Source organism: Cupriavidus sp. 291-E7 (assembly GCF_057798835.1).
In genome coordinates, this window is the sequence record NZ_JBYOJV010000001.1 from 513,787 (window position 1) to 629,129 (window position 115,343).

The 115,343-nt window shown below is 64.3% G+C and carries 93 protein-coding genes and 1 pseudogene (2 of these 94 only partly in view); 63 read left to right on the plus strand and 31 right to left on the minus strand.

Annotated features, from left to right (window positions below; genetic code table 11):
- A protein-coding gene (locus tag AC3FLX_RS02355; protein ID WP_488693495.1) for an efflux RND transporter permease subunit crosses the window boundary here: on the plus strand, positions 1-2,814 show its 3' portion. Its footprint begins 309 nt before the window's first position; only the last 2,814 of its 3,123 coding nucleotides appear in the window; the start codon falls outside the window, past its left edge; it ends in the stop codon at positions 2,812-2,814.
- 128 nt (positions 2,815-2,942) lie between these two features.
- On the opposite strand, the gene AC3FLX_RS02360 is transcribed toward AC3FLX_RS02355, so the two are convergent.
- Entirely contained in the window at positions 2,943-4,196 is a 1,254-nt protein-coding gene (locus AC3FLX_RS02360; RefSeq protein WP_488693496.1) for an MFS transporter, read from the minus strand.
- Between the two features lie 110 nt (positions 4,197-4,306).
- Here AC3FLX_RS02360 and AC3FLX_RS02365 point away from each other — a divergent pair, with 110 nt between their 5' ends.
- The gene (locus AC3FLX_RS02365; RefSeq protein ID WP_488693498.1) at positions 4,307-5,248 is read left to right on the plus strand and encodes a LysR substrate-binding domain-containing protein; all 942 of its coding nucleotides are present in this window, start codon (positions 4,307-4,309) and stop codon (positions 5,246-5,248) included.
- 38 nt (positions 5,249-5,286) lie between these two features.
- Here AC3FLX_RS02365 and AC3FLX_RS02370 read toward each other — a convergent pair whose 3' ends face one another.
- Positions 5,287-5,643, minus strand: a complete 357-nt coding sequence (locus tag AC3FLX_RS02370; RefSeq protein WP_488693500.1) for a hypothetical protein — start codon at positions 5,641-5,643, stop codon at positions 5,287-5,289.
- A gap of 526 nt (positions 5,644-6,169) precedes the next feature.
- Between AC3FLX_RS02370 and AC3FLX_RS02375 the strand changes: the two genes are divergently transcribed.
- From AC3FLX_RS02375 to AC3FLX_RS02400, 6 genes are all read left to right on the plus strand, one after another.
- Complete coding sequence (locus AC3FLX_RS02375; protein ID WP_488693502.1) at positions 6,170-15,889, plus strand: hemagglutinin repeat-containing protein; 9,720 nt, start codon at positions 6,170-6,172, stop codon at positions 15,887-15,889.
- Position 15,890: 1 nt separating this feature from the next.
- Positions 15,891-16,382 (plus strand): SMI1/KNR4 family protein, encoded by a 492-nt coding sequence (locus AC3FLX_RS02380; protein WP_488693504.1) that lies wholly within the window; start codon positions 15,891-15,893, stop codon positions 16,380-16,382.
- 70 nt (positions 16,383-16,452) lie between these two features.
- A complete protein-coding gene (locus tag AC3FLX_RS02385; protein ID WP_488693505.1) occupies positions 16,453-17,049 on the plus strand; it encodes a hypothetical protein in 597 nt (198 codons plus the stop codon).
- A 110-nt stretch (positions 17,050-17,159) separates the two neighbouring features.
- Positions 17,160-17,753: a hypothetical protein gene (locus AC3FLX_RS02390; protein WP_488693507.1), complete on the plus strand. Its 594-nt coding sequence runs from the start codon at positions 17,160-17,162 to the stop codon at positions 17,751-17,753.
- 68 nt (positions 17,754-17,821) lie between these two features.
- Complete coding sequence (locus AC3FLX_RS02395) at positions 17,822-19,597, plus strand: ShlB/FhaC/HecB family hemolysin secretion/activation protein (protein ID WP_488693508.1); 1,776 nt, start codon at positions 17,822-17,824, stop codon at positions 19,595-19,597.
- Between the two features lie 93 nt (positions 19,598-19,690).
- The gene (locus AC3FLX_RS02400) at positions 19,691-20,554 is read left to right on the plus strand and encodes a glycosyltransferase (protein WP_488693509.1); all 864 of its coding nucleotides are present in this window, start codon (positions 19,691-19,693) and stop codon (positions 20,552-20,554) included.
- A gap of 158 nt (positions 20,555-20,712) precedes the next feature.
- On the opposite strand, the gene AC3FLX_RS02405 is transcribed toward AC3FLX_RS02400, so the two are convergent.
- Together AC3FLX_RS02405 and AC3FLX_RS02410 are read right to left on the minus strand one after the other, a co-directional pair.
- Positions 20,713-21,714: a Bug family tripartite tricarboxylate transporter substrate binding protein gene (locus AC3FLX_RS02405; protein ID WP_488693510.1), complete on the minus strand. Its 1,002-nt coding sequence runs from the start codon at positions 21,712-21,714 to the stop codon at positions 20,713-20,715.
- Positions 21,715-21,728: 14 nt separating this feature from the next.
- Entirely contained in the window at positions 21,729-22,823 is a 1,095-nt protein-coding gene (locus AC3FLX_RS02410) for a porin (protein WP_488693511.1), read from the minus strand.
- A gap of 494 nt (positions 22,824-23,317) precedes the next feature.
- Between AC3FLX_RS02410 and AC3FLX_RS02415 the strand changes: the two genes are divergently transcribed.
- The 18 genes from AC3FLX_RS02415 (at position 23,318) to AC3FLX_RS02500 (ending at position 42,228) form a co-directional block, all read left to right on the plus strand.
- Positions 23,318-24,205: an alpha/beta fold hydrolase gene (locus AC3FLX_RS02415; protein WP_488693513.1), complete on the plus strand. Its 888-nt coding sequence runs from the start codon at positions 23,318-23,320 to the stop codon at positions 24,203-24,205.
- A 218-nt stretch (positions 24,206-24,423) separates the two neighbouring features.
- Positions 24,424-24,729, plus strand: coding sequence for a recombinase-like helix-turn-helix domain-containing protein (locus AC3FLX_RS02420; protein WP_488693515.1), 306 nt, complete (start codon positions 24,424-24,426; stop codon positions 24,727-24,729).
- A 36-nt stretch (positions 24,730-24,765) separates the two neighbouring features.
- On the plus strand, positions 24,766-25,821 hold the full coding sequence (locus AC3FLX_RS02425; protein WP_488693517.1) for an aromatic ring-hydroxylating dioxygenase subunit alpha: 1,056 nt from the start codon (positions 24,766-24,768) through the stop codon (positions 25,819-25,821).
- Positions 25,814-26,584, plus strand: a complete 771-nt coding sequence (locus AC3FLX_RS02430; RefSeq protein WP_488693519.1) for an SDR family oxidoreductase — start codon at positions 25,814-25,816, stop codon at positions 26,582-26,584. The genes AC3FLX_RS02425 and AC3FLX_RS02430 overlap by 8 nt, the downstream gene beginning before the upstream one ends.
- Positions 26,585-26,608: 24 nt before the next feature.
- Positions 26,609-27,145, plus strand: coding sequence for a cupin domain-containing protein (locus tag AC3FLX_RS02435; protein WP_488693521.1), 537 nt, complete (start codon positions 26,609-26,611; stop codon positions 27,143-27,145).
- A gap of 20 nt (positions 27,146-27,165) precedes the next feature.
- Positions 27,166-28,026, plus strand: coding sequence for an IclR family transcriptional regulator (locus tag AC3FLX_RS02440; RefSeq protein WP_488693523.1), 861 nt, complete (start codon positions 27,166-27,168; stop codon positions 28,024-28,026).
- Between the two features lie 17 nt (positions 28,027-28,043).
- Positions 28,044-28,847 carry an SDR family oxidoreductase gene (locus tag AC3FLX_RS02445; protein WP_488693525.1) on the plus strand — a complete coding sequence of 268 codons (804 nt, stop codon included), beginning with the start codon at positions 28,044-28,046 and terminating at the stop codon, positions 28,845-28,847.
- Positions 28,840-30,537, plus strand: a complete 1,698-nt coding sequence (locus tag AC3FLX_RS02450) for a thiamine pyrophosphate-binding protein (RefSeq protein ID WP_488693527.1) — start codon at positions 28,840-28,842, stop codon at positions 30,535-30,537. The genes AC3FLX_RS02445 and AC3FLX_RS02450 overlap by 8 nt, the downstream gene beginning before the upstream one ends.
- A gap of 12 nt (positions 30,538-30,549) precedes the next feature.
- On the plus strand, positions 30,550-31,356 hold the full coding sequence (locus tag AC3FLX_RS02455; RefSeq protein WP_488693529.1) for an aspartate dehydrogenase: 807 nt from the start codon (positions 30,550-30,552) through the stop codon (positions 31,354-31,356).
- A 15-nt stretch (positions 31,357-31,371) separates the two neighbouring features.
- Complete coding sequence (locus tag AC3FLX_RS02460; protein WP_488693531.1) at positions 31,372-32,847, plus strand: aldehyde dehydrogenase; 1,476 nt, start codon at positions 31,372-31,374, stop codon at positions 32,845-32,847.
- A gap of 31 nt (positions 32,848-32,878) precedes the next feature.
- Complete coding sequence (locus tag AC3FLX_RS02465) at positions 32,879-33,844, plus strand: VOC family protein (protein ID WP_488693533.1); 966 nt, start codon at positions 32,879-32,881, stop codon at positions 33,842-33,844.
- Between the two features lie 29 nt (positions 33,845-33,873).
- Positions 33,874-34,830: a PDR/VanB family oxidoreductase gene (locus tag AC3FLX_RS02470; protein WP_488693534.1), complete on the plus strand. Its 957-nt coding sequence runs from the start codon at positions 33,874-33,876 to the stop codon at positions 34,828-34,830.
- A gap of 131 nt (positions 34,831-34,961) precedes the next feature.
- Complete coding sequence (locus AC3FLX_RS02475; RefSeq protein ID WP_488693711.1) at positions 34,962-36,422, plus strand: MFS transporter; 1,461 nt, start codon at positions 34,962-34,964, stop codon at positions 36,420-36,422.
- Positions 36,423-36,542: 120 nt separating this feature from the next.
- Positions 36,543-38,132: a M20/M25/M40 family metallo-hydrolase gene (locus tag AC3FLX_RS02480; protein WP_488693535.1), complete on the plus strand. Its 1,590-nt coding sequence runs from the start codon at positions 36,543-36,545 to the stop codon at positions 38,130-38,132.
- 217 nt (positions 38,133-38,349) lie between these two features.
- Entirely contained in the window at positions 38,350-39,339 is a 990-nt protein-coding gene (locus tag AC3FLX_RS02485) for a hypothetical protein (RefSeq protein WP_488693536.1), read from the plus strand.
- 347 nt (positions 39,340-39,686) lie between these two features.
- A complete protein-coding gene (locus tag AC3FLX_RS02490; RefSeq protein WP_488693538.1) occupies positions 39,687-40,829 on the plus strand; it encodes an RNA ligase RtcB family protein in 1,143 nt (380 codons plus the stop codon).
- The gene (prfH, locus tag AC3FLX_RS02495; RefSeq protein WP_488693539.1) at positions 40,829-41,446 is read left to right on the plus strand and encodes a peptide chain release factor H; all 618 of its coding nucleotides are present in this window, start codon (positions 40,829-40,831) and stop codon (positions 41,444-41,446) included. The genes AC3FLX_RS02490 and prfH overlap by 1 nt, the downstream gene beginning before the upstream one ends.
- Before the next feature lie 224 nt (positions 41,447-41,670).
- Positions 41,671-42,228 (plus strand): hypothetical protein, encoded by a 558-nt coding sequence (locus AC3FLX_RS02500; RefSeq protein WP_488693541.1) that lies wholly within the window; start codon positions 41,671-41,673, stop codon positions 42,226-42,228.
- A 64-nt stretch (positions 42,229-42,292) separates the two neighbouring features.
- Here AC3FLX_RS02500 and AC3FLX_RS02505 read toward each other — a convergent pair whose 3' ends face one another.
- A complete protein-coding gene (locus AC3FLX_RS02505) occupies positions 42,293-42,814 on the minus strand; it encodes a MarR family winged helix-turn-helix transcriptional regulator (protein WP_333682197.1) in 522 nt (173 codons plus the stop codon).
- A 330-nt stretch (positions 42,815-43,144) separates the two neighbouring features.
- On the opposite strand from AC3FLX_RS02505, the gene AC3FLX_RS02510 reads away from it, so the two are divergent.
- The 4 genes from AC3FLX_RS02510 (at position 43,145) to AC3FLX_RS02525 (ending at position 47,770) form a co-directional block, all read left to right on the plus strand.
- Positions 43,145-43,966: an IclR family transcriptional regulator gene (locus tag AC3FLX_RS02510; protein ID WP_488693543.1), complete on the plus strand. Its 822-nt coding sequence runs from the start codon at positions 43,145-43,147 to the stop codon at positions 43,964-43,966.
- A gap of 149 nt (positions 43,967-44,115) precedes the next feature.
- The gene (locus AC3FLX_RS02515; protein ID WP_488693713.1) at positions 44,116-45,045 is read left to right on the plus strand and encodes a tripartite tricarboxylate transporter substrate binding protein; all 930 of its coding nucleotides are present in this window, start codon (positions 44,116-44,118) and stop codon (positions 45,043-45,045) included.
- A 117-nt stretch (positions 45,046-45,162) separates the two neighbouring features.
- The gene (locus tag AC3FLX_RS02520) at positions 45,163-45,603 is read left to right on the plus strand and encodes a (2Fe-2S)-binding protein (RefSeq protein ID WP_333682193.1); all 441 of its coding nucleotides are present in this window, start codon (positions 45,163-45,165) and stop codon (positions 45,601-45,603) included.
- Complete coding sequence (locus AC3FLX_RS02525; RefSeq protein ID WP_488693545.1) at positions 45,587-47,770, plus strand: xanthine dehydrogenase family protein molybdopterin-binding subunit; 2,184 nt, start codon at positions 45,587-45,589, stop codon at positions 47,768-47,770. Before AC3FLX_RS02520 ends, AC3FLX_RS02525 begins: the two co-directional genes overlap by 17 nt.
- A 120-nt stretch (positions 47,771-47,890) precedes the next feature.
- On the opposite strand, the gene AC3FLX_RS02530 is transcribed toward AC3FLX_RS02525, so the two are convergent.
- The gene (locus tag AC3FLX_RS02530) at positions 47,891-49,993 is read right to left on the minus strand and encodes a TonB-dependent siderophore receptor (protein ID WP_488693546.1); all 2,103 of its coding nucleotides are present in this window, start codon (positions 49,991-49,993) and stop codon (positions 47,891-47,893) included.
- Positions 49,994-50,270: 277 nt separating this feature from the next.
- Positions 50,271-51,011, minus strand: a complete 741-nt coding sequence (locus AC3FLX_RS02535) for an SDR family oxidoreductase (RefSeq protein ID WP_488693548.1) — start codon at positions 51,009-51,011, stop codon at positions 50,271-50,273.
- Between the two features lie 112 nt (positions 51,012-51,123).
- Here AC3FLX_RS02535 and AC3FLX_RS02540 point away from each other — a divergent pair, with 112 nt between their 5' ends.
- The 3 genes from AC3FLX_RS02540 to AC3FLX_RS02550 all read left to right on the plus strand — a co-directional run bounded on the left by AC3FLX_RS02540 (position 51,124) and on the right by AC3FLX_RS02550 (position 56,276).
- Positions 51,124-52,047: a LysR family transcriptional regulator gene (locus AC3FLX_RS02540; protein ID WP_488693549.1), complete on the plus strand. Its 924-nt coding sequence runs from the start codon at positions 51,124-51,126 to the stop codon at positions 52,045-52,047.
- Positions 52,048-52,110: 63 nt separating this feature from the next.
- Positions 52,111-54,996 (plus strand): HD domain-containing phosphohydrolase, encoded by a 2,886-nt coding sequence (locus tag AC3FLX_RS02545; protein WP_488693551.1) that lies wholly within the window; start codon positions 52,111-52,113, stop codon positions 54,994-54,996.
- 62 nt (positions 54,997-55,058) lie between these two features.
- A complete protein-coding gene (locus AC3FLX_RS02550; protein ID WP_488693552.1) occupies positions 55,059-56,276 on the plus strand; it encodes a bifunctional alpha/beta hydrolase/OsmC family protein in 1,218 nt (405 codons plus the stop codon).
- A gap of 22 nt (positions 56,277-56,298) precedes the next feature.
- On the opposite strand, the gene AC3FLX_RS02555 is transcribed toward AC3FLX_RS02550, so the two are convergent.
- Positions 56,299-57,249, minus strand: coding sequence for a LysR family transcriptional regulator (locus tag AC3FLX_RS02555; protein WP_488693554.1), 951 nt, complete (start codon positions 57,247-57,249; stop codon positions 56,299-56,301).
- A 124-nt stretch (positions 57,250-57,373) separates the two neighbouring features.
- Between AC3FLX_RS02555 and dsdA the strand changes: the two genes are divergently transcribed.
- From dsdA to AC3FLX_RS02595, 8 genes are all read left to right on the plus strand, one after another.
- The gene (dsdA, locus tag AC3FLX_RS02560; RefSeq protein ID WP_488693556.1) at positions 57,374-58,672 is read left to right on the plus strand and encodes a D-serine ammonia-lyase; all 1,299 of its coding nucleotides are present in this window, start codon (positions 57,374-57,376) and stop codon (positions 58,670-58,672) included.
- Between the two features lie 42 nt (positions 58,673-58,714).
- Complete coding sequence (locus AC3FLX_RS02565; RefSeq protein ID WP_488693557.1) at positions 58,715-59,695, plus strand: Bug family tripartite tricarboxylate transporter substrate binding protein; 981 nt, start codon at positions 58,715-58,717, stop codon at positions 59,693-59,695.
- A gap of 79 nt (positions 59,696-59,774) precedes the next feature.
- Positions 59,775-61,250: an amidase gene (locus tag AC3FLX_RS02570; RefSeq protein WP_488693715.1), complete on the plus strand. Its 1,476-nt coding sequence runs from the start codon at positions 59,775-59,777 to the stop codon at positions 61,248-61,250.
- 301 nt (positions 61,251-61,551) lie between these two features.
- Positions 61,552-62,487 carry a tripartite tricarboxylate transporter substrate binding protein gene (locus AC3FLX_RS02575; protein ID WP_488693716.1) on the plus strand — a complete coding sequence of 312 codons (936 nt, stop codon included), beginning with the start codon at positions 61,552-61,554 and terminating at the stop codon, positions 62,485-62,487.
- Positions 62,488-62,535: 48 nt separating this feature from the next.
- The gene (locus AC3FLX_RS02580; RefSeq protein ID WP_488693558.1) at positions 62,536-63,333 is read left to right on the plus strand and encodes an enoyl-CoA hydratase/isomerase family protein; all 798 of its coding nucleotides are present in this window, start codon (positions 62,536-62,538) and stop codon (positions 63,331-63,333) included.
- A gap of 5 nt (positions 63,334-63,338) precedes the next feature.
- Entirely contained in the window at positions 63,339-65,447 is a 2,109-nt protein-coding gene (locus tag AC3FLX_RS02585) for an acetate--CoA ligase family protein (protein WP_488693560.1), read from the plus strand.
- Between the two features lie 19 nt (positions 65,448-65,466).
- On the plus strand, positions 65,467-66,372 hold the full coding sequence (locus tag AC3FLX_RS02590) for an alpha/beta fold hydrolase (RefSeq protein ID WP_488693561.1): 906 nt from the start codon (positions 65,467-65,469) through the stop codon (positions 66,370-66,372).
- Positions 66,359-67,165: an IclR family transcriptional regulator gene (locus AC3FLX_RS02595; RefSeq protein ID WP_488693563.1), complete on the plus strand. Its 807-nt coding sequence runs from the start codon at positions 66,359-66,361 to the stop codon at positions 67,163-67,165. The genes AC3FLX_RS02590 and AC3FLX_RS02595 overlap by 14 nt, the downstream gene beginning before the upstream one ends.
- Here AC3FLX_RS02595 and AC3FLX_RS02600 read toward each other — a convergent pair.
- Positions 67,160-67,681 carry a molybdopterin-binding protein gene (locus AC3FLX_RS02600; RefSeq protein ID WP_488693565.1) on the minus strand — a complete coding sequence of 174 codons (522 nt, stop codon included), beginning with the start codon at positions 67,679-67,681 and terminating at the stop codon, positions 67,160-67,162. The genes AC3FLX_RS02595 and AC3FLX_RS02600 overlap by 6 nt on opposite strands.
- 192 nt (positions 67,682-67,873) lie before the next feature.
- Between AC3FLX_RS02600 and AC3FLX_RS02605 the strand changes: the two genes are divergently transcribed.
- Positions 67,874-68,875, plus strand: coding sequence for a molybdopterin-dependent oxidoreductase (locus AC3FLX_RS02605; protein ID WP_488693567.1), 1,002 nt, complete (start codon positions 67,874-67,876; stop codon positions 68,873-68,875).
- A 31-nt stretch (positions 68,876-68,906) separates the two neighbouring features.
- On the opposite strand, the pseudogene AC3FLX_RS02610 reads toward AC3FLX_RS02605, so the two are convergent.
- The 3 genes and pseudogenes from AC3FLX_RS02610 to AC3FLX_RS02620 all read right to left on the minus strand — a co-directional run.
- Positions 68,907-69,695 (minus strand): annotated as a pseudogene (locus AC3FLX_RS02610) (YoaK family protein); the annotation flags it as partial.
- Between the two features lie 106 nt (positions 69,696-69,801).
- On the minus strand, positions 69,802-70,767 hold the full coding sequence (locus tag AC3FLX_RS02615; protein ID WP_488693568.1) for a tripartite tricarboxylate transporter substrate binding protein: 966 nt from the start codon (positions 70,765-70,767) through the stop codon (positions 69,802-69,804).
- A gap of 113 nt (positions 70,768-70,880) precedes the next feature.
- Positions 70,881-72,005, minus strand: a complete 1,125-nt coding sequence (locus AC3FLX_RS02620) for a TauD/TfdA family dioxygenase (protein ID WP_488693570.1) — start codon at positions 72,003-72,005, stop codon at positions 70,881-70,883.
- Positions 72,006-72,133: 128 nt separating this feature from the next.
- On the opposite strand from AC3FLX_RS02620, the gene AC3FLX_RS02625 reads away from it, so the two are divergent.
- Positions 72,134-73,018, plus strand: a complete 885-nt coding sequence (locus tag AC3FLX_RS02625) for a LysR family transcriptional regulator (protein ID WP_488693572.1) — start codon at positions 72,134-72,136, stop codon at positions 73,016-73,018.
- 25 nt (positions 73,019-73,043) lie between these two features.
- Here AC3FLX_RS02625 and mdcH read toward each other — a convergent pair whose 3' ends face one another.
- The 7 genes from mdcH to mdcA are packed head-to-tail and all read right to left on the minus strand — an operon-like array spanning position 73,044 to position 79,117.
- Complete coding sequence (gene mdcH / locus AC3FLX_RS02630) at positions 73,044-73,967, minus strand: malonate decarboxylase subunit epsilon (protein WP_488693574.1); 924 nt, start codon at positions 73,965-73,967, stop codon at positions 73,044-73,046.
- Positions 73,952-74,644, minus strand: a complete 693-nt coding sequence (locus AC3FLX_RS02635; RefSeq protein ID WP_488693576.1) for a malonate decarboxylase holo-ACP synthase — start codon at positions 74,642-74,644, stop codon at positions 73,952-73,954. Before AC3FLX_RS02635 ends, mdcH begins: the two co-directional genes overlap by 16 nt.
- Positions 74,592-75,410 (minus strand): biotin-independent malonate decarboxylase subunit gamma, encoded by an 819-nt coding sequence (gene mdcE / locus AC3FLX_RS02640; protein WP_488693578.1) that lies wholly within the window; start codon positions 75,408-75,410, stop codon positions 74,592-74,594. The genes AC3FLX_RS02635 and mdcE overlap by 53 nt, the downstream gene beginning before the upstream one ends.
- The gene (locus AC3FLX_RS02645; protein WP_488693580.1) at positions 75,407-76,261 is read right to left on the minus strand and encodes a biotin-independent malonate decarboxylase subunit beta; all 855 of its coding nucleotides are present in this window, start codon (positions 76,259-76,261) and stop codon (positions 75,407-75,409) included. Before AC3FLX_RS02645 ends, mdcE begins: the two co-directional genes overlap by 4 nt.
- Complete coding sequence (locus tag AC3FLX_RS02650) at positions 76,258-76,566, minus strand: malonate decarboxylase subunit delta (protein WP_488693582.1); 309 nt, start codon at positions 76,564-76,566, stop codon at positions 76,258-76,260. The genes AC3FLX_RS02645 and AC3FLX_RS02650 overlap by 4 nt, the downstream gene beginning before the upstream one ends.
- A complete protein-coding gene (locus tag AC3FLX_RS02655; RefSeq protein WP_488693584.1) occupies positions 76,566-77,459 on the minus strand; it encodes a triphosphoribosyl-dephospho-CoA synthase in 894 nt (297 codons plus the stop codon). The genes AC3FLX_RS02650 and AC3FLX_RS02655 overlap by 1 nt, the downstream gene beginning before the upstream one ends.
- Entirely contained in the window at positions 77,459-79,117 is a 1,659-nt protein-coding gene (gene mdcA / locus AC3FLX_RS02660) for a malonate decarboxylase subunit alpha (protein WP_488693586.1), read from the minus strand. Before mdcA ends, AC3FLX_RS02655 begins: the two co-directional genes overlap by 1 nt.
- 230 nt (positions 79,118-79,347) lie before the next feature.
- Between mdcA and madL the strand changes: the two genes are divergently transcribed.
- Together madL and madM are read left to right on the plus strand one after the other, a co-directional pair.
- Positions 79,348-79,746 (plus strand): malonate transporter subunit MadL, encoded by a 399-nt coding sequence (madL, locus tag AC3FLX_RS02665; protein ID WP_488693588.1) that lies wholly within the window; start codon positions 79,348-79,350, stop codon positions 79,744-79,746.
- Between the two features lie 17 nt (positions 79,747-79,763).
- A complete protein-coding gene (gene madM, locus AC3FLX_RS02670) occupies positions 79,764-80,546 on the plus strand; it encodes a malonate transporter subunit MadM (RefSeq protein ID WP_488693590.1) in 783 nt (260 codons plus the stop codon).
- Here madM and AC3FLX_RS02675 read toward each other — a convergent pair whose 3' ends face one another.
- A complete protein-coding gene (locus AC3FLX_RS02675; RefSeq protein ID WP_488693592.1) occupies positions 80,547-81,473 on the minus strand; it encodes a LysR family transcriptional regulator in 927 nt (308 codons plus the stop codon).
- Between the two features lie 230 nt (positions 81,474-81,703).
- On the opposite strand from AC3FLX_RS02675, the gene AC3FLX_RS02680 reads away from it, so the two are divergent.
- The 6 genes from AC3FLX_RS02680 (at position 81,704) to AC3FLX_RS02705 (ending at position 86,540) form a co-directional block, all read left to right on the plus strand.
- On the plus strand, positions 81,704-82,651 hold the full coding sequence (locus AC3FLX_RS02680; RefSeq protein ID WP_488693594.1) for a hypothetical protein: 948 nt from the start codon (positions 81,704-81,706) through the stop codon (positions 82,649-82,651).
- A 101-nt stretch (positions 82,652-82,752) separates the two neighbouring features.
- Positions 82,753-83,052 (plus strand): EF-hand domain-containing protein, encoded by a 300-nt coding sequence (locus tag AC3FLX_RS02685; RefSeq protein ID WP_488693596.1) that lies wholly within the window; start codon positions 82,753-82,755, stop codon positions 83,050-83,052.
- Positions 83,053-83,094: 42 nt separating this feature from the next.
- A complete protein-coding gene (locus tag AC3FLX_RS02690) occupies positions 83,095-83,808 on the plus strand; it encodes a response regulator (protein ID WP_488693598.1) in 714 nt (237 codons plus the stop codon).
- Positions 83,808-85,115, plus strand: a complete 1,308-nt coding sequence (locus AC3FLX_RS02695) for an ATP-binding protein (RefSeq protein ID WP_488693599.1) — start codon at positions 83,808-83,810, stop codon at positions 85,113-85,115. Before AC3FLX_RS02690 ends, AC3FLX_RS02695 begins: the two co-directional genes overlap by 1 nt.
- A gap of 108 nt (positions 85,116-85,223) precedes the next feature.
- Positions 85,224-86,000: a DUF4410 domain-containing protein gene (locus AC3FLX_RS02700; protein ID WP_488693600.1), complete on the plus strand. Its 777-nt coding sequence runs from the start codon at positions 85,224-85,226 to the stop codon at positions 85,998-86,000.
- A 99-nt stretch (positions 86,001-86,099) separates the two neighbouring features.
- Positions 86,100-86,540 carry a MarR family winged helix-turn-helix transcriptional regulator gene (locus tag AC3FLX_RS02705; RefSeq protein ID WP_488693601.1) on the plus strand — a complete coding sequence of 147 codons (441 nt, stop codon included), beginning with the start codon at positions 86,100-86,102 and terminating at the stop codon, positions 86,538-86,540.
- Positions 86,541-86,559: 19 nt separating this feature from the next.
- Here AC3FLX_RS02705 and AC3FLX_RS02710 read toward each other — a convergent pair whose 3' ends face one another.
- The 4 genes from AC3FLX_RS02710 to AC3FLX_RS02725 all read right to left on the minus strand — a co-directional run bounded on the left by AC3FLX_RS02710 (position 86,560) and on the right by AC3FLX_RS02725 (position 90,720).
- Positions 86,560-87,816: a YbfB/YjiJ family MFS transporter gene (locus tag AC3FLX_RS02710; RefSeq protein ID WP_488693602.1), complete on the minus strand. Its 1,257-nt coding sequence runs from the start codon at positions 87,814-87,816 to the stop codon at positions 86,560-86,562.
- 93 nt (positions 87,817-87,909) lie between these two features.
- A complete protein-coding gene (locus AC3FLX_RS02715; protein WP_488693604.1) occupies positions 87,910-88,518 on the minus strand; it encodes a TetR/AcrR family transcriptional regulator in 609 nt (202 codons plus the stop codon).
- Positions 88,519-88,691: 173 nt separating this feature from the next.
- On the minus strand, positions 88,692-89,540 hold the full coding sequence (locus AC3FLX_RS02720; protein WP_488693606.1) for an IclR family transcriptional regulator: 849 nt from the start codon (positions 89,538-89,540) through the stop codon (positions 88,692-88,694).
- A 49-nt stretch (positions 89,541-89,589) separates the two neighbouring features.
- On the minus strand, positions 89,590-90,720 hold the full coding sequence (locus AC3FLX_RS02725; protein ID WP_488693608.1) for an FAD-dependent monooxygenase: 1,131 nt from the start codon (positions 90,718-90,720) through the stop codon (positions 89,590-89,592).
- A 242-nt stretch (positions 90,721-90,962) separates the two neighbouring features.
- Here AC3FLX_RS02725 and AC3FLX_RS02730 point away from each other — a divergent pair, with 242 nt between their 5' ends.
- The 6 genes from AC3FLX_RS02730 (at position 90,963) to AC3FLX_RS02755 (ending at position 96,751) form a co-directional block, all read left to right on the plus strand.
- Positions 90,963-91,745, plus strand: coding sequence for a substrate-binding domain-containing protein (locus AC3FLX_RS02730; protein WP_488693609.1), 783 nt, complete (start codon positions 90,963-90,965; stop codon positions 91,743-91,745).
- 280 nt (positions 91,746-92,025) lie between these two features.
- On the plus strand, positions 92,026-92,598 hold the full coding sequence (locus AC3FLX_RS02735; protein WP_488693718.1) for a hypothetical protein: 573 nt from the start codon (positions 92,026-92,028) through the stop codon (positions 92,596-92,598).
- 97 nt (positions 92,599-92,695) lie between these two features.
- Positions 92,696-92,899, plus strand: a complete 204-nt coding sequence (locus tag AC3FLX_RS02740) for a CsbD family protein (RefSeq protein WP_061956917.1) — start codon at positions 92,696-92,698, stop codon at positions 92,897-92,899.
- A 409-nt stretch (positions 92,900-93,308) separates the two neighbouring features.
- The gene (locus AC3FLX_RS02745) at positions 93,309-94,268 is read left to right on the plus strand and encodes a DUF535 family protein (protein ID WP_488693612.1); all 960 of its coding nucleotides are present in this window, start codon (positions 93,309-93,311) and stop codon (positions 94,266-94,268) included.
- Positions 94,269-94,408: 140 nt separating this feature from the next.
- Positions 94,409-95,167 carry a GntR family transcriptional regulator gene (locus AC3FLX_RS02750; RefSeq protein WP_488693614.1) on the plus strand — a complete coding sequence of 253 codons (759 nt, stop codon included), beginning with the start codon at positions 94,409-94,411 and terminating at the stop codon, positions 95,165-95,167.
- Between the two features lie 42 nt (positions 95,168-95,209).
- Positions 95,210-96,751 (plus strand): acetolactate synthase large subunit, encoded by a 1,542-nt coding sequence (locus tag AC3FLX_RS02755; protein WP_488693720.1) that lies wholly within the window; start codon positions 95,210-95,212, stop codon positions 96,749-96,751.
- A gap of 111 nt (positions 96,752-96,862) precedes the next feature.
- On the opposite strand, the gene AC3FLX_RS02760 is transcribed toward AC3FLX_RS02755, so the two are convergent.
- From AC3FLX_RS02760 to AC3FLX_RS02770, 3 genes are read right to left on the minus strand one after another with little or no spacing between them, the layout of a single operon-like run.
- Positions 96,863-97,723, minus strand: a complete 861-nt coding sequence (locus AC3FLX_RS02760; RefSeq protein WP_488693616.1) for an HTD2 family dehydratase — start codon at positions 97,721-97,723, stop codon at positions 96,863-96,865.
- A 15-nt stretch (positions 97,724-97,738) separates the two neighbouring features.
- Positions 97,739-99,112: an MmgE/PrpD family protein gene (locus AC3FLX_RS02765; protein WP_488693618.1), complete on the minus strand. Its 1,374-nt coding sequence runs from the start codon at positions 99,110-99,112 to the stop codon at positions 97,739-97,741.
- A gap of 14 nt (positions 99,113-99,126) precedes the next feature.
- On the minus strand, positions 99,127-100,296 hold the full coding sequence (locus AC3FLX_RS02770) for an acyl-CoA dehydrogenase family protein (RefSeq protein WP_488693620.1): 1,170 nt from the start codon (positions 100,294-100,296) through the stop codon (positions 99,127-99,129).
- Positions 100,297-100,557: 261 nt separating this feature from the next.
- Between AC3FLX_RS02770 and AC3FLX_RS02775 the strand changes: the two genes are divergently transcribed.
- A complete protein-coding gene (locus AC3FLX_RS02775; protein WP_488693622.1) occupies positions 100,558-101,559 on the plus strand; it encodes a tripartite tricarboxylate transporter substrate-binding protein in 1,002 nt (333 codons plus the stop codon).
- A gap of 62 nt (positions 101,560-101,621) precedes the next feature.
- On the opposite strand, the gene AC3FLX_RS02780 is transcribed toward AC3FLX_RS02775, so the two are convergent.
- Positions 101,622-102,524 carry a LysR family transcriptional regulator gene (locus tag AC3FLX_RS02780; protein WP_488693722.1) on the minus strand — a complete coding sequence of 301 codons (903 nt, stop codon included), beginning with the start codon at positions 102,522-102,524 and terminating at the stop codon, positions 101,622-101,624.
- Positions 102,525-102,659: 135 nt separating this feature from the next.
- Between AC3FLX_RS02780 and AC3FLX_RS02785 the strand changes: the two genes are divergently transcribed.
- The 4 genes from AC3FLX_RS02785 (at position 102,660) to AC3FLX_RS02800 (ending at position 109,282) form a co-directional block, all read left to right on the plus strand.
- A complete protein-coding gene (locus tag AC3FLX_RS02785; RefSeq protein WP_488693624.1) occupies positions 102,660-103,574 on the plus strand; it encodes an SDR family NAD(P)-dependent oxidoreductase in 915 nt (304 codons plus the stop codon).
- 850 nt (positions 103,575-104,424) lie between these two features.
- On the plus strand, positions 104,425-106,347 hold the full coding sequence (locus tag AC3FLX_RS02790) for a PrkA family serine protein kinase (protein WP_488693626.1): 1,923 nt from the start codon (positions 104,425-104,427) through the stop codon (positions 106,345-106,347).
- A 70-nt stretch (positions 106,348-106,417) separates the two neighbouring features.
- Complete coding sequence (locus AC3FLX_RS02795; protein ID WP_488693627.1) at positions 106,418-107,692, plus strand: YeaH/YhbH family protein; 1,275 nt, start codon at positions 106,418-106,420, stop codon at positions 107,690-107,692.
- Between the two features lie 51 nt (positions 107,693-107,743).
- Positions 107,744-109,282, plus strand: coding sequence for a SpoVR family protein (locus tag AC3FLX_RS02800; protein ID WP_488693628.1), 1,539 nt, complete (start codon positions 107,744-107,746; stop codon positions 109,280-109,282).
- Between the two features lie 66 nt (positions 109,283-109,348).
- Here AC3FLX_RS02800 and AC3FLX_RS02805 read toward each other — a convergent pair whose 3' ends face one another.
- Entirely contained in the window at positions 109,349-110,524 is a 1,176-nt protein-coding gene (locus AC3FLX_RS02805) for a helix-turn-helix transcriptional regulator (protein WP_488693629.1), read from the minus strand.
- Between the two features lie 386 nt (positions 110,525-110,910).
- Complete coding sequence (locus AC3FLX_RS02810) at positions 110,911-113,211, minus strand: mechanosensitive ion channel family protein (RefSeq protein ID WP_488693631.1); 2,301 nt, start codon at positions 113,209-113,211, stop codon at positions 110,911-110,913.
- A gap of 311 nt (positions 113,212-113,522) precedes the next feature.
- On the opposite strand from AC3FLX_RS02810, the gene AC3FLX_RS02815 reads away from it, so the two are divergent.
- The gene (locus AC3FLX_RS02815; protein WP_488693633.1) at positions 113,523-114,041 is read left to right on the plus strand and encodes a copper resistance protein CopQ; all 519 of its coding nucleotides are present in this window, start codon (positions 113,523-113,525) and stop codon (positions 114,039-114,041) included.
- Positions 114,042-114,130: 89 nt separating this feature from the next.
- Here the strand turns inward: AC3FLX_RS02815 and AC3FLX_RS02820 are convergent, their stop codons facing one another.
- Positions 114,131-115,343 carry the 3' portion of an alpha/beta hydrolase domain-containing protein gene (locus AC3FLX_RS02820; RefSeq protein ID WP_488693634.1) on the minus strand. It continues 959 nt past the right edge of the window, so only the last 1,213 of its 2,172 coding nucleotides appear in the window; the start codon falls outside the window, past its right edge; its stop codon occupies positions 114,131-114,133.

A 115,343-nucleotide genomic window follows, 5' to 3' on the forward strand; every position in this document is an offset into this window, starting at 1 on the left:
GTCAACGCGCGTCAGCAGATCATCGAGCGCCTGCGTAGCGTGGACCTGCCCGACGGCGTGCAGCCGGAACTGGCGCCGCTATCCACGGCCATCGGCGAAATCTTCCGCTTCCGTCTGACCGGCAAGGGTTATACGGCACAGGAACTCCGCACGCTGCAGGACTGGGTGGTGGAAAAGAACCTGCGCCAGGTGCCGGGCGTGGCGGATCTGGTGACGATTGGCGGTTCGATCAAGCAGTATGAGGTGAACCCGAATCTGGGCCGCATGCGCGATGCCAAGATTTCGCTGTCGCAGCTGTTCACGGCACTGCAACGCGGCAACTCGAATGCCGGCGGCGGCGCGGTGGCCCACGGCCGTCAGCAATACCTGCTGCGCTCGCTGGGCAGCTTCCGTTCGTCGGCGGACATCGCCAACGTGGTGGTGGCGGAGAACAACGGTACGCCGATCCTGGTAAAGGATATCGCCGAGGTGAAGGTGGGATCGGCGCCGCCGCAGGGCCTGATGGGCCAGGACAACGAGGATGACATCGTGTCCGGCATCGTGGTGATGCGCAAGGGCGAGAACCCGTCGGTGGTGCTGGAGGCGCTCAAGCAGAAGATCGAACTGCTCGATACGCAGATTCTGCCCAAGGGCGTGAAGATCGTGCCGTACTACGACCGTTCCACGCTGATCGACAAGACGCTGCATACGGTGTTCGGCAACCTGGTGGAAGGCGCGCTGCTGGTGCTGGCCGTGCTCTACCTGTTCCTGGCCAACGTGCGGGCGGCGGCTATCGTGGCGCTGGTGATTCCGCTGTCGCTGCTGTCGACGTTCATCGGCCTGACGTGGGTGGGCATTCCGGCCAACCTGCTGTCGCTGGGCGCGATGGACTTCGGGATTATCGTCGACGGCGCGGTGATCGTCGTCGAGAACATCTTCAAGCGGCTGGGCGAGCTGAAAGAGCAGCAGATCAAGGACAGCCGCGCGCGGCTTTATGCGATTCTGCAGGCCACCACCGAGGTGGGCCGTCCGACCGTGTTCTCGATGGTCATCATCATCGCCGCGCACATTCCGATCTTCACGTTGCAACGCCACGAGGGCAAGATCTTTGCGCCGATGGCCTATACAGTGACGGGCGCGCTGATCGGATCGCTGATCCTGTCGCTGACCGTGGTACCGCTGCTGTGCCACCTGCTGCTCACGAAGAACATCGCTCACGAAGACAATTTCGTGGTGCGCTATTGCAAGCGCATTTACGAGCCGATGCTGGCCTGGGCGCTCGACAACAAGAAGAAGGTTGTGGCCGTGGCGCTGGGCCTGCTGGTGGTGACCGTGGGTGTGGGCAAGTTCCTGGGCAGCGAGTTCCTGCCGGAACTGGACGAAGGGTCGATGTGGGTCAGCTTTGACCTGCCGGCATCGGTTTCGCTCGACGAGGCACGCGAACAGGCGCGCATTCTGCGCAGCGTGATTCGCAAGACGCCGGAAGTGAACACCACGATTTCGAAGGTGGGCCGCCCCGACGACGGCACCGATCCGAAGCTGATCAACACCGTGGAAATTCTGGTCGACCTGAAGAGCGACAAGCAATGGCGCGCGGGCTTCGACAAGCGCAAGATCATCGAGGAGATCAACCGCAACCTGCGCCAGCTGCCGGGTATCGAACCGAATTTCTCGCAACCGGTGCGCGACAACATTCTGGAGAGCATCTCCCAGATCAAGGGTCAGATCGTGATCAAGGTGCAGAGCGACAGCCTTGAGCACAACAAGAAGGTGGCTGACCAGATCCTGGCCAACGTGCAGTCGGTCAAGGGCGTGATGCGCGCGTTCATCGACCGCGATGGCGAGCTGCCGCAGTACGTGCTGGAGTTCGACCGTGCCCAGGCCGCGCGCTACGGCATCAACGTGGCCGATGTGCAGGACCTGATGGAAAGCGCGCTGGCTGGCAAGGCCGCCACGGAGCTGTGGGAGGGCGAAAAGCACTTCAGCGTGGTGGTGCGCCTGAAGCCGGGCGAGCGCGAGCTGCCGAACCTGCCGAACATCTTCATGCAGACCGCCGACGGCGCGCAGGTGCCGCTGTCGCAGCTGGTGACGTTCCGTGCCGCATCGGGTGCGATGAACATCAGCCGTGAAAACGGCCAGCGTACGACGTCGATCGGCATCTTCATCCATGACCGCGACATGGGCAGCGTGGTGAAGGACATGCAGGCGCTGGTCAAGAAGAACGTCAACGCCGAGGATGTGAAGATCAGCTGGTCTGGCGAATTCGAGAACCAGGAACGTGCAATGGCACGGCTGTCGATCGTGGTGCCGCTGTCGGTGCTGGTGATTTTCCTGCTGCTGTTCAACGCGTTCCAGTCGTTCAAGAGCGCGGCGCTGATCATCTCGAACATTCCGTTCGCGTTGATTGGTGGCGTGTTTGCGCTGTTCCTGACGGGCATTCCGCTGTCGGTGTCGGCGGCCATCGGCTTTATCGCGCTGTTCGGGCAAGCGGTGCTGAACGGCGTGGTGATGGTGACGTACTTCAACCAGCTCCGTCAGGAAGGCATGCCCGTGCGCCAGGCCGTGCTGACCGGTTCGATGGATCGTCTGCGCACGGTGCTGATGACTGCCATGCTGGCCATGCTGGGTCTGTTCCCGATGGCCATCTCGCGGGCCATCGGCTCGGAAACGCAACGCCCGCTGGCCATCGTCATCATCGGCGGCCTGATCACGGCCACGCTGCTGACGCTGATCGTGCTGCCTACGCTCTACGAGTGGATGGTGGGCCGCAGCTGGCCGGATGAGGAAGGCGAGTCCAACAATGGAAGCCGCCTCAACGATTCGATGGCGAGCTGAGTCGGACGGACGATGTGATGAGGAAAGCCGGGGTTGCCCCGGCTTTTTTCATTTGGGAGGCCGGCAGCCGGAGAGTCAGGGCCGCCGGTGTGCGCGGATGCGTGCGCGGATGGAATACGGACCTTCTTTCATACCGTGGACTGCGGCCGGGGAAACAACGGCCAGACGCACAGGGCCACCACGGCCGTCGTGGCCCACACCACCGGCCACGATGTGAGTGCCAGCCACTGCGGCAGGGCAAGCGGCGTCAGGAAGAAGCCGAAGAAGACCACGGTGTTGACCATGCCCAGCGCGGTGCCCGCGCGATCCGCGCCGGCCACGGCTGCCAGCTCGGTGTATCCCACGCCGTGCCACGCGGATACCGCAATCCCGGCCGCGGCAAGCACGGCGGGCAGCAGGGTCATCAGCGCCGGACTCGTTGCGCTGCCGTGGACGCAGGCTGCCAGCACCAGGAATGCCGCCACGGTCAGCAGCGTGCAGCCGCGCAGGTAGGCGCGACGGTTGCCACGACGGTCGGTCCAGCGGCCGCTCCATACTCGCGTGATCATCGCGCCCGCCTGGATCGTGACCAGTGTGGCGGTGATCACGCCAAGGCCGGCATGCGCGTAGTCGTGCAGGAAGATCGACGCAAAGGTCAGTACCGCGAACTGCGGCACGCAGAGCAGCCCGATGGCAAAGACGATGCGCCAGATGTCGGCCCGTCGCAGCGGATTCGGGCTGCGTTGCCGGGCGGCGGCGCTGGCATGAAAGTCGGGTGGCTCGTGGAGCCAATGCCAGGTCAGCGCGGCCGAGATACCGCAAAGCAGCGCCACCCAGCCATAGGCCCAGGCGAAGCCAAACGTCGACGCGAGCCACGGCAACGTCAGCGCACCAATGCCGCCACCGAGCGGCACGGCGGTCTGGCGGATGCTCATCGCAAGTCCGCGCTCACCTTCGTGGAACCAGCGCATCACCGCGCGGCCACTGGCACCGTTCACGCTGCCTCCGACCAGTCCGACCAGTGTCATGGCCAGGATCAGCCACGATAGCGCGGGGATATGCCCGGCAGTGGGCGCTAACCAGAGCGTCATCGCAAGCAGTGCCGCACTGGTGGCCACCAGTCCGCCGAGCAGTACGGGCCGGTCGCCCCAACGGTCGGCGGCCAGTCCCCAGGGCAACTCGGACAGCGCCGTGCCCAGACCAATCGCGCCGACGGCGAATCCGACCTGAACGGTATCCAGGTGATAACCGGTGCGCATCCAGACGGCCGTGGTGGGAAGGCCGCTGACGGCGGCCAGAACGCTGGCATTGGCCGCCACGCCAACGCCCAGAACTTTCCAACGATGGGAAGGTGCCAGCCGCCGGGCGGCGTCTGAAGGAACAGGCAAGGTGTGCGAGGTCATGGGTGACAGGTGATCCAGTAGCGATCGAGCGATTTGACGTGAGCCAGTCTGTCACCGAGAATTCATCCTGAAAATCAGAAAATATTACGAATATCGTTCGATAAAACAGGATGGTTGCGATGTCACGGACCAATCTCGACCTGGCTGCGTTGCGCAGCCTGCTGACGGGTATCGAACTCGGCAGTTTTGCGCGTGCGGCGGATCGCGTAGGCCGCTCCACGTCGGCCATCAGCGCCCAGATCAGGAAGCTCGAAGAGCAGGCCGGCACGCCGTTGTTCCGCAAAGAGGGGCGCGGACTGGCGCTGACGGCCGCGGGTGAGGCGATGCTCGGCTATGCGCGCCGGATGGTGGCGTTGAACGATGAAGCCGTGACCGCGGTGCGTGGTACGGACCTGTCAGGCGGCATCCGGCTGGGACTGCAGGAGGAATTTGGCGAAGGGCTGCTGCCCGACGTGCTGGGGCGCTTTGCGCGTGCGCATCCCAAGGTGCGCATCGAAGCGGTGGTGTCACGCAATGCCGATCTGCTGGAGCGTATCGACGCGGGCCGTTGCGACCTGGCGCTGGTATGGGCGGACATGCATCCGGCCGTGTCGGACGAAATCTCCGGATACGGCATGGGGCATCGGCATGTCGAGCGCCTCGGCGAAGTGCCGATGTGCTGGGTCGGCTCCGCCTCCGAGCGATGGGAACCCGCCGATGGCGAGCCGCTGCCGCTGGTGGCCTTCGACCGGCCGTGCCAGTTTCAATCGGCCGCGACGGCCGCGCTGGACCGAGCCGGCATTCCGTGGCGGGTCACGTTTTCGAGTCCGAATCTTGGCGGCTTGTGGGCCGCCGCCGCAGCCGGGCTGGGTTTGACCGTGCGCTCGCGCTACGGATTGCCCGCGGGCGTACGCGCGCTGCCGGCCGGGGAATCCGGATTGCCCGCGCTGCCGTCGATGTCGCTCGCGATGGTGCGCGCCGCCGCCACCATGCCGCCGGAAGTCGAGCGATTGGCCGACATCCTGCGCGCATCGCTAGGCGCCGCGTCCCGGCAGGATATGGCGGCGGCCTGACTCGCCGCCGGTTATCGCCGGACGTTAGTGATCAGTTGTTAGTTGTCATAGCGATCGCCATGCCGTGTCGGCCGGCACAGCAGCGCGCCTAACAGCACACCAAGGCCCAGGGCCATGCCAAGCGCCTTGATGGGTTCGCGGTGCGTGTACTCGGTCACGCATTCCTGTCCGCGCGACACGCTGTCGCTCATCGACGCCTTGATCGACGCCAGCTTGTCGGAACCCTGCGCGGCTTTCGACAGAAACTTCTGCTTGGCCGATCCGATGGCCTCGCCTGTCAGGTTCGGTAGCTGGGCCAGCAGATCGTCCAGGTCCTGAGCCAGTTGCCGGGTGTCTGCCTGCAGCTTCTGCTGTGGAGTTGGCGGATTGATGTTGTTGGGATCGAGCGGGTCCATGACAGTCTCCTGGGTGGATGCGGGTCGGGATATGTGGCCGCGCATGTTCCGTACCAGATTAGCCGCATGGCGCAACCTCGGCTCGCTAGCCCTGGACGCCTGGGTATATGCCGCCGCACCTTACCGGTCTTTGTAAATTTGCGTCCTCGTGAAAGCTCCCGCCGCGAATCTGTTGCGTGTGCGTTGCACTTAACTCTGAATTCAAAAAGTTTCATATCGGACATATCGGAGCAACCTGTATCTACATTTGGCGCCGGGTGCCTGGGGGATCGCCTTACCGGGTGTGACTTTGCGGGCAGACCTCCATTGTCGGCGTAGGAAATCTGTGCTGGATTTTTCTCAAAATCCTCCCGAAGCAGGGCTTTTCAGCCCGCGAGCGCATGCTTTACTCTCCGCCCCGTTTCTGGTCATTTACATCTGGTTACAAGCGGCGTTGTATGCGTTAGGCAGACATTGGGCTTAAAGAGCCTGTGGTTGCAGTGCATAGAAGCAGAAAGCCGCATCTATGCCGGAGCCACGGGTCACGATGAATCGCCTTTGCTATCGCATTGTTTTCAACCGCACACGTTCCATGTTGATGGCCGTGGCGGAGACGGCCTCGGGTCATGCCGGGGGCAAGTCCGTTGGCGAGCGCGGCAGCGCGGGCGGAAGACTTTCCGGTTCAACATGGTTCGGCGTGCCCGCTATCCGGTTGGCGGTCTGGGCATGCATGGGCTTGCCGATGGTGGCTGGCGCCCAGATCGTGGCCGACCCGAATTCGGGCGCCAACCGGCCCACCGTGATCTCCACGCCGAATGGCCTGCCGCAAGTCAATATCACGCGGCCGTCCGCTGCCGGGGTGTCCACCAACCACTACACCCAGTTCGACGTCAACAAGGCCGGCGCGATCCTCAACAACTCGCCAGTCATCACCAACACCCAGCAGGCGGGCTACATCAACGGCAACCCGAACCTGCTGCCCGGTGGATCCGCGCGGATCATCGTCAACCAGGTCAACAGCATGTCGCCCAGCCAGTTGCGCGGCTACCTGGAGGTGGCCGGGCAGCGTGCGGAAGTGATCGTGGCCAATCCGAACGGCATCCTGGTGGATGGCGCGGGCTTCATCAACACGAGCCGTGCCACGCTGACCACGGGTTTGCCGGTCTATGGCGGCAGCGGAAGCCTGGATGCGTTCCGTGTATCCGGCGGTCAAATCAGCATCGAGGGTGCAGGGTTGAACGCGGCCGGCGTCGACCAGGTGGACTTGATCGCGCGTGCGGTAAAGGCCAATGCGGCCGTCTACGCGAACCGGCTCAATGTGGTGGCCGGCGCAAATCAGGTGGACTACAACTCGCTCGATGCCACGGCCATCGCGGGTACCGGTGCGGCTCCGGCGACCGGCATCGACGTAAGCCAGCTCGGCGGCATGTACGCCAACAAGATCCTGCTGGCGTCGACGGAACATGGCGTGGGCGTGTCGCTGCGCGGTGTGATGGCCGCGCAGGCGGGCGATATGACGCTGACCTCGCAGGGCAAGCTCGTCCTTGCCGGGCAGACGAATGCCAGCGCCAATCTCGCTGTCTCGGCACGGGACGGCATCGACAACAGCGGCACGACCTACGCCGTCGGCGCGGTCGGCGTTCACACCGATGCCACGTTGAACAACAGCGGAACCTTGGCGGCGCAGCAGTCGCTCAGCGTGAATGCGCAGAGCGTGGCTTCGACGGGCACGCTGGCGGCGGGTTTGAGTCCGGACGGCATCCCGGTCGGTGGCGCTGATCTGACGGTGACCTCAACCGGGGCAATATCCGCAACCGGCCGGAATCTGGCCAGTGGCAATGCGGTGATCCAGGGCGAGAGCATCAGCATGGCGGGCAGTCAGACCGCGACAAATGGCAATCTCAGTCTTTCGGCAAGCGCAGGCGGCCTGGACCTGACAGGCGCGACCACGACGGCGGGGGCTGCTTTGCTGGTCAATGCCCGGGGCGCGCTGAGCAATGATCGGGGCCAGATGTCGAGTGGGGCGGGCGCCAACCTGACGGTGGGTAGTTTGTCCAACCGCGGCGCCCAGATCGAGGGTGGCGAGCTTGCCATCCGGACCACGGGCGACCTGAACAATCAGGGGGGCACCCTGAAGCAGGTGGGGCGGGGCGATACCACCATCATCGCCGGTGGCAAGCTGGATAACACCGGTGGAACCATCGCCGCCAATGGTCAGAGCCTGACGGTCGAAGGCGCCAGCCTGGTCAACGATGGTGGGCAGGTGTCACATGCGGGCACCGGTACGCTATCGTTGGCAAGCCAGGGCCGGACCGGCAACGCGGGCGGTGTCATCCAGACCAACGGCGGTCTCATCGCAAAGCTGGGCTCGCTTGATGGCGCCGGCGGCACAGTCTCGGCGCAGAAGGCGTTGGCGCTCGACGTGCAAGGCGCACTGGACAACGCCAATGGCACCTTGCACTCGGGCGACGCGCTCGTATTGCAGGCCGATGGCACCCTGACTAACGCCGGCGGCCGTATCGAGACTGCGGGCGCGCATGGTGCATTGTCCGTGTCCGCCGCTGGCATCGACAACACCGGTGGCCGTATCGCCAACGCTGGCGACGGCCTGACGCATGTCAGCGCGCAGCAAGAGATACGGAATGCCAAGGACGCAACTGGCGCAACCGGCCTGATCGGGGGCAACGGTGCGCTGACGCTGGATGCGGGAACCACCCTCACCAATCAGGGAACGATCACCGCGCGCGGTGATGCGACCGTCAACGCGCAGACCATCGTCAACGATGGCGGCAATCTGACCGCCAGCGGCGCGCTGCAAATAGCGAGCACGGGGGCGGCGAGCAATCGTGGCGGCACGATCTCCGCGGCGGCCACGACATTGAACGCTGCGTCGCTGGATAACGCTGGCGGGCGGCTCGATGGCGATCGCGTCAACGTTGCGACCACGGGAGATCTGTCCAACCGGGGTGGCACGATCAAGCAGTACGGTCAGGATGACACCAGCGTCCTGGCAGGCGGCAAGCTCGACAACACGGGCGGCACCATCGCGGCGAACGGCGCAAGTCTGACCGTCGACGCCGGCACGATAGCTAACGACAGCGGCCAGGTCTCCCATGCCGGCATGGGTAGCCTGTCAGTGACAAGCCAGGGAGCGCTCACCAACACCGGCGGCGCCATCCAGACCAACGGTGACCTCCAGGCGCAAGCCACCACGTTGGACAACAGCCGGGGCACGGTATCCGCACAGGGCAAGGCCACGGTCATCGCCGGTGGCAACCTGTCGAATCGGCAAGGCAGCGTCTATGGGAACGCGGGCCTGATACTGGCCAGCGGTGGCACCGTGGACAATTCCGCCGGCTCTGCGCAGACCGGCGGTGATCTGTCCGTTTCGGCGACTGGAGCCGTGCTGAACCAGGACGGCACCTTGGCCGCGAACGGTGCGCATGGCACCGCAACGGTTGCAGCAACGAGCATCGACAACACCCGTGGATCGCTCGTCAATGCGGGTGATGGCGCGACGACAGTCACGGCAACCAACGCACTGACGAACACGGCCGGCAAAGTGGGCGGTAACGGTGACGTCGCTGTCGCGGCGCAGACGCTTGCGAACAATACGAATGGCATGGCGGGTGGCCAGGTGGTAGCTGGCGGCGCACTGGACCTGAAAGTCAGGTCGCAAATCGACAATCGCGGTGGCATGCTGTACGGCCAGAGCCTGACGCTCAACCAGGCGGGTGCAACGCTCAACAATGCCGCCGGCCAGGTGCTGGGTGGCACCGACGTCAAGCTCAGTGTGGCGAGCTTGTCCAATCTGGCGGGTGCGGTCAAGGCGAACCAGGACGTTGCAGTGGCTGGCATCGTGTCCGGTAGTGGGACCATGATTGCCGGACGCAATCTCGCGCTGAACGTGGTCGGGGACTACACCAACGACGCGTCCAATCTGCTGCGGGCGAACGGGAACATGCAGGTGACGGCCACCGGCACGCTCACCAATACGGGAACCCTGGCAACCGCTGGTGCGCTGACGGTCTCTGGTGCCAATGTGGTCAACGGGGCCGCGGCGGACATCAATTCGTCCGACACGACTGTCACGGCCGGTAACGCCCTCTCGAATGCCGGGCGCATCGAGGGCGACACGGTTCGAGTCGCTGGTCCGACGGTGATCAACACGGGCACCGTCATCGGCAACAATGTCCAGGTGCAAGGGACCGATATCGTCAACAACGGGCCGTCGGCGCTCATGGCGGCGGTCCGGAACCTGAACCTCTACGCCGGCAACTCGGTGCAGAACCTGGAGGGCGGCACCCTCTACAGCGCGGGCAACCTGCAGATTGCCCGCGATGGTACGCGCGATGCCAGCACCGGGCTGCTTGCCAATCAGGTGAATACGCTGATCAACCGATCGTCCACGATCGAGGCCGATGGGGACATCGACATCGCGGCCAATCAGGTCAGCAATACACGCACGAGCATTGTGACGACGGCTGGAACGCCGGTGCAGACCGCTGTAAAGACGCTCACGCTTTGGCAGGCCGGGCTGTCCGGTGCCGACCTGAACGTTCACGTCAGCCTGACCTTTCCGGGCTGGGTCTGGAGTACGTCGAATGCGCCAATCAGCACGCCGCAAACCAATGCGTTGCGCGCACCCATCACGGTGACGGTGGACAAGTCGACGGTGGCGAACCTCAACACCAGCAACCAGACGCTGTCCTTCACCCAATCGCCGATCGAGGAATACGGCGGTCTGTTGCCGGGACCAAACTGCGACATCGACACCGGCATCTGCACGCGGCCAATTGCCACCCGACCTACCCAGTACTATCAGTCGATCCAGGACAACGGCTCGACCTACAGCATCACCTTCTGGCCGGACTGGGACCCGAACATCCATATCCGGCCGGATGAAGTCCGTCAGGCAAACTTCGGTCACGACTTCAACGAGATCTCACGCACGACCGTCACGATGACGGCCACTGACCAGCTCGTGAGCGCTACCGACGCGGCGAGGATTCAGGCGGCGGGAAATATCCGCATCAATAGCAACAACGGCAACATCCTGAACCAGTCCTCGACAATGGCAGCCGGAGGCAGCCTGGTGCGGGTAGCGGCAAACGGCACGATTCAGGATGTGGGCACGGTGCTGCAGCAAACCGTCACCACGCAAGATGCCTCCACGTTCTATTGGCATCAGCGCACAGGCGGCAGCCAGGAATGGCAGGTCGTGGCATTCCCGGATGCGCCACAGGCACCGACCACGACGGCCGCGCTGCCGGCCATCGCAACAGCCAATCAGGCAGTGCAGACCACGGCCCAGAACGTGACAGTGGCCTCGGTGAACACAGTCGGTGCAGCAGTTACCGGTAGCAGCGTGGCAGGTGGCGGTGCCAGCGGCACCCAACTGGCGGGTGCATCGGGCGCCGCCGGTGCGGCCGCTGCCGTCAACGCGAATGGCAGCGGCGCGGTCGCGGCTGCCGTGCAGACGCTGGGCACGGCCCAGGGTGGCATTCCAAACCTCAAGCTGCCGACCAACGGCTTGTACCGTATCCGTACCGCGCCGGGCGATACCTACCTCGTCGCCACGGACCCGCGCTTCACGCAGTACACCAACTTCATCTCCAGCGACTACATGCTCAACGCGCTGGGCCTGGATCCACAGAAGACACAGAAGCGCCTGGGCGATGGATTCTATGAAGAGAAACTGGTCCGCGATCAGATCACGCAACTGACGGGCAAGACGTTCCTGACCGGCTACACCGACCAGTTGGAGGAATACAAGGCGCTGATGAACAACGGCGTCACCTATGCCAAGACGTTTGATCTCACGCCTGGCGTGGGTTTGACCGACGAGCAGATGCGCCAGCTCACCACCGATATGGTGTGGATGGTGTCGCAGGATGTGACGTTGCCCGATGGCACGACGCAATCGGTACTGGTGCCCAAGGTCTATCTGGCGCAAGGCAATGGCGTGGACCTGAACGCCACGGGCGCACTCGTCGCCGGCAAATCCGTGGCGATTAGCGCCACCGGCAACGTGGAGAACAGCGGCGCGATCGTTGGGGACATCGCCACGCAGGTAGTGGGCGGCAATATTGTCAACCGGGGCAGCATCGGTGGAACAGGTACGACCGTTGTAAGCGCCACGCAGGATGTGCGCAATCTTGGCGGCCGTATTGGCGGGCAGGATGTGGTGGTATCCGCCGGGCGAGATGTCATCAACGAATCGCAGACGATCACCAATACCACCACACTGGCCAACGGCAATAGTGCGAGCGCCACCGGGGTTGGCGCGGCGGCGTCGATCTCGGGGACGAACAACGTGGCTGTGCTGGCCGGGCGTGACATCAGCATGGTGGGCGCGGGGGTCAATGCCGGGAGCAATGCGTTGCTGGCCGCGGGGCGGGATATCAACCTCGGCACTATCGTGACGGGCACGACGCAGGATGCGACGGCGCATGGTGGGCAGGACTATTTGCGTGATCGGACGGTCATCAACCAGGGCAGCACCGTGCAAGCTGGTGGCAGCGTGACAGCCGTCGCCGGCCGGGACGTGACCTTGACAGGATCCGCGATCGACGCCGGAGGCGACGCCGCACTCGTTGCGGGGCGCAACACCACGGTGACGGCTGCGATGGACTCGCGCACGCAAGAGGCAGGCGCGTTCAGCAACAAGGCGTCGCAGTTTACGCAGTCTGGGTATGACGAAGGCGCGCGGAGTAGTTCCGTACGCGCAGGCGATAACGTCGTGCTCGGCGCTGGCCAGACGGCGGCGGCTTCTATTCTGCAGGCGAATGGCATTGCGCCGGTGCCCACGGAGAACGACGGAAAAGGCAACCTTTCAATCCTGGCTTCGTCGGTCACAACGGGTGGCGAGAATGGCGGCGGGGGGGCGGCCAAGCTTGCGGCGTCCGGGGACGTCACAATCGGCACCGTTACGGAACAGCACACCTCGGATAGCTGGTCGAAGTCGAGTGAGTCTGGGTTCCTGTCGAAAAAGCAGACCACTACGCAAAGCAGTCAGCAACAAACGGTTGCAGTCGGCTCGCTGGTGTCGGCCGACAGTGTCACAGCCAGTGCTGGGCGCGACCTCACCGTGATGGGATCCAACGTTGCCGGTAGCGGCGACGTCGCCTTGCACGCTGACCGCAATCTTGTCATCGGCGCTGCGGAAAACACCGCTTCCAGCACTACGTCGCAGGAGACCCGCACGTCCGGCATGTTCTCTGGCGGCGGCGCGTCGGTGACCTTCGGCAAACAGCAAGTCAATCAGACTCAGACCCAGCAGTCCACGACGCACACCGGCTCGGTGGTCGGCAGCGTTGGCGGTAACGTCAGTCTGAGCGCGGGCGAAGGCTATTCGCAGACGGGCAGTACTGTCACGGCGCTACAAGGCGACATCGATATTCGAGCCAAGTCGGTCGATATTGCTGCCGCGATGGACTCGTGGCAGTCCAATCAGGAAACGCACTTCAAGCAGAGCGGCCTGACTATTGCCGTTTCCAACCCGATCCTTGCCGCTGTGCAGACGGCGACCCAAATGGCTCAGGCGCAAAGCCAGACCAGCGACCCGCGCATGAAGGCGCTCGCTGGAGCAGCTACGGGTTTGGCGGGTAAGAACGCTTACGACGCAGTGAGTAAGGACCCACAAGCGGCAGGCGGCATCACGCTAAGTATCACGGTGGGCGGCTCGAAGAGCGACAGTACGCAGACGCAGAGCAGCACGACGGCAGTTGGCAGCCAGGTCAACGCGGGCGGCAATGTCAGCATCCGGGCGACTGGTGACGGTCAGAACAGCAACATCAATGTCGTGGGCAGCGATCTCAAGGCCGGCAATGACCTACTGCTGAAGGCCGACAATGCGGTCAACCTGCAGGCTGCGGCCAATACGGCTGATCAGCACAGTAGCAGCAAGAGTGTGTCTGGTGGTATTGGACTTGCAATCAGCTATGGTTCCCAAGGTGCGGCCATTGGCGTCACGGCCAACGCGTCGGCGGCCCGAGGCAATGCCGACGGAAACGATGTGACATGGACGAACAGTCATGCGACGGCAGGTAACACGCTTACGATCGAATCCGGCGGCGACACCAATATCCGAGGCGCGGTGGCGTCTGGCAATCAGGTGGTGGCGAACGTCGGTGGCAATCTGAACCTGGAGAGCCTGCAGGACACCAGCACTTATCACAGCAAAGACCAGTCGGCCAGCGGAAGCGTGACGGCGGGCATTGGTTTTTCGGGGAGTGCCAGCATCAGCCAGCAGAAGATGGACAGCGACTTCGCCAGCGTCGGCGAGCAGTCTGCGATCCGGGCCGGTACTGGTGGCTACCAGGTGGACGTCAAGGGCAATACGGACCTGAAGGGCGCGGTCATTGCGGGGGGCAGCGCGGACAAGAACAGTCTGTCGACCGATACGCTGACCGTCAGTAACATCGAAAATCACGCTCACTACAGCGCCAGCAGCATCGGGATCGGTGGCGGTTTTTCGTTCGGAGGCAATAGCGGCAAATCGGGGGTGGGCGTCAACCAGAGCGGACAAGCGTCCACTGCGGGTTCCGGTGCCGTGCCCGGCACCGATTTGCCGACCACGGGAGGTGGCGGGCAGGGCTTTTCGGCCGCGCCGCCGATGGTGGCTGCGGCGTCAGGCAGTGCAAGCAGCACGACGCAAAGCGGAATCAGCGCTGGCAGCATCACGATTCGCAACGACGCCAAGCAACAGGAGCTCACTGGAAAGAGCGCTACCGACACCGTTGCCAGCGTTAATCGGGACACGACGAACACCGCGAATTCGCTGAGTCCCATCTTCGATGCCAATGAGATCAAGGCGGACTTCCAGATCGTTGGGGCGCTGCAGCGTGAAGCTGGGGTGTTCCTGAACAACCGGGCGGCTGAAGCCGAGTCGGCCAAGAAGGCGGCGGACGCTGCCGCCAAGGACCCGACCGTTTCGCCTGAGAAGCTGGCGGAGCTGCAGCAGCAGGCCGATGATCTTGCGACATGGGGTCAAGGCGGAACTTATCGCCGCGTCGCGACGGCTTTGACGGCGGCGGCCAGCGGGAATGTAACCGGGTCGAGTGCCCAGTTCGTGCAAAGCGCCGCAGTGGGGTATTTGCAGGGGTTGGCAGCAAGCCAGGTAAAGGATCTGGCCGATTCACTCGGTAAGGGCACGCCTGAAGCGGAGACTGCGCGCGCAGCATTGCACGCTATCGTGGGCTGCGCCGGGGCGGCCGCTGCCAATCAGGCTTGCGGAACGGGTGCTATGGGGGCGGCAGCGGCCTCAGTGCTTGGTTCGCTGCTGAGTCCGACAGAAGGCATGACCGCTGGGCAGAAGCAGGCACGCGAGAACGCGATTCAGAGCCTGGTGGCGGGTGTGGCCGGAGCCGTGGGAGGAAACGCTGCGACCGCGATGAATGCGGCGACGTTTGAGATAGAGAACAACGCGCTCTATGTCAACAACAATCGGGTAGCCAAGTTCAAGGCAGCTGCTTCCGCTGTGCTGCAGCAGCAGTGCGGTGGCGATTCGGCTTGCCTGCAAAAAGGGTTCCGCGACCTGGACAAGCAGGCCGCCACGCTGGACGCGATCATCGAGCTTTCCAAGCGTCCCCAGTTGACGCTAGAGCAATCCGAGAAGCTGACGCAATCGGTGCTTGAGCTTATGCCTGTGATGGGCAATGCCGAGTCCGTCATGCAGCTTATTACCGGCAAGAGCTCTGTGAGCGGGGAAGAGGCCAGCCGATTCTGGGCCTCGGTCGGTTTGGTTCCTTTGGCTGGAGGCATACTGGAACGAGCAGGTGCCAGCGCGTTGGATGTGGTCAAGGCATTCCTGGCTGCCGATAAAGTAGCGGACTCGACCAAAGCTGCCGGCCTTATCAATGACGCAAACCGCCTCTTCAAGCAATACGCTGACGATATCGAAACGCAGACTGGTTATCGCCTCAATGAAGCGCAGCGTGCAGCCCTGGCGCAGGAAATGCGGACGACGAATCACGCTGTGACCTTGAGTCCAGAGCAAAACAAGGTTTTGCGCAATGAATTCAACAGCCAGAAGAATGATCTCATTCTCGAGTGGGAACAGAAAACCGGTCAAAAATGGCCAACATATGAAGTTCAGAGAAACGGGCGTGTTGAAATCTGGCAAGCTGACGCGCACCACGTCATTCCGGTGACAAATGCTGGCCCAGCGGAATGGTGGAACATTACGCCTGCCCTACCTGCCGAGCACCGGGCCATTCATGGCGCGGGCGGGCCACTGAAACAGTTGCAAGACGGAACTAACTGACATGTTCGAATTCTTGAGGCCTCTTGTCCGCATCCCTTCGCCAACCTTGCGTCTGGGGTTGTTCGAAAACGGTTTCTTTCCAGTCGATCATGCCCTGATATTTGAAGCCGAAGAGAGGCTTGGCTACACGTTCCCAGACGAATTGCGCGCTTTCTACATTGAAATCGGCGAGGGAAGATTGCAGTCGGGGGAAGAAGCCCGCCTTGTTTCACATTCACATAATTCCGTGATCCACCCGACGGATATACCGAAGTTGCTCGACGGAACATGTGAATGGATGATGCCGTACACGGAAATCCAACCTGATGTTCTCCCGTTTTTCGATCGGGACCTCGATCTGTTTTTGTGTCTCCGGCCCCGCAGTGAAAACCCAAATGCCGTCTACTGGATGTGGGGTGACAGGATCTGCGACTCGCTAGTAGAGTTTTTTCAGCGGTTGATGGTCGATCCGGATTGGTTTAATCCGCCAAAGAGTCGCTCGACGGGGCATTGACTGCAGCCAAGCCTGTCAAGGCTACGGAATTAAATTTGATTCGGGGTTGAAGTTGAATTCATATTTAGAAATGTATAACAAGATTCGGCGAATCTTGATGATTTTTTCTTTGCTTGTTTCTGCGGGCATAACGGGTTGTGCGAGCACGCCTTACTACAAGCATCGAAGCTACAACGCCAGTAACGGCGTTGTGGTTGGCACCATCTATGAACGTGCGGTGTTCGTGCCATATGGCACTACGTTCGTCCTGATGGACGACAAGGGAAACAAGTATCGGCTGAATCGGATGCGGATCAAGGGGTTTGCGTTCCAGGAAACGAGACCCACTGGCGCTGGTACGACTTTCGCGCTCGAACTGCCACCCGGATCCTATAAGGTCGTGCAATGGTGGCTGGATTACGGGTCGATGGACAAGAAATCAGAAACCGTTCCAGACAACGCCGGTTTTGTAGTGGAGGCTGGCAAGTTTTCGTATATCGGCAGGTTGGATGCCAACCGGTTCATGGAGGTGGCATCGATCGAAGACCACTTCGACGAAGATCTGCCTCGGCTTAAGCGCCATGCGGATCTTGCGAAGCGTGAGATTACAAACCAATCGATCACGCTGAAAGGTTGGTGGCTGCCGAATCCGACGGGCAAGCGCATGGGATTCGAGGCACCCAAGTAAGTTGCTGCCAACGATATACGGGCCAAGGACAGTTAGGTTTCTGAGACCTCACAGCCGCGCCACGAACACACGACACTACCGCACTCGTAGTTCCGATTCGCCAATTCCACATGAAGTCCTACCTTTTCGCAGCCCTATCCCTGTCAAGCGCCACCGCCGTGGCCGCCTCGCAATCCGTCGTCCTGGAAACCCCCATCACCTACGCCCCCGGCGCCGAAGTGGTCGAGCGAGTCAAAACCGAATGCCATATCGAAGACATGCTCGCAAACCATGTCGGCGAAGTCCTGCGCAAACGCAACAAGGGCAGTGCAGGGACGATCGAATCAGGCGTCGATCCCAATGGCGCCAAAGTCCTCAAACTCCAGATTTCTCACGTGCTCGGTATTGGTGGCGGCGCGTGGACAGGCCCGAAGGCCATCACCGTGATGGCGGATCTGGTGGAAGACGGCAAGGTTGTTCGACATACCAAAGTGAATCGCTGGTCCGTCGGCGGATTCTGGGGCGCATTCAAGGGAACCTGCTCGATTCTGGATCGCAGTGCCATCGTGATTGCCAAGGATATGGCCCGGTGGGTACGTGACCCGTCCTATGTCGTGAAGGATGAAGGCCCGCCGAAAGAAACGGGGGAAACGGCAGCTTCCGATCCCGCGGCCGCAACCCCCGACGCGCACGCAACCGAGCCTGCAGCGGCAACCGCTGAGTAACCACCCCTCCTGATCATTTGCCACGCTTTGGCGGGTGCGAAAGCCCCCGTCCGGCCCCAGTTACGCCGATGTCCTTCAAACCGTCGCACATTGCCACCGCCGCGTCACTTGCGCTCAGCCTTTCGAGTTTGCCGTCATCCGTGATGGCGCAAGTCCCGCCGATTCCTAATCAGGCCGCCGCCGCTTTGAGCAATGCCGAGCAGGAGCAGCGCAACCTCCAGCAGCGGGAATCCCGCGAGCGTGCTGCCATCGTCGACGCGCCGGCCGTGCGCGCCGAGGCCATCGCGCGGGCCGAATATCCGCCGCTGCCAACGGAAACTCCGTGCTTCCGCATCGAGCGCTTTGTACTCGAGGTCCCCAAAGACCTGCCGGCCGATCTGCGAGAGAGCGGCGCCTCGGCCTTGCCGATGGACCCGTTTGCGTTCGCGCGACTCTGGCTTGAGCACTATCAGGGCCAGTGCGTCGGCAAGCAGGGCGTTGAGACGCTGGTGAAGGGCGTCTCGCAAGCGATCCTGTCGAAGGGATATGTGACCACGCGCATATTGGTGCCGGAGCAGGACCTGTCCTCCGGCGTGCTGAAGCTGGCCCTGATTCCAGGCGTGATCGGCGATATCCGCTTCAGCGAGCCCGACCTGTGGGGCACATGGAAGAGCGCCTTCCCCACCGCCCCCGGCGAACTGCTGAACCTGCGCGACCTGGAACAAGGTCTGGAGCAGATGAAACGCGTAGCCAGCCAGGACGTCGACATGCAGGTCGTGCCGACATCGGTGCCGGGACGCAGCGATGTCGTGATATCCGTCAAACGAAGCAAGCCCTGGACGCTGGTAGCCTCCGTCGACAACTCGGGATCACGTTCCACCGGCAAGTGGCAGGGGAATCTGAGCCTGGGTATCGACAACCCGCTGGGCCTGAGCGATATGTTCAACATCGGCTACAACCAGGACCTGATGTTCAGCAACAAGGAACATGGCACGCGCGGTTGGAATGGCTTCTATTCGATTCCTTGGGGCTACTGGACGGCGACGTTGTCCGCCTACAGCAGCAATTACTTCCAGCAGATTGCAGGTGTGAATACGACGTTTATTTCCAGTGGTAAATCCGAGAACGTCGACTTGAAATTGCACCGGGTGCTTCGACGCAGTCAGAGCGATGTGTTCGGCATGCAGGTGCGGTTGACACGTCGATTTGGTAAAAGCTACATAGACGACACAGAGATTCCGCAGCAGCGCCGCAATAATACAATCCTTGAGTTCGGATTGACCGACCGCCATTACTTCGGTCAATCACAACTCGATGCCACGCTGGCATTCCGCCAGGGTATCGGCGCGCTGGGCGCGCAGCCCGATGCGCTAGCTGCGGAAGACGGTCCGACCTGGCGTTACAGGATGATGGTGTTCGATGCCAACCTGTCGGTGCCATTCAAGGTTGCGGGTCAGCCTCTGCGTTATGTCACGACGTTGCGGGGTCAATTCACCAATGACCGGCTGTATTACGTCGATGATCTGACGATCGGCAGCCGATATACCGTGCGAGGCTTTGATGGAGAAAGCCAGCTTGCCGGTGAGCGCGGCTTCTACTGGCGTAACGAACTGCAACTGCCGTTTGGGACGAGCGGCCAAAGCGTGTACGCTGGCGTCGACTATGGCCGCGTATATGGCCCGTCGACGCAAATGCTGGTCGGAAATCAGCTGGCTGGCGCGGTACTCGGTATGCGCGGTGGTATCGGTTCGTCGACGTTCGGAGGCGTCTCTTACGATGTCTTTGTTGGAATGCCCGTCTACAAGCCGGAGCAGTTTCACACGGCCAGCATCACGGCCGGCATGCAGATTGTGTATCAGTACTGAATCCAGTGCCTCAGGCGGAAAAAAGAGTGCAAAACGCACCGCCCCACCTTTCGCCCAGGACGTAGCAATAGCGATTCAAAAACAGAGAGAGAAATGAAAATCAGCGGATTTACGTTCCTGCGCAACGGGACGATTCTCGGCTATCCGTATGTCGAGAGTCTGCGCAGTTTGTTGTCGGTGTGCGACGAGGTGGTGGTCGCGGTGGGTGCCAGTGAGGACGATACGCTGGAGCGCGTACGTGCCATCGGAGATCCGCGCATTCGCGTGATCGAGACAACCTGGAACGAGGCAATGCGCACGGCGGGTTATGTGTATGCGCAGCAGAAGATGATTGCGCAGTTCAATTGCACCGGCGACTGGGCGTTTTATCTGGAGGGCGACGAGATCCTCCACGAGGCCGACATCGGGCGGATTCGCGCGGCGATGGAAAAGCATCAGAACAACCCCAACGTCGAAGCGCTGGTTTTCGATTTTCATCACTTCTATGGCTGTCCGGACCTGGTCGCCCAAAGTCCCGGCTGGTATCGGCATGCCCCGCGAATCATTCGCAATAACCTTCGTACGCTTGCGCCAGACGGCTTGTTCTGGATGGTCATGGAGAAGAACCGTCGCAACCGCTATCCACGCGCGGCAATGGTCGGATGCCCGATCTATCACTATGGCCACGTTCGCAGCATCAACAAGATGCGCCAGAAGAACCAGCAGGTCTGCCAGTACTGGAATCACAAGTCCAATTTCCTGGACTACAGTCGTATCGACGCCGCGATCCTGCAGCCCTTCGACGGCACCCATCCAAGCATCGTGCAGTCGTGGCTCGAGGACTCAGCGGAGAAGACGTTCCAGCCTGACCCCGCGTATCGGCTCAGTAACCGCGACAAGCGGCACCGCATGCTGACCAGAATCGAACAGCTGCTGCGCCGTGATCTGACGCGCAAGCACTATGACCTGATCGCGTAGCGAATGGCCCATGCCCGAGGCGGCACGGCCTGCCAGGGTAAGGCGGCCGCCGGGACGAATGGCGTGCGGCAACCGCCGCAACCACATCGCAAATGAAAAAGGCCCGGCATCGTGCCGGGCCGTAAGTACCACCCTCGTTGCTTAGCTGCTCCCGGCGATCAATCGGCCTGGATCGCAAACTCCTTCACCAGTTTTGTATAGCGCGCGTAGTCGGCCGCGATCAGCTTCTGCAGCACGGCCGGCTCTCCGCCCACGGGCGTCACGGCAATTGTTGCCATGCGCGCGATCACATCGGGTTGTTTCAGGATCTCGTTCACATGGCCGTTGAGCGTGCGGACGATTTCCGGCGGCAGATTCTTCGGACCCAGCAGGGCCTGCCACGCGCCGATTTCCACATCCTTGTAGCCCAGTTCCGCCAGCGTCGGCACATTCGGCGCGAACGGCGAACGCTTGAGGTCGGCCACGGCCAGCGGCACCAGGCTGCCATTGCCTACGTACTGCGCCACGGCGCCATAGGTGACGTAGGTCATCGGCACCTGGCCGCCCAATACGTCGACGATGGCCGGTGCCGTGCCGCGGTAGGGCACCTGCGAGATCTTGACGTTGGCGGACTTGTTGAACAGCTCGCCCATGATGTGCATCGGCGATCCATTGCCCGGCGTGGCGTAGGTTTCCAATTTCCCGGCCTTGGCGCGCGAGACAAGGTCGCTCATCCGGGTGATGCCGCTGTTCTTGTTCACGACGACGAACAGCGATTGCGTGCCAAGTTCGGCAATCGGCGTCAGGTCGTTCAGCACATCGTAGGTGGCACCCGTGCCGGCCTTCAGCACCAGCGGCGCGATCGATACGGTGTTCGGCGCCAGCAGCAGCGTATAGCCGTCGGCGGCGGCACGTGCAACATAGGCGCTGCCGATGGTGCCGGCGGCACCGGTGCGGTTTTCCACTACCACCGACTGCTTCAGCCGGGCGGCCAGCTTTTCCGCCATCAGGCGGGCCAGTACATCGGTGTCGCCGCCGGCGGGATAGGCCACCACGATCGTGATCGGCTTGTTGGGGTAGCCGCCCTGGGCCATCGATGGGGCGGTGCTGAGCAGGGCGGCAGTGCCAATGGCCGCGCCAATTGCGCCAAGGACGATGCGGCGGACAGTATTCGGTTTCATGTTTTGCCTCACGCTCAGAAGATGTGCTTGATGCCGACCATCGCGCCAATCTGCTGGCCGCCCGGCTTCGGATTGGCGCCGGCCTGCGCGCCGCTCACGGACATCGCCAGCGTGCCGTCGTTGTTGATGTAACCGGCGGTGGCGTAGACGGCGGTGCGCTTGCTGAAGTTGTACATGCCGCGGATGGCATACAGCATCGCCTTGTTGTCGCTGTTCTGGTAGTTCAGGTAGTAGACCTGGCCGGCCAGCGTAAAGGCAGGGGTGATGTCGTACGCGGCGCCGATGTAGTAGAGCTCCGACAGCGGCGTCGGGCTGCCCTGGTTCTCGCGGCGGATCACGCCGGCACCGATTTTGGTCCGGTCCAGCAGCACATAGCCGGCAATCGATGCGCGGTCGTCGCGCAGACTGCTGCTGGTCAGGCCGCCGAAGGCACCCGGGCCGCCACGCTGCGAATCGTACGCAGCCGTGATGCCCCACCATTTCTGATCCCAGCCGATCATCGCGGACCATTCGCGGCACTGGCTCTTGTTGGCCGGGTTTTCGCCGGCGCAGTTGCTGCCGGACGGGCTCGGGCCGGCATTGACGGTGTCGCGGCCAAAGCTGTACGTGGCGCCGAGGGTCAGGCCGCCGAACGTGCCTTTATAAGCGATCGAATTGTCGGCGCGCGTGTTGGGCAGATAGCTGTCCAGTGACCCGGAGCCGAACGCGTTCGGGCCCAGGATGTCCGGATCGAGCGTGGCCCAGAACAGCATCGTGTACTGACGGCCAAACGAGATCTGGCCCCACTTGTTCGATTGCAGGCCCACCAGTGCCTGCCGGCCAAACAGCCGGCCGCCCTGGTTGGCGTTGCCCGAATCGGGCGCGAAGCCGCCTTCGAGTACGAACACGCTCTTCAGGCCATCGCCCAGATCTTCGGTGCCGCGCAGACCCCAGCGCGATGGCACGGTGCCGGTCAGCGTGTTCATGCGGACCACGCTATTGCCCGCGGCGCCGACGTTGTTGACGAATTCCACGCCAGTGTCCACCACGCCATACATGGTGACGGACTGTGCTGTGGCCAGCAGGGGCGCAGCGGCAAGCAGGGCCGCCGCGTACTTTGCGATCTTCATCTACCGTTTCCTTCTCTTGTCTTGTGGGCTTCTCGTGGACGTTTCCGCCGGCAACGGTATGGGGGCTGCCGTTACGATTTGTGTTTCATTAGTAAAACAATGAACTACATAAGAAACGTTGAGCGAAATATAGGCACGCCGTGCAAAGGCGTAGATAGGGGTGATCCCTAGTGAAGCCGCGCGGTCACAGTGGCGCGCGCCGGTAGCACCACTCCGTAGAGGGGGCGCGGGCAAACCGGCCATAGTGCGTGGCGCACCTTGGCGGTGCTCCATGCCAAAAGCGAAGGTGGTGGACGGTGGCTGCAACCCATGCCGGACGCGCCTTTGGCCGATTCGGATGTCTTGCGCTGTCGCGGGGCCCGAGATTTCGGCCATGCACCGTCTTCGAACCTGGCCGGAGAGCGGCGATTTTTCTAGTTGTTTACCCTTATCCCGCCGTCCGAAAGACTGCGCCTATAGTCAGGAGGTTTTATTCGCAAACGAGTATTTCATATATGGAACAAATCGCGCCCCATTCCGCACTTGGGCCAGGTGTCGATCTACTGGCCGCGCTCGATAACCATTTCGGCGAACGCATCGTGATGACGGGCAGCGACGGCTCGCGCGTCGCTTGCCGGATCGGCGGCTCACATGGGCCGGTCATCGTGCTGTTGCATGGCATCAGCTCGGGTGCGGCATCGTGGTTGCCTTGCGCAAGCCTGCTTGCCGCACACGCCCGCGTCATTGCCTGGGATGCGCCCGGCTATGGCCAATCGTCGCCGTTGCCGTTGCCGATGCCGGCACCCACCGCGCGTGACTACGCGATGCGGCTGGAAGCGATGCTGGCGGCGCTGCAGGTGCGGCCAGACCTGATCGTCGGCCATTCGCTCGGTGCGTTGATGGCATCGGGCTACGCGGCGCATGGCGCGGCGGACCGGCAACCGGAGCGCTATCTGATGCTGAGTCCGGCAATCGGTTACGGCGCGCCGGGCAAGGAAGAGAAAAGCCGGGAAGTCGCCCGGCAGCGCATCGAGTCGCTGGAAACGCACGGCGTGGAAGGCCTGGCGCAGCGCGGTCCCACCCGGTTGCTCAGCCCCGCGGCCACACCAGATGCACAGACCTGGGTGCGCTGGAATATGCAGCGGCTGAACCCGGACGGCTACCGTCAGGCGGTGGCACTGCTCTGTGGCGATGACATCGGCCGCTATCTCGAAGCGCGCTTGCGCCCGGTGGAAGTGGGATGCGGCGCGCAAGACGTCGTGACCACGCCGATTGCTTCCGCTGCGCTGGCCGAACGCTTCGGCCTGCCTTTCCACACCATCGCCGATGCCGGCCACGCCTGCTACATCGAGCAACCGCAAGCCGTGGCGCGGTTGATCCGCGCCGCCATTCCCACCGCCTGAGTTTCGACGCCCGCACAGCGCCTGGCCGGATATCGGCCGGCGTCTCTCCTCCGCGCGGGTTTACCCCGATCAATCTTTAAACCGTCGTTGTCTATAGTCGTACCTGTGTTCAATATTTAAACTCGTGTTTCATAGGTAAAACGTCAGCGAGACGAACCGATGAGCGCGACAGCGGATTGAGCCAGCCGTCCCCCCACAGAAAGATGGAGCAAAGCGCAATGGAAAGCCTCGCGTACAACCCGAACCTGGTTCCCTGGGAGCGTCCCGCCCCCAACAACGTCGCCGGCAAGGGTCATATCGAGCAGCCCGGCAAGGTGACCAACATCGTCTGGCAAACGCGCGCCGCCGCGCCCACCGCATATGAGACGGCGCTGGGCGACGCGCTGGAAGCCGCTTTCGAAGGCGGCGCAAAGGCGCCGGAAGACATCGTGCGCGCCTTCAACCGCACGGGCTTTCTGGCCGCCGATGGCCAGTCGTGGACGGAGGAGCGCTTCCTCTCCGAAATGCGCCGCCTGGGCGCCTGAGCCACCAGTCGAGCAGAACAGCGAGAAGACAGAGACATGGAATCGAACAAGCAAGCACGCGCCGAAGCGCGCCTGAACTCCGGCCTGCGCAACTACTGGTACCCGGTGGCTGCCTCGTGGCAGGTGACGCACGCCCCGATCGGCATTACGCGCCTGGGTCAGAACATCGTCGTGTGGCGTGACAACGCCGGCAAGCTCAACGCGCTGGAAGACCGCTGCCCGCACCGTGGCGCGCGCCTGTCGATGGGCTGGAACCTCGGCGACCGCGTGGCCTGCTGGTATCACGGCGTGGAAGTGGGCGGTGACGGCCAGGTGAAGAGCGTGCCCGCCGTGGACAACTGCCCGCTGGAAGGCCGCACCTGCGTGCGCAGCTATCCGGTGGAAGAACAGGCCGGCGCCATCTTCCTGTGGTTCGGCGATCGCGCACCGACCGAAGCCGATGCGCTGCGCCTGCCCGAGGAACTGGTCAGCGACGAACACAGCAACTTTCTGTGCGTAGCGCACTGGGACTGCAACTACCGCTACGCGATCGACAACGTGATGGACCCAATGCACGGTGCCTACCTGCACGCGGTTTCGCACTCGATGGCCAGCGGCGAGAAGTCCGCCGTGATGCAGGTAGTTGAAACTGATCACGGCCTGATCTTCGAGAAGACCGGCCAGCGCGGCGTGAACTTCGACTGGGTGGAATTTGGCGAAACCGGCACGCTGTGGCTGCGCCTGTCGATTCCGTACCGCGACAAGGCAGGCCCCGGCGGTCCGTTCGGCATCGTTGGCATCGCCACGCCGGTGGACGAAGAGCATTGCATGGTCTTCTTCTGGCGCACCCGCCACGTGCAAGGCTGGGAACGCGACGTCTGGCGCTTCCTGTATCGCAACCGTCTGGAAGGTCTGCACTGGGACGTGCTGGAGCAGGACCGCGTGGTGCTGGAGTCGATGGCGCCGAACGCGCGCGATCACGAAATGCTCTATGCGCACGATGCCGGCATCACGCGCGTGCGCCGTCTGCTGAAGCGGCGCGCCGATGCCGAGGTGGCGGACGAACCGGTGGCCATGCTGCAGCCGGTGGCCGGAGCGCACACCCATGCCTGAGCACAAGCACGCCAATCTGCTTGCCGGCCGCAAGGTGCTGGTGACCGGCGCCGCGCGCGGGCTCGGCCTGGCCTTTGCCACCGCCATCGCCGAAGCCGGCGGCAGCGTGGCCCTGGCCGACATCCTTGCCGACCGCGTCAACGAATCGGCCGCTGCCCTGAAGGCGCGCGGCTTCAACGTGGTACCGCTGCAACTGGACCTCAACGATCCGGCCTCGGTGCAGGACTGCGCCAACGCCGCCGTGAATGCGCTGGGCGGGCTGGACGGCCTGGTCAACAACGGCGCTGTCACAGACTCAGGCGGACGTGACCTGACCGCGCTCGACGTGGCCACCTGGGACCGCGTGATGAACGTGAACGTGCGCGGCACCTGGCTGATGACTGCCGCGTGCACGCCCGCGCTGCGCGCCAGCGGCCGTGGCGCCGTGATCAACCTGGCATCGGACACGCCGCTGTGGGGCGCGCCGAACCTGCTGGCCTATGTCGCCAGCAAGAGCGCAATCATCGGCATGACGCGCTCGCTGGCCCGTGAGCTTGGCGACGCGAACGTGACCGTCAATGCGGTGGCGCCGGGGCTGACGCTGGTGGAAGCCACCGAATACGTGCCGCAGCACCGCCACGATCTCTACCGCAGCCAGCGCGCCATCCAGCGCGAGCAGGTTCCCGATGATGTCTGCGGCGCCGTGCTGTTCGCGCTGTCCGACCTCGCCCGTTTCGTGACCGGCCAGACGCTGGCGGTCAACGGCGGTTTTGTCATGCACTAACCAAACACTCCAGAGGAAATGGAAATGAGCGATATGTCGCAACAGGAAAACATCAAGCGCAGCTGGGAACAACCTGAAGGCGCCTCGTTCGACAAGTGGATGGAATCGCGCGTGGCGCGCTTCAGCACCCGCCGCTATGACTGGGACGCGCTGAAGTTCCAGGCCGACTACGACCCGAAGTACCGCCGCGCGCAGATGCGCTACCTGGGCACGGGCGGCACCGGCGTGGCCGCCGATACCAACACGGTGCCGTCGGAAAACTTCACGTTCTCGACGATGATCATCCCGGCCGGCCACGAAGGTCCGTCGCACCTGCACACCGATGTGGAAGAAGTGTTCTTCATCCTGCGCGGCAAGATCAAGCTGATCCTGGAAAAGGACGGCGAGCGCTTCGAGACCATCCTGACCGACCGTGACCTGGTTTCGGTGCCGCCGGGCGTGTACCGCGAGGAAATCAATATCGGCGAGGAAGACGCGCTGATGTGCGTGATGCTCGGCGCCAAGAAGCCGATCACGCCGACGTATCCGCCCGAGCACCCGCTGACCAAGGTCAAGCGCTGAGCTGCATCGAAAGCCGAGTCATGAGCGCCAATCCTGAAACCATCGCGGCCTTGAGCGTCGACGCCCAGGACAAGTACATCGTCCCGGGACTCGAACGTGGCCTGCGTCTGCTGGCCGAGTTCAGCGCACGAGACCGCGTGTTGTCCGCGGCTGATCTGTCGCGCCGGCTCAACGTGCCGCGTTCCACGGTGTTTCGCCTGCTGGCGACGCTGGAAGCCACTGGCTATGTGGAGCGTGCCGATGGCGGCCGCGAATACCGGCTGGGATTGGCGGTGCTGCGGCTCGGCTTCGATTATCTGGCGTCGCTGGAGCTGACCGAACTTGGCGGGCCGCTGCTGAACCGGCTGCGCGACGAGATCGAGTACCCGTGCAATCTGGTGGTGCGTGACGGCCGCTCGGTGGTCTACGTGGCAAAGGCCGCCGCGTCGCGTCCGTTCGCCAGCAACGTCAATGTCGGAGCGCGCCTGCCGGCGCATGCAACGGTGTTGGGCCACGTGTTGCTCGAAGACCTGAGTCTCGAACAGTTGCGGCAGCTCTATCCCGAGCCGCAGCTGCGGGCCTATTCGGACAGCACGCCGGGCACGGTGGAAGCACTGTTTGAAATGGCGCACGAAGCGCGCGAGCGCGGCTACGTGCTGCACGAGGGCTTCTTCGAAGCCAGTATTTCCACCATCGCGGCACCTGTGCGTGACCGCACGGGCAAGGTCGCGGCGGCGTTGGGCGCCACGATTCCGGCCGCGCGGCTGACGCAGGAAGAGCTGGACCGCATGGTGGAAAAAGTCAGGGAAACCGCGGGCGAACTGTCACGCCTGCTCGGCTACCGGCCTCATCGGCACGTCAAGCGTGCGCAGGGCCAGGTGGTTGCCATGTATCGCGATTAAGGGGACGAGGGGATTCGATGTCCATGATTGAACTCGACGGCAAGGTTGCCGTAGTAACCGGTGGGTCCTCCGGCATCGGGCTGGCCACGGTCGAGCTGTTGCTGGAAGCAGGCGCCGCCGTGGCCATGTGCGGCCGCGACGAGGCGCGTCTGCGCAGCGCCGAGGAGGCTTTGCGCGGACGCTTTGCAGGTTGCCGGCTGTATGCCGCCACGTGCGATGTGCTGAAGCCCGAGCAGGTCAGCGCGTTTGCCGCCGACGCGGCACGCGCACTTGGCCCTGCGGACATGCTCATCAACAACGCTGGCCAGGGCCGCGTGTCGACGTTCGCCACGACCGAGGACACGGCCTGGGTGGAAGAACTGCAATTGAAGTTCTTCTCGGTGATTCACCCGACGCGGGCATTCCTGCCGCAACTCGAACAGTCGGGGCAGGGCGCCATCGTCTGCGTGAACTCGCTGCTGGCTACCCAGCCGGAGCCGCACATGGTGGCCACGTCGGCGGCACGCGCCGGTGTGCACAACCTCGTGCGCTCGCTGGCCACGGAATTCGCGCCGAAGGGCGTGCGCGTCAACGGCATCCTGATCGGCCTGGTGGAATCGGGCCAATGGCGCCGCCGCTTTGACGCACGCCCCGAGGAAGACCGACATCTGGACTGGACGGCATGGACCGCACGTCTGGCCAAACAGAAGAACATTCAACTGGGCCGTCTTGGCCTGCCGCAGGAAGCCGCGCGCGCGATCCTGTTCCTTGCCTCGCCGTTGTCTTCGTACACCACGGGCAGCCATATCGATATTTCCGGAGGACTCTCCCGTCATGCGTAACGAGCAACAACAAGTCACCGTAGGCTGCGCCATTGCCGCCTTCCTGGAGCAGTGCGGCGTCAAGGCAGCATTTGGCGTGATCTCGATCCACAACATGCCCATCCTCGATGCGATGGGTGAGCGCGGCAAGGTTCGCTTCGTCCCCGCGCGCGGCGAGGCGGGCGGCACCAACATGGCCGACGCCTACGCACGCACCACCGGCAGCCTCGGCGTTTGCCTGACCAGCACCGGCACCGCTGCCGGCAACGCTGCGGGTGCGATGGTGGAAGCGCTGACCGCCGGTACGCCGCTGCTGCATATCACGGGCCAGATCGAGACGCCGTACCTGGACCAGAGCCTGGCCTACATCCACGAAGCGCCGGACCAGCTCACGATGCTGAAGGCCGTGTCCAAGGCGGCGTTCCGTATTCGCAGCGCCGACACGGCGATCTCGACGCTCAAGCTCGCCGTGCAGACCGCGCTGACCGCGCCGACCGGCCCCGTGAGTGTCGAGATTCCCATCGACATCCAGGCCGCTTTGATTCCGATGCCGAACGACCTGAAGCCGCTGCCGGTGCCGCAGCATCAGCCGTCCGCCCATGCGCTCGATGCGCTGGCCGAGCGTCTGCTGCAGGCCAAGCGTCCGATGCTGTGGCTCGGCGGTGGCGCGCGCCACGCCAGCAAACAGGTCGATCGCCTGATGGACATGGGCTTTGGCGTGGTGACGTCCACGCAGGGTCGCGGCATCGTGCCGGAAGATGATCCGCGCTCGCTGGGTGCGTACAACCTGCATAAGCCCGTTGAGGCGTTCTACCAGACCTGTGATGCGATGGTCGTCGTGGGCTCGCGCCTGCGCGGTAACGAAACGCTCAAGTACGAACTGAAGCTGCCGCGTCCGCTGCTGCGGATCGATGCCGATCCCGCTTCCGAAGGCCGCTGCTATCAGAGCGACTACTTCGTCAGCGGTGACGCCGCGCTGGCACTCGACGGTCTGGCCGATCGCCTGGAGGGCCGTCTGAAGGTCGATGCCAGCTTTGCCGCGGACCTGCGCCGTGCGCATGACACCGCCGTCGGCGGTCTGGTCGACGGTCTGGGTCCGTACAGCGCGCTGGTGCAGGCGCTGCAGAAATCGGTGGGCCGCAACTTCAACTGGGTGCGCGACGTGACCGTGTCGAACAGCACCTGGGGTAACCGTCATCTGCAGATCTTCGATTCGCGTGCCGGCGTGCACGCACTGGGCGGCGGCATCGGACAAGGTCTGGCGATGGGCATCGGTGCAGCCGTGGGCGCCGCGGCCACCGCATCGGGCAAGAAGACTTTCACGCTGGCCGGCGACGGCGGTTTCATCCTGAACCTGGGCGAGCTGGCCACGGCTGTTCAGGAACGCGCCGACATGGTGATCGTGCTGATGAACGACAAGGGCTACGGCGTGATCAAGAACATCCAGGACGCGCAGTACGGCGGCCGTCGCCACTATGTGGAACTGCATACGCCCGACTACGCGCAACTTTGCCAATCGCTGTCGCTGCGCCATCGCCGCGTAAGCAACCTGGCTGAGATCGGCGCCGCGCTGGAAGACGCCACGGTGGAACCCGGCCCGTTCCTGCTGGAAATCGACATGCTGTCGATCGGCAGCTTCAAGACCGTGTTTGCCGGCCCGCCGGTCAACAAGCAGGCCCCGATCGCCAACACGGCGACGGCAACGGCCTGAGGAGAAAAGTCCATGCTGCATGTGTCGATGGTGGGTTGCGGTGCGATTGGCCGCGGCGTGCTGGAGTTGCTGAAGTCCGATCCCGATGTCGCGTTCGACGTGGTGATCGTGCCGGAAGGCACGATGGACGAGGCGCGCGGCGCGCTGTCGACGCTGGCGCCCAATGTGCGAGTGGCAACGCGGCTGGCAGACGGCGACCGCCGTCCGGACCTGCTGGTCGAATGCGCGGGTCACCAGGCACTCGAAGAGCACGTGGTGCCAGCGCTGGAGCGCGGCATCCCTTGCCTGGTCGTATCGGTTGGCGCGTTGTCCGAGCCCGGCCTGGCCGAGCGGCTGGAAGCCGCCGCACGGCGCGGCAATACCCAGGTGCAGCTGCTGTCCGGTGCCATCGGCGCCATCGACGCCCTGGCCGCCGCACGTGTGGGTGGGCTGGACGAGGTGATCTACACGGGCCGCAAGCCGGCGCGTGCATGGACTGGCACCCCGGCCGAAAAGCTGTTCGATCTGGCTGCGCTGACCGAGCCGACCGTGATTTTCGAAGGCACGGCGCGTGAAGCGGCGCGGCTTTATCCGAAGAACGCCAATGTGGCTGCCACGGTGTCGCTGGCCGGACTCGGTCTGGACCGGACGTCGGTCAAGCTGCTGGCCGATCCGTCGGCCGTCGAGAACGTGCACCACGTGGAAGCACGCGGCGCGTTCGGTGGCTTTGAGCTGACCATGCGCGGCAAGCCTTTGGCCGCCAATCCCAAGACGTCCGCGCTGACCGTGTTCAGCGTGGTGCGCGCACTCGGCAACCGCGCCCATGCGGTGTCGATCTGAAGCGAGTAATACCCAATGACGACGCAACAAGTCCTTCCCATCCTCATCGCAGGCGAATGGCGCCTTGGCGGCGGGGATCGCTATGGCACGCGCTATCCCGCTACCGGCGAAGTGGTGGCCGAACTCAACGCCGCCAGTCTTGCCGACGTTGAGGCGGCCATCCAGGGCGCGCACCATGCGTTCCGCACCAGCGGCTGGGCCCAGCGCAAGCCGCACGAGCGGGCCGCCGTGCTGTATCGCGTGGTCGAGCTGATTCGCGCCAAGTCCGAAGCGCTGGCCCAGCGCCAGCGCCTGGACAACGGCAAACCGATCAGTGAGACGCGCGCACTGGTGGCCAGCGCTGCAAGTACGTTCCAGTTCTTTGCCGCCGCGCTGGAAACGCTGGAAGAACAGATCACGCCGCAACGTGGCGAGTGTCTGACGATGAGCGTCTACGAGCCAATGGGCGTGGTGGCGGCGATTACGCCGTGGAACTCGCCGATTGCCAGCGAGGCGCAGAAGATGGCGCCGGCGCTGGCCGCAGGGAACGCGGTCATCGTCAAGCCCGCGGAAGTGACGCCGCTGATGGCGCTGGAACTCGCGGCCATCTGTGAGGAAGCCGGTGTGCCGAAGGGCCTGATCAGTGTGCTGCCCGGCAAGGGGTCCGTCATTGGCGATGCCATCACCAAGCATCCGCTGGTGCGTCGCGTGTCGTTCACGGGCGGCACCACCACGGGCAAGCACATCGCCCATATCGCGGCGGACAAGATGATGCCGGTGTCGCTGGAACTGGGCGGCAAGTCGCCGACCATCGTGTTCGACGATGCCGACCTGGATCACGCGGTGAACGGCGTGCTGTACGGCATCTTCAGCTCGTCGGGAGAATCGTGCATCGCGGGCTCGCGTCTGTTCGTGGCGCGCTCGCAATACGAGGCGTTTATCGACCGGCTCGCGGCCGGTGCGGCAAAGCTGCGCGTGGGTGATCCGGCCGATGAGCGCACTCAGATGGGGCCGCTGATTACCGACCGGCATCGCGACAGCATCGAATCGTACGTGGCCGTGGGCGTCGCGGAAGGCGGGCAACTGCGTACCGGGGGCATCCGCCCTGAGGTTGCGGGACTGCCGAGCGGCTATTTCTATACGCCGACGATCATCGAGGGTCTGGATAACAACGCCCGCATCTGCCAGGAGGAAATCTTCGGTCCGGTGCTGGTGGCGATGCCTTTCGACGACGAGGACGATCTGATCGAACAGGCCAATGACAGCGTGTACGCGCTGGCGGCGGGCATCTGGACGCGCGACTACAAGCGGGCATGGCGGGTGGCACGTTCCGTGCAAGCCGGCAACGTCTGGATCAACACCTACAAGCAGTTCTCGATCTCGGCGCCGTTCGGTGGCTGGCGCGACAGCGGCCTGGGCCGCGAGAAGGGACGACTGGGCATCCTGCAGTACATGGAGCAGAAGAGCGTGTACTGGGGCCTGAACGAACAACCGCTGCCGTGGGCCAACTGAGGTCATCCAGCGCGCAGGACGGAGATTGGAAATGAAGGTATTGGGAATTGATGAAATCGTCTACGGTGCCGACGACTTCGACGCGTGTCGTGGCTTCTTCGGCGACTGGGGACTCACCATCAGGCGCGACGACGCAAACGGCCTGGATTTCGAAACGCTGAACGGATGCCGCGTGCTGGTGCGAAAGACCGGCGATGCCGCGCTGCCGCCCGCCATCGAAGATGGTCCGACGCTGCGTGAAGTGGTGTGGGGCGTCGACAACGAAGCATCGCTGGCCGCTATCCGTGACTGCATCGGCAAGGAACCTACGTTCGTGTCGATTGAAAACGGGGCGCGCATCGGCTGCACCGACCCGAACGGCCTGGCCGTGCGCTTCCAGGTGTCGCGCAAGCATGACGTGCAGGTGGATTGCGCGGTAATGAATACGTGGAACGACAAGCCGCGCATGAACCAGCGCAGCCCGATCTACGAACGGGCCATCCCTATCGAAGTGGGTCACGTGGTGTTCTTCGTGAAGGACGTGAAGGCCACGGAGCGCTTCTATATCGAGAAATTCGGCTTCGTCCAGTCGGACAACTATCCCGATCGCGGCGCGTTCCTGCGGTGCACGGCCGAAGGCGGTCACCACGACCTGTTCCTGCTGCAGTTGCCGCATGGCAAGGCCGGCCTCAACCACGTGGCGTTCACGGTGCGCGATATCCACGAAGTATTCGGCGGCGGCATGAACATGTCCCGCAAGGGCTGGGATACGCAGCTGGGTCCGGGCCGTCATCCGATCTCGTCCGCGTACTTCTGGTACTTCAAGAATCCGGCCGGCGGGCTGATCGAATACTACGCCGACGAAGACCAGCTCGATGCCCATTGGGAACCGCGCGAATTCGAACCTGGCCCGACCATGTTTGCCGAATGGGCGATCGAGGGCGGCATCGACGGCAATACCCGCCGGCAGAAGAACGCTGGTGGCCCGGAAGGCAAGTTCCTGACGGAAAAGCGTTGAGTATCTGAAGTAAAGAGAAGGAAGCCGTCATGAGTACGAGCCAATCGTTGACACTGCGTGTGCAGGCCATGCGCTTCGAGGCACGCGGTGTCGTCAGCATCGAGCTGCGCGACCCCGAAGGCGCGCAGCTGCCGGAATTTGCGCCCGGCGCGCATATCGATCTGCATCTGGCCAACGGCCTGGTGCGCAGCTATTCGTTATGCGGTGCGCCGGAACTGCGCGACCGCTATACCGTGGGCGTGCTAAACGACCGCAATAGCCGCGGCGGATCGCGCTTCGTGCACGAGCAACTGCGCGTGGGCACCACGCTGACAGTGGCCGCACCCCGCAATCACTTTGCGCTGGACGAGGATGCGGCGCACACCGTGCTGGTTGCCGGTGGCATCGGTGTCACGCCGATCGTCTGCATGGCGCGCCGCCTGGCGGAGCGCGGCCGTTCGTTCACGCTGCTGTACTGCGCGCGGTCGCGCGCCGAGGCCGCGTTTGTGGAGCAACTGTCGGCCTATGGCGATGCGGTGCGCTTTCACTTCGACGATGAGGCGGGCGTGCCTCCGAACCTGCAAGCGATGCTGGCTGGGCAGGAGAAAACCACGCACTTTTACTGCTGCGGCCCTGGCCCGATGCTGAACGCATTTGAATCGGCATGCGAGGCGCTTGAATACCCGAACGTCCATATCGAACGCTTTGCCGCGGACCCCGCTACCGAGGCCGTGCAGGAAGGCGAGTACAGCGTTCAGCTGCAACGTTCCGGCAAGAACGTGCGCGTGCCGTCCGGGAAGTCGCTGCTCGATGCGCTGCTGGAGTCTGGCATCGACGTCGAATATAGCTGCCGCGAAGGCGTATGCGGTTCGTGCGAAACCGCCGTGGTCGAAGGTTGTCCCGATCACCGGGATAGCGTCCTCAGCAATAGTGAGCGAGCGTCGAACAAGACCATGATGGTCTGCGTATCGGGTTGCAAGGGTCAGCGCCTGGTGCTGGATCTTTGACCGAAGCCTGCCGCACCGGTCAGGTGCGGCAACCAAGACTGCCCGCCATCATGGCAGAGCCGCATGTTTCAGGGACAAAGCGGCCACGCGGGTAACTGCCCTACACGATTCCGGAAAAGATACCCGTGTTGATTCAGAGACAAGACACCGCGCCCTCGACGCAAGGAACGCAAGCCGCCGCAGTTGCCTATGGCGGCGCGGCTTCGGGCGATACCTCCGCGCACACCCCTTCCCAATCGGCCAATCAGGTCACACGCGGCCAGATCGTCGCGCGCATCGAACGCATGCCAGGAAACATGATGCATGTGCGCGCGCGGCTGCTGATTGGCCTTGCGACGTTCTTCGATGGGTTCGACGTGATCGCCATCGCCACGACGCTGCCGCTGCTGATTGCCAAATGGTCGCTGACACCGGGGCAGATCGGCCTGCTGATCGCCGCGCCATCGGTTGGCCAACTGGTGGGTGCGTTGCTGTTTCCCGCGCTAGCCGAACGCTTTGGGCGTCTGCGTTCGATCGGATGGAGCGCGGGCATCATCGGACTGATGAGCCTGTTCTGCGGCTTCGCACCGTCATTCGAGATATTCCTGATGCTGCGTATCGTGCAGGGGCTGGGCCTTGGTGGTGAACTGCCGGTGGCCGCGACCTATATCAATGAGGTGACGCGCGCCCACGGCCGTGGCAGGTTTGTGCTGCTGTATGAAATCGTGTTCCCGATTGGCTTGATGGTATCGAATGCGATGGGTGCTGTGCTGGTGCCGCGCTATGGCTGGGAGGTGATGTATTTCCTCGGCGGCGTTCCGCTGGTGCTGTTCTTCGTGCTGCGCCGCGTGATTCCGGAATCGCCGCGCTGGCTGGCCGAGAAAGGCCGGATGAGTGAAGCCGATGACGCACTGCGGCAGTTCGAAGCCAGGGCAAAGCAACCGCTTGCACAGGTGGGCGACACGTCCCGCTTCGACGCGATGGGCAAGCATCCGCGCCGTCGTGTGCGCGACCTTGTTGGCAAGGCGTACCTGGGACGCACGCTCGCCGTCTGGATGCTGTGGGCCACCTGTGGCTTTATCCAATATGGTTTGTCGACCTGGCTGCCGACTGTTTACAAGACCGTCTATCACGCGCCGTTGCAACTGGCGTTGAACCTGGCGGCCGGTGCCTCAGTGCTTGGCGTGGTGGGCTCGCTCGTTTGTGCGATGGTGGTGGACAAGGTCGGCCGCAAGCCCGTGATCAACGTGTCGTTCGTGTTGTGCGCGGTATCGCTGGTCCTGGCTGGCGTGTTCCACGCATCGACGGTCTACGTCGTGGCCACCTTCTGTGCGCTGGCAATGGGCTTCCTGGCTTGCGGGTTCATTACTGCCTATGTCTACACGCCGGAGCTGTATCCGACGAGCATCCGCGCGATGGGCTGCGGGCTTGGGGGTGCCTGGCTCAAGGTGTCGGCGATCTTTGCGCCGGGCATCATCGCGTCCACGATTGGGTCGGGCAACCTGAGCGTGGCGTTTTACGGGCTGGCGGTGGTGCCGCTGCTGGCGGCCGCCACGGTGTACTTCCTCGGCATCGAGACCAAGGGGCAGGTGCTGGAAGAACTCGAAATCTGAGCGGCGTATCCTGTCGTCGCCATTGGCCCTGCCACCGGCTTTCCCGGTGCGCAGGGCTTTTTTGTTACGGCTGTATGCGGCCATAATGCGTGCTGTCAAATCACGAGGAGAGAGGAAGACATGCGCACCCCATCCACCATCCACGCCGTCGCCGGCAAACTGACCCTGGTTGCTTCGGTCGCGGCGATTGCGCTGGCAAGCCACGGCGCTGCCAGTGCCGCCACACTCGACCGTGACCAGCTGGCGCAGGCCGCCGATCGAGCCGCGGCGGCCAGCTACAAGGAGTGGGTGGAGTTGCTGGCGATTCCAAACGACGCGACGGTGCCGGCCGATATCCAGAAGAATGTGGACTACCTCGTCAAGGCATTCTCGCGGCGCGGATTTCAGGCGCGCGCGCTCTCGAATGGCGACAAGCCAATGGTCTACGCCGAATATTCGCCGCCCGGCGCGACGGCTACGGCCCCGCGCAAGACCGTGCTGTTCTACATGCACCTGGACGGGCAGTCGGTGACGCCGTCTCAGTGGGCGCAGAAGAGTCCCTGGGAGGCCACGCTCAAGGCGCGCACATCGGATGGAAAATGGGAGCCGTTGCCGCCGGATAAGCTCTACGCCGGCCCGGTAGACCCGGAGTGGCGCCTTTTCGCGCGCTCCTCATCAGACGACAAAGGGCCGATCGTCATGATGCTGGCCGCGATCGATGCACTCAAGGCCGCTGGCGTCGAGCCAGGGGTCAACGTCAAGGTGCTGCTCGATTCGGAAGAGGAAAAGGGATCGCCGTCGCTGGGACAGGTCATCGGTCAGAACCTTGAATTGCTGCGCAACGATGGCATGGTGATCTTCGATGGCCCGATGCATCAGAGCAACCAGCCCACGCTGGTATTTGGCAATCGCGGCATCCAGCTCGTGCAGTTGAAAGTCTTCGGCGCAACGCAGGGTCTGCATAGCGGGCACTATGGAAACTACTCGGCCAATCCGGTGCAGCGCATGGCCAGTCTGCTGGCGTCGATGAAGGACGAGAACGGTCGGGTGACGATTCCGGGCTACTACACGCCAGTGAAGATCGATAGCAAGGCCAAGAAGATCATGGCGGCCGTGCCGGACGATGAGGCGGCGCTGAAGCGGCGACTTGGCATTGCCAGCACGGAGAAGGTGGGTGCGAACTATCAGGAAGCGATGCAGTACCCGAGCCTGAACGTGCGCGGTATTGTGGCGGGCGACGTCGGGCCGAAGGCGCGCACCATCATTCCGGAGGTTGCGATAGCGGACATCGACCTGCGTACGGTTCCCGAAACACCGCCGGAAACTCTGGTGGCGCTGCTGCGCAAGCACATCGAGAAGCAGGGCTATCACCTGGTGAACGGCGAACCGACGGCGGAAGAGCGGGCACGCTATCCGAAGCTGGCTGCGCTGACGGCCGGCGAGGTATCGGCATCCAGCTCGGCAGCCCGGACCGATCTGGATGCCCCGGTCAGCAAGTGGCTGCAGGGCGTGATGCAGGACACCTATGGCAAGCCGCCCGTGCAGATCCGCATGATGGGTGGCACGGTGCCGACGGGGGCCGCGGTGCAGGCGCTGAAATCCCCGTTCGTCATCGTGCCGCTGGTCAACGCCGACAACAACCAGCACAGCTTTGACGAGAACATGCGGCTGGGCAACTATCGTGATGGCATTCGTACGGTGATGGGGATTCTGCAGACGCCGTTCAAGTAGGACTGTTTCGGTGTCAGGCGTGCTGCAAGATGCCGCCTGTTCGCTGCCGCTCGCATGGCCCCGCGTGAGACTTGAGACGACTCTGATTTTCAGTTTCTTGAGATGAATGCGATTCCTTTTTCATGTGGCTTCTCTTATGGTTTTGGCAATGCATGCAGGTGCCCAGTCTCGCTGGCGCCTGCATGACAGCGATGACAAAACTTAAGAAGGGGGTCTTATGGAACCAATGGTGCTGGGTCTTGCGGGCGGAGGCATCGGCTGTGCCTTCTCGCTGGCCTACTATTTCAATTCCCAGATGAACGAAAAGCTGGGGCCGGTAGTCGAGACGGTTCAATTGTTGAGCAGCCGCGTGGACCGGCTGGAAGTCCGTTGTGAAAAGACAGAGGAGCGGTTGGGGCGAGTCGAGGTGAAGCTCGAAGGTGTCCACGAAAAGCTCAACTCAATCGACGAAAAGCTCGACACTTCGGTTGCGGCGGTCGACAAGAAGGTGGACGCCTCGGTTGCGGCGCTCGAAAAGAGGTGCGAGGCCTCAGTCGCGGAGCTCAAAAAGAAGGTCGAGGACTCAGTCGCGGCGCTCGAAAAGAGGGGCGAGGCCTCAGTCGCGGAGCTCAAAAAGAAGGTCGAGGACTCAGTTGCGGCGCTCGAAAAGAGGGGCGAGGCCTCAGTCGCGGAGCTCAACAAGAAGGTGGAAGTCTCGGTCGCGGCGCTCGAAAAGAGGGCCGAGGCCTCAGTCGCGGAGCTCAACAAGAAGGTCGAGAACTCAGTCGCAGTGCTCGACAAGAAGGTCGAGGACTCAGTCGCGATGCTCGACAAGAAGATCGAGACCTCAGTCGCGGCGCTCGACAAGAAGGTCGATACTGCCGTTGCGACGCTCGACAAAAAGATCGACACCGCAGTTGTGACGCTCGACAGTAAGATCGATGCCTCTGTCTCAGTGCTCGACAAGAAAATCGATACAGCCGTTGCTGCGCTTGACAAGAGGATCGATGCCCTCGACAAGAAGATCGATACCGTTGCCGGGGCGCTCGACAAGAAGATCGATACGGTTGCCGCGACGCTCGACAAGAAGATCGATACCGTTGCCGCGACGCTCGACAAGAAAATCGATACCGTTGCCGCAGCGCTCGACAAGAAGATCGACACCGTTGCCGCGGCGCTCAACAACAAACTCGATCTGGTGTTGGAGCTTGTGGCAACGCGCGCTTGAATCACCGGGACATGCTTGCCTACGCAAGGCTGTGCGTCGTCATAACGCCACAGCCTGCGGCGGCGATGTGTTCCGTGATCATGTACGCCGTGGTAGAGTCGCCACTCCCACCAACCCACCGCCAAAAGGAGATGACAACATGACTGCACAACTGCGCTTCTCCCGCCGCGGGTCGTAGTTCGGGTTCATCGCGTCTATCGCATTCTTCAGTGTTCTGCCATCGTGGCAGATGGTCAATTTGACTATTTCCGACTGAAGGTATCCCGGTTCTTCTGTTTCGAGCAGCGCATTTGCGTTGTGTCCGAACTTCTGCCCGCCGTTCTTCATTCTTCTGAACGGAAATACTCATGGGCAATCCCCTTCAAACGCTGGCGGATGGCGTCATCTTGTGCGCGTCCGCCGAAACCTGGATCGAAGGCGAAGCGATCCAACAACTGAAACAAACTGCGACGCTGCCTGGCATGTTGCGCGTGGCCGGTATGCCTGATCTGCATCCGGGCCGTGGCTATCCGGTCGGCGCGGTGTTCTTCTCTCAAGACTGGCTGTATCCGGCCCTGATCGGCGGTGATATCGGCTGTGGCATGAGTCTGTGGCAAACCAACCTCGACGTGCAACGCAATAGTGCGTCAAAGATGGCGAAACACCTCGGATCAATCGACGGGCCGCTCGACGAAAGTTGGCATTCGCTGATTGTGGACTTCGGGTTGCAGGACCATGCCTTTGCATCGGCGCTTGGGACTATCGGCTCTGGCAACCACTTTGCGGAACTGCAGCGTATAGATGAAGTATTCGCGCCTGATGCGGTCCGTGACATGGGACTCGACGCGGCTCGGCTGCAGCTATTGGTACATAGCGGTTCGCGTGGATTCGGTCAGTCGATTCTTGAATCGCACGTACGCACGCATGGCCACAACGGACTGCAAGTCGACAGCCCGGAGTGCCGTTCCTACTTGGAGCGCCATGCCGAGGCGCTGAAGTTCGCCGTGGCTAATCGCCAACTGATTGCGCAACGCATGCTTGCTCGCCTACGCGGCGATGGGCGGTGCCTGCTGGACGTCAACCATAACCTGCTGTGCGAGGCGTTGGTTGATGGACTGTCAGGCTGGTTGCATCGCAAGGGTGCTACGCCGACCGATCTGGGGGCGGTGGTGATTCCGGGTTCGCGCGGTGACTACAGCTATCTGGTGCAGCCCGTCCCGGAGTTATCGTCGGCGACACTGCATTCACTGGCTCACGGTGCCGGTCGAAAATGGGCGCGCGGCGATTGCAAGAGTCGCCTCGCACATCGTTTCTCACTTGCGGACCTGGCGCGCACGCCGCTTGGCAATCGCGTGATCTGCGAGGACCGCGAGCTGCTGTACGAGGAGGCACCGCAAGCGTACAAGCCAGTCGAAAGCGTTGTGAAGGCGCTGGAAGCTGCTGGCGTGATCCGACGATTGGCGCGGCTTGCGCCAGTGCTCACTTACAAGACGGCGGGAGGCTGCTGCTGATGATTATGTTGCAAATATCTTCGGCGCAGGGGCCGGTGGAATGCCAGCTGGCAGTCAGCAAGGCGCTGAGGCGCCTTGAGAACGAGGCCGGTAACCACGCCGTTACCGTCGAGTTGCTCGAACAGGAGGACGGGGAGCGCGGCGGCACGCTGCGATCTGTCTTGCTGGAGTTGCGCGGCGACGCTGCCGATGTTCTCGCCAGAAGCTGGATTGGCACCGTGCAATGGATTTGCGAGAGTCCGTACCGGCAGGGTCATCGGCGCAAGAACTGGTTCATCGGCGTGGAGCGGTGCGAGGCCGTGGACACGATGACGGATGGCGAAATTCGCTTCGAGGCGATGCGGGCGAGAGGACCGGGCGGTCAGCATGTGAACAAGACCAGCTCGGCCATCCGCGCAACGCATATTGCTACTGGCGTCTCGGTGCGCGTGGAAAGTGAGCGAAGCCAGCACGCCAATCGCAACCTTGCACGTGCGTTGCTGTCCTGGAAACTGCGGCAACGGGCCGAAGAAGACGTGGCGCGTCAGCGTCGAGATCGGCGCGATCAGCATTGCGCCGTGCAGCGCGGAAATCCGGTCAAGGTGTTTCGTGGCGACGCGTTTGAGCTAGTCCGTTGATCTGAGCGGCTTTGATGTCGCCACATGGCGCCGTCCAGGTTTTGCCTGCGACGGCGTCTTATCAATAGCAAGCGATGACCGCTTTGAGACGATTCTGAATTTTGGAGCGATGAGACGATTACGATTCCCGCGCCGGCAGCGTCGCGCTATCTTGCTTCCGTGCGGTGGGGTTACCGCTAACGCGCAGGCAATCAATCAGGGCAATCAATCAGGGGAGGGCTGGCATGGCGGCAACGGGAATCGTTTCAATGGCGGGAGATTGCGCGGATGGGGCAGCCGAGCGCGCGTCGCGCCCGTGGCATCGTGGCGGCCTGGAATGGCTGACGGTGCTGGGTATGGTCGGCGCTGGCGTGACGTTTGTCCTCTTCGTCATGGCTACGATCAACACATCAACCACTGAAAAACTTGGTGCGGTGATGCGGGCCATCGACGAAATGGACAAGCGTATGGATATCCGTTTCGAAGAGATGGACAGGCGGCACAACAATCAACTCGTCGCTATGGGCGGGCGGTTGGAGCGTCAGGAGGCACACGCAGGGCGGACCGACGAGCGGTTGACCAAGGTCGAGGTACGGCTTGAGCGAATCGATTTCAAGCTGGAGCGGATGGACGCCAGACTTGACGGAATGGATTCCAGGCTGGATGGAATCGATTCAAGGTTAGGCGGAGTGGACTCCAGGCTTGATGGAATGGGTGCCCACCTTAAGGAAGCGGATTCCAAGCTTAAGGGAATGGATGCCAAGCTTGACCGTGTGCTTGAGTACCTGCCACGGCGCAAGTGAGATTCAACGCGGTGCGGTCACGCCGGGACAAGATGGCATCGAAGGCCGTACCGGCGCTGGCCAGTCACTCTTTTCCGGCGCCTGTGCAGATGCCATGCAGCTTGCGCAATCCCGTATAGAGTCCTTGGCGCTCCTCCGGCGTCAGCAACCGGATGACCGATGCCTGGCCACGTCGGGCTAGCGGAATGACCTGGGCGTGCAGTGCGGCGCCGGTGTCGCTGATCTTGCAGGCCAGTCGTTTGCGTGGCGTTGTGCCTTCCGACTCCAGCGTGACAAGGCCCCTGTCTTCGAGCAGACGCAGGGTGCGACTGACAAGCGCCTTGTCCGACGTCGATTGCTTGACCAGTTCGGCAAACGACATCGATTCGCCGTGAGCCAGCAGGGCCAGGATGCGCCATTCCGGTACCGTCAGATCGAACTGCGATGCATAGGGTTCGGTCACGCTATTGCGGAGCGCCGTGACCAGCTGACTCAGCATCGTGGTCAGGAAGTCGTTGACGGTGAGGCCGGTGCCGGCTTCGTCGAGAGTCGACCAGGGATCGCTGCCTTCGGACGTAGCCGGAGTGTGCTGGGTGGTGCTGGACATGAACGGGGCGCTAAGGAGGAATGCCGGAAATTCGGCTGGAAACCGCCTGCGATTGTCTCACACCGCTTGTTGTTCGCAACTTTGTGCTGGCGTGCGTGTGATTTGCTTAGTGCGCTGCGGTGTCAATTGGTGTTTTGCTTAAGTTGATGGATCAACAAAGCCAACCTACATTGAACTCGTTCCTGATGTGAATCTAGGTTTCATATATAAAACACATCTGCTACTGTTTCCGGATGCATTGATGTGCCATGCGCGCATCGGTGATGTGGAGCATGGTATATCGATCCGTTGCTATCCACTGGCAAACCGAACGTTAGGCAGAAAGAGACCATGAACAAGGACACTCCCGCAGAGGAGACGCAGGACAAGTACATCGTGCCGGGCCTCGAGCGGGGACTGCGGCTGCTGGGCGAATTCAGCAGCAAGGACCGCACGTTGTCGGCGGCGGAACTGGCGAGGCGGCTGCAGGTGCCGCGCTCGACGGTGTTCCGGCTGCTCGCCACGCTGGAAATGATGGGATTTGTGGAGCGCACCGATGGTGGCCGGGAATTCCGGCTTGGCATGGCGGTGCTGAGGCTCGGATTCGATTACCTGGCTTCACTGGAACTGACTGAGTTGGGGCGGCCGCTGCTGGACCGCCTGCGGGACGAGATTCACTACCCGTGCAATCTCGTCGTGCGTGACGGGCGGTCGATCGTGTATGTCGCCAAGTCGGTGGCGGCGCGGCCGTTCACGAGCACGGTCAACGTTGGTACGCGCCTGCCCGCGCATGCCACGGTGCTGGGCCGGGTGCTGCTGGAAGATTTGACGCTGAACGAACTGCGCGAGTTGTACCCGGAGCCGCGTCTCGAAGTGTTTTCGGAAAGCACGCCGCGCACGGTGGAAGAGCTGTACGAAATGGTGCAGCGTGATCGTCATCGCGGGTACGTGCTGCACGAAGGTTTCTTCGAAGCGAGCATTTCGACGATTGCCGCGCCGGTGCGCGACCGCACCACACGTGTGGTGGCGGCACTCGGCGCCACGATACCGGCAGCACGGATCGATCCGGCATTGCTCGATCCGATGGTGGAAAAAGTACGTGAGGCAGCGGCGGAATTGTCGCGCCTGCTGGATTACCGGCCAGACCTGAGCGGCAGGGTGGCTGGCGGATGAGTTAGCCGCGCCCCCAAACTGGCAGGAAGAGAAATATGCAGGACCGTCGCCCCCAAACCAGTGCTACTGACTGCGCCCTCGTCATTCGGCGACGCAAGCCGCGATGGCTCGTCATCGTGGCGGCCATCGCCGGCGCGGCCGGTCTGGCCATGAGCGCCACGGCCAGGGCGGCGGAGCCTTGCCAGACCGTGCGTATCGTCGTGCCGTTTCCGGCCGGCGGAGCCGCCGATCAACTGGCACGCACCGTGTCGCAAGGCTTGCAGCAGCGCAAGGGTACGACCATCGTGGTCGATAACAAGCCGGGCGCCAACGGCAATATCGGCATCGATGCGGTACGCCGTGCCGCCGGTGACGGATGCACATGGCTGGTGGTGCCGGCTGGCAACCTGACGATCAATCCGACGCTGTTTCCCGCGCTGTCCTACAACGTCGCGCGCGATTTCAGGCCGGTGTCGTTACTGGCCAGTTCCCCGAACGTCCTTGCGGTACATCCGTTGGTGAAGGCGCGCAATGTTGCCGAGCTGGTGGCGCTGGCAAAGCAGGCCGACCAGAGCAAGACGCCGATGGGCTACGCAAGCCCCGGCGTCGGCAGTGGCCTGCACCTGGCGGGCGAGCTGTTCCGCCACAAGGCTGGTGTTGCCATGCTGCATGTTCCGTACAAGGGCACCACGCAGGCCGTGAACGATGTGGTGGGTGGTCAGGTACCGGTGTTGTTCGGAACCTGGCCGACGCTGGCACCGTTTGTACAGTCCGGCGCCTTGCGTGCGATCGCCGTCACGCAGTCCACGCGGTCGCCGGCCGCACCGAATGTACCGTCGCTGGGTGAGCAGGGCATGCCAGGCATCGACGTCAGTTCCTGGTACGCGCTGCTGGTGCCGTCCGCTACGCCGAAGCCGATGGCCGACGCACTGTCTGCCGATATTCACGCGCTGTTCACCACGCCAGCGGTGCGCGGCGACTTGCAGCGCCAGGGACTGGAACCCGTGGCGAGCACCCCCGAAGCACTGGCCGCACGCATTCGCGATGAAACCGCGGCGTGGGCCACGTTGATCCGCACGTACCACATCACGGCGGAATAAGCCCCGCGCCGGCAAGGCGCATCCCTTCCCGAACACTATCCCGAGTCGTATCTGGCCGCACCCTGCGCCGTGCAGGGCGGCGTGCGGCCGTCATTCTCCTGCACCAGCGAGGCAATCATGGACTTTGTGTTGAACGGAAAAGCGACCCGCTTCGACGGCGACGGCGATACGCCGTTGCTGTGGGTGATTCGAGACGACGCCGGCCTGACCGGCACCAAGTACGGCTGTGGTATCGGCGCCTGCGGGGCGTGCACCGTGCATGTCGACGGCAATGCGCAGCGGTCCTGTGTGACGCCGGTCTCCACAGTGGCAGGCCGCAACGTGACGACGATCGAAGGATTGTCGCCAAATCGATCTTCAGCAGTGCAAAAGGCGTGGATCGCCAAGGACGTTCCGCAGTGCGGCTATTGCCAGTCAGGCATGGTGATGGCGGTCAGTGCGCTGCTCAAGCAGAACCCGCACCCCACCGACAAGGACATCGATGCCGCGGTCAGCAACCTGTGCCGCTGCGCCACTTACCATCGCATCCGGGAGGCCGTCCATGCCGCAGCAAAGTGAAGCGCTGACGAGTCCGTCGCGTCGCGGGTTCCTCAAAGGTGGTGCGGCGCTGGCCGGTGCGCTCTGCATTCCATTGCCGGTGCTGGCCAGCCGCACCGTCGACAGCGGCCCGCATGGCACGCATGAGATTACCGACTGGATCTGGATCGAGCCGAACGGCAAGATCACGCTCGGACTGTCGCAGTGCGAATGCGGCCAGGGCGTCTATACGGGCATGCCGCAAATCCTGGCTGACGAGCTTGACGCAGACTGGCAGAACATCACGGTGACCTTTGTGACCGGGCGCGATGCCTATCGCACGGGCGCGGCCTATGAGGAACCGCAGCAGTTCGTGGGTGCGTCGATGTCGGCCACGCTGTTCTACCAGCGCCTGCGCATCGCCGGGGCGCAGGCGCGCGAGGTGCTGACGCTGGCCGCGGCAAAGCGGCTGCAGGTGCGTCCCGGCCAGTGCTATACGGACAAGGGCCGCGTGTATCACGGGGGTACCGGTCGCTCGCTGGGCTATGGCGAGCTTGCCGAGGACGCCGCGAAACTGCCGCTGAATCCTGCGCCGCGTCTCAAGAACGAAGCCGCGCACAAGCTGATCGGCAAGGATCTGCAACGGCTCGATACGCCGGCCAAGGTCGACGGCTCGGCCGAGTTCGGTATCGATGTGCGCGTGCCGGGCATGCTCTATGGCGCGTTGAAGATGCCGCCCACCGTCACGGGCAAGGTAACCGGCATCCGCAATGCCGATGCCGTGAAGGCCATGCCTGGCGTTCAGGCCGTGGTGCAGGCGCCCGACGCCGCGATTGTGGTGGCCACGAGCTACTGGCTGGCAAAGAAGGGCGCCGACGCATTGGAACTCGACATCGATCCCGGTGCGGCGAAGAACCTCGATAGCGACAACATCCTGGCCGCGCGCCAGGCTGCGCTCGGTGCGCCGCAAGCGGTGGTGGCTACGCGCCTGGGTGACCCCGATGGCGTACTGGCTGCGGGCGGCAAGGTTGTGGAAGCGGACTATCACACGCCCTATATCGTGCACGCGACGATGGAATCGGTGAACGCGACCGTGCATGTGCGGGACGATGCCATCGAGGTGTGGGGGCCGATCCAGGGGCAGGACTTCGTGCGCAATGCGCTGGCCAAGCTCTATCAGCGCAAGCCGGAGACGATCATCGTTCACACCACGTTCCTGGGCGGCAGCTTCGGACGCAAGTTCCTGCCGGATTTCGTGGTGCATGCCGCGCGTGCGTCGGCGGCGATAGGCAAGCCGGTCAAGGTGATCCGCTCGCGCGAGGATGACATCCGGCATGGCTTCTACCGCCCCGGCGTGTCGGGCCGCTTCCGCGCTGTGCTGGACGAAAAGGGCCTCCCGCGCGCCATGCATGCGCGCCTGACCGGCCAGTCGCTCTATGGCGTGATCAAGGCCGAGCGCATGGCCAGCAACGGTGGCTGGGATGAGACGATGCTTGAGGCGATCTACGACTGCGTATATCGCGTGCCGAACCTGAAAGTCGACATGATCGACGTGAAGCAGCCGATTCCGGTCAGCTTCATGCGCAGCGTGGGCTCCACGTCGAGCATCTTCATGCTGGAGAGCTTTGTCAACGAGATGGCCGATGCGGCCGGCATGGACCCGTACCGCTATCGCCGCGCGTTGCTGGCGCACAGCCCGCTCGCAATTCGTACGCTCGACGCGGCGGCCAGGGCAGCCAACTGGGATCGCAAGCCGGCCTCAGGCGTTACGCGCGGCTTTACGTTCAATCTCTATACGGGCCGTGGCGAAGCGTTCCAGACCTATGTGGCGATGGCGCTCGAACTCGTGCGGGAAGGCAAGACCTTCAGCGTAAAGCGGGTGGTGTGCGCGGTGGAGTGCGGCAGGTCGATCAACCCGAACCTGATCCGCGCCAATATCGAAGGCGGTATTGGCTTTGCGCTGACCAACACGCTCAAGAGCGAAGTCACGTTCAAGGCGGGCGTGGTCCAGCAGAGCAACTTCCACGACTATCCGCTGCTGCAGCTTTCCGAGATGCCGAAGATCGAGGTTGTGATCGTCGACAGTGATCGCCCGCCACAAGGATGCGGTGAAGTTTCCCTGGGGCCGGTGGCACCCGCCGTGGCGCACGCGCTGTATCAGGCCACGAAGGCGCGTCGGCGGTCCATGCCGATGAAGCTGGAGGCGTAGGGGTACGCCAGAGCCTTAAAGCACCCCGCTTCCGCAGCAGGGAGCGGGGCGCCTGGCCGCCTGTCTTGCCGAGGGCGTCGTTCGTGGCCTCCGACCTGAGCCTCGATACTCAGTCGATACTCAGTAGTTCACCACCACATTCAGCATCGCTACGCGCGGATTTCCTACCGGCAGCACGTTGTTGTTGAGTCCGCCGGCGTAGTACGCCTTGTCGAACACGTTCTTGACGTTGAACGCGGCGCGCCAATGGCTGGCCGTATAGCCAAAGCCCAGATCGGCCACGGCATAGCCGGGCACCGTGTAGCTGAAGCTGTAGCCGCGCTTGGCGCTTTCCCCGCGCGCGCCAACGCCGGCCCACCAGCCCGCCAGCGCGCCACGGAAGCGGTACTGCGTCCAGAGCGAGAAGCTGTGGCGTGGCACGGCGTTGAGCGGCTTGCCCACGTTGGCAGCCACGGTGTCTTCGGTCACTTCGCTATCGATATAGGCGTAGGCGCCGGTAATGCTCAGGCCGTTGCCAAGGTCCTGCGTCAGCTCGGCCTCGAATCCGCGCGAACGCTGCTCGCCAACGGCCACGCTGAAGCCGGTGTTGATGGGGTCCGACGTCAGCACGTTGTTGCGCGTCAGATCGAAAGCCGCCAGGGTCAGCAGGCCGCTCTTGTTGGGCATGTCGAACTTCACACCCACCTCCACCTGGCGCCCTTTCTCGGGTTTGAACGTGTTGTTGTTCACGTCGGTGCCGACGTTCGGCAGGAACGACGTCGAATAGCTGACATAGGGACGCGCCCAGTGCGTCAGGTCATACATCACGGCGGCGCTGCCCGTGACCGCCTTGTCGTCGTTGTCGGTGCGCGTGCCGGCCAGGCGATTCGTGCTGGCCGAACGGGCGGTTTCGTAACGCAAGCCGCCTGTCACCATCCAGCGCTCCGCAATACGGATCTGATCCCGGACGTACAGGCCGAGGGCGTTCAGCGAGTCGGTACTGTCCATGTTGAAGTTCGCCGGGCAATTGACAGCGGCGCCATAGACCGGGTTATAGACGTTCAGCGCGGCCACGCGGCAGGTTTTCTGGAGGCGGTCTTCGTTGGTGTGGCGATAGTCGATGCCGAACGTCAGGCTGTGCTGGTGGCCGGTGAATGCGAACGTCTTCTGGGCGTTAGTGTCGACGCCGAACGAATCGCCGGAGAAGTTCTGCTGCGTACCGCTCCGGTTCATGATCTGGCTGTTCACGGCCATCGTGCCGGCCGTCACGAGCGTGCCGGTCAGCGACGATGTCTGATAGCGCAGGTTCTGGTTGACCGTCCAGCCCGAGTCGAAGCGGTGCGTCAGCGCGTAGCCAACGCGGTTCTGCTCGCCATCGTACGGCTGCGCGCCGGGTTCTCCGATGAAGCGCGAATTCGGCACCACGCCATTGATGTTCGGCGTGAGCGTGCCGTTGACCGGCAGGCCCTGCTGGCGCACGTACTGGCGCTCGTTATGGCTGACCAGGATCGTGAAGTCGGTGCGCTCGCCGAAATCAAGTGTCAACGATGGGGCGATATAGCGGTTGCGGAACCATACGTAGTCAGTGGCGTCGTCGCTGTTCATCGCCAGCGCGGTCAGCCGGAAGGCAGCCTTACTGTCTGGCTTGAGCGGCGTTCCCACATCCACTGTCATCTGGCGCAGGCCATAGTTGCCCACTGTGAGGCCGAGTTCGCCGAACAGTTCGGGACGCGGCCGCTTGCTGACGATATTGACGAGGCCGCCCGGCTGTACCTGGCCGAACAGGATCGACGCCGGTCCCTTCAGTACTTCCACCCGCTCGGCGCCATACATCTCCTGGGCCACGCGATTGTTGCTGTCGACGAGCAGTGCATCAGCGAAGACCGATTCCGATGCCCGCTGACCGCGAATGATGAAATCGTCCCAACCGCGCCGGCCATAGGTGTTGGCGGACACGCCTGCCGAATTCCACAGCACATCGCTCAGGGTTTGCGACTGCTGGCTATCCATCAGATCGCGCGTAATGACCGTGATCGATTGCGCGCTCTCCGCGGCGGATTCATTTGATTTGGTCACGCCAGCGGCGCGGCGCGTGGCAAAGCCGATATCGGCGGCGGCATCGGTGCCGGCACTGACCGTGACCGTGGGCAGCACGGGCGCGCCGTCATCGGCGCGTACGGTGGTGGCAAACAGGGAGAGGCAGGCGAGGGCGGCGGGGGTGAGGAGGCAGCGAAGAGACGTCATGCGTAATCCGGCGAGGCCGCAACGTGCGGCGAAAAAGACCTGAAGCGCCCAAAAAGAGACGAGAGCGCCGGATTATAGATAAGAATGATTCGTATTTACAGAAAAACCTGTTCGTATGTCTCCCTATTGATACAAGCCTTCGGCAAGCAGAACACAACGAGGTTCGGAGTGTTCCGAAGCACGGTTCAGGTTGCGCAGTGACGCCCAAGAAGGCTTTCCATGCAGAATGGCGGGCCACCTGGCCCGCCATCCCGCGATGCGTTGCCTGTGCTTCCGGTTACGCCGCGAAGCCGCCATCCACATTGAGACTGGCGCCCGTGACGAAGCTGGATTCCGGGCCGGCAAGATATGCGACCAGGCTCGCAATCTCGTCGGGATGCGCGTGGCGCGGCAGAGCCATCAGATTGTGCAGCGACGCGGCAAAGTCGGAGTTTTCCGGATTCATGTCGGTATTCACCGGGCCGGGTTGCACGTTGTTGACCGTGATGCCCTTCGGTCCCAGGTCGCGCGACATGCCTTGCACCAGCCCCTTCAACGCGGACTTGCTCATCGCATAGGCCGCGCCGCCGGCGAACGGCATGCGGTCTGCATTGGTGCTGCCGATGTTGATGATCCGGCCGCCTTCACCCATGTGCGAGAGCGCTGCCTTGCTTGCAACAAAGACGCCCCGGACGTTGACGGCAAAGGTCTTGTCGAAGTCTTCCAGCGCAAACGCATCCACCGGACCCAGATACAGCACGCCCGCGTTGTTCACGAGGATGTCGATACGTCCGAAGTCGATCGCGGCATCGTTGATGGCGCGGGTCAATGCGGCGGCGTCGGCGGCATCGGCGGGATAGGCCTTGGCGCGGCCGCCGGCGGCTTCGATCGATGCCACCAGTTCCCGCGCGGCTGCGCCGGAGCTTTGATAGGTGAACGCCACGGTAGCGCCATCGCGGGCCAGGCGGCGGACAATGGCCGCGCCGATACCGCGCGCGCCACCGGTGACAAAAGCGATCTTGTTCGAGAGGGAAGTCATGGTTCAGCTCCTGTGTGAGGGGTATGTGAACGGAGTATGGTCGGCGGACTCCCCTACCGGTAGTCGTAAATACGGATCAACTTTTTCAACCGCTGGTATAAGCTTCTGCGCTATGGAAGCCCTGAACCTGCTTGAATCGTTTATCCAGAGTGCCGAAACGGGCAGCTTTTCGGCTGCGGCCCGGCGGCTTGGCCTGACACCGGCCGCCGTCAGCAAGAACGTGGCCCGCCTGGAAGATCATCTTGGCCTGCGGTTGTTTCAGCGCAGCACGCGCAAGCTCACGCTGACGCTGGGCGGCGAGCAGTTCTACCGGCAGGTGTCCGACCCGTTCTCGACGCTGCGCGATGCCTTCGCCAGCGCCGCGCAGGACGATGGCAAGCCCGCCGGCGTGCTCAAGGTCAGCCTCGGTGTGGCGTTCGGCCGCGAGTATCTGGTGCCGCTGCTGGGCGAGTTCCTGGAGAAATATCCGGCCATCGTTCCCGACTGGCATTTCGATAACCGCGCGGTAGATCTCATCGCTGGCGGTTTCGATGTGGCGATTGGCGGTGGCATCGAACTCACCGAAGGTCTTATCGCGCGCGAACTCGCGCATACCTACGTCGTGGCCACCGCGGCCCCGGCCTACCTGAAGGACCGGCCGTTGCCGAGGCACCCGTCGGACCTGTCGACGCTCGATGGCATCGTGCGGCGCTCGGCTTCCACGGGCCGCGTGCGGCTCTACAGCCTGCGCAATCAGATTGGCGAAGAAGCGCTGGCCGAACCGCGCACGCGGCTGGTCTTCGACGATCCGGAGGCGATGGCCCACGCGGCCATGCAGGGACTGGGCGTGGCCATGTTGCCGATGCCCCATGCCGCGCCGTGGCTGGAAAGCGGCGCGCTGGTCCGCCTGCTGCCGGGTTGGTGTGCTGACAACGGTCCGATCGCGCTTTACTATCCCAACCGCAAGCTGTTGCCGCCCAAGACCCGCGTGTTCATCGACTTCATCGTCGATGCATTTCAGGCCAAGGGGCTGGCAAGAAGGTTCGACGGACGCTGAACTGTCATTCCACGAAGCACCCCATATCGGGAGAGCTATATGGCAACAGCAGTGCGGAGGAGCATGCCGCTCCATCTCCTCGTCTGGCTCTGGTTCGCATCGCTGCTGCTGCTGGTGGGGGCACTGATCTGCGGCATCAACTACGTGATGACCAAGGCCACGCTGGAGCGCTCGGTGACGGACACCACGCAGCGCATTACCCGCGAGACCCTTGAGGAAGTCGAAAACCTGATGATTCCCGCCCAGATGGCGGTCAGGCTCGTCAGCCATAGCTCGCTGGCCGATGCCACCACGGTGGCGCAGCGCATGGCGCGCGTGGCACTGGTGCGCGATGCCCTCGATACGTCCCAGGTGCTCCAGTCCCTGTATATCGGATACAACGACGGCAGCTTCTTCTTTGTGCGCCCGTTGCGGAACGACGCCGAGCGCGCCATGTTCAAGGCGCCGCTCGGCACGGCCTATCTGGTGCAGAGCGTGGACCACGACAAGGGTACGGCGCGCGGCCGCTACTACTACCTCGACGCGGATCTGCGTGTCATCGGCGACGCGATGGCGCCCGATCTTGCCGCGCGCTTCGACCCGCGCAAACGTCCCTGGTATGGCGCGGCAATGTCCGCTGGCGGCCTGGTGCGAACCGATCCCTACATGTTCTATTCGGACCGCGAATCCGGCGCCACGCTGGCCATACCCATCCCAACGCGCCGTGCAGTGGTGGGCGGTGACTTCCGCCTCGATGCGCTGGGCCAGCTTCTGAACCACGAGACACTGACGCCGCGCGCAGTTCTGGCATTGCTGGACCCGAAAGGCAACCTCGTGGCGATCAACCGCCAGGCGCCGGATTCCGCCTCGGCGCCCGATACCGTGAACGTCCGTCCGCTCGGCAACCCGCAGGACTATGGTCTCGGCGTGCTGACGCATCTGGCCGCGGGCGTGGTGGCGCCGGGACATCCGCCAGCCAGCTCATCGAACGCGAGCCTGCAACACATCGATGGTGAAGACTGGTACACCTCGGTCGACCGGCTGAACCCTGATGCCACCGATTCGCTGGTGCTGGTTTCGGCCATTCCGCAGACGGAGCTGCTGCACAACGCGCGGCGGCAAGCGGCGCTGGGGATGGGTGTGACGGCGCTGGTGCTGCTGCTGGCGTTGCCGGTCATCTGGCTGGTGGCGCGCAGTGTGTCCCGTCCGCTGCAGTCGCTGGCGATCGAGGCCGACGCGGTGCGGCAGTTTGATTTCGTTCGTCCCGTATCGGTACGTTCGCGCATCGACGAAGTCAGTTCGCTGGCGACGACGATGGAGGAAATGCGCGCCACCATCCAGCGCATGCTGCATGTGATGCGGGCCGTATCGGCCGAGCATCGTATCGATCATCTTCTTCCGTTGCTGCTGCGCGAAACGCTGAGCGCCGCGGGCGGCCAGTCGGGCGCGCTGTACCTGACGGCAAACGCTGAAGGCCTGCAACCGGTGGTGGGCTTCGACCGTAGCGGGGCCGACGTGACCGCGCGGATGAGCGAGGTTCTCAAGGACGACGCCTTGCCACTGGCCCGCACCGCAATACGCGAGGGCGCGGCCCGAGCCGGGCATCTGACTGCCAGCGATATCGTGGCCGCCCGGCTCGATGTCGTGGCCGGCGCGGGGCCGGTGCACGCGGCGGTCATCCCGCTGATCAACCGTCAGCAAGCGTTGCTGGGGGTGGTGCTGGTCCTGCGGGACACGCCGATGGAAGCGGAACAACTGGCATTCGTCAGTACGATGGCCAGCCTGTCGGCGGGGGCGATCGAAGTGGGTGAACTCACCACCGCGCAGCGCGACCTGTTCGATGCATTCATTCGCCTGCTGGCCGGCGCGATCGACGCAAAAAGCCCGCACACGGGCAGCCACTGCGCGCGCGTGCCGGAACTGACGAAGATGCTGGCGAAGGCTGCCTGCGACGCGACGGATGGCCCATACCGGCACTTCCAGCTCAGCGACGCGCAATGGGAAGCCCTGCACGTGGCGGCCTGGTTGCACGATTGCGGCAAGGTCACCACGCCGGACTACGTCATCGACAAGGCCACCAAGCTCGAAACGCTCTACGATCGGATTCACGAAGTTCGCATGCGCTTCGAGGTGCTGAAGCGCGACGCGGAAATCGCCCGCCTCGAAGCCGTGGCCAATGGCGAGGATGCCCAGGCGGCAGCGGCGCGGTGCGATGCGGCGCTGCGCCAGCTCGACGAGGATTTCGCGTTCGTGGCGTCGTGCAATGTGGGCGGCGAGCAGATGGATGCCGGGGACCAGGCGCGCCTGCGCGAGATCGGTGCACGAACCTGGCGACGCACGCTCGATGACCGCCTGGGCATCTCGCATGAAGAACTGATGCGCAGGCGCGGGGCGCCCGCCCCATCGCTGCCCGTGCTGGAGCCGTTGCTTGCCGACCGTCCCGAGCACATCATCGAACGGCGCGAGCGCGACCGCATCGCCGACGACAACCCGTGGGGATTCCGGCTCAGGATGCCGCGTCATCTCTATGATCGCGGCGAGCTGCATAACCTGACCGTGGCGCGCGGCACGCTGACCGAGGAAGAACGGTTCAAGATCGAGGATCACATCGTGCAGACCCAGATCATGCTGTCGCGCTTGCCGTTCCCCAAGCACCTGCGCGATGTGCCGGAGATCGCGGGTGGTCATCACGAGAAGATGGACGGTACCGGCTACCCGCGCGGCCTGACCCGCGCGGAGATGAGTCCGTTGGCGCGGATGATGGGTATTGCCGACATCTTCGAGGCGCTGACGGCGGCCGATCGCCCCTACAAAAAGGCCAAGACCCTCTCGGAAGCGATCGGCATCATGAGCCGGCTGCGTGACCAGCAGCATATCGACGCCGAACTGTTCGATCTGTTCATCGCCTCAGGCATCCACCGGACCTATGCGGAACGCTATATGGACCCCGCGCTGATCGATCACGCCTGACACGATGGCTTCGCGTGGACTATGCTTCGGAAACTCGGGCAAGGCATGAGCAGGGGGTAGCAATGAGTGTCGAAAAAATCGAGATTCCCGGCAGTCAGGGCGGTACGCTGTCTGGCCGGATGGAGTGGCCGGACGGCCCGGTGCGCGCGCATGCGCTGTTCGCGCACTGTTTTACGTGTGGCAAGGACAGCCTGGCGGCTACCCGCATTGCACGGGCGCTGACCGCGCAGGGCATTGCCGTCCTGCGCTTCGACTTCACCGGTATCGGCGCGAGCGAAGGCGATTTCGCCAGTACCAACTTTTCGTCGAACCTGGCCGACCTGGAAGCCGTGGCGATGTACATGCGCACACGCGGCCAGGCGCCTGCGTTGCTGATCGGCCATAGCCTGGGCGGCGCCGCCGTGCTGGGCGTGGCCCGTCGCCTGCCCGAGGTGCGCGCGGTGGCGACGATCGCGGCGCCGAGCGATCCACGCCACGTGCTTGGGCTGCTGGGCGACAACGTCGAGCGGATTCGCGCCGAAGGTGAGCTGGAGGTCAAGCTCGCGGGGCGGCCGTTCCGCATCGCGCGGCAGTTCATCGACGATGTTTCCAGTCATGCGCTGCTCGACGAGGTAGCCAACCTCGGCAAGCCGCTGCTGGTGCTGCAATCGCCCACCGACGACACGGTCGAAGTGGAAAACGGCGCGGCCATTTTCGCGGCCGCCGCGCAGCCCAAGAGCTACGTGGCGCTCGACGGCGCCGACCATCTGCTGCAGGGCCGCGCCGGTGCGGCGTACGCGGCGAGCATGATCGCGGCATGGTCGCAGCATTACCTGCCGACGCTGGCCGAGGACGTTCAGTCCGAGATTCCCGAGCCGGGCGTCGTGGTTGTGGCGGAGCGCCACCGGGGCAGATACCAGCAGACGGTTCGCGTAGGCAGCCACGAACTCGTGGCCGACGAACCCGCGGCGCTGGGTGGCGACGATGCCGGGCCGAATCCCTATGAGTTCCTGCTGGCGGCGCTGGGAGCGTGCACATCCATGACGCTGCGCATGTACGCGGAACGCAAGGCGCTACCGCTCGAACATGTGGCGGTTCAGCTGCGCCACGAAAAGATCCATGCGAAAGACTGCGCCTCGTGCGAAACCACGGTCGGCATGGTGGACAGGATCGAGCGCCGTATCGCGATTCGCGGCGATCTGACCCAGGAACAGCGGGAGTCTCTGCTGGCCATCGCCGGGAAATGCCCGGTCCATCGCACGCTGGAATCGGAAATCCACATCGATACGCTGCCGGGCTAGTCACCGGCCGGGCGACACGGGTCTAGCCGATGCCCAGCACACGGCGGCGCGCGGCGTCGAACGCCGCGCCTTCCGCAACCAGCCATGCCTCCACTTCCGCAACCTGCGCGGTCTGGCCGTGTGCGCAGACGAAGTGATACGAGGCAACGCTGGGCGCGTGTATGCCCCACAGGTCTACCAGGCGGCCTGACTCCAGATCTTCCAGAATCAGCGCGGAGCGGCCCATCGCCACGCCTTGTCCTGCCAACGCCGCGTTGATCGCCAGTTGCGACAGGTTGAAGCGCTGGCCGTCCGATGCATCGGGCAGGTCCACACCGGCATGGCGCAGCCAGCATTGCCATTCGTCGAACTCGCCTGCGCCGTCCCACGGGGTGACGTCGTGCAGCAGCATGCTGCCGCGCAGGCCATCCGGCGCGCGCAGTTCGGGATGGGCCTCCAGATAGGCAGGGCTGGCCACCGGAATCAGCCACTCCTCAAGAAACTGATGTGCCTTCAGGTCCGGGTAGCCGCCGGGATCGAAGCGCACGGCGGCCTCGATGCCGTCGCGCATCATGCGCGAGCGGTCGAGCGCATGGAATTCACCATAGACGCGCAGGCCGATGTCCGGATGCTGACGGAAGAATCCACCCAGCCGGGGCGTGAGCCAGACCATCGCGAACGATGGCGAGCACGATAGCGCGATGGGTTGCTTGTCGCGCGGCCTGCGTAGTTGAGTGAGTGTGCCCTCGATGGCCTGGAACGACTCCCGCAGCACAAAGCGCAGGCGCTCGCCCTCCGGCGTCAGCACCAGCGCGCGCGGCGTGCGCAGGAAGAGGGGACGGTCGAGCCACTGTTCAAGTTGCTTGACCTGCTGGCTGACCGCGCCCTGGGTCACGCAAAGCTCCGCGGCGGCCTGCGTGAAGTTGCAATGTCGTGCCGCCGCCTCAAAGCAGCGCAGCCAGCCCAATAATGATGCAGAAAGCGTGTTGGCCATTAGTCAAACTAATGCATAGATCAGTACAAATGGTTTGTCACACCCGTGTAATGGGACAAGAATGAGGTCATCCCATCCCGACGCTCCTGTTCCAATGCCGCTCGAACTATCCGCATTAACCCCTATGCTGCTTGCCGATTTGCAGGCCGACCGCCCGGTGTTCTGGGCGAATCCGCAACGCAGCGAGGCGCCTGAGGTAGAGACCCGGGTCGACGGGCGATGCATTAGTCTAGCTGATGTGCAAGCGGCCCAGGCACGCTTCGAGCGATTCGCGCCGCTGCTGGCGCGGCTGTTTCCCGAATTGCGCGACAGCGCGGGGCGGATCGAATCTCCGCTGATCGCGGCGCCGAAGATGCAGCAGGCGCTGCAGTTGGCTCCGTCCGCCGGCACGCTCTGGATCAAGGCCGACCACAGCTTGCCAGTGGCCGGTTCCATCAAGGCGCGCGGCGGTATCCACGAGGTGCTGGAATTTGCGGAATCGCTGGCGCTTGAGCATCGGCTGCTCACCCCCGGCGCCGACTACGGCGTGCTGGCGGAGGCGCCGGCGCGTGAACTGTTCGGCCGCTACCAGGTGGCCGTGGGTTCGACGGGCAACCTTGGGCTGAGCATTGGCGTGATGGCTTCGGCGCTGGGCTTTCGCGCCACCGTGCACATGTCGGCCGACGCCAAGGCGTGGAAGAAGGCGCGCCTGCGGGCGCGCGGCGTGGACGTGGTGGAACACACGGGCGACTATGCGGCGGCAGTGGCTGCCGGCCGGCGCGAGGCCGATGCCGATCCGTTTTGCTATTTCGTCGACGACGAGCGGTCGCTGTCGCTGATGTTGGGCTATAGCGCCGCCGCGCTGCATTTGCGTGATCAGCTTGATGACGCCGGCGTGCGTGTGGACGCGGAACACCCGCTGTTCGTCTACCTGCCATGTGGAGTGGGTGGCGCGCCGGCCGGCATCGCTTTCGGTTTGCGCCAGCTCTACGGCCCGCATGTGCATGCATTCTTTGCGGAGCCGACGCAGTCGCCGTGCTTCCTCGTGGAAATGTTGTCGCCGGGCGCATCGGTCTATGACATCGGATTGACCAACCGCACCGAAGCCGATGGGCTGGCCGTGCCGCAGGCATCGGAGCTGGCCGCGCAGGCCATGCGGCCGCTGCTGGGCGGGGTCTACACGGTAGCGGACGACACGCTGTTCGCGGATCTGCATCGCGTGCGTGAAACCGAACGGCTGCGGATCGAGCCGTCGGCCGCCGCGGGATTCAGTGGTCCACGGATGCTTGCTGGCACCGAGGCCGGGCGTGCCTATATCCGCCAGCACCACCTTGATGGCGCGATGGCTAACGCCACCCATCTGGTGTGGACCACCGGCGGCCTGTTCGTCCCGCCCGAAGAATATGCACGCTTTGCCGAGCGCGGCGCGGCGCTGGCAGCCTGACCACCCCCGAACTTTTCGATTGCATCGTTGCGGAGCCTTACCATGACCCGATCGTCCCTCCAAATTTCGCACGTCGTTGTGGCAGCCTGCCTGGCCGCCGGTGCCTTGCCGTCGTTTGCACAGAGCTATCCCACCAAGCCGATCCAGCTCGTGATTCCTTTTCCGCCCGGTGGCGCCACCGATGTGATCGGGCGCCTGGTAGGCAAGAAGCTTGGCGACAAGCTCGGCCAGACCGTTGTGATCGACAACCGTCCGGGCGCCGGCACCATCGTCGGCGCCAGCTTCGTGGCCAAGGCCGCGCCCGATGGCTACACGCTGCTGGCCAGCTCGGGCACCACCTTCACGGTGAACCCGGCGATTCACGCGAAGCTGCCGTACGACCCGGTGAAGAGCTTCGAGCCGATTGGCTTTGCCGGCCGCACGGGGCTGATCCTGCTGGCCAACAAGGATCAGCCGATCGGCAATCTCAAGCAACTCGTGGCCGCTGCCAAGGCGCAACCGGGCAAGTACACGTACGGATCGTTCGGCACCGGCACCACCGCGCAGTTCGCGGGCGAGATGCTGTTCAACCTGGCCGGCGTGAAACTGCTGCACGTGCCTTACAAGGGCAGCGCACCGGCGATGACCGACCTGATCGGCGGGCAGATTCCGTTCTCCGTGGATACCGTGGCCGCCGCGATTCCGCAGGTGAAGTCGGGCAAGGTCAAGGCGATCGCCGTCACCACGGCCAAGCGCTCGACGCTTCTGCCCGATGTGCCGACCGCCGCGGAAGCGGGCTATCCCGGCATCGATGCCGATACCTGGCTGGCGCTGGTGGCGCCGCGCGGCCTGCCCGCCGACGTGAAGCAGAAACTGGAAAAGGCGCTGGCCGAGGTAATGGCCGACCCCGACACGCGCAAACAGCTGACCAACGCCGGCTTCGAACCGCTCGATGGCAACGGCGCGGCGGTATCGGCGCTGATCAACAAGGAGCTGCCGCTGATGCGCGCCACGGCACAGCGTGCGAACATTACGGCCGAATAATGGTCCTGCCACACGGGAGACAGTAGTGAACGAAGCACAAAAGACGCTGGTTGCACGCCCAGCCACCGAGCTGCGGCGCATGATCGGCAGCAAGGAGATCTCGCCTGTCGAGTTGCTGGATGCATGCATCGCGCAGATCGAGCGGGTGAATCCTTTCCTCAACGCCGTCACGGCCACCTGTTTCGACCGTGCCCGCGAGGAAGCGCGCGCAGCCGAACGTGCGGTATTGGACGGCAAGCCGCTGGGGCTGCTGCACGGCCTGCCACTGGGCGTGAAAGACCTGGAGGCGACGGCTGGCTTGCTGACCACGTATGGATCGCCGCTGTATCGAGACAACGTGCCGGCGGAGGACAACGTGCTGGTCGCGCGCCTGCGCGCCGCCGGTGCCGTGGTGGCCGGCAAGACCAATATTCCCGAGATGGGAGCCGGCGCCAATTCGCGCAACGACGTCTGGGGCGCAACGGGCAATCCGTTCAATCCGAACCTCAATGCGGGTGGTTCGTCGGGCGGATCGGCCGCGGCGCTGGCGGCCGACCTGCTGCCGGTCTGCACGGGCTCGGATACCGGCGGCTCGCTGCGCATTCCCGCCGCCAAATGCGGCGTGGTAGGTTTCCGGCCATCGCCAGGCGTGGTGCCAAGCTCGCGCAAGCTGCTGGGCTGGACGCCGATCTCGGTGGTGGGGCCGATGGGCCGCACGGTGGCCGATGCGTGCCTGCAGCTCGCGGCAACGGCTGGCGTGTCGGCGGGCGACCCGCTGACCTATCCGCTCGATCCGCTGTCGTTCCTGACGCCGATGCCGATGGACCTGGGCAGCCTGCGTGTGGGCTACACCGAAGACTTTGGCTGCTGCGATGTGGACGACGACATCCGCCGCACGTTCCGCGAGAAGATCGCGGCCATGCGACATCTGTTCCGTAGCTGCGATGCCATCGAGGTAGACCTGGGAGCCGCCCATCGCTGCTTCGACGTATTGCGCGCCGAGAGCTTCGTCGCCGGCATGCGGGAGGCGTATGAGCGCGACCCGTCGAGTCTCGGGCCGAACACGCGCGCCAACTTCGAGATGGGCGCGCGCATGTCGCTGCTGGACAGCGCCTGGGCGCAGGCCGAGCAGACGCGCGTCCTGCAGCGCTTCCAAAAGCTGTACCAGGACTACGATGTCATCCTGTCGCCGACCACGCCCGTGTCGCCCTTCCCGTGGACGTCGCTCTACGCCGAGGCGATCAACGGCGTGAAGCAGGAGAACTACTATCGCTGGTTGTCGCTGACGTACGTGGTCACGCTGACCACGCATCCGGCGCTGTCGCTGCCGTGCGGACGCGACCATGCGGGAATGCCGTTCGGCCTGCAGATCGTTGGCGGCTTCCGCAAGGATCATGAAACGCTGGGCGTGTCGTACGCGATGGAGCAGGTGTTTGCGGCGATTCCGTCATTGCGTCGCCCCTTGCCGGACCTGGCCGCACTGAAGCCGGCCGAGCCTGCGCTGACATCGATCGTCACCGCGCCGCCGGTGCTGGATGCCAAGGTCAAGCAGGGCAAGGAAGCGTCGGCGGTTTGACTGGGTGACTGTGTTCTCCCCTCTCCCGCGAGCGGGAGAGGGGCGGGGGAGAGGGCTGGCGGTTCAAGCCGAGACAAGTCGCAATTTGAACCTCAACGCCCTCTCCCCCAACCCCTCTCCCGCGCTGCGGGAGAGGGGAGCCCGTCTTGCCGCTATTTCCACGCTGTGGAATTAGCCGGCTGCGTTCGAAGCGTCCTCGGCCTAACCTCCTGTCATACGAAAACACAGACAGGAGACAACCTTGGCAACCGCTGCATTCCGCGCCGCGCGGCGCCTGGCCGCGCTGGTCCTGCCGTTCGCCATGCTGGCCGGCGGCACATCGCAAGCCCACGCCGCTTTTCCCGACAAGCCGATCCGTATCGTCGTGCCGTTCTCGCCCGGCGGCGGTACTGACCTGATCACCCGTGCAATGGGCGCGGCGATGTCGCAGGACCTTGGCCAGCCCGTTGTCGTCGACAACAAGCCCGGCGGCGGCACCATCATCGGCACCGACAACGTCGCCAAGAGTGCGGCCGACGGCTACACGCTCGTGATGGCCACATTTGCGCACGCCGTCAATCCGAGCCTGCAACCCAAGCTGCCCTACGACACCGCCAAGGCGTTCACGCCGGTGATGCTGGTGGGCCGATCCCCCAATGTGCTCGTGGTGCGCGCGGACAGCCCCTATAAGTCCGTGCGCGATGTGATCGCGGCAGCCAAGGCCACGCCGGGGCGTATCTCGTTTGCCTCGCAAGGGCCGGGCACATCGGCGCATCTGGCCGGTGAACTGTTCAAGAGCCTGGCCGGCGTCGATCTCAATCACATCCCCTACAAGGGCGCCGGCCCCGCGATTACCGATCTGCTGGGCGGTCAGGTGGACCTGATGTTTGCCACCGCGTCAGCCGTGGGCAACCTGCTCGAATCCGGCAAGCTGCGCGCGCTGGGCGTGACCACGTCGCAGCGGTCGACCAGCCCCGACCTGGCCAAGGTGCCGACGATTGCCGAAAGCGGCGTGCCGGGCTATGCGGCCGAGAGCTGGTACGGGCTGTTCGCACCGGCTGGCACGCCGGCACCCGTAATCGCCCGTCTCAACGCCGCCGCCCGGAAAGCGGTGACCGCCGAAGCGTTCCGCAAGCGCGCCGAAGCCGAGGGTCTGATTGTCAGCCCCGGCACACCGGAGGAATTCGGCCGCTACGTGCACGGCGAGCAGGTGCGCTGGAGCAAGGTCGTCAAGGACGCCCGTATCAGTCTGAACTGACCGCCATCGAACACGAATCGAACAAGATTGATCTCTACGAAAACCATCATGACCGAATACACCCTGATCCAACTTGAGCTGCGTGACGGCGTTGCCGTGCTGACATTGAATCGGCCGGACAAGCGCAACGCGATCAGCGATGACATGCGTACCGAACTGATCGATGCGCTGGAGCGTGTGACCGCGGACCGCAATGTCCGGGCGCTGGTGCTGACCGGCAGCGGCAAGGGCTTCTGCGCCGGTGGCGACGTGGCCGGCATGCAGCGCCGCATGGACGCCCCGCCGGGCGAAGTCGGCTTCAACGGCTGGACGCGCCAGCAGCGCGTGCATCATTCGGTGGCGCTGCTGCATAACATGCCCAAGCCCGTGATTGCCGCCGTCAATGGCGGCGCCAACGGACTCGGTGCCGATCTGGCGATGGCCTGCGATCTGGTGATCGCTTCGCCGGCGGCCAGCTTTACCTGGTCATATATCCATCGCGGACTGATTCCCGATGGTGGAGGCATGTACTTCCTGCCGCGCCGCGTCGGGCTGGCCAATGCGAAACAGCTGATTTTCAGCGGCCGCAAGGTGGAGGCCGACGAAGCGCTGCAACTCGGTATCGCCGATCGCCTCAGCGCCACATCGGAGGCGCTGGTCGACGATGCCGTGGCCTGGGCGGCGGAGATGTCGCATGGCTCGGGCACGGCGCTGGCGCTGGGCAAGTCGATCCTGAACCAGACGTTCGAACTCACGGCCGACCAGGTCTTTGCGCAGGGCAGCCAGGCGCAAGGCATCTGCTACACCAGCCGCGAGCATCGTGAATCCGTACTGGCATTCCTGGCCAAGTCCGCCAACAAGGGGTGAGCATCATGGCAGCACAGTTTTCCGCCGGCGGCAGCGCGATCGCACGTCTCGTCAAGCCACGCAGCGTGGCCGTGATCGGCGCGTCGGCCGATCCGAACAAGACCGCTGGCCGGCCCGTTTCCTATCTGACGCGCCACGGCTTTACCGGCGAGATCTATCCGGTCAATCCCAAGGTCGATGCCATCGACGGCATCCGCTGCTATCCCGATATCGGTTCACTGCCCGAAGTGCCGGACGTTGGCATCGTGCTGCTGGGCGCCGAGCGCGCGCACCAGGCCGTGCGCGAACTGGCCGCACGGGGCACGGGCGCGGCCATCGTCCTGGCCAGCGGCTATACGGAAACCGGTGACGAGGGCGCGCGCCGCCAGGCCGAGTTGATGGCAGCGGCGGGCAGCATGCGTGTGCTGGGGCCGAATACGATCGGACTGGTCAACCTGACCGACAACATTCCGCTATCGGCGAGCGGTGCGCTGGCAATGGACCATTTTCCGACCGGCAGCATCGGCGTGGTGTCGCAGAGCGGGGGCATTCTTGGCGCGCTGCTGTCGCGTGCTGCCGCGCGTGGCATCGGGCTGTCGAAGCTGATATCGACGAGCAACGAGGCGGACCTGGAGCTGGCGGATTTCATCGACTACCTGGCCGATGATCCGGCTACGCGCGTGATCGCGCTTTACGTGGAGAGCGTGCGCAACGTCGAACGCTTCCGCGCGGCGGCCTTGAAGGCCGCGGCCGCCGGCAAGCCGGTGGTGGCATTCAAGATCGGACGATCGGAAGCCGGGGCCCGTGCCGCCGTTTCGCATACGGGCGCGATGGCGGGTGCCGATCGCATGTACGACGCGCTGTTCCGGCAGATCGGCGTGATCCGCGCGCAGACGTTCTCGGACCTGATCGATATTCCGGCCGCACTGGCAACCGGCCGCGTGCTGCATGGCCGGCGCATCGCGGTGCTGACCTCCACGGGGGGCGCCGGCACGCTGGTGTCGGACAGTCTTGGTGTCTCGGGCTTTGAGACACCGGCGCCGGACGGCATGACCGCCGAACGATTGCGAGCGCTGCAAAAGGGCGACCACGCCGCGCTCGATCGGAATCCGATCGACGTCACGCTGGCCGGCCTGCAGCCGGACCTGCTGCGCGGCGCCATTCGCACACTGCTGGCCAGCCCCAGCTACGATGCCGTGACGATCATCGTCGGCTCGTCCGGGCTGGCGATGCCGGACCTGATGGCCGACGCCATCAACGATTGCCTGCCCGAAAGCGACAAGCCTGTGCTGGCCTACGTCAGCCCGCACGCGCCGCAGGTGGCGGCGGTGCTGAACCAGCGCGGTGTGCCGGCCTTCAGCGCGCCGGAAAGCTGCGCGGTGGCGTTCGCCGCGATGCTGGCGGCGGGACAGCCGCCGGTTGCGGCGCAGGCGGCGGAGCCGGTGCCATCGGCCATCGACGATCTTCCGAACGGTGCGCTGGACGAACACGCCGCCAAGCAACTGTTCGCGCGCTTTGGCGTGCCGGGCGTGCGCGAGACCGCTGTCGATGGCGAAGCGGCCGCCGAAGCCGCCGCGCGAACGCTGGGCGACCGTGTAGTGCTCAAGATCCTGTCGTCATCGATCACGCACAAGAGCGATATCGGCGGCGTGGCCGTCAACGTGGCACCGGAAGCGATTGGCGCGCGACTTGCCGCGATGCGCGAAGATGTCCTGCGGCACACGGGCCAGGCGCCGGACCGCTTTCTCGTGCAGGAAATGGTCAGCGGTGGCGTGGAGCTGATTCTCGGCACGCATCGCGATGCGCTGGGCACGGCGATCCTGCTGGGAATGGGCGGTGTGACGGCTGAGTTGTTCCAGGACACCACGCTGCGGCTGCTCCCCGCATCGGGGGCGCTGACGCGCGCCGAAGCGCTGTCGATGGTGCACGATCTGAAGACCTGGCCGCTGCTCGATGGCTATCGCGGACGTCCGAAGGCCGACGTCGAAGCGCTCGTCAGTGCTATCGTGGCGTTTTCCGGAATGGCGGCCGCGTTGGGGCCGCGTCTGGTGGAGGCCGAGATCAACCCGATCTTCGTGCTGCCGGCGGGCCAGGGCGTGCGCGCGGCGGACGGCGTGGCGGTGCTCGGCGCATGACGGGACAGGAGACAGCAGGATGACGCAAGCAGTTGCCGGTGCAGTGGATGCGGTGGAAGTGGTTGAGGCGACCGACGTAAGGGAGGCCGCGGCGTTCGTCCACCGGCTGGAGCAACAGGCCCGCGTTCACGTGACCGATGCCAACGGCTGCCGCATGGTGTGGCGCCAGTTCGGCGCGGGGCCGCATGTGCTGCTGGTGCACGGTGGCCACGGCAGCTGGCTGCACTGGGTGCGCAATATCTCGGCACTGGCCGCGCGGCATACGGTCTGGGTGCCGGACCTGCCCGGCTACGGCGCATCGGGCGATCCTTCCAACGGAGAACTGCAGACGCTGGTCGATACGGTGGTGGCGGGATTCGCGCAGCTACCGGTGGACGGGCCGGTCGAACTGGCCGGTTTTTCGTTTGGCGGCCTGACCGCGTCGAACCTGGCGAGTGCCTTGCCGTCGGTGCGCGGCCTGGCGCTGCTGGGTCCGGGTGGTCACGCCGGGGTGCGTCGCCAGACGATCGACCTCGTGGACTGGCGTCGCGCGGCCGACACGGCCGCGCTGACCGAGGCCATGCGCCACAACATTGGCGCCTTCATGATGTCGGACGCGGGCAAGATCGATGCGCTGGCCCTGCTGGCCTATACCGAGTCGTGCCGGCACGCGCGCTTCCGCAGCAAGCAGATCTCGCGTTCTGGCGGCCTTGCCAACGCGCTCGACCGGTTTGCCGGTGACGTCCTGCTCGCCTATGGCGAGGACGATGTCACTGCCGATCCGGCAACCGTGCTGGCGAACTTCGTCGATGGCCGTCCACGCCGCCAGGGCGCGATCATCGACGGTGCCGGTCATTGGGTTCAGTACGAAGCGCATGACGCGATCAACGCGCTGCTGCTCGACTGGTTTGCGCGCGATGTGAACGGGAACCGTGGACGCGAGTGACGCCCAGCGCCGGGCACGGGGCCGCCCGGCAAACCTGCAGGCCAACCGGTCGCTGGAGCGCGGTATCGAGATCCTGCGCGCGTTTCGCCCTGGGTCCGAGGTGCTGGGTAACGGCGAACTGGCCGAACGCACCGGTCTGGCGCGCTCGACGGTCAGCCGGCTGACGCAGAGCCTGGTCGACATGGGGTTCCTGCAATATGACGTGGCGTTGCGTGCCTACCGGCTTGGCGTGCCGGTGCTGAGCCTGGCGCACGCGATGCGCAGCGGCTCCACGGTACTTCAGCAGGCCGCGCCGATGATGCGCGAGCTGGCGCAGGCCGAGCATCTGAACGTGGGCCTTGCACTGGCTGACCGCGACGAGATGGTGTATCTGGAATCGATCCGGCATGGCCGCAAGGCGTCGCTGCGCAGCGTGGTGGCGGGACAGCGCGTGCCAATGGCGCTGACGTCGCTGGGCCGCGCGTGGCTGGCCGTGGCGCCCGAGGCCGACTACGCGGCCCGGATGGCCGATTTTGCGACGCGCTCCGCGCATTGGCCGGCGCTGCAGGCCGACATCGAGGCGGCGGTGGCGCACGTGGCGCGGCACGGCTGGTGCGCGGCCAGTTGGCAGCCCGAGGTGGTGGCCATTTCAACGCCCCTGGTGCTCGAACACTATCCAGTGCACGTGCTGAACGTCAGCCTGTCCACGCGCGCATCGGTGCGGGACGTTGCCCGGGACCTGGCGCCGCGCCTGATGCGGCTGGCCGCCGGCATCCGCGACGCCGTGGAGACGGCGCAGTCCGAACCGCTATAGCGCCCTCGGTCCGCCCTGTCCTGGGCCGGCCACCCATCGGCGCACTTCGATCGCCGTCACGGCCACGGCGCTGCGCGGCCCTAGCCGCAGATCCCCCAGCGAAGTCAGTTGCACTCCACCTGCCGCGATGGGCAGGATTTCCCCATCCTGCTCGACAAGCAGCATCGCGCGCTCGCCGATAGGGGAGTTGTAGAGTTCGTGCCAGGTGAACAGGCAGACATAGCCGTCGGCCGCATGCACCGCGACGATCAACTGCTTGCATTGGGCGCGGGGCAGGGTCTTCATGCCCGCCTCGTCCAGTAGCGCCGTCAGCAGCACGCCGCGCTGCTGGCTCACGTCACGGATATGGCGGCCCGTGTAGCACTCCACCGTCGCGGCGCCAGCCGAGATCTGCGCCAGCCCCAGCAGGGATTCCCGGTCGAACCGGCGGGCATAGGGCAGGTCGCCAAATACGTCGACGGCGTCGGAGTAATTGGCGGCCTCGGTGGCTGCGCCGGCAGCAAGGGCTGGTTGCATCGCAATTCCTTCCTGGGGGTTCATGTGGATGACCGTTGTCTTTCCGCGCGGCTTCTGTCATCGTTAACCGCTATATACACGATTACATAACGACGGGCCAGAGGCCATATGCGGAAGGGCATGACGGGTATGCGGCATGCCCGGAGCCGCCGCATCGGGCAGGGCGCCGCAAACCGGGAAGGAGATCGTTCGATGGCATTGCACCGAGGAGAAGTTCGTGGCTGGCGCCGGCTGGCGCTGCACCTTTGCTGGATGGCGCTGTTGCCGGTGGCCACTGCCTGTGGCGGATCGGACGACGCATCCGCTTCGACTGATCCGCCGGCGGCCACGCCCGCCACTCCGCAGGCCACGCCGGCATCGCTTTCGCTGGCGCAACTGCAAGCCATGCCTGCCGCCACGCAGACCGTGTCGTTTTCCAGTGGCAGCGGCCCGCAGACCCACACCTACACGGGCGCCAGCCTCTGGACGCTGCTGAATCAGGCCGGCATCCAGACCAATCCGGCCGTGCATAACGATCTGCTGGGCAAGTACGTGGTGGCCACGGGCAGCGACAACTATCGCGCGGTCTTTTCGATGGGAGAGCTGAGTCCGGACTTTGGCAACCGCGCCAGCCAGGTGGTGTACGCCGAGACGGTCAATGGCGCCAGTGTTGCGCTGGCGGCGCCGGACGGCCCGCTGCGGGTGACGGCGCCTGGCGACGTCAAAGGCGGCCGTTACGTATCCGGCCTTGTGAAGCTGGAAGTGCGCAGCGCCGTTTCAACGGCCGCCGGCGTGGGCGGCGGCGTCAGCACGCAGTTTCAATTGAGCGGTGCGGTGGCGCGGCCGGCCACTTTCAACCTGGCCGCCTTGCAGGCGCTCACACCGGTTACGCGCACGGTCGGGGCCAATAGCTACACCGGCGTGAGCCTGTGGGATCTGGTCAATGCAGCCGGGCTGGCCACCAACGCGGCGGTCAAGAACGATCTGCTTGGCTTCTACGTGGTGGCGACGGGCAGCGACGGCTATCGCACCGTGATCTCATTGGCCGAAATCTCGCCCGATTTTGGCAACCAGCCCGACATCGTCGCCTATGCGATGAATGGCGCGCCGCTGACCACCAACGGGTTTGCGCGTCTGGTCATCCCGAATGACGGCAAGGCGGGGCGCTACGTGTCGAACCTGATCAGTCTTGAGGTGGTTTCGGCGGCACGGTGAGCGGAGGCTGTACCGACGTTCGCCGGGCGCCCCAGCGGCGCGTGCGCCTGACCAGATGGTGGCGGTGCGCGCGCAGCAACGTGCGCGTCAGTATGTCGTCCGCCACCGGCAGGATCGCCACCCCAAGCAGCAGCGCCGCCAGCGGCAACGTCGCCGAGTAGCCGATCGCGCTGAAGGCCTGCGCGCCGATCAGGCCACCCAGGAAGAATAGCCCTACCAGCACGGCCAGCAGCCGGAGCTTGTGCCGGTCGGCCGTAACGGGCCGCACGCCGGGACGCACCGGGGCGTTCCAGTAGCAGAGCTTGCCAAGCTCGATGCCGATGTCCGTGACCATGCCGGTGACGTGCGTGGTGCGGATTTCGGCATTGGACAACTTGGTAATCAGCGCATTCTGCAGCCCCATCATGAAGCAGAGAAGCATCACCGTGGCGGGCACGAACAGCCATTCCATGTCGTCCAGGTGCGTGCCCAGCAGACCGAAGCCCAGTAGCAGCAGCGCTTCGAGCAGCAGCGGAATGGCGTACTCGCTGCGCAGCCGCATGCGTCTGGCCCAGTTGATCAGGATTGCCGAGCAGGCCGCGCCGCCAATGAACGACGCGAGCGCGCCAACGCCATTCAGTACCAGGCCATAGCGCTGCAGCACCAGTTCGTCGGCGATGGAAGAGACCACGCCAGACATATGCGACGTGTACTGATGAACCGCCAGAAAGCCGCCTGCATTGGCGGCGCCCGCCACGAAACAGAGCACTCGGGCCAGCCGGCGGTTGGCAACCGGGCTGCGGCGATGGGCGGTGAGACTGCGCAGATACCCGAGCGGCATGGTGGGAGGTGCGGGGGCGGACGGAAGCACCCATCATACGGCCGTGACCGCGTCCGTGCGCATCCTGCCGACGCGGCAGTTGCGCGCTGGACACAACGGTCACGCATCATGTGATGCGCGTCTGCGTCACGGATACCACCTTGGCCCATCGCGTGATCTCGCTCTGCAGGAACTGCGTGAACTGTGCGGCGTTGTTGCCCACCGGATCGAGTCCCTCGCCGATCAGCCGCTTGCGCATGGCGGGCGATGCCACGGCCGCGGCGGCAGCGGCCTCCAGTTCCCGCACCGTTTCCGGTGCCATGCCGGCTGGGCCGAGCAGTCCGTACCACGAGCGGTAGTCGAAGTTCGGGATCGTCTCGGCAATCGGCGCCAGCTTGGGGAATGCGGCCAGCCGGTTCTGGCTGCTGACGCCGAGCCCCTTGATCTTGCCGGCCTGCAGCAGCGGCTGCACGGTGGCGACGTTACCGAGCAGCAGATCGGCCTGGCTGCCCACCACGTCGGCCACGGCGGGGCCGGCGCCCTTGTACGGCACGCTGACGATATCGACGCCGGCCTCGTGCTTGAACATTTCGCCAGCCAGATGATTGGCGCTGCCCACGCCGGCAACGGCCAGACTGAGCTTGCCCGGCTTCGATTTGGCCAGTGCGATCAGCTCGCGCACGTTGCTGGCCTCCAGACCCGGACGTGCCACCAGAATCAGCGGTGAGCTGGCGATCAGCGAGATTGGCGTGAAGTCCTTGATCGGATCGAAGGGCTTCTTTTCAAACAGTGCCGGATTGATGGCGTGGCTCGTATAGCTGAGCAACAGCGTGCCGCCATCGGGGTCGGCCTTGGCCACGGCGGTCGCCGCGATATTCCCGGCCGCACCGCCACGGTTCTCGACGATAAAGGTGTGCTTGAGGCGCTGCTCCAGGTCCGCCGCCAGCGAACGGGCGACGATGTCGGTGCCGCCACCGGGTGTGGCGCCGACCAGCAGCTTGGTCACGGACGGGGCGGACGGGGCAGCGTGAAGAAGATCGGGGGGCAACACGAGTGCTGCCGATAGCAGCGCAAGGAAGTCGCGTCGTTGCATGGGGTTGTCTCCGTTTCTCTTTATGAGTCCGGCGCCTCGTCGGGCGGGCGCCGTGTCGGGCATACGCGGCCGGAGGGCGCCGGCCGTAGTGCGGGATCGTGCTGCGGGGCGATTCAGGCGGCGGCGTCCTCCACGTTCGCGGCCGCGCGGCTGCCGGGCCAGGGCTTCAGCGGCATGCCCATCGCGTCCGCCTGGCGCTGTTCGAATGCGTCGAACGCCGCGCTGCGGGCACTGCCACGCAGGCCGCCGCGCACCGCGCCAGCCCGCACGTCGGTGAAATAGACCGCCCAGTCGCCGGGCAGCGGCTGCGAACCCGGCACCGCCAGCCACAGCCGCAGCAGGTGGCGCTTGCGGTCGAATTCCTCGAAGTCTTCGAAATTGGTGCGCGAGTGCACGGTCACGTAGTTGTTCAGGAGCTGCATGTCACCCTGTTCGAGCTGCATCGAGAAACACAGTTCGGGATCGGTGAGCAGTGTGTCGAGCAGATCCAGCGCCTCGATCTGCATCTGCGTCAGGCGGGGCACGTCCTCGAAATCGCGCTGTGCCGCCACCACGTTCTTGCGGTTGATCCGGAAGGCAAACGCCGACGGATGGCTTCCCAGGATAGGCAGCGGGTAGAAGGGTGGCTGCGATGGGTCCTGCGCGCCCTGGTAGCTGTAATAGAACGGCTGCTGCAGCACGGGCACCAGATCCGGACGGCGTTGCGCCACGGCATCGCGCAGCGCCATCGAACTGACGACCTTGCTTTCGCCGCCCGACTTGGCCGCGCGGCGGCACATCAGGCCCACGATGTCGCCCGAATCGGTATGGAAATCCAACCCGGCATTGGTGTTGTAGCCACGGCCGTTGGTGGTCTTGTACGCGGCGCCAACGTCGCGCACGTCGTTCATAAAGTCGCTGGCGCGGTTCTGCGTGCGGGCCACGCCCATGTGCAGGCCCATGCCCCAATAGGCCAGGCGGGTGTCGTCTTCACTCCAGCGGTCCACCGGAAAGCCCTTGACCAGACACATGCCCCATCGGCCCTGGGTGAGGGCCACGGCGCGTGCCAGCGCCTGGCGGGCGCCGTCATCGAGCGGAAAGTCGTCGCGGGTCATCTCCAGCAGGGGTTTGCCGAGCGTCCTGGCGTGGGCCAGGGCATGGTCGAAGCTGGCGACTTCGGCGGCGGTCAGGCGCAGGGTCCACGAGGTATCGCGCTGGGCATCGGCGGCGAGCCAGGCTTGGGGGCTTTGTGCAGACATGGGAATCGGCTTCTTTATCAGGGTTGGGCGGGGGCTGTGCAGCCTTGCGCGACGTCGTGAAGCCAGTCTATGCTCGACCGATACCAAGAGAAAGTGACGTTGTTTGACGTCCTTCATAAGGATTCTTGATGAAGCTGGAGACCTTCGCCACGTTGGCGGCAGTGATCGAGGAGGGCTCGTTTGCTGCCGCGGCCGCCACCATGCATCTGACGCCGAGCGCGGTCAGCATGCAGATGAAGCAGCTTGAGCAGTATCTGGGGCAGCCACTGTTCGACCGTTCGGGGCTTCAGGTGCGGCCCAATGCGCTGGCGCGCGAGGTGGCGGCGTCGATGGAGGGCGGCCTCAGGCATTTGGGCGCTCTGCGCCGGCGCACGAGCGTGGCCGTGGAAGGCAGCGCGCGGCTGGGGGTGATCGAATCGATGCAGCCGGTGCTGTTGCCGGGGACACTGCGCTACCTGCGCGAGCGCTATCCGCGTCTGACCGTCAAGCCGGTGCGCGGCCGCAGCACGGGGCTGATGGAAATGGTCAAGGCCGGTCAGCTCGACGCCGCCGTGGTGGCGCGGCCTGAGTCGGGCCGGGTCGCCAGCCTGCGCTGGTATCCGGTAGCCACGCGCGAGCTGATGCTGTTGGCACCGCCGGATAGCGGCAGCCGAGGCGAATCGCCGGCGGAACTGCTGGCGCGCTACGACTGGATCCGCTATGACCGGGCCACTGTGTCAGGAGCGATGGCGGCGCGCCACGTCCACCGTCTGTTGCCGGATAAGCGCAGCGCGATGGAGTTCGACAGCGTGACGGCCATCGTGGCAATGGTCAGCGCGGGACTCGGTGTGTCGGTGGTGCAACTGATGGACCCTACCGTGGCGGACCGCTATCCCGTGCGCCGGGTCCGGCTGGGGCCGGACGCGCCCGTGCTGCAGATGTCGCTGGTACTGCGCAAGGCGGACGAGGACAGCCGGCCGCTGCAGGCGTTGAGAGAAGCAGTGGAGGCGACGCTACAGACGCCGCGCACATAGTCTTCGGGATCTTCGGGAGCGGGAATCAGTTCGCCGCTTCGCGTGCCATCAGTACCCGCGCGCTGTCCGCGCGTGTTTCCGACAGCGCCACGGCCTGCGGAAACAGCGGTTGGCACAGCCGCGTCAGCACGTTGCCAGGCGGCATTTCCACCACCAGCCGCATGTCGCAGGCGCGCGCTAGCAGCATCGTCTCGTGCCAGCGCACGGGCAGCGCCATATTGCGTGCGAGGTCTTCGGCGATGCGTGCCGGATCGCGCAGCTCGCGCGCCGCGCTGGCGCTGAAATAGCGCAGCGTCGGACGCCTGACCGACACCTCGGCGAACGCGCGGGCCAGCGTCGCGGCGGCATCGTCGAGCAGCGCGCAGTGCGACGGCACGGCAATCGCCACGCGCTGCGCGGTGCGGGCACCCGCAGCCAGTGCCAGGTCGGCCACGCGCGCCATCGCGGCATCGGAGCCGGCAATGACGAGTTGGGATTCGGCGTTGTAGTTGGCGATGAAGACCGGCATGCCGGGCCGATGGACGTCGGCGACGATCGCCTCCAGTGGCGCTGGCTCCAGACCGAGGATCGCGGTCATGCCATAACCCGATGGATAAGCGGTCTCCATCAGCCTGCCGCGTAGCGCGACCAGGCGCACGGCATCGGCAAACGGCAATGCGCCGGCGGTCACCGCCGCGGCATAGGCGCCGATCGACAGGCCCGCCACGGCATGCGCGCCGCCGCCATCGTCCAGCAAGGCACGGGCGCTGGACACGCCAGCGACGAGCAGGCAAAGCTGCACGGACACCGTGGAGGCCAGATGCGCCGCGTCGTCGTGCCGCAGGATATCGGTGCCCAGCACTTCGCCGGCCTCGGCAAGCGTGCGTGCTACGGCAGGATGGTCGGGCAGCGCATGCAGCATGCCGGGCCGCTGCGCGCCCTGTCCGGGGAATGTCAGCAGGGTTGGCATGGCGCCTGCCAGGGATCGTCGCAAAGCACCGGACCCGCGTCGGTCTTCAGCAGCACGCGGCCTTGGGTGCGCAGTCTTTCGCGCAGGGCAAAGGCGCCGTGCGGGGTCGAGATCTGGATGTCGAGGCGGACCGTGTCCGTGTCGACCAGCGCCTGCAGCGCGGCCAGTGTTTGCGGAGAAAGCGGTTCGGGCGATTGCAGCAGCAAGTCGATATCGCTGCCCGCATGCAGCACGTCGATGCCCGACGCCAGCGTGAAGCCCACCGCCCCCGTCACGCCCCAGCGATGGGGCAATGCCGCCAGTTGCCGGGCAATCGGGTCCAGGGCATGCAACGCCGGAATCTCGTCACGGCGCGGATGCAGCCGCCAGAAGCCCTCGCGTGCGATATCGAAGGGCGAGACGAGCGTCGCGCACTGCCCGGCTTCGATCCACGTGGCATGGTGCTGCGCACGCTGGCGGCCACGTATGCCCACCGGAATTCGCCCCGAGGCATCGCGGTCACGCCGCACCACGAGTGGCGCCTGTGCGAGCCAGTCCGCATCGGCCCAGTCCGGCACGTCCCCCGCCGCGATGAACGCGGCGGGATCGCGCAGCCAGATCAGGTCGTGCGGCAGCGGCTGCATGTCAGTCGTGCCACTGGCTGGCCAGCGTTTCTCGCGCGCGGCGCGTGGCGCCACGGTTTTCGCCTTGCAGGCGGCTGCGCAGGTCCCGCTTCGGATCGGCATCGATATTGGCCAGTGCTTCCTGAAGGTGGTGCCGCACCGTGCCGAGATCGTCGGCGGTGGGCGCGGCGGCATTCTGCACGGCAATCGTGCGCCAGAGCAGGCCCAGCGTTGCGTAGTTGTCCAGGTCGTAAGCCATCGGGGGCACGGTCGCGGCGAATGCTTCGAGATCCTCGACGCTGCGCAACGTAATGCGTGCCGCCGCTTCCTTGCCCATCGCATGAACCTGCACGCCCGGATCTTTCAGGGCAAGGATGCGGTTGGCCTGATAGCCGTGCGCCAGGAATGCGCCCGACATGGCCTTGCCCACCAGCAGCGCAATCACGGGATGCCCTTGCAGCCGGGCCGTGGCGTACGCCGCGGCGGCGCTGGCAAGTGCCTGGTGAATGCCGAATGCTTCCTCGCGCCGGCCATAGGCCTGGCTTGGCGTGTCCACGATGGCGATGATGACGCGCTTGACGGGACGGTCCTTGTCGGCCGCGATGGCTTCGTGCACCGCACGTGCCAGCGACCAGCCTTCAAGCAGGCCCACTTCGCCGTGGCGCGCACGCGGAAGCGGGCTGGAGGCGTCGGGCACCACCGCGATCAGCCGCGCGGCGCGGCCTGCCATGTCGATGTCGGCCACCTGGACCGACGGCGGATAGCCAGGCAGCCGGGGTGCATTGCCGCTCAGGGCGGCGAGCCATGCTTCGCCCCGGCCCGATGTTTGCTGTTCGCTCATTGTCGTTCTCCATAGAGACGGCGGACCGTGGCCGGATCGGGTTGATGAATGGCATCGGCGGCGGTGTAGGCCGCGATGCGGCGCAGATAGTCGTCATAGCTTTCGCTGCGCGCGGCTTCTTGCACCGGCGCCGTTGCGAGTTCGGCCACGACATCGCGGATTCCGGCCGCATCGTCTTCCACATAGCGGTCGGCCAGGCCCGTGGCATAGCGCTGTTCGCCGCCGGTCAGACCCCAGATGAACGGACGATCGCGTGAGTCGTATTCGCCAATGCCGGCTTCCTGTTCGATCACGGCCGGCCCGTTCAGGCCCAGGCGCGCCTCGCGCGTGACCACGAGCGCGCTGCACAGGCCGGCGGCAATCGACATGCCGCCGAAACAGCCGACTTGCCCGGCAATGACGCCGATAACGGGCTGGTAGCGGCGCAGGTCGACGATGCCGGCATGGATCTCGGCAATCGCCGCCAGGCCGAGGTTGGCTTCCTGCAGGCGCACGCCGCCGGTTTCGAACAGGATCACGGCGCGCGTGGGCACGCCTTTGCGATTGTCGTCCGCTGCCAGTTCCAGCGCGCCGGCGATCTTGGCGCCGCCCACTTCGCCCAGGCTGCCGCCCTGGAATGCGCCTTCGATGGCCATGACCACGGCAGGCAGGCCGTCAATCGTGCCCTTGGCCACGATCACGCCGTCGTCACCTTGCGGCACCACGCCCTGGCGTTCGAGCCACGGCGAGGTCAGGCCGTCGAAGGGACCGGCCAGTTCACGGAAGGTGCCGGCATCGAGCAGGGCCAGCGCACGTTCGCGCGCGCCGAGTTCTACAAAGCTCTCGCGTGAGAGAAGCGCGGCGCGTGTCATGTCGGCTCCTTGCTGTCGAGGGCTTCGAACGCTTCGGCCAGTCGCATGCCCACCACGCCCGGCGTGGCACCGAAGTCATGAATGCGGATCTTCATCGCGGCGCGCGGCTCGGCGTTGAACACCCGGGTCAGCTGTGCGTCCCAGACGCGCGAGTAGCCGTTGACTGAGGTGGTGACGTCGATCGACGTCTTGCCGGCATCGCCGGGTTCGATGATGACTTCCAGGTCGCCGGAGCCGACCACGCCCACCAGCACGCGGCGGGACGCCGGATCGCCGGCGGCATATTCGAAACGGAGCTGTTCCATCAGTTCTCTCCAGATTGCACGGCCGGGAGCCGGTCAAGGAATAGGGTGGCGGCCAGCAGGTCTGCCGCGCCGCCCGGCGATGCCTGCCGCGCCTGCATCGTCGCTTCAAGGTCATGCAGCCGCCGTCTGCCGGTCAGCGTGCCGATGCCGCCCGCGTCCAGTACGGCCTCGGCGCCGGCCTGCATTTCGGCAAGCCCTGCGCGGCCCGCGCGCGCCAGCACGCAGGTGTCGTCGAGCCGCGCCATGATGGCCAGCAGCGCGTTGACCTGTGCCGTCGGTTCAGCGTCGCCGCGTGCGCGGCATTCGTGCAGCATCGGCAGGGCGACACCCATCACATGCGGGAAACCGGCTTCGGCTTGTTCGCGCGCACCGCCCACGCCATATGCGGCGCGCGCCAGTTCTCCCTTGTTGCCGGTATGGGCGGGACGATGGCGATCGGGCAGGCGCGCGATCACCGCAGCCATCTGCACGATGGCCTTGGTGTGCGCCCGGGCGCCGCGCGCCTTGCAGAGCCAGCCTGCCGCACCGGCCAGCAGGCCGAGTGCCCAGATGGCGCCACGGTGCGTGTTGATGCCGCCGGTGGCGCGCAGCATGGCCGATTCGGCTTCGCGGCCCAGCGCGCCAAGGCGCTCGCGCAACGCCACGTCGATGCGCTGCGCCTGCTGACCGGCGCGAGCCATGACGACGAAGCTGTCACGCAGGCTGTGCGCGGAGGCCACCATCAGCGGCAGTGTCATATCCGCGTGGGCGCCATTGCCGCGCGCATCGACCAGGCCAGGCTTTGGGGCCAGCGTGGCTTCGTCCACCAGCACGGCCACTGCCAGGTCGCCGATTGCATCGGCCATGCCGGCCGGCGCGGTGTCACGGCATGCGAGGGATGCCAGCGCGGCCATTACCAGCTCCTGAAGCGTGCGGGCGGGTTGTAGAGTCCGCCCGACCATTCCACCAGATCCGACATGCTGCGTGCGGCCAGCAACGAGCGCGTGGCCTGCCCGCGATGCACGCCGAGGTCTTCCGGCAGCGCGATCAGGCCGTCGCTGCGCATCTGGCGCGTGGTGGCCGGGTCGTGCTTCATGCCGATCGGCGTGACACCGGCCACCGCGGCAATCATCCGGCGGCGCTCTTCGAGTGAGCGGGCCTTGTAGAGATAGGCGATGCCTTCCTCGGTCAGCACGTGCGTGACGTCGTCGCCGTAGATCATCACCGGTGCCAGCGGCATGCCGCTGTCCTTGGCCACCTGCACCGCGTCCATCGATTCGACGAAGGTCGGCTTGCCGCCCGCCTGGAACGTCTCCACCATCTGCACCACGAGCTTGCGGCCCCTGGCCAGCGGGTCGTCGGTTTCGATCAGGTCCAGCCAGGCCGGCGTGGCATGGCGGCGGCCACCGGGGTTATGGCCCATGTTCGGCGCGCCGCCAAAGCCGGACAGTCGTCCGCGTGTAACGGTCGACGAGTGTCCGTCGCCGTCGATCTGCAGCGTGGAGCCGATAAACAGATCCACCGCGTACTGGCCGGCGAGCTGGCAGAACGCACGGTTCGAACGCATGCTGCCGTCGGCGCCGGTGAAGAACACATCGGGCCGCGCCGCCACGTAGTCTTCCATGCCCAGTTCGCTGCCGAAGCTGTGCACGCTTTCGACCCAGCCCGTTTCGATGGCGGGAATCAGGGTGGGGTGCGGGTTCAGTGTCCAGTACTTGCAGATCTTGCCCTTGAGGCCGAGCTGTTCGCCGTAGGTGGGCAGGATCAGTTCGATGGCGGCCGTGTTGAAGCCGATGCCGTGGTTCAGCGACTGGACGTTATGGCGTTCGTAGATGCCGCGGATCGCCATCATCGCCATCAGGATGTGCACCGGCTTGATCAGGCGCGGATCGCGCGTGAACAGCGGTTCGCAGAAGAATGGCTTGTCGGACTGCACCACGTAGTCGATCCAGGACCCCGGAATGTCCACGCGCGGCAGGTCGGCCGGATCGTCGACGATTTCGTTGACCTGGGCAATCACGATGCCGTCGCGGAACGCGGCGGCTTCCACCAGCGCGGGAGAATCCTCGGTGCTCGGGCCGGTGTAGAGGTTGCCGTTGCGGTCGGCCTTGTACCCGGCGGTCAGCACGATGTGCGGCGTGAGGTCGACATAGAGCCGCGAATACAGCTCGATATAGGTATGGATGGCGCCCACTTCGAGCAGCCCGTCTTCCAGGAACTGCGAGATCCGCACGCTCTGCGCCCCGGCAAAGGCAAAGTCGAGCTTGCGCGCGATGCCGCGCTCGAACAGGTCCAGATGCTCCACCCGGCTCACGCTCGGGATGATCATATGCAGGTCGTGCAGGCGCGACGGGTCGGCTTCAGCCAGCGCGCGCGACAGAAAGTCGGCCTGTTTCTGGTTATTGCCTTCCAGTACCACGCGGTCGCCGGGGGCGGCGATCGTTTCCAGAAAGCGAACGATATCTGCCGTGGGCACCACCTTGCCCGTGGCGATCTTCGCCCCCAGGGCCTGGCGCCGCCGCTTCTCGGTGCGGCGGGTATCCCATTGTCGTTCCGGTATCGGGTTCAGCATGACGTCTCCGGTGTGCTGCGGTCGTTACCGGAAAGATAGGCCACGGCGGTGTGGGCGAACAATCAACGTCGGCGACGGACCGTTACGGCGGGCGTAACAAAACGATTAACCGGACCGTAACGGTTGGAGCGTGGTGTTGATTGATGCGATGCGGCGCGATTCCTAGAGTTGTCTGCAAATGTCCGGCCCCGAGGCTGGCGCCAACAACACAACACTGACTGGAGACAAAGATGATCATCTACGGAACCGCGCTATTGGCGATCTGCCACCTGGTGGGCCTTTATCTTGGCGATCTGCTAGGCGCCGCTATCGGCGTCAAGTCCAACGTCGGCGGCGTCGGCATCGCCATGCTGCTGCTGATATTCATCCGGCTCTATCTGCACGACAGGGGCCTCATGCCGAAGGAGACGGAGGCGGGTGTGGGGTTCTGGGGAGCGATGTATATCCCCGTGGTGGTGGCGATGGCGGCGCAGCAGAATGTGGTGGCCGCGCTGCGTGGCGGCCCGGTGGCGGTGCTGGCGGCCATCCTGGCCGTGGGCGCGTGCGCGTGTTTGATCGCCCTGCTGGCCCGTACCGGTGACCATGAACCGCTGCCGCCGCTGACGCAGGCCGAAGCCGTTTCGCAATAAGGGACAGGGAGACCGCCATGACTATCGCTGCTCCGGCCATGATGTTTGACAACGTCCTGCTCCACAACGGTCTGGTGACCGCCTTTGCCACCGTCGGCATCGTGATGTGGATATCGTCCCAGCTATCGAAGCGCCTCACCAAGGGCCGCCTGCACGCCTCGGCCATCGCCATCATGATCGGGCTAGGGCTCGCGTACTACGGCGGCGTGGTGACCGGCAAGGAAAAAGGACTCGCGGATTTCGCGCTGTTTTCAGGTATCGGCCTGATGGGCGGCGCCATGCTGCGTGACTTTGCCATCGTGGCCACGGCGTTCGAGGTGCAGGTGCGCGAAGCCCGCAAGGCGGGCATGGTGGGCGCCGTGTCGCTGCTGCTGGGCACCGTGGTGCCGTTCATCGTCGGTGCGGCGGTGGCGCGGGCCTTTGGCTACAGCGATGCGGTCAGCATGACGACGATCGGCGCGGGCGCCGTGACCTATATCGTCGGCCCCGTTACCGGTGCCGCGCTGGGTGCCAGTTCGGACGTGATCGCGCTGTCGATTGCCACGGGGCTGATCAAGGCCATCATCGTGATGGTGGGCACGCCGTTCGCCGCTGGTTTTCTGGGTCTGAACAATCCGCGTGCGGCGATGGTGTTCGGCGGGCTGGCCGGCACGGTCAGCGGCGTATCGGCCGGACTGGCAGCCACGGACCGCCGTCTGGTGCCCTACGGCGCGCTCGTGGCGACGTTCCACACCGGGCTGGGCTGCCTGCTCGGGCCATCGGTGCTGTACCTGGCCACCAAGGCGCTGGTGGGTGGTTGATCAGCAGGGCGCACGGCCGCCGGACTGCGTGAGCATGCGGCAGACGGCGGCCAGCGCCAGCAGGTTGGGGTCGCGCTCGCGGCGGCGCAGAAAGCTCAGGCCGATGGTCTGCTTCATGCCATAGTCGGCGGTCAGCGGCACAAAGGCCACGTTGCGTGCGAATACGTCGCGCACGCGGCCCGGCAGCAGCGAATAGCCGATGCCGCCGCCCACGAGGTTCATCAGCGAGAAAATGTCGCCGACCTTCATCACCACGTTGGGCGTGAAGTCGGCGATGCGGAAGGCTTCGGCAAAGCCGCTCGATGTCACGAAGCCATCGCCCAGAGACACGAACGGCTCGTCGCGGCAATCGCGCAGGTCCACGGCGTCGAGTTGCGCGTAGTGCGAATCGGCCGGCGTGGCAAAGAAGATATCGTCCTCGAACATCGGAATCGATTCGATCTCGGCGCTGGGCTCGGGCAGGCCCATCAGCGTGGCGTCGATGGTGCCATGCCGCAGCTTGTCGAGCAGGTCGGCGTTGGAGCCGAGCACCAGTTCCGTCTGCAGTTCGGGGCGGCGCATCTTGATGCCGATCACCACCTGCGGCACGGTGCGGATCGTGAGCGAATACAGCGAACCGATCTTGAGCTGATCCGCCGAATAGCCCGCGGCCTCGCGCGTCATGCGCACGCCGTCGGACATGGTCTTGATCACATCGCGCGCCACGTCGGCCAGCACATGGGCCGCTTCCGTGGGCAGCAGGTTGCGCCCCTCGTGGCGGAACAGCGCGCAGCGCAGCCCTTCTTCCAGCGAATGCAGTGCCCGGTGCACGCTGACAGTGCTGACGTCGAGCGCTTCGGCGGCCTTGGCCAGGTTGCCCGTATCCATGAACGCCAGCAGCGCTTCGAGTTTGCGGAACGTGATGTCTTCGCTGATGCGTTCGGGCATGGCAGGGGCAAGAGTGCGGGGTAGGCCACGATGATCGCACACCGTGGCCTGTCGTAGAAGGCCACTGGATGGCAGAGCATCGAACAATCATGTCGGGATATGTCACCGGTCCTGTCATGACATATCCCGACATGAATTGCAGGGCGACAGCTTCCGGTCCGCATCCTAGAGTTCAGCCCGTCGACGCGACACGCTGCGTCGAACGAATCGAACCAAGAGGGACAGACATCATGGCCAACCGCACTCTGATCGCCGCAGCCGGAACGCTGCTTCTGCTTGCCAACGCTTCCGCATTTGCCTGGAGCGGCGGCCACTTCAACGCCTATACCCCGCGTGGCGAATTCAGCGGCGGTCATGCGATGTCGTGCGGCGGCGGCAGTTGCTCGCATGCCGGCGGTGCGGTCGGCCCCTGGGGCGGCGCGGCCACCAACACCGGCACCGTGACGCGCAATGCACCGGGCCAGTTCTCGAATTCCGGTACCGCGGTTGGCCCGAACGGTCGTTCGGTACAGCACGACGGCAGCACGAGCTGCGCGGGCGGCACCTGCAACCACACCGGTGACATGACCGGTTCCAACGGCCACACGGCCAGCACCAGCGGCAGCGTGACCCGTAACGGCGTGGGGCAATACAGTTCATCGGGCACCGTGACCGGCGGCAATGGCAACTCGTACAACCACTCTGCATCGACCAACTGCGCGGGCAATACCTGTGACCGCTCGGGAACCGTGAGCAACAGCTATGGCGGCACCGTCACCCATTCCGGCAGTGCTACCCGCGTGGCGCCCGGCGTGGTGACCACGGGCAGCGGCAGCACCGTCTACCACGGTGCAACCGTAAGCACGGGCACCACGGTCGTGGTCGGTGCGGCGCCGGTCTATGTGCCGCCCCCGCCGGTGGCCGTCGTGGCCCCGGTGCCTGTGGTGGTGCCGCCGCCGGTTCCCGTGACCGTCGTGGCGCCCGCGCCGGCCGTCCTGCCGCCGCCCCCGCCGCCGACCGTAGTCGTGCCCGTGCCGGCCCCGGTGGTCGTCACGCCGCCTCCGGTTCACGTGGCGCCGCCGCTGCCGACCGTCGTCGTTACGGCACCGCGCCCGGTCTATGTGGCGCCGGTCAAGGTCGCCGTGCTGGTGCCGGGCCACTGGGTGGGCCGTGTATGGGTGCCGGCGCACTACGCCTGATCGACGCCCCGGCACATTCCATTCATCCCCAGCAATTTTTTCCTACCCCCGCCGGCCAGGGCAGTCAGCCCGGAACGTCGGCAAACCAACGGAGTTTCATCATGAAGAAGATGATCGCAGTAATGATCTTGTGTATTGTTTCGGCAGGCGCCAGCGCGCAGGGCATGACGATGGGTGGCGGCGGAGACCGCATGGAGCGGACCGAACAGGTACTCTCGCAAGTGCAGACGCGCTTTGCCAATGCCAATACCACGCGGGACGGCAAACTGACCCGTGAGCAGGCGCAGGCCGGCATGCCGATGGTGGCGAAGCACTTCGAAGAGATCGACACGCATCGCGTCGGCTACGTCACGCTGCCGCAGATCGAAGCGTTCATGGCGCAGCGCATGCGGTCACGTTGATGGGGCAACGGCCAGAAAAGCAAAAGAACCGGAGACACGCCAATGGAGCAGGGACACCGGATAATCGTGCTCGATGACGAGGCGGAGCTGCGCAACATGCTGCAGCGGTTTCTGACCGGACATGGCTTTCAGGTCCGCGCCGTGGCCGACGGCAAGCAGCTCAACCGCTACCTGCAGCGCGAACCGTACGATCTGCTGGTGCTGGACCTGATGATGGAGCCTGAGGACGGCCTCACCATCTGCCGCAGGTTGCGCGCGGAAGGCCAGACCATGCCGATCCTGATGCTGACGGCCAAGGGCGATCCCGCCGACCGGGTCGTCGGACTGGACACCGGCGCCGACGACTACCTGGCCAAGCCTTTTCTGCCCGACGAACTGGTGGCGCGCATCCGTGCCTTGCTGCGGCGCCAGAAAATTGCCGCGGGCGATCCCACCGTCACCAGCCAGACGCTGAGCTTTGGCGAGTTTCGCTTCGACGTCGGCAAGCAGGCGCTGACGCGCGGCGGGGAGCCGGTGGAAGTGCACTCGGCCCAGATGTTGCTGCTGCATGCGCTGGGTTCGTCGCCAAACCGCGCGGTCAGCCGCGAGAATCTGCTGGCGCGCGCCCGGGGCCGCGACCACGACGCGCTCGACCGCAGCATCGATGTGCAGATCCTGCGGCTGCGCCAGATCGTCGAGGAAGATCCTTCCAAGCCACGCTTCATCAAGACCGTATGGGGCGTGGGATACATGCTGGTGGCCGGCGTGGAGGCGTGATGCGGCGCCTGCTTCCGCGTTCGCTGCTGGCGCGCAATATCGGCCTGCTGGTGATCCTGGTCTTCGTGACGCAGGCCTGCTCGCTGTTCGTACTGCTGCACTATGTGCAGCGCGCCCGCGTGGAGCGCGCCGCCACCGTTTTCTCGCACTACGTCACGACGCTGGATCGCGCTCTGGATGGGATGTCGCCCGCCGAAGCGCGCGCGGCCGTCGCGCGCATCGGCGGCCAGGACGAGCCGCCGCCTGCCGAAGGCCCCGGCAGCGACACCGTGCATCCGTTTCGCACGTGGCAGCGCGAGGTATTCATGCAAGCGCTGCGGCGGGACCTCGCCAGGGATACCGATGTGCGTTGGCAGGGTGGTCAGGACGACGAAAAACTATGGATCCAGGTGCACGCGGCCGGATCGCCAACCTGGATCGTATTGCCGATGACGGCGGATTCGCAGGCCGGCAGCGTCACGGCCGCCATTGCGCTGTTCGCGGCGCTTGGCCTGCTGGCCGCGCTGACCGGCTACCTGCTGCAGCGGCACATCAATCGGCCCCTGCGTGACCTGGCAAGCGCGGCGCGCGAGATCCATGCGGGAGACATGCCCGACCCGCTGCCCACTGACGGGCCCACCGAAATCGCGCAGGTCAGCCGCGCGTTCAATGACATGACCGAGGCGTTGCAGCAGGCGGAGAAAACGCGGGCGCTGATGCTCGCGGGGGTCTCGCACGACATCCGCACGCCGCTGACCAAGTTGCGTCTGGCGATGGCCATGACACTGCCGCGTGGCACCGACGACGCATTCGTGGCATCGGTGGAGGGTTATCTCGATCACATCGACACCATCTTGCAGCAGTTCATGGATTACGCCGGCAGTGGCGAGAAAGAGGTGCCGGAGTCTGGCGATCTCAACGCGCTCGTGAGTCAGCTCGCGGCCGATTTTGCGGGGCTTGGGCACGAATTCGAACTCGACCTCGGGCCGCTGCATCCCGTGGTGTATCGGCCCACCAGCATGCTGCGCATGTTGATGAACCTGATGCAGAACGCGATCAAATACGGCAAGACGGGACTCTTCGTGCGCACCTGGCAGGACGATCATCATGCGCATGTGGCGATCTGCGATCGCGGCAACGGCATCAGCGTGGCGGAACTGGAGCGCCTGCGCGAGCCATTCAGCCGGGGCAGCAATACGCGCGGGGAAGGGGGCACCGGCCTGGGGCTGGCCATCGTCGATCGCATTGCGCGCCTGCACGGCGGCGCCCTGTCATTCAGGGAGCGGGATGGCGGCGGCCTGGAAGTGGTGGTCTCGCTGCCCGCGTGACATAGGGTGAAATAGTTCTCGCCTGGCTTGTTGCATGCGTTCATCCAATACTGGGTCTGCCCGGCACCGATGTCCGGTGCCAAAGAAACCACCAGCAAGGACCCGATCATGAAGACCTCTTTCCAAGCCATCTCGCGTAACGCCAAGCAACTGACCATCGCCTCGCTGGCCGCCGCCTCGATGCTGATGGCCGGCTGCGCCTCGGCCACGACGATGATCTCCGAAGCCTCCGTGCCCGCATCGATCTCGCACGTGCAGCCGGACGTCGTTTATGTCCGTGGCTTCGACGTCAGCGCGAATGAGGTCAAGGTCGATAACACGATGATGCATCGGATCAAGGCCATGACGTCGGGAGACAGCGCCGGCAACGAGCAGAACCAGGCAGCGCAGGCCGCCCGCAATGCCGCCGCCGACGAGATCGTCAAGCAACTGCAGGCCAAGGGGCTGCATGCGGTGCGCCTCGATGGTCCGGTACCGTCCGATGCCAATGCGCTGATCGTGGAAGGCCGCTTCGACAAGATCGATGAAGGCAAGCAGCGCCGCCGCACGCTGATCGGTCTGGGCGCGGGCAAGAGCGATGTGTCGGCGTCGGTGCAGGTGCTGTACCAACCGGCCCATGCGCAGCCGATCCCGCTGGCGCTGTTCGACACCAATGCCGATAGCGGCCATATGCCTGGCATGGCGGAAATGGCGGGCGTGGGTGTCGCGGCCAGCAACGTGGCGATATCGGCGGCAGCCGGCGTGGGCGTGCATGGCGCGACCGAACTGAAGCGCGACAGCGTCGAAGCCGAAGCCAAGCGTGTTGGCGATTCCGTGGCAAAGCAGGTGATGGCGGTGCTCGGCAACAGCGGCGCGACGAACAACGGTGCCGGTTCGCGTATCTGAGGCGAACTGTTCTAAAAAGGAAGGGACGCCATGTGCGTCCCTTCCTTTTTTCTGATCCATCAGATACATTTGGCGTTCCGCTGATCTGCCTGAAATGCCGTGAAACACTACACACGCGAAAATTTCCAGCTTACGCAGAGTGTCGGCTTTCACCTGAACCGGGCGCGCAATGGCCTGTTGATGGAGATGGATGCCGCGCTGCGGCCGCTGGATATCACCGGCCAACAGATGGGCATCCTGCTCTCGCTGCTGCGCGGGGTGGCCAACACTCCGCTGGAGGTGAGCCGGCTGCTGGGCATCGACACCGGTCTGATGACGCGCATGCTGGACAAGCTCGAAAACAAGGGCCTGCTCAAGCGCGAGCGCAGCGAGGAAGACCGCCGGGTCATCCACCTGATCCTGTCGGCCAAGGGCAAGGCCGTGGCCACGCGGGTGCCCGATATCGCGCCGGAAGTCCTCAATCATCGGCTGCGCAATTTTTCCGCGGACGAATTCAACGAATTCATGCGGCTGCTGCGCAAGTTCTCGGACGACACTTGAGCCGTCCGCTGGCCTTGTGTCACGCAGCCGGCCGCGTACCTGGCCGCACGGTGAAGTCCGCGGCAAATGCAACGGCCATTGCCACCGCGCCGCAAGTGAAGATCAGCGCGTAGTTCTCGTGGGTATGCGAGAAGAGCCACGCATAGCCGTAACCACCCACCGCCTGGAACAATGCGAACGATGCCGTGGCACGGCTCCACGCCGCACGCTGCGCCGTGGCGTCATGCGGCAGCAGATCCTGCATGCGGCCCAGCACCATCGGCACGATGCCAGGGGTGAACGCGCCCAGCACGATCGTCGCCGTCCACAGCGCAGCCGTGTGGTGCGACAGTGCAAGCAATCCCACAGCAAGCCCCTGCAACACCATCGCAATGCGATAGCCATTGCGGAAGCCCACCCGTCCACCAAGCCAGCCGCCGATGAGCGGGCCGGCGATGGCGGCCACGCCGTACAGCACCCAGTATCGGGCCCCTACCGAAGCGCCCTGGCCAAGGCCACGCGCGACATAGTCCACCAGCAGCACCATCGCGGGCACGAGTCCGAGCGCGTTTGCCGCGTACTGGACATAGATCACGCGCAGCGCGCGCTTGTGCGCGGCCAGCGCGCCGTCCGCCGCATGATGACCGTTGGCGGCGGGCGCCGTTGCCGGTGCGTCAGTGGCTGGCCAGCCGGCCCAGGTCAGCGCGGTAAGCAGCAATGACACGGCACCGAGACCGAACCACGTAGCGCGCAGGCCCAGCTTGAGCAGTTCAGGCACCAGCGTGCCCGACGCGGCGATGCCCAGGCCCAGGCCAAGGAAGATCATCCCGCTGACAAAGGCGCGCCGCGCCGGTGCGATGTGCGGCAGGATGGCCGTGGCAACCAGCACCATGATCGCGCCGCCCGACAGGCCCGAAAGAAAACGCCAGACGAAGAACCAGCCGACCGATACCGGAAACGCGCACGCAAAAAACGCGGACGTCGCCGCCACCATCAACCAGCGCAGCGCGTGGCGGTTGGACAATCGCGCCGCCAGCGGCCGGCCCAGTAGCGCGCCGGCCAGGTAACCGGCGAAATTGGCCGCGCCCAGCGCGACCGTGTCCGCCGCGCTGAACCAGTGAGCCTGGATCAGCGTCGGGATCAGCGGCGTATAGGCAAAGCGTGCCAGGCCGATGGCGACGAGGCTGGCGCACAGGCCCGCGAATGCCGCATAGAGTGCGCGTGTGTCGAGCGAACGATCATCGTGCAATGGTGGTGTGTTGGATACCGGGACGGTGGCGGGGGCATCTGCGGACATGGGTGTTTCCTTCGGCAATGTCAGGATGAGCGTCTCCACCACGCGGCGGTTGGCCGCGCGGGACACGCTTCGAACTTGGGAGTGAAACCGGGCTTAGACGGGTGGGCTTTCGGACGCCTGCAGACCCAGCGATGCCAGTGCGGGCCGCACCGACGCTTCCAGCAAGGCGCGATCCGGCATCACGCGCGACAGCACGCGCATACCCACCTGTAGTGACAGCAGCATGGCTGCCGCATCGTCAGGATCATGGTGGGGCGCGATGGTGCCATCAGCCTGGGCCGCGCGAACGGACCGCGCAAAGAACGCGCGCATAAGCGACAGCTCCAACGCCACGGCGGCCTTGAGCTCGGGATCTTCGTTCGAGGCCTCCAGCGCCGTGTTGATCAGCATGCAGCCACGGTGCGGCAGCTCGGTCGCGCCGCGCTCGACGCTTTCGGCAAAGAACCGCACCAGCGCCTGCGCGGGCGGATAGCCGGATTCGATGCGCGCGATACGTTCGCGCAGCGTGCGGTTCATGTAGTCGTCCAGCGCCTGCATGAACAACTGGCGCTTGTCGCCAAACGCGTTGTACAAGCTTGGCTGGGTCAGGCCCATCGCTTGCGTGAGTTCGCGCGTGGACGTGGCGTGATAGCCCTTTGCCCAGAACGTCTGCTGGGCGGCGGACAAGGCGGCATCCGCATCGAATTGTCGGGGTCGAGCCATTGCGTAAGTCTCGTTTTGTATCGATCAGTATGAAACCATGCGACGGATTATAGATCGATCGATACAAAACGCAAGGCCGTACATCGCGACCCCGCGGTGGGCAGGGTTATGTGCTGACGAGGCCGCTGCCCGCGCCATGCCGCGCGGCAGGCATCGGAGCCATCACGGCACCATCACGGCGCCCGGTAGCCGAGCAATGCGGAGAGGTCTTTCGCGGCGGCCTTCACGGTTTTTTCCGTGCGTTCGCGCAGCGTGCCGTCGGCCTCGAAGCGCTGCTGCGGCCCCGCCACGCTGATGGCCGCGATGACGTCGCCCGAAGCGTCGCGCACGGGAGCCGCGCATGAATCGATACCGGGTTCGAAGGCGGAAAAGCTCCACGCGCAACCGCGTTCCAGATCGGCGGCCAGGATCTCGGCCAGCCGTTTGTGCGTGGCCGGGCTTTGACCGGTCACGGTGGGCAGTGGATCGTCGCCGAGCCGTTCGCGTAGCGTTTCAGGTGAGAGGTGGGCGATCAACATGCGCCCCGGTGTGGTCAGGTGCGCGGGTAGGCGGCTGCCCACCTGGATGTTGCTGACCAGCCCCGTGTTCGGCATGTCGCGCAGCAGGTAAAGCACGTTGCCGCCATCGGGCACGGCCAGATAGGCGGAAAGCTGCAGCGACTCACTCAGTCGCGCCAGCACGCGGCGCGCGAATGACGTCAGGTCGTTCGATGCCAGTACCTGTGACGCGAGCTTGAGGAACGGAAACCCCACCGTATGCCCGCCCTGCGGCAGCCGTTCCACGACACCCTCGTGTTCCAGCGTGGCCAGCAGGCGCATCACTGTCACGCGATTCACATCGATGCGGCGGCCGACTTCGCTGAGGTTGGCAGTCGAACCGCCTTCGGCAATGAACTTCAGCAGACGCAGTCCGCGAATGACGGGTGTGACCAGTTGCTGCGCACCATCGGCGCCGTCATCGCCAGTATCTTCGGTGGCGTCTGAACGAACGGCGGTATTGCGCAGCGAACTGGACTTGGGCATCGGCAAATGGAGAGGCAACGGAGGAGGGCGGTGCGTGCGGATTTGCTGCTTATTGCAGGGGCACGTGCCAGGCGTCGTAATCGTACACCCAGTCTGCGTTGCCACCGGCCTTGAGCCACTCGTTGCCGCGCGATCCAAGCTGGATGCGGCTGGTGCGTTCATGCCGCGCGGCCTGGTAGCGGGCCAGCGCGGCGGGCACCGCATCGTCATCGGCTTGCGCCAGGCAGCGCGCCAACACCACGGCGTCCTCGATGGCCATGCCGGCGCCCTGCGCCATGAAGGGCATCATCGGGTGGCAGGCATCGCCCATCAGCGCGATATGGCCAGCCGACCAGGTCGGCAGGGGATCGCGCACATATAGCGCCGAGATCAGGACATCGTCGCAGGCGTCCAGCAGTGCGCGTGCGTCGGCGTGATAGCCGGCATAGGCGGCGCGCAGGTCTTCCACGCGGCCCGGCGTGGTCCACGATTCGTGGCGCCAGCTATCCTGCGCGACCGTGGCGAATACAAAAATCTCGCGGCCACGGTTCAGTGGGAACGTCACGATCTGGCTCGTCGATTCGGGGCCCCACCACTTGGTGAACGCGCCGATATTCGGCACGCCAGCCAGCCGTTCGGCAGGAACCACGGCGCGGTAGGCCACCACGCCGGTGAAGATCGGATGCTCGGCGCCAAGCATGGCCGTGCGGACGACCGAGTGGATGCCGTCAGCGCCAATCAAGACATCCACATCGTGCTGGCTGCCGTCGGCGAACTGCAGCGTGGCACCGCGTTCGCGCGGCACGATGGCCGTGGCCTTGTGGCCGAGCTTTACGTTGGCAGCGGGAACGGCGGCTTCCAGCGCGGTCATCAGGTCGCCACGGTGCATGGTCAGCTGCGGCGCGCCATAGCGCCGTTCGGCATCGTCGGACATCGGCAGGCGAGAGGTTTCCTCGCCGGTGTCCCAGGTGCGGCTGATGCGGTGCGTGGGCCGCGCGGCGGTCTCGCGCAGTGCATCCCCCACGCCCAACCCGTCAAGCGCGCGCACCGCGTTCGGCGTGAGATTGATATCCGCGCCGACTCGCGCAAAGCGGGCGGCCTGCTCGAATACGACGACTTCCATGCCGAGCTTGCGCAAGGCGATGGCGGCGGCCAGGCCACCGATTCCAGCACCGTTGATGCCGACCTTTCCAGAAAACATGGGGCGCTCCTTCCGTGGCCGATCTGCGCGGCCTGGCTGTTTGATGTTCAAAAATGAACGATATGTCCATAAAAAGAATATTCGCGGGAAGGTGCCGGCGTCAAGTACCCGAGGCCGTGGCACTGGTGTTCATCATTCGTGAAGCCGTCTTCATCGAAAGTGACTTGGCTGCCGAGGGCGGTGCTCCCTATAGTCCTGCGGTTCCGGGACACCGATTCCGGCATCGATGGAGACACCACAGCATGTACAAAAACTGGGTAGCGACGGCCGCGATTGCGGCAACGTTACTGGCGCCGGCCGCGCACGCGGCGGAGAGCGGCACCGAGCTTCACGTGATGATTTCGGGCGGGTTCACGGCGGCATACACGAAGCTGGCGCCGGCATTCGCGCAGCAGGCCGGCAGCAAGCTGACAACCGAGCATGGGCCTTCGATGGGCAAGTCAGCGGAGGCCATCCCCAACCGACTGGCGCGCGGTGAACCTGCCGATGTGGTGATCATGGTCGGCTACGCGCTCGATGATCTGATCAAGAAGGGTGTGGTCGATCCGCAGTCGCGCGTGGAATTGGCGGACTCGCGTATCGGCATGGTCGTGCGCGCGGGCGAGACCGTGCCGGATATCCGCACCGTCGATGCGTTGCGACGCACGCTGATGCATGCGAAGTCGATCGCTTACTCGGATAGCGCCAGCGGCGTGTATGTCGAGCGCGAGCTGTTCAAAAAGCTGGGCGAATCCAATGCGCTTGCCGCCAAGGCGAAGAAGATCGAGAAGGTGCCGGTGGCATCGATGGTCGCCAGCGGCCAGTACGAAATCGGCTTTCAGCAAGTGGCCGAATTGCTGCCCGTTCCGGGTGTGACGTTTGTCGGCCGTATTCCCGAAGATGTGCAATCCGTGACGCGCTTTGCCGGCGGCGTGCCCGTCAAGTCCGCGCACGCCGCGGAAGCGAAAGCGCTGCTGCATTTCCTGGCGGCGCCCGCGGCGCAGTCAGTCGTGAAGGAAACCGGTCTCGATTCCGTGCCAAATTGAAATCGCCAGACCGCTTGTAAGGGGCTGCTGTACTGCCCCGGGGCCGGCTTGATGCCGGCCCTTTTTCATTGGTGGTCCGCGAAGAAGAACACGCAAAGACAAGCAAAGTGATGCTGTGGGAATTGTCTTACGAATGTTTCAGCAGGGGTCTGCTGCTTGGCTGAGGTGGCAAAACATAACCTGCAAATACAGCAGGGCCACAACGCAGCCCGCACGGCAATGCAAGTGCGGAGATTGCGGGGCCTGATCAGTATCCACCTGAGAAAAGGAGCACGACATGATCGCAAAGAAGTGGCTCAGTGCAGCCGTGTGTTCGTTGATGGTGGCCGCGCCTGTTGGCCTGGCCTACGCGCAGGCCGGCTCGAAAGCGGACTATGACGCCGCTGTGAAACAGGCCGATGCCGACTACAAGGCCGCCAAGAGTCGTTGCGACGGGCAGTCTGGTAACGCCAAGGATGTGTGCAAGGCCGAAGCCAAGCGTGACCACGACGTGGCCAAGGCCAACGCCGAAGCCAGGCGCGACGGCACCGAGAAGGCCCATGCCAAGGCTCTGAAGACCAAGGCCGACCGCGACTACGACGTGGCCAAGGAAATGTGCGATGACAAGAAGGGCAACGACAAGGACGTGTGCGTGAAGGAAGCGAAGGCTTCGCACGAACGTGCCCTGAGTTCCGCCAAGGTTGAAAAGGCCGCCGCCACCGGCACGAGCACCGATGTGGCCGAAGCCCGCGCGGATGCCCGCAAGGACGTGGCGGACGCCGCCTACAAGGCTGACAAGGAAAAGTGCGACGCGATGTCTGGCGACGCCAAGGACAAGTGCCAGGCCAACGTGAGGGCCAAGTACGCGAAGTAAGTGGTCATTCGCCACGTCATCCAACTCGCGCCGCGCCGCATCTCTACTGCCGGCGCGTCGCATTGATCCACAGTCCACTGACACAAAGGAGCCAGATATGAACTGGGACCAGATCGAAGGCAAATGGGATCAGGCCAAGGGCAAGATCAAGGAAAAGTGGGGCAAGCTGACCGATGACGATATCACCGTCATCAACGGCAAGCGCGACCAGCTTGCGGGCCGCATTCAGGAGCGCTACGGCTACACGAAGGAACGGGCAGAAGAAGAAATGAAGGCCTGGGAGCGTGACACGCGCTGGTAGACCGGCGCGGCACAACAGGCCAGACACGCGCGGACACGCGTGACGACAGCGGCGGAGCCAACGCTCCGCCGCTTTTTTGTTTGCTGCTGACAAGTGCCAGCCCGGGTTCTCCTGATCTCCGGGCGGGCTTGTTGTCTTTCCTTGTCTTATTTGTAACAGCGTCAACGCGGAATATTTCAATGCGTTACAGAAGATTACGAGCTACGCCTGCTCCCCACAAACACTATGAAAGAGGCAGGCTGGCCGCGTCGCGCCCGTTTTCTGGCAGCGACTGCATGGGTCTTCATCGCGTGACCAGGTCTCAAAGAATGGACCGGCGCGCCAACAAGGGGAGCAGTCAGTCGTGCATGGTCCTATGTCGTGTCTGCAAGGGCTTGTCCAAGCCCGGGCAGGGGGAATCTTTGACTTTTTGCCGAGCCAATACCTGCGTTATCTGACGACGGTGGCATCGGTTTCAGCGTTCTGTTATCCGGCGGGAAGCCGCAAATGGCTGTCGCGCCGCATCAAGCTGGTGGCGCTTTCCGCCATCCGGGGTGGCACTGCACGGCCGTGGTTACGTGCCGCGGCATCGTGCGCATTGCTGCAGCGTGTGGTGACCGCGCGGCCGCTGATGCTTGAGCGGCCCTTCCGTCCGCTGGGCGCTTACGGCATGCGCTTTGCCGAACGCGCGAGGCTGCTGCTGGAGCACTATGCCGTCCTGCGCGATGCGCTGCCGGTTGGCGTGTGCGAGGACATCTACCTGACCGGCGGGCTCGGCTGGGCATTCGCGGAAGGGCGCTACACGTTGCGCCTGGCCGACTCTGGCCAGAATGCCAGGGAAGGTGAGCTGGCTTTCTATTGGGTCGACAACGAAACCGGCGCCTGCCTTTCGCAACTGAGCTTCTACCTGCGCCGCAGTGCGGACGGCGCCGAAGTCTATATCGGAGGCCTGCAAGGCCTGTTGCACGACACCAGCCTGGAATGGATTCGCGCGTCCACCAAGACCTGCGAGGGGCTACGTCCCAAGGACGCGCTGATGCAGGCGTTGCTTGCGTTTGCCAGCCGGATGGGTGCGCGCCGCATCGTGGCAGTGTCACGCGCCAATCATGTGGGGCGCCAACGGCTGCACCCGCGCCAGATCCAGGCGGACTACGAAGGCTTCTGGGCCGAATACCACGGCGTGGCGATGCCGGACGGGAACATTGCGATCCCGGTATGCCAGCCCGAGCGCGACATCACCGAGGTTGCGTCGAAAAAGCGCTCGGCATGGCGCCGCAAGCAGGCGCTGGCCGCATCGATCCGTGCCACCGTGGCTGGCGGACTGCATGCGGAGGCCACCCCCGCGCGCAATGACGATTACCTGGCGGCGCTGGCCTTGCCGGCGGCCTGAGGCATCCCGCCCGCAGGGCGGAACGGCGGGGCGTAAACCCTAGTAGTCTAGCTGGCTAGACTTTTAATAGAGTCCGGTATCGGCCTGATCGTGGGCGGCGCCAAGGCGTCGCCCAATCCAGCCGCCCGCTACCGCTACCGATGCCGGACGCCACCGAACTCCTTTCCCGCAGCCGCGAGCCAGTCTATTTGCAGCTGGCCACGATTTTCCGTCGCCAGATCGAAAGCGGCGCGTGGCGCCAGGGCGAGCGCATTCCTTCGCTTGAAGCCCTGTGCAGCCAGTACGGCGTAGCGCGCATGACGATGCACCACGCGATTTCCCAGCTCGATGCCGAGGGACTCGTGGCGCGTGCGCGCGGGCGCGGCACCTTCGTCAAGGGGGCGGGCCGTGAGCGCCGCCCGATGTCGCTGCCCGTCAGCTGGCACGAAGCGGTTGCCGTGGGCGGTCAGCTTTCCACCGAGGCAATCGTCGAATCGACGGCGGACGTCAGCCTGCCCGACGACCTGGGCATGCCGTGCGATGCCGGCCGTGCCGATGCCTATCATTTCCTGCACCGCGCGCACCGCGCGCACCGCGTGGACGACCGCCCGTTCGCTGTGGGCGAGGTCTACATTGCCGCCGATGTCTTCGCGCGCGAGCCGGAGGCTTTCCGCCAGGGCGCGTCCGTGCCGGTGCTCGATCGATTTCCCGGCCTCAAGGTCAATGCGGCGCGTCAGCGCCTGACCATCGTGCCGGCCGGCGCCGAGTCCGCCCGCGCGCTGGAACTGGCCGTGGGTGCGCCCGTGGCCGAGTTGCGCCGCTTTGCCTGCGTCGACGATGTGATCGTTTACTACGCACGGATCGAATTCCCTACCGAGTATGTCTGCCTGGATTTCGATCTGCTCGCCCCTCATTCCTGACAACCGCCAAACCGCACGGATACCCAGATGGAGACACCAACGATGAATGGCGCGGAAAGCCTGGTCAAGACGCTGCTTGCCTGCGGCGTGGATACCTGCTTTGCCAACCCCGGCACGAGCGAAATGCACTTCGTGGCCGCCCTCGACCGCATTCCCGGCATGCGCTGCGTGCTGGGCCTGTTCGAAGGCGTGGTCACCGGTGCGGCCGACGGGTACGCGCGCATGGCCGACAAGCCGGCGGCCACGCTGCTGCATTGCGGCCCCGGCCTGGCCAATGGGCTGGCAAACCTGCACAACGCGCGCCGCGCGCAGACCCCGATCGTCAACATCGTCGGCGACCAGGCCACCTATCATCGTCCGCTCGATGCGCCACTGACCGCCGATACCGAAGGCTGGGCCCGTCCCGTTTCGGTGTGGACGCGCACGGCGACCCATGCCGCGTCCGTGGGTGCCGACGCCGCCGCCGCGGTGCAGGCCGCGCGGGGCGCGCCCGGTGGCGTGGCCAGTCTGATCCTGCCGTCGGATGTGTGCTGGGATGACGGTGGCAAGGTGGCCGGGCCGTTGCCGGCCTTGCCGGTGCCGAAGGTATCGCCCGACGCGGTACAGAATGCGGCGCGCGTGCTGCGCAGCGGTCAGCCCACGCTGATCGTGCTGGCCGGGGCCGCGCTACGCGCAGGCGCGCTGGCCGATGCGCATCGTATTGCCGCGGCGACCGATGCGCGCCTGATCACGCCGATGTCGAATTCGCGCGTGACGCGCGGTCGCGGGCACCTGGCAGTCGACCGTATTCCTTACTCGGGAGACGCGGCACGCCAGAAGCTGGCTGGCATCCGCAACGTGATTCTGGTCGGCGCGCCGACGCCGGTCACGTTCTTCGCCTATCCGGGCAAGTCACCGCGTCCGTATCCGGAGGATGCATCGATACATGTGCTGGCCCGCGCGGAGGAGGACCTGGGCGAAGCGCTGGCGCGCCTGGCCGACGAACTTGGCGCACGCAACGCCGCCCTGCCGCAATCCGCGCCGATGTCTGCGGCACCGGCCAAGGGTGCAATCACGTCGGAGGCAGTGGCCCAGTCGCTGACCGCGTTGTTGCCCGAGCAGGCCGTGGTGGTGGAGGAAAGCGTGAGCTTTGGCCGCGCGTTCTATCCGGGCACCGTGCACGCGGCGCCGCACGACTGGCTGCAACTGACAGGCGGCGCGATCGGCGCGGGCCTGCCGCTGGCCACCGGTGCGGCGATTGCCGCGCCGGACCGCCGCGTGGTGGCGCTGCAGGCCGATGGCTCAGGCATGTACACGCTGCAGTCCCTGTGGACGATGGCGCGTGAAAAGCTCGACGTGACGATTGTGCTGTTGGCCAACCGCAAGTACGCGATCCTGCTGGGTGAGCTGGCTGGCGTCGGCGCCAATCCTGGCAAGACGGCGATGGATATGCTCGACATTGGCAATCCGGACCTCGACTGGGTCAAGATGGCCAACGGCATGGGCGTGGAGGCCGCGCGCGCCGACAACATGGACGCCTTCAACGACCTGTTCCGCACGGCCAACGAGCGCAAGGGCCCGTTCCTGATCGAACTGGTGATCTGAGTTGGAAGGACACTCTCCCGCGCGGCGGGAGAGTACGGCAGCTTCGATGAAAATCGGCGCGGCTAGCCGGCGCCGATCTGGCCGTCCGGCTCACCGCGATCCAGCGCGGCTTCAGCCTTCGGTCTCGGCCCACCCCGACATGGCCTGGCCACCGGCACCGTCGCCGGTCCACAGCCGCACCTTGCCCGGCGTGCCGGGTTCGTCGGCGCCGCCCACTGCCACCGTGTCCTGGTGAAACAGCGGTGCCAGTCCGCGGAAGCCGAAGCGTTTCACACGGGCGCCGGGGCGCTCATGACGCAGCAACTCCAGCATCAGCATGGCCTGCAGCGGGCCATGCACGATCAGGCCGGGGTAGCCCTCCACGTCGCGCACGTAATCCAGGTCGTAGTGAATGCGGTGCGCGTTGAAGGTGAGCGCCGAAAAGCGGAACAGCAGCGCGGGGTCTGCCTGCAGCGTGCGGCCGAATTGCGCCGTTAGCTCCAGCGCCGGGCGCGGCGGTTGCGGTTGCCCCTTCGGCGGCATGGCGCGGTAGACGATATCGTGGCGCTCGGTCAGCGCCGTCTGGCCATCGACCGTGAATACGTGGTCGACCGACACGAACCACAGTTCGCCGGTACGGCCCGCCTTGTGCTGCACGTCGGTGATGGTCGATGTTCGGGTGACCGTGTCGCCCACGCGCAAGCCGCGATGGAACGACAGCTCGCTGCCCGCCCACATGCGGCGGGGCAGGGGCACGGGCGGCAGGAATCCGCCCAGCGTCGGATGGCCGTCTTGTCCGAGCGTGTGCTGCGGCGCGCGCGGCAGAAAGTAGAGCCAGTGCCAGAGCGGTGGCAGCGGCTCGCGCGCGATGGCCGCGCCATCGAGGTCGAAGGTGGCGGCCAGCGCGTGGACCGGCTCGGCTGCGAGTGTTTCAGTGCGCGATTCCGATCGGCCGATCCATTCCCGCAACTGTTCAAGCGTGGGCTGTGTCATGGTTTGAATTCCTTTTCACCGGCCAACGGGCAGCCAGTTTGCTACGTGGCCTTCCTGTTCGAGTCGCCAGACGCGCGCAATGATCGCGCGCATTTCGGCTTCGCTGGCGCCGTGGCGGAATGCACCAAGCTGGATGGCCTTGGCTTCGAGTTCCGGGCGCGACAGCGTGTTGTCCGGATCGCCCTTGGGCACATCGACGCGTGCTTCCAGCGTGCGCCCGTCGGTCGTGCGCACGGACACGCGGCCGATCCATTGGCGCGGATAGGCGGCATTGATCTCGTCATCGAGCGCCATCGTCACCTTGTTGCAAAACGCGGCGATGCGCGGGTCCTGCAACGCATGCTGCTCGAATTCACCGAGGCCGGCATGGGTGTGCACCGCCACCAGGCCCAGTACGGTGCCCATCGAAAACTTCGCCTGATGGATCGTCACGGGGTTGACCACGGGGCCGAGTACATCGATCGCGCCCTGGTGCACGTGCGCCGTGACTGCTTCGATCTGTTCCGCCTGCAGGTGTTCGCGTTGCATCAGCGCCTTCAGAGCATCGGCGGCCGGATGGGTGTGACGGCAGGAAGCGAAGAACTTGAACGAGGTCTCGGCGGTTGCCCAGCGCGTGCCAAGACCATCGGTCAGCGCGGCGGGATTGGCGTCGCTCGACATGCCCGCGGCCATGCCTTGGGCACCTTCCAGAATCTGCTTGGCGCCGGTGAAGCCAGCGCGCGCGAGCCATGCCGATTGCAGGCCGTCCGCCGCGGCCTTGGCCGTGTGCAGCTGTTTGGAATCGGCTGCATCGCGCAGGAATTCCCACAGGCCCGCCGCCTGCGTGCCGGCGGAACCGAGCGCCTGGTTGATGCCTTCCGCGTCAAGGCCGTACAGCTTGGCCACTGCCGCCGCCGCGGCCAGCGTGCCGACCGTGCCGGTGGTATGGAACACGCGATAGTGCGAGCGGCCCATGAATTCGCCGATGCGAATGCCCGCTTCATAACCCGCGATCGATGCCAGCAGCACCTCGGCGCCGGTTTTGCCTTCGGCTTGCGCGGCAGCCACCACGGCAGGGAAGACCACGGCCGCCGGATGCAGCACCGAGCCGTTGTGGACGTCGTCCTGTTCCACCACGTGCGACGACGCACCGTTGATCAGCGCGGCAAAGTAGGGCGATGTGCGGCGGCGATCCACGAAAACTTCGGCGTCGCCGGAATTCGGTCCCATCGCGGCGGCAAATTCCTGGATGCGGCGAATGGCGGGGGCATCCTTGCCGGCGATTGCCGAGGCGATCCAGTCCAGGAACAGATCCTTGGTCCGTTCGACGACCGGTGCAGGCACATCGTCGAGCTTCAGCCGGGCCAGGAATTCGCAGAGCTGGCGTGTGGGGTAGGTTTCGTTGGGCATGTCTGTATTGGCGGTCAGAACGAACGCGGCAGTTCGAGCACGTGCTCGGCCACGTAGGACAGGATCAGGTTCGTGGAGATCGGCGCCACCTGGTACAGGCGTGTTTCGCGGAACTTGCGCTCGATGTCGTATTCGGCGGCAAAACCGAAACCGCCATGCGTCTGCAGGCAGACGTTGGCCGCTTCCCACGATGCATCCGCCGCCAGCAGCTTGGCCATGTTGGCTTCCTTGCCGCAGGGTTTGCCGGCGTCGAACAGTTGCGCGGCCTTGTAGCGCATCAGGCTGGCCGCTTCCACGTTGACGAAGGACCGCGCGATCGGGAACTGCACGCCCTGGTTCTGGCCGATCGGCCGGTCGAACACGATCCGCTCGCGCGCATAGCCGCTGGCGCGCTCCACGAACCAGTAGCCGTCGCCGATGCACTCGGCCGCGATCAGGATGCGCTCGGCGTTCAGTCCATCCAGGATGTACTTGAGGCCGCGGCCTTCCTCGCCGATCAGGTTCTCGGCGGGAATCTCCAGGTTGTCGAAGAACAGTTCGTTGGTCTCGTGATTGACCATGTTGCGGATCGGCTGCACCGTCAGGCCGTTGCCGATGGCTTCGCGCAGGTCCACCACGAACACCGACAGGCCTTCGGACTTCTTCTTCACCTGGTCGAGCGGGGTGGTACGCGCCAGCAGCAGCATCAGGTCCGAGTGCTGCACGCGCGAGATCCAGACCTTCTGGCCGTTGATCACGTACTTGTCGCCACGACGGACGGCGGTGGTCTTGAGCTTGGTGGTGTCGGTGCCGGTGGTCGGTTCGGTCACGGCCATCGACTGCATGCGCAGTTCACCGGATGCGATACCGGGCAGCCAGCGCTGCTTCTGCGCCTCCGAGCCGTGGCGCAGCAGGCAGCCCATCACGTACATCTGGCCGTGGCACGCGCCGGAGTTGCCGCCGTTGCGATTGATTTCTTCCATGATCACCGATGCCGCGGTCAGCGGCAGGCCGGAGCCGCCGTATGCCTCGGGGATCAGCGCGGACAGCCAGCCGGCCTGCGTCAGCGCCTGCACGAACTCTTCGGGGAATCCGTTCTGTTCTTCGATGCGCTGCCAGTAGGCGGAGTTGAACTGCTGGCAGAGATCGCGTACGGCCTCGCGGATCTCGGGGTAAATCTGGTCTTGGTCCTGTGCAGCATGCATGGCAATGTCCGGTCAATGTCGGGGGTGAGGCCATTATTCCCGAGCCGTCGCCGCAGCAACATTCGCATTTGCTGAAGCGCGGCTTCTGTCCGGCTTAGGGTTTGCGCCGGACGCTCAGGGTTATCCCGTGGCTTTTCCGGGGCCTTGTCCACCCTTCGGCAAATCGGAATTGTGGACCGATGCGATTGCTTTCACGCTGACGCCCTGACGGATTCCAAGTTTGAACAGACGCGTGATACACGCGCAGACAGGAGACATTGCATGACTGTATTCCGGCAATTTTCGGCAAACCTGGCGTGGGCCGCACTGGCCGTGGCTACGGCGGTGGTCACGCCCGGCATCGCGCGCGCGGCCGACCCGTACCCTTCGCGGCCCATCACGATGGTGGTGCCGTTTGCGGCAGGCGGCCCCACCGACGTGGTAGCGCGCTCGGTGGCGGCGGCGATGTCGAAGTCGCTGGGCCAGAGCGTGGTAGTGGAAAACCGGCTGGGTGCCGGTGGCACCGTGTCCGCCGCCTTCGTGGCCAAGTCCGCGCCCGATGGCTACACGATCCTGATCCACCACAACGGCATGGCCACCGCGCCTGCGCTGTACTCGAAGCTGCCGTACAAGCCGCTGACCGACTTCTCGTTCGTGGGTCAGGTGGCCGACGTGCCGATGACGCTGCTCGGTCGTCATGACCTGCCGGCCAACACGCTGCCGGAACTGGTCAGCTATATCAAGCAGAACCAGAGCAAGGTGAATCTGGCGAATGCCGGTCTGGGCGCAGTGTCCCAGCTTTGCGGGATGCTGTTCCAGAAGGCCATTGGCGTGGACCTGCAGACGATTCCCTATCAGGGCACCGCGCCCGCGCTGACTGCGCTGCTGGGCGGCCAGGTGGATATCCTCTGCGACCAGACCACGCAAACGCTGCCGCATATCAAGTCCGGCAAGGTCAAGCTGTATGGCGTGACCACCGCCGAGCGGATTCCGGCGCTGCCCGATACGCCAACCCTGCGCGAGGGTGGGCTGAAGGGCTTCGAGGTCAAGGTCTGGCACGGCATCTACGCGCCGAAAGCCACGCCGCCGGCCGTCATCGACAAACTCAACGGCGCATTGCGCGCCGCGCTCAAGGACCCGGCCGTGATGGCGCGCATGAAGGACCTTGGCGCGGTGATCGTGCCGGCCGACAAGCAGACGCCGGAGGGCCTGCATACCTGGCTGGCTTCGGAGATCGACAAGTGGTCGCCGATCATCAAGGCAGCCGGCGTACAGGCGGACTGACCGCTCGATGCACCCAAGGGTGATCTCCCTCTCCCTTGCCTGGGCGAGGGAGATCACCAGACTCACACCGGTTCCCGCGCCGCTTCGGCCAGATACTGGATCAGCGTTTCCGCGAACTGCGGCAGTTCGCGTCCGGGCCGGCGTACCAGCCGCAGTTCGCGCCGCGCCCATTCGTCTTCGAGCTTGATGAAGCGCAGCACCTTGCGGCTCGCGTAGCGCCGCGCGCAACTGTTCGGCACGATGGCGATGCCCGCGCCGGCTTCCACCATACGGCATACCGCGTCGAAGCTACCCACCTGAATGCGCAGGCTGATGCGCTTGCCCATGCCGCTGGCAATGCGGTCCAGGAACGACTGGATCGCCGACGACTGATTCAGGCCGACGAATCGGCAGGTGTCGAGCAGATCCGCGAAGTGGAGCGCCTTGAAAGCCGGAAGGGGATGATTGACTGGGGCGATGACGATCAGCTCATCGCTGCAGAGCTGCATCGTATCCAGGTCGGCGGTGGCCACTTCACCGGCGACGATCCCCAGATCGGCCGCACCGTTGCCGACGGCCGACACGATATCGGCCGACAGGTGCTCCTCCAGCTCGACATCGACATCGGGGTTCTCCGACAGAAAGCGCGACAACCCGTTGGCCAGGAACGAGTTCGTGGCCGTGGTATTGGCCAGCAGCCGCACGCGGCCCTTGACGCCCTTGGCATAGGGGCGCAGATCGGCGTGCAGGCATTCCAACTGGCGGAACACCTCGCGCGCATGACGCAGCAGTTCGTCGCCGGCCGGCGTCAGGCGCACGCCCTTGACCTGGCGGATCAGTAACTGCGTTTGAAACGCCTCCTCAAGTTGCTTGATGCGCGAACTGGCGGCGGGCAGCGACAGGAAGCTGCGTTCCGCGGCGCGGGTCAGGTTTTCGGTTTCTCCGACGTTGAGAAAGAGGCGCAGGTCGGTCAGGTCGTAGTGCATGGGTTCAGCGAGCGTGAAGCCCACTTTTGTCATTTGTGAATTCCAGAAACTCCGCCGCCAATTTATCGTATCCGCCTCGGCATTAAAACGGGGACCGTTCCGGAACCCGGCAATCTGGTAGCTAAGGAGGCGAAGATGAGTGGAATGATGGCAGGCAAGGTCGTGGTGGTGACGGGCGCGGGCGGCGGCATTGGCCGCGGGATCGCGCTGGGCATGGCCGCTGCCGGTGCGCGCGTGGTGGCCAACGACCTCGGTGTATCGATGAGTGGTGAAGGGGGCGATGCCGGACCGGCACAGCGCGTGGTGGAAGAAATCCGGGCGGCCGGCGGCGAGGCCGTGGCCAATACGGACAGCGTATCGACCTGGGCCGGTGCCAATGCCATCGTCCAGTGCGCGCTCGACAATTTCGGGCGCATCGATGCCGTGGTCAACAATGCCGGCAACCTGCGCGACCGCATGTTCTTCAAGATGAATGAAGAGGAGTGGCGGTCGGTGATCGATGTGCACCTGCACGGCACGTTCTTCGTCAGCCGCGCGGCTGCGAACTATTTCAAGGATCAGGAAAGCGGCGCCTACGTGCATATGACCTCGACGTCGGGCCTGATCGGCAACCTGGGCCAGGCCAACTACTCGGCCGCCAAGCTGGGCATCGCCGCGTTGTCGAAATCGATCGCGCTGGACATGCAACGCTTCAACGTACGCTCGAATTGCATCGCACCATTCGCCTGGAGCCGGATGACCAGCTCGATCCCGGCTGAAACGCCGGAGGAGAAGGCTCGCGTGATGCGCCTGCAAAAGATGGAAGCCGGAAAGATCGCCCCCGTGGCGGTGTTCCTGGCCAGCGATGCGGCCAGCCAGGTCAACGGCCAGATCTTCGCCGTCCGGGCGAACGAGATCATGCTGATGAGCCAGCCGCGTCCGGTGCGCTCGGTGCATACGAGCGAAGGCTGGACGCCAGAGACGGTGGCCGAGATCGCCATGCCGGCCATGCAGGGCAGCTTCTTCAAGCTGGAGCGGTCGCCTGACGTGATCAACTGGGACCCGATCTAAGCCCCGCCAATTCCCCCACAGGCGTGCCGCCGCGCGTTGCAGTGCAGCAATCCGCGCGCGTGGCACGCAATCTGCTCATTCCCCAGTAGTGATGTCGATCAGGTAATTCCGGAACGACGGCGCGCACCTGGACTGTGCGGCACGGGCAAATGCAGACGCAAAGCGGTGCATGCCAGTGCAACGAGGGGCGCCGTCATGCGTGTTGGCACTCTCGCCTCGACAGTGCTGATGCGCGACCGGTGCCCGGCATGCGGCGTGTGGTGGCATGTCGTGATGCTGTCTCGGTGACGTCCATGACAAGCGCAGGGTCATGTGTCATCGATACCGGATGGATGAGCAAGAGGGTACGTGCGATGGCGCACGTCAGTGATGAAACCGGATTGTTCAGGTCGATATGAGAAATCCGGTGCAAATCATGCGTTTGCACGATATCGGCCGCAGTGGTGTCCGCGCACAGTCCTTTCATCATATGTAGGAGTGGGGCGGACAACGATTGTCAGATGTTTCCGGATTTGGTTGGCTCGTTACACAACACGCTGTGCATCATCCGCGCTAAAGGTGTAATGTGTGTCACAAGCATGGTCAATGGCCCGTCGCTGCAGGGTGATGACGCGAGTGTTTGGGCGATGAGATGCATGTCATGAGCGTGCATCGCAATCACTGAACTGACAGACGCCAAAGGCGGTCAACTCCGGATTCACGTCTGCCGTTATTTGACTATGATGAAGTAAAGACTTCGCAACTTGGCAACTCCACCAAGCCGGGGTGGCGGACACGCAAAGTTGCCGCGGAGTCTTAGGGGAGTAGAACTACCTTCGCCTCGGACGTGGGACTCTGACGGGAGTGAGGTATGGACATTTTTGGCCACTACGCCACGCGCTTCGAAGCTCGCAAGGAAGAGGAATACAGCATCCAGGAGTACCTGGAGATCTGCAAGAAAGATCCTGCTGCCTACGCGACTGCCGCCGAACGCATGCTCGCCGCTATCGGACAGCCTGAACTGGTGGATACCCACCATGATCCACGTCTGTCCCGACTGTTCTTCAACAAGGTTATCCGGGTCTACCCCGCGTTCCGCGACTTCTACGGAATGGAGGACACGATCGAGCAGATCGTCGCCTTCTTCAAGCACGCGGCGCAGGGCCTGGAGGAGCGCAAGCAGATCCTGTATCTGCTGGGGCCTCCCGGTGGCGGCAAGTCGTCGCTGGCCGAGAAGCTCAAGGCGCTGATGGAAGAAATTCCCATCTATGCACTGAAGGGTTCGCCCATCCATGAATCGCCGCTTGGTCTCTTCTCGTCGGAAGAGGACGGCAAGATCATGGAGGAGGACTATGGAATTCCGGTGCGCTACCTGAATACCATTCCATCGCCGTGGGCCGTCAAGCGTCTGCATGAATTCAATGGCGACATCACCAAGTTTCGCGTAGTGAAGCTGCGTCCGTCGGTACTGGCGCAGATCGCCATTTCCAAGACCGAGCCTGGCGACGAAAACAACCAGGACATTTCGTCGCTGGTCGGCAAGGTCGATATCCGCAAGCTCGAGGATTTTCCGCAGGACGATCCGGATGCCTATTCGTATTCCGGCGGGCTTTGCCTGGCCAATCGCGGCCTGCTCGAATTCGTCGAAATGTTCAAGGCGCCGATCAAGGTTCTGCACCCGCTGCTGACCGCGACGCAGGAAGGTAACTACAAGGGAACGGAAGGCTTCGGTGCGATCCCGTTCGACGGCGTCATCCTTGCGCACTCGAATGAGGCGGAATGGCAGACGTTCAAGGCCGACAAGAACAACGAGGCTTTCCTTGACCGGATCTATATCGTCAAGGTGCCGTACTGCCTGCGGGTGTCCGACGAGGTCAAGATCTACGACAAGCTGCTGCGCAGCAGTTCGCTGTCGGCGGCGCCTAACGCGCCAAACACGCTGAAGATGATGGCGCAGTTCGCGGTGCTCACGCGGATCAAGGAGCCTGAGAATTCCAATGTCTTTTCGAAGATGCGCGTCTATGACGGCGAAAGCCTCAAGGACGTGGATCCGAAGGCCAAGTCGTATCAGGAGTATCGGGACTACGCCGGTATCGACGAAGGCATGAACGGGCTGTCCACGCGCTTTGCGTTCAAGGTGCTGTCGAAGGTGTTCAACTTCGACAATACCGAGGTGGCCGCCAATCCGGTGCACCTGCTCTATGTGCTCGAACAGCAGATCGAGCGCGAACAGTTTCCGCCGGAGCAGGAAGCCAAGTTGATGTCGTACATCAAGGAGTACCTGACCACGCCGTATGTGGAGTTCATCGGCAAGGAAATTCAGACGGCCTACCTGGAGTCATATTCCGAATACGGACAGAACATTTTCGACCGCTACGTGGTGTTTGCCGACCTGTGGATTCAGGATCAGGAGTATCGCGATCCGAACACCGGTGAAATTCTTGACCGCAACGCGCTGAACGATGAACTTGAAAAGGTGGAAAAGCCCGCGGGTATCTCGAACCCGAAGGACTTCCGCAACGAGATCGTCAACTTCGTGCTGCGGGCACGCGCCAACAACGGTGGCAAGAACCCGGTCTGGACCAGCTATGAGAAGCTGCGGATGGTGATCGAAAAGCGCATGTTCTCCACTACGGAGGATCTGCTGCCGGTGATCTCGTTCAACGCGAAATCTTCGCGCGAAGACCAGGACAAGCACGAGAACTTCGTCAACCGCATGGTTGAGAAAGGCTATACACCCAAGCAGGTTCGGCTTCTGGTGGAGTGGTATCTGCGCGTCAGGAAATCGTCGTAATCAAACCGGACGCGGTCTTTTTCCACGGCGCTTTCTTTTTCTGGCGTCTTAACAGGCGGGCGAACGGCATATGGCTACGGTCATCGATCGGCGCGAGAACGGCGGCAACAAGAGTGTCGTCAACCAGCAACGCTTCATCAAGCGCTACCGCGAGCAGATCCGGCAAGCGGTAGCGAAGGCGGTGTCCGGTCGGAAGATCATGGACATCGAGCAGAGCGGGCAGGTGTCCATCCCAGTCAAGGACATCTCGGAGCCGATTTTTCATCACGGCCAGGGCGGCAAGCGGGAGTGGATTCACCCGGGCAACAAGAAGTTCGTCAAGGGTGACAGCTTTGATCGCCAGCAGCAGGGCAGTGGTGGGAGCGGGTCGCGCGCCAGCGACAGCGGAGAGGGCGAGGATGAATTCGTCTTCACGCTGTCGCGCGAAGACTTCCTGAATTTCTTCTTCGAGGACATGGCGCTGCCGGACCTGGCCAAGCGCCATCTCGCCAAGATCGCCGAGGTGCGCAAGGTGCGTGCCGGCTACTCCATCGACGGCACGCCAGCAAACCTGTCGATCCTGCGCACCATGCGCAGCTCGCTGGGGCGTCGCATTGCGCTGTCGAGCCCATACATGAAGCGCCTGCACGAACTCGAGAGCGAGTACAACGACGTGCTGGAGAAAGAGGGCCCGTACTCCGAACTGGCGGAGGCGCTAATGGAAAAAATGCGCCACCTGCGTGCCCAGGTGGATCGCGTTCCATTTATCGAGAAACTTGACCTGCGTTACAACAACCGGGTGCTCAAGAAGCGGCCCCAGGCGCAGGCCGTGATGTTCTGTCTGATGGATGTGTCGGGTTCGATGGACGAAAGCCGCAAGGACCTGGCCAAACGCTTCTTCATGCTGCTCTATCTGTTCCTGAAGCGGAACTACGAGCGCATCGACGTGATATTCATTCGCCATCACACGGTGGCCAAGGAAGTCGACGAGGAAGACTTCTTCCATTCGCGTGAATCCGGTGGTACCGTCGTTTCCAGCGCGCTCAAGCTGATGGTGGAAGTGATTCACGACCGCTATCCGCCCAGCCAGTGGAATATCTACTGTGCCCAGGCGTCGGACGGCGACAACTGGGCTGGCGATTCCGAGTTGTGCGGTCGGCTGCTGCGCGAATCCATCCTGCCGCTGGTGCAGTACTACGCGTATGTGGAGGTGGCGTCGGAAGAACCGCAGAATCTCTGGGAGGAATACCTCACGGTGAAGAGCCAGTTCGAGCATTTTGCGATGCAGCGCATCATCGGTGCCGACGAGATCTATCCCGTGTTGCACGATCTCTTCCAGAAGCGGGCGGCGTGGCCCGGCAGGTAGCGGCAGCAGGCAAGCAGTAGCATTGTTGGCAGCACGTCACTGGGGAAGTCTATGGCTTATCTATCGACGGGCTCGGAGTGGACCTTCGAGCTGATCCAGCGTTATGACCGCGAAATCGCCCGTATTGCCGGCGAATTCGGCCTGGACACCTATCCGAACCAGATCGAGATCATCACGGCGGAGCAGATGCTCGATGCCTATGCATCGGCGGGGCTGCCCGTGGGCTACAACCACTGGTCGTACGGCAAGCACTTCCTGTCGTCGGAGCGCAGCTACCAGCGCGGCTACATGGGGCTGGCCTACGAGATCGTCATCAACTCCAATCCTTGTATCGCGTACCTGATGGAGGAGAACACGATGCCGATGCAGGCGCTGACCATTGCGCACGCCTGCTACGGGCATAACTCGTTCTTCAAGGGCAACTACCTGTTCCGCACCTGGACCAACGCGGACGCGATCATCGACTACCTGCTGTTCGCCAAGAACTACGTGGCCGAGTGCGAGCAGCGCTATGGCGAGCAGGAAGTGGAACTGCTGCTCGATTCGTGCCATGCACTGCAGAACTACGGCGTGGACCGCTACAAGCGGCCCAAGAAGCTGTCGATCACTGAAGAGCAGGCGCGGCAGGCGGAACGCGAGAACTATTTGCAGTTGCAGGTCAATGACCTCTGGCGCACCTTGCCGAAGCATCGGCCGCATGCCTTGCGCGAGGAAGAAGAGGCGGCGGAATTCGAGGCTTCGTTCCCGCCCGAGCCGCAGGAGAACCTGCTCTATTTCATCGAGAAGAACGCGCCCAAGCTCCAGCCGTGGCAACGCGAGATCGTGCGCATCGTGCGCAAGATCGCCCAGTACTTCTATCCGCAGCGGCAGACGAAGGTCATGAACGAAGGCTGGGCCACGTTCTGGCACTACACGATCATCAACAAGCTCTACGAGGAAAAGCTGGTCAACGATGCGTTCATGCTCGAACTGCTGCAGGCGCATACCAACGTCATCTATCAGCCGCCGTATCACAGCCCTTATTACAGTGGCCTGAACCCGTACACGGTGGGCTTCCTGATGTTCCAGGACCTGCGGCGCATGTGCGAGAACCCGACCGAGGAGGATCGCCGCTGGGCGCCCGAGATTGCCGGCAGCGACTGGCGCGAGACGCTTGATTTTGCGATGCGGAACTTCAAGGACGAGAGCTTCCTGCTGCAGTTCCTGTCACCACGCGTGATCCGTGAGCTGAAGCTGTTCTCGGTGCTGGACGATGACCGCGAGGGCAAGCTGCGTGTGACCGCCATCCACGATGATGAGGGCTATCGGGAAATTCGCCGGCTGCTGGCGACCCAGTATGACCTGTCGAACATGGAGCCGAATATCCAGGTGACCAACGTCGACATCGGCGGCGACCGTTCGCTGACCTTGCGCCATCTTCAGCAGGACCGCCGGCCGCTGGCGCAGAACTTTGACGAAGTGGTGCGCCACGTGACGCGGCTCTGGGGCTTTACGGTGCGGCTGGAAGTGGTGTACGAGGACGGCCGGCGCGAACTCAAGTACGAGTGCAAGCCCGAGCGCCGGCATCAACTACATCGGAAGGCAGCATAAACATAGGCGGCGTCTTTGCTTTCTCCCTCTCTCCCGCGTCGCGCGGGAGAGTTGCACGCGGTGGAATTACCGGCCGCGTCCCTGTCCTCTTGGCCGCGCTGGCGAGCACGCGCCGGCGCGTTCCAGATCAACCCCCGGCAACAGATGCAGCAGCCGCACCAGTTCCGACTGGCGATGCGTGCCGGTCTTGCGCAGCGTATCGCGGATATGCACGCGCACGGTATGCGGTGAGAGGAACTCGCGTTCCGCGATCTCATTGAGCGTTTCGCCGGCCGCCAGGCGGATGGCGATGATGCTTTCCTTGCGCGACAGTCCAAATAGCGATGTCAGCACGCCGGCATCGAGCACCGAGCGCGATTCCGAGTTGCCCAGCAGCATCATTGCCATCGGCAGCTGCCACGGCCCTTCCACGGGCTGACGCGACACCAGCGGCATGACGATGATCGGTACGGGCTGCCCGCCCGACGTAATGTGCATCCAGGAGCCGGCGGCGGCGCCGCCATAGCGGCCGCCGTGCACGGCATTGTCGAGCAGCTTCATCAGCACCGACTGCAACGACTCGGACTGCGCGCATAGTACGCCGTTGTCCAGCGCCAGATTCGAATCCGCCTGCACCAGCGCTTCGGCCCAACTGTTGGCGTAGCGCACCCGCATGTCGGCCTGCAGCGCCATGACGCCGAAGTCGAGCGTGTCGAGACCGGCGAGTCCCAGCGATGCCAGGCCGCTCAGTTCGAAGTTGCGATGCTGCATGCGCGCGGCGCGCGCCCAATGAGGCATCACATGCGCCACGCGCTGATTGCAGTCCAGGCCGTGGCAGCCATTGCAGCCCGGCGTGGCGCTCATCCAGACACAGACGTCATGCGTGTCGAACAGGCGAATGCCATTGGCCAGGCCGTTGCAGTTGAACGGCATAGATGCCGCCGGGTCGGGATCGACCAGCATGCCGGCATGTGCCGTGGCCGCTGCGGAGGCAGTGGCGGTGGCGGCAACGCCCGCGTGCGATGGCAGCGTCCGCATGCTTTCCGGCATGTTGCTGGCATTGGTGTAGCAACCATGAGGCGTGACCCCCAGACGTGCCTGGCCGGCGAGCTTGTCCCATATCAGGTAGCTCGGGCTTGCGGAACACGTGTAGTGGGAAAACAGGTCAAGGGCGGCCGGCATGGCAGCCACGTCCATTGCGGACTCATAGATGCGATCGACCAGACGATAGAAGACGTCGTCGGCAGACAAGTGTTCGCCCATTTCTTTTTTCCCCGGTGGCAAACGCCTTTTTTCCTCACGACCGCTGCGTCGAGGCGCGGTCGTTCTTTTGTATGTGATCACAGTGCCGTGCCGGCATTTATGGGAGCGCTCGGCTGCGGCAATGTGTGTAACGATGATCGTGCATAAACCAGATGCGGGAATATCCCGCAAAGGGAGGGGGCGATGCCGGCATCCGGCGCCACGCCTGCCTTTCCGGCCGTCCATCAGGGCGGCACCAGGCCGCTCCGATTGCGGATCGGCCGCCGAGATAGTAATGCGGTGACCAGCGTATTTCAAACGATTCGGCGCGAAGTTTCAGCGCAAACATTGCGCAAATGCGACAGCCGCGGCCAAGGCACGCCCGGATCTTCACATTCGGGTCGCAATTATCGTGGTTTGCCCTGAGTCGAGGTGACGAGTTCGGCGCCCGCCCCCGCGGCGGCGGTCAGGGCTGCTGCTTCGGCGGCGGCCCCATTGGCGCCGTCGACCTGAACCGTCACGTAGGGCGCGGCCATGCGGATGCCTTCGGCGTCGAAGTTGCGCTTGAGCCGGATGTTGAAGGCGCGCGAGATTTCGGCTTGCGTCAGGGGGCGCGTCTTGAACTGCGCCAGCACCACCTGGCCGTTCGGATCAAAGCGGTCGAGGCCAAGTATGTCGAGGCCGGACAGCAGGTTTCGTGAGTATCGATGGTCGCGTGCCACCTCGGCGCCGGTTTCGCGGATGATTTCCAGCGCACGATCGAAGTCGCTCTGGTATGCGATGGAAACGTTGAACACGGCAAAGGCGTAGTCGCGCGACAGGTTTTTGACGACCTTGATCTGGCTGTAGGGCAGTGTGTGCACCGCGCCCTTGCCATCGCGCAGGCGCAGCGTGCGGATTGTCATGCCTTCCACCACACCAGCGTGGTCGGGCAGTTCGATGGAGTCGCCGATGGCGATCGAGTCCTCGATCACGATGAACAGCCCGGTGATCAGATCCTGCACCAGGCTTTGCGCGCCAAAGCCGATGGCCAGGCCCACCACGCCGGCGCCCGCCAGCAGCGGCGTGACGTTGACCCCCAGGTTGGCGAGTACCGCGATCATTGCCACCACCAGCAGCGCCACGAACGACGCGTTGCGAACCAGCGGAAGAATGGTCTTGGCGCGCATGCTGGGCTGCGCTGCACGATTGGAAGACGGCGTCAGTGACTGGGTGATGGCCGTATCGATCAGCAGCCACACCAGCCAGGCCAGCAGCACCACGCCGATCACGCTGAGCACGGACTCCGTGATATGGCGGCCCAGCACGGTGGAATCGGCAAGCTGCATCAGCGAGGTTCCCCAGATGCGTGCATTGAGTTCCAGAAATGCCAGCCAGATCGCCACGCGCAGCAGCGCCACGCCAAAGCGGCCAAAGCGCTGCAGATAGGCGGAGCGGCGCCGGTCGCGCAGCCGCGGTGCCCGCACCGTCGCCTTGGGCGAGCGGCCCGCCACCAGCGTGAGCAGGATGGCGGCGACGAACAGCGCCACGGTGACCACGGCGCGCCGCAGGAATTCATCGGCCCGGCCGGTGGCCATGATCGTGCCGATGACCGAAGCCGCCACGACGGCAAGCATCGGCAGATACCATGCCTGGCCGGTCATGCGCAGCAGCTCCATCAGGGCAGGATGTTCCTGGCGGTACGCGAACGGACGGAACGCGATGAGCTGGCCGATTGCCCGTCTGAAACGTATGGTGAACACGCCGATCAGCACGGCCGCGAGGATATTGGCGAAGGTGCTGACCAAGGCGGACAGGTTCACGCCCAGCGCCGCGATGACGCGGGCATCGTTATTGGCCTCGCCCAATGCGGCCAGCGCGCCAGTGATGAACAGCAGGATCGGCGAATGCTTGAGCAAGTCGCGCACCGCGTGCTTGCGATGCCCGGACTGGAACACCGCGAAGATGACCTGGCAAACCGCCGACATCAGCGCGCCAGCCACGATCGCGTAGGCCACCAGCACGGCACCCATGCTGGCTGGCGTGCGGCCGAAAACCTTGTAGGCCAGCACCAGGGTAAGCGCGAACGCGACGATCCAAGGGCCGATCCGCCGCAGAAAGTAGATGCCAACGTCTACCCACGATGGCACGACCGGCAGTTCGGTGCGGCGGGCGGAGCGAATCCGGCTGCGGTGCAGCCGGCGCGACAGTTCGAACAGCAGCCAGCCAGTCATCGCCCAGCCGGCCAGAACGATGATGAATTCGCGCCACGATTCGAAGGCGGCGCGCGTATGTCCGATCGTGACCGCCTCGCGCAGCTCCTCACCTGCAAACTTGATGCGCCAGCGCCAGTACTGCCACGGACCACGATCCCGATGCGGCCCGTTATCGATTTCCTGCAGGGCTTGCGCGACTGCGCCGATCAGGCCGGGCGCCGGCGCGCTTGCGTCCGCGACTGGCGCCGAGGCGTCCAGGCCACGGCGCAACGTCTGCAGTTGCGAAACCAGCGCCTGCCGCTCGGCATCGCTCTGTAGTGTGTTGATGACCTGATCAAGTGATTTCGCCAGTGCCTCGCTGGCGGGCGGCGCCGGTGGGGCAGTGTTGGCAGGCGCCTTGAGGGCGTTGATCAATGGCGAGCCGGCGCCATACGCCGCGCCGCTCAGGAGCAGTGTCAGCAGAACAGCCTGGAACCAGGCCAGGATCAGTAGACGGGGGCGCAAGCGTTGCATGGGATGGGGCGCGGGCGTGAGGTGGTCGTCAGTTAGCCTGCATGCGCGTCACTGTAGCGCATTGCGCCACGCCGGCGTCAGGAAGTCGGTTGATGGGCGCTTTCCGAGCGGCATTTCGGGTGGGTTCCATTGATTCAAAAAAATTGAACAACTAGTCCGCGAATTGATCACTTTCCAGTGGCGGTGCAGGCCTATAGTTCTGTTCATGGACGACGCCCAACGCAGACGTAGCAGAGCAAAACCGAAGCGCAGCGAGTCGAAGCCATTCACACAAACTGAATAACACTGCATCGCATTTACGGAGAGAAATCATGACCAAGACCACCGCCCTCAAGATCGCTTCGACCCTGGTTCTGTCGCTGGCCGCCCTTGGCGCCGCTCAGGCAGAGACCGTATCGGCAGACAAGTATGGCTACACGTTCCGTACCACGGCTTCGGCTGACACCTACGGATATGAATTCCGCACGCACGACGCCTTTACCGATGGCGCCCGCACCGGCAAGCTCGACACCTTCACCGAAGGCGCCCGCACGGTAGCAGGCCTGGACAAGGCTGGTGTGTCGGCAGCGCCGGGCCGCGCAGCCGATCCGTATCTGGACGGTGCCCGCAGCGCTGACCCCTATACCGATGGCGCCCGCACGGTAGCCGGGCTGGACAAGGCTGGCGTGTCGGCAGCGCCGGGCCGTGCAGCTGATCCGTATCTGGACGGTGCACGAAACGCCGATCCCTATACCGACGGTGCTCGCTTCGTGGCTGGTCTTGACCTGACCGGCGTGTCGGCCGAGCCTGCCCGCAGCTTCGACCCGTACCTCGACGGCGCGCGTGCATGATGGCCGTTACCCAAGACAAAAAAGGCGTTACGTAACCCGTAACGCCTTTTTTGTTTTCTGAGTTCCGACCGTGCCGTGCGCCTCGTGGCTCAGGGCAGCACCGGATTGGCCACCGCGCGCGCGATGATGGCGTCGGCATCCCGTTGCAACAGGAATCGTTGCGTCACGAGGTCATTGGCCGCTGCCGTCACCGCCGCCACATAGCCGGCCTGGTCGGTGTACAGCGATTCCAGCGAAGGGCGGCCATCGCCCGCCGCCAGTCGCGCGGCTTCCGTCTTGTGAAACGGGATGAAGGAGCCGGTGAGATTGGACAGGTCGACAATGCCCGGTGTGGCCACATAGTTGAACTCCAGGCTGGTGCCGATTGGCGCGCGTGCTTCCACGCTATGAATGCCCGCGCGCGGAATACCGGTGGACGGGTCCGTCTGCGGTACCAGGATCGCGTAGTCGCGGTTCAGATACGCGGGCGGCAGGACCGTGGCGATACCCGATTCATCCTCGCGCCGGTACTGTGGGCCGAAGTCCAGCAGCGGATAGCCGTTGTAGCGCGCCAGGTACTGGAAATCCGGAATCGTCGTCGCCACGCCGGAAACTGGCCAGCTCGCCCCTTTCATCACCGGCAACGTCAGGCTCGCGGGCCGCACCAGCGTGCCGTTGGCCAGCGCGGGAACCTGGCTGGCCGGCGGTGCCGTGTTTCGCACCACCCAGTCCTCCAGATCGATGAACAGCGCACGGAACGTGTCGTTGTGATGGATCACCGTGCCGGCGGGATAGACATTGCGGGTCGGCACAAACGAGATGCTGGCGCTACCACCCGCGCCCCCGTGCTGGGTGCCGGTGTAGTAGAAGATGCGCACGTTGTCCGGCTGCTTCAGGTCCGTGAATCCGTTGGCGTCGGTCAATACCGGCGACCCCTGCAATTGCCAGAACTCGGTGCCCGACAGGCCAAGGAAGAACTTCGGACAGGTTTGCGTGGCGGAGCAGCGCGCCATCACGCCGCCCGTCTTGCCGGCAATGTCGTCGACATAGTTCGCATCCAGGCCACGCGGCGCGGTCTGTCCGAATGCCGTGTGATCGGTGCGCAGGCCGCCGCCGCCGCCGGGCACCGCGAACCGGGTGTTGATGTTGGTCTGGCGCGCCGCCACATGGGCGTAGATGCCGTCGAACACCTTCGATCCATCGAGCGCATGGTTGAAGCCCAGATGCAGGAATGTCTTCATCGCATTGCCGGACTGCGAAGTGCCCTGGCCGATGGCGTACTGGATGCGTCCCGCGAGCGGGTTCGGCGTACCAGCGCTATCC

Bases quoted from the DNA above. Each gene is read 5' to 3' on its own strand.
- AC3FLX_RS02755 (WP_488693720.1), top strand. From the start codon at position 95,210: ATGAATGGCGCGGAAAGCCTGGTCAAGACGCTGCTTGCCTGCGGCGTG.
- AC3FLX_RS02455 (WP_488693529.1), top strand. From the start codon at position 30,550: ATGCTGCATGTGTCGATGGTGGGTTGCGGTGCGATTGGCCGCGGCGTG.
- AC3FLX_RS02650 (WP_488693582.1), bottom strand. From the start codon at position 76,566: ATGGAACAGCTCCGTTTCGAATATGCCGCCGGCGATCCGGCGTCCCGC.
- AC3FLX_RS02765 (WP_488693618.1), bottom strand. From the start codon at position 99,112: ATGCCCAACGAAACCTACCCCACACGCCAGCTCTGCGAATTCCTGGCC.
- AC3FLX_RS02505 (WP_333682197.1), bottom strand. From the start codon at position 42,814: ATGTCCAGCACCACCCAGCACACTCCGGCTACGTCCGAAGGCAGCGAT.
- AC3FLX_RS02775 (WP_488693622.1), top strand. From the start codon at position 100,558: ATGACTGTATTCCGGCAATTTTCGGCAAACCTGGCGTGGGCCGCACTG.
- AC3FLX_RS02600 (WP_488693565.1), bottom strand. From the start codon at position 67,681: ATGCAACCAGCCCTTGCTGCCGGCGCAGCCACCGAGGCCGCCAATTAC.
- AC3FLX_RS02725 (WP_488693608.1), bottom strand. From the start codon at position 90,720: ATGTTTTCTGGAAAGGTCGGCATCAACGGTGCTGGAATCGGTGGCCTG.
- AC3FLX_RS02360 (WP_488693496.1), bottom strand. From the start codon at position 4,196: ATGACCTCGCACACCTTGCCTGTTCCTTCAGACGCCGCCCGGCGGCTG.
- AC3FLX_RS02675 (WP_488693592.1), bottom strand. From the start codon at position 81,473: ATGCCCGAACGCATCAGCGAAGACATCACGTTCCGCAAACTCGAAGCG.
- mdcH (WP_488693574.1), bottom strand. From the start codon at position 73,967: ATGCCAACCCTGCTGACATTCCCCGGACAGGGCGCGCAGCGGCCCGGC.
- AC3FLX_RS02450 (WP_488693527.1), top strand. From the start codon at position 28,840: ATGCGTAACGAGCAACAACAAGTCACCGTAGGCTGCGCCATTGCCGCC.
- AC3FLX_RS02515 (WP_488693713.1), top strand. From the start codon at position 44,116: ATGAGCGCCACGGCCAGGGCGGCGGAGCCTTGCCAGACCGTGCGTATC.
- AC3FLX_RS02795 (WP_488693627.1), top strand. From the start codon at position 106,418: ATGGCTACGGTCATCGATCGGCGCGAGAACGGCGGCAACAAGAGTGTC.
- AC3FLX_RS02790 (WP_488693626.1), top strand. From the start codon at position 104,425: ATGGACATTTTTGGCCACTACGCCACGCGCTTCGAAGCTCGCAAGGAA.
- AC3FLX_RS02585 (WP_488693560.1), top strand. From the start codon at position 63,339: ATGGCAGCACAGTTTTCCGCCGGCGGCAGCGCGATCGCACGTCTCGTC.
- AC3FLX_RS02525 (WP_488693545.1), top strand. From the start codon at position 45,587: ATGCCGCAGCAAAGTGAAGCGCTGACGAGTCCGTCGCGTCGCGGGTTC.
- AC3FLX_RS02740 (WP_061956917.1), top strand. From the start codon at position 92,696: ATGAACTGGGACCAGATCGAAGGCAAATGGGATCAGGCCAAGGGCAAG.
- AC3FLX_RS02400 (WP_488693509.1), top strand. From the start codon at position 19,691: ATGAAAATCAGCGGATTTACGTTCCTGCGCAACGGGACGATTCTCGGC.
- AC3FLX_RS02800 (WP_488693628.1), top strand. From the start codon at position 107,744: ATGGCTTATCTATCGACGGGCTCGGAGTGGACCTTCGAGCTGATCCAG.
- AC3FLX_RS02565 (WP_488693557.1), top strand. From the start codon at position 58,715: ATGACCCGATCGTCCCTCCAAATTTCGCACGTCGTTGTGGCAGCCTGC.
- AC3FLX_RS02555 (WP_488693554.1), bottom strand. From the start codon at position 57,249: ATGGCCAACACGCTTTCTGCATCATTATTGGGCTGGCTGCGCTGCTTT.
- AC3FLX_RS02615 (WP_488693568.1), bottom strand. From the start codon at position 70,767: ATGCAACGACGCGACTTCCTTGCGCTGCTATCGGCAGCACTCGTGTTG.
- AC3FLX_RS02370 (WP_488693500.1), bottom strand. From the start codon at position 5,643: ATGGACCCGCTCGATCCCAACAACATCAATCCGCCAACTCCACAGCAG.
- mdcE (WP_488693578.1), bottom strand. From the start codon at position 75,410: ATGAGCGAACAGCAAACATCGGGCCGGGGCGAAGCATGGCTCGCCGCC.
- AC3FLX_RS02365 (WP_488693498.1), top strand. From the start codon at position 4,307: ATGGTTGCGATGTCACGGACCAATCTCGACCTGGCTGCGTTGCGCAGC.
- AC3FLX_RS02380 (WP_488693504.1), top strand. From the start codon at position 15,891: ATGTTCGAATTCTTGAGGCCTCTTGTCCGCATCCCTTCGCCAACCTTG.
- AC3FLX_RS02480 (WP_488693535.1), top strand. From the start codon at position 36,543: ATGCGCACCCCATCCACCATCCACGCCGTCGCCGGCAAACTGACCCTG.
- madL (WP_488693588.1), top strand. From the start codon at position 79,348: ATGATCATCTACGGAACCGCGCTATTGGCGATCTGCCACCTGGTGGGC.
- AC3FLX_RS02575 (WP_488693716.1), top strand. From the start codon at position 61,552: ATGCTGGCCGGCGGCACATCGCAAGCCCACGCCGCTTTTCCCGACAAG.
- mdcA (WP_488693586.1), bottom strand. From the start codon at position 79,117: ATGCTGAACCCGATACCGGAACGACAATGGGATACCCGCCGCACCGAG.
- AC3FLX_RS02785 (WP_488693624.1), top strand. From the start codon at position 102,660: ATGAGTGGAATGATGGCAGGCAAGGTCGTGGTGGTGACGGGCGCGGGC.
- AC3FLX_RS02690 (WP_488693598.1), top strand. From the start codon at position 83,095: ATGGAGCAGGGACACCGGATAATCGTGCTCGATGACGAGGCGGAGCTG.
- AC3FLX_RS02715 (WP_488693604.1), bottom strand. From the start codon at position 88,518: ATGGCTCGACCCCGACAATTCGATGCGGATGCCGCCTTGTCCGCCGCC.
- AC3FLX_RS02625 (WP_488693572.1), top strand. From the start codon at position 72,134: ATGAAGCTGGAGACCTTCGCCACGTTGGCGGCAGTGATCGAGGAGGGC.
- AC3FLX_RS02465 (WP_488693533.1), top strand. From the start codon at position 32,879: ATGAAGGTATTGGGAATTGATGAAATCGTCTACGGTGCCGACGACTTC.
- AC3FLX_RS02540 (WP_488693549.1), top strand. From the start codon at position 51,124: ATGGAAGCCCTGAACCTGCTTGAATCGTTTATCCAGAGTGCCGAAACG.
- AC3FLX_RS02485 (WP_488693536.1), top strand. From the start codon at position 38,350: ATGGAACCAATGGTGCTGGGTCTTGCGGGCGGAGGCATCGGCTGTGCC.
- AC3FLX_RS02395 (WP_488693508.1), top strand. From the start codon at position 17,822: ATGTCCTTCAAACCGTCGCACATTGCCACCGCCGCGTCACTTGCGCTC.
- AC3FLX_RS02770 (WP_488693620.1), bottom strand. From the start codon at position 100,296: ATGCATGCTGCACAGGACCAAGACCAGATTTACCCCGAGATCCGCGAG.
- AC3FLX_RS02730 (WP_488693609.1), top strand. From the start codon at position 90,963: ATGTACAAAAACTGGGTAGCGACGGCCGCGATTGCGGCAACGTTACTG.
- AC3FLX_RS02590 (WP_488693561.1), top strand. From the start codon at position 65,467: ATGACGCAAGCAGTTGCCGGTGCAGTGGATGCGGTGGAAGTGGTTGAG.
- AC3FLX_RS02570 (WP_488693715.1), top strand. From the start codon at position 59,775: ATGATCGGCAGCAAGGAGATCTCGCCTGTCGAGTTGCTGGATGCATGC.
- AC3FLX_RS02810 (WP_488693631.1), bottom strand. From the start codon at position 113,211: ATGCAACGCTTGCGCCCCCGTCTACTGATCCTGGCCTGGTTCCAGGCT.
- AC3FLX_RS02405 (WP_488693510.1), bottom strand. From the start codon at position 21,714: ATGAAACCGAATACTGTCCGCCGCATCGTCCTTGGCGCAATTGGCGCG.
- AC3FLX_RS02435 (WP_488693521.1), top strand. From the start codon at position 26,609: ATGAGCGATATGTCGCAACAGGAAAACATCAAGCGCAGCTGGGAACAA.
- AC3FLX_RS02805 (WP_488693629.1), bottom strand. From the start codon at position 110,524: ATGGGCGAACACTTGTCTGCCGACGACGTCTTCTATCGTCTGGTCGAT.
- AC3FLX_RS02460 (WP_488693531.1), top strand. From the start codon at position 31,372: ATGACGACGCAACAAGTCCTTCCCATCCTCATCGCAGGCGAATGGCGC.
- dsdA (WP_488693556.1), top strand. From the start codon at position 57,374: ATGCTGCTTGCCGATTTGCAGGCCGACCGCCCGGTGTTCTGGGCGAAT.
- AC3FLX_RS02620 (WP_488693570.1), bottom strand. From the start codon at position 72,005: ATGTCTGCACAAAGCCCCCAAGCCTGGCTCGCCGCCGATGCCCAGCGC.
- AC3FLX_RS02695 (WP_488693599.1), top strand. From the start codon at position 83,808: ATGCGGCGCCTGCTTCCGCGTTCGCTGCTGGCGCGCAATATCGGCCTG.
- AC3FLX_RS02655 (WP_488693584.1), bottom strand. From the start codon at position 77,459: ATGGCCGCGCTGGCATCCCTCGCATGCCGTGACACCGCGCCGGCCGGC.
- AC3FLX_RS02430 (WP_488693519.1), top strand. From the start codon at position 25,814: ATGCCTGAGCACAAGCACGCCAATCTGCTTGCCGGCCGCAAGGTGCTG.
- AC3FLX_RS02685 (WP_488693596.1), top strand. From the start codon at position 82,753: ATGAAGAAGATGATCGCAGTAATGATCTTGTGTATTGTTTCGGCAGGC.
- AC3FLX_RS02490 (WP_488693538.1), top strand. From the start codon at position 39,687: ATGGGCAATCCCCTTCAAACGCTGGCGGATGGCGTCATCTTGTGCGCG.
- AC3FLX_RS02530 (WP_488693546.1), bottom strand. From the start codon at position 49,993: ATGACGTCTCTTCGCTGCCTCCTCACCCCCGCCGCCCTCGCCTGCCTC.
- AC3FLX_RS02710 (WP_488693602.1), bottom strand. From the start codon at position 87,816: ATGTCCGCAGATGCCCCCGCCACCGTCCCGGTATCCAACACACCACCA.
- AC3FLX_RS02550 (WP_488693552.1), top strand. From the start codon at position 55,059: ATGAGTGTCGAAAAAATCGAGATTCCCGGCAGTCAGGGCGGTACGCTG.
- AC3FLX_RS02680 (WP_488693594.1), top strand. From the start codon at position 81,704: ATGGCCAACCGCACTCTGATCGCCGCAGCCGGAACGCTGCTTCTGCTT.
- AC3FLX_RS02545 (WP_488693551.1), top strand. From the start codon at position 52,111: ATGCCGCTCCATCTCCTCGTCTGGCTCTGGTTCGCATCGCTGCTGCTG.
- AC3FLX_RS02420 (WP_488693515.1), top strand. From the start codon at position 24,424: ATGGAAAGCCTCGCGTACAACCCGAACCTGGTTCCCTGGGAGCGTCCC.
- AC3FLX_RS02815 (WP_488693633.1), top strand. From the start codon at position 113,523: ATGACCAAGACCACCGCCCTCAAGATCGCTTCGACCCTGGTTCTGTCG.
- madM (WP_488693590.1), top strand. From the start codon at position 79,764: ATGACTATCGCTGCTCCGGCCATGATGTTTGACAACGTCCTGCTCCAC.
- AC3FLX_RS02700 (WP_488693600.1), top strand. From the start codon at position 85,224: ATGAAGACCTCTTTCCAAGCCATCTCGCGTAACGCCAAGCAACTGACC.
- AC3FLX_RS02440 (WP_488693523.1), top strand. From the start codon at position 27,166: ATGAGCGCCAATCCTGAAACCATCGCGGCCTTGAGCGTCGACGCCCAG.
- AC3FLX_RS02390 (WP_488693507.1), top strand. From the start codon at position 17,160: ATGAAGTCCTACCTTTTCGCAGCCCTATCCCTGTCAAGCGCCACCGCC.
- AC3FLX_RS02580 (WP_488693558.1), top strand. From the start codon at position 62,536: ATGACCGAATACACCCTGATCCAACTTGAGCTGCGTGACGGCGTTGCC.
- AC3FLX_RS02520 (WP_333682193.1), top strand. From the start codon at position 45,163: ATGGACTTTGTGTTGAACGGAAAAGCGACCCGCTTCGACGGCGACGGC.
- AC3FLX_RS02645 (WP_488693580.1), bottom strand. From the start codon at position 76,261: ATGACACGCGCCGCGCTTCTCTCACGCGAGAGCTTTGTAGAACTCGGC.
- AC3FLX_RS02605 (WP_488693567.1), top strand. From the start codon at position 67,874: ATGGCATTGCACCGAGGAGAAGTTCGTGGCTGGCGCCGGCTGGCGCTG.
- AC3FLX_RS02410 (WP_488693511.1), bottom strand. From the start codon at position 22,823: ATGAAGATCGCAAAGTACGCGGCGGCCCTGCTTGCCGCTGCGCCCCTG.
- prfH (WP_488693539.1), top strand. From the start codon at position 40,829: ATGATTATGTTGCAAATATCTTCGGCGCAGGGGCCGGTGGAATGCCAG.
- AC3FLX_RS02415 (WP_488693513.1), top strand. From the start codon at position 23,318: ATGGAACAAATCGCGCCCCATTCCGCACTTGGGCCAGGTGTCGATCTA.
- AC3FLX_RS02500 (WP_488693541.1), top strand. From the start codon at position 41,671: ATGGCGGCAACGGGAATCGTTTCAATGGCGGGAGATTGCGCGGATGGG.
- AC3FLX_RS02760 (WP_488693616.1), bottom strand. From the start codon at position 97,723: ATGACACAGCCCACGCTTGAACAGTTGCGGGAATGGATCGGCCGATCG.
- AC3FLX_RS02445 (WP_488693525.1), top strand. From the start codon at position 28,044: ATGTCCATGATTGAACTCGACGGCAAGGTTGCCGTAGTAACCGGTGGG.
- AC3FLX_RS02385 (WP_488693505.1), top strand. From the start codon at position 16,453: ATGTATAACAAGATTCGGCGAATCTTGATGATTTTTTCTTTGCTTGTT.
- AC3FLX_RS02375 (WP_488693502.1), top strand. From the start codon at position 6,170: ATGAATCGCCTTTGCTATCGCATTGTTTTCAACCGCACACGTTCCATG.
- AC3FLX_RS02510 (WP_488693543.1), top strand. From the start codon at position 43,145: ATGAACAAGGACACTCCCGCAGAGGAGACGCAGGACAAGTACATCGTG.
- AC3FLX_RS02780 (WP_488693722.1), bottom strand. From the start codon at position 102,524: ATGCACTACGACCTGACCGACCTGCGCCTCTTTCTCAACGTCGGAGAA.
- AC3FLX_RS02425 (WP_488693517.1), top strand. From the start codon at position 24,766: ATGGAATCGAACAAGCAAGCACGCGCCGAAGCGCGCCTGAACTCCGGC.
- AC3FLX_RS02470 (WP_488693534.1), top strand. From the start codon at position 33,874: ATGAGTACGAGCCAATCGTTGACACTGCGTGTGCAGGCCATGCGCTTC.
- AC3FLX_RS02535 (WP_488693548.1), bottom strand. From the start codon at position 51,011: ATGACTTCCCTCTCGAACAAGATCGCTTTTGTCACCGGTGGCGCGCGC.
- AC3FLX_RS02750 (WP_488693614.1), top strand. From the start codon at position 94,409: ATGCCGGACGCCACCGAACTCCTTTCCCGCAGCCGCGAGCCAGTCTAT.
- AC3FLX_RS02720 (WP_488693606.1), bottom strand. From the start codon at position 89,540: ATGCCCAAGTCCAGTTCGCTGCGCAATACCGCCGTTCGTTCAGACGCC.